This is a genomic window from Nonomuraea sp. NPDC049152, from assembly GCF_040648355.1.
In the GTDB taxonomy this organism is placed as follows: Bacteria; Actinomycetota; Actinomycetes; order Streptosporangiales; family Streptosporangiaceae; genus Nonomuraea.
This window is the reverse complement of the sequence record NZ_JBEZDO010000018.1, coordinates 112499-211478: the sequence shown is the minus strand read 5'-3', so window position 1 is coordinate 211478 and position 98980 is coordinate 112499. Positions and strand designations below refer to the sequence as shown.

92 protein-coding genes (1 of these 92 only partly in view) are annotated in these 98980 nt (G+C 69.9%); 57 read left to right on the top strand and 35 right to left on the bottom strand.

Going from position 1 to position 98980, the window contains the following annotated elements; genetic code table 11:
• Both AB0B45_RS30140 and AB0B45_RS30135 read left to right on the top strand, forming a co-directional pair.
• On the top strand, positions 1-1289 hold a 1289-nt coding region (locus tag AB0B45_RS30140; protein ID WP_358137285.1), incomplete at its 5' end, for a polymorphic toxin-type HINT domain-containing protein.
• 26 nt (positions 1290-1315) lie between these two features.
• On the top strand, positions 1316-1873 hold the full coding sequence (locus AB0B45_RS30135) for a hypothetical protein (RefSeq protein ID WP_358137282.1): 558 nt from the start codon (positions 1316-1318) through the stop codon (positions 1871-1873).
• Between the two features lie 1008 nt (positions 1874-2881).
• On the opposite strand, the gene AB0B45_RS30130 is transcribed toward AB0B45_RS30135, so the two are convergent.
• On the bottom strand, positions 2882-3742 hold the full coding sequence (locus AB0B45_RS30130; RefSeq protein ID WP_358137279.1) for a zinc-dependent alcohol dehydrogenase family protein: 861 nt from the start codon (positions 3740-3742) through the stop codon (positions 2882-2884).
• Positions 3743-3997: 255 nt separating this feature from the next.
• Here AB0B45_RS30130 and AB0B45_RS30125 point away from each other — a divergent pair, with 255 nt between their 5' ends.
• Positions 3998-4486: a PH domain-containing protein gene (locus tag AB0B45_RS30125; protein ID WP_358137276.1), complete on the top strand. Its 489-nt coding sequence runs from the start codon at positions 3998-4000 to the stop codon at positions 4484-4486.
• A complete protein-coding gene (locus AB0B45_RS30120) occupies positions 4483-6048 on the top strand; it encodes a PH domain-containing protein (RefSeq protein WP_358137273.1) in 1566 nt (521 codons plus the stop codon). Before AB0B45_RS30125 ends, AB0B45_RS30120 begins: the two co-directional genes overlap by 4 nt.
• Positions 6049-6121: 73 nt before the next feature.
• On the opposite strand, the gene AB0B45_RS30115 is transcribed toward AB0B45_RS30120, so the two are convergent.
• The 8 genes from AB0B45_RS30115 to AB0B45_RS30080 form a co-directional block, all read right to left on the bottom strand.
• Positions 6122-6418 (bottom strand): hypothetical protein, encoded by a 297-nt coding sequence (locus AB0B45_RS30115; RefSeq protein ID WP_358137272.1) that lies wholly within the window; start codon positions 6416-6418, stop codon positions 6122-6124.
• A gap of 230 nt (positions 6419-6648) precedes the next feature.
• Positions 6649-7866, bottom strand: coding sequence for an FAD-binding oxidoreductase (locus AB0B45_RS30110; protein ID WP_358137269.1), 1218 nt, complete (start codon positions 7864-7866; stop codon positions 6649-6651).
• A 49-nt stretch (positions 7867-7915) separates the two neighbouring features.
• A complete protein-coding gene (locus tag AB0B45_RS30105) occupies positions 7916-8395 on the bottom strand; it encodes an Rrf2 family transcriptional regulator (protein WP_358137266.1) in 480 nt (159 codons plus the stop codon).
• 16 nt (positions 8396-8411) lie between these two features.
• Positions 8412-9026, bottom strand: coding sequence for a GNAT family N-acetyltransferase (locus AB0B45_RS30100; RefSeq protein WP_358137264.1), 615 nt, complete (start codon positions 9024-9026; stop codon positions 8412-8414).
• Between the two features lie 198 nt (positions 9027-9224).
• Positions 9225-9959 (bottom strand): DUF4097 family beta strand repeat-containing protein, encoded by a 735-nt coding sequence (locus tag AB0B45_RS30095; RefSeq protein WP_358137261.1) that lies wholly within the window; start codon positions 9957-9959, stop codon positions 9225-9227.
• Positions 9960-10031: 72 nt separating this feature from the next.
• On the bottom strand, positions 10032-10862 hold the full coding sequence (locus AB0B45_RS30090; RefSeq protein WP_358137260.1) for an LLM class flavin-dependent oxidoreductase: 831 nt from the start codon (positions 10860-10862) through the stop codon (positions 10032-10034).
• Positions 10863-10965: 103 nt separating this feature from the next.
• Positions 10966-11307 carry an STAS domain-containing protein gene (locus AB0B45_RS30085; protein ID WP_358137258.1) on the bottom strand — a complete coding sequence of 114 codons (342 nt, stop codon included), beginning with the start codon at positions 11305-11307 and terminating at the stop codon, positions 10966-10968.
• Positions 11308-11357: 50 nt separating this feature from the next.
• Entirely contained in the window at positions 11358-12803 is a 1446-nt protein-coding gene (locus AB0B45_RS30080; protein ID WP_358137255.1) for an LCP family protein, read from the bottom strand.
• Positions 12804-12884: 81 nt separating this feature from the next.
• Here AB0B45_RS30080 and AB0B45_RS30075 point away from each other — a divergent pair, with 81 nt between their 5' ends.
• Entirely contained in the window at positions 12885-13907 is a 1023-nt protein-coding gene (locus tag AB0B45_RS30075) for a glycosyltransferase family 2 protein (RefSeq protein ID WP_358137253.1), read from the top strand.
• 112 nt (positions 13908-14019) lie between these two features.
• Here AB0B45_RS30075 and AB0B45_RS30070 read toward each other — a convergent pair whose 3' ends face one another.
• A complete protein-coding gene (locus tag AB0B45_RS30070; RefSeq protein ID WP_358137251.1) occupies positions 14020-15270 on the bottom strand; it encodes a bifunctional cytidylyltransferase/SDR family oxidoreductase in 1251 nt (416 codons plus the stop codon).
• A gap of 106 nt (positions 15271-15376) precedes the next feature.
• On the opposite strand from AB0B45_RS30070, the gene AB0B45_RS30065 reads away from it, so the two are divergent.
• From AB0B45_RS30065 to AB0B45_RS30040, 6 genes are all read left to right on the top strand, one after another.
• Positions 15377-16834 carry a CDP-alcohol phosphatidyltransferase family protein gene (locus tag AB0B45_RS30065; protein WP_358137248.1) on the top strand — a complete coding sequence of 486 codons (1458 nt, stop codon included), beginning with the start codon at positions 15377-15379 and terminating at the stop codon, positions 16832-16834.
• A 28-nt stretch (positions 16835-16862) separates the two neighbouring features.
• Positions 16863-17471: a DUF5941 domain-containing protein gene (locus AB0B45_RS30060; RefSeq protein WP_358137246.1), complete on the top strand. Its 609-nt coding sequence runs from the start codon at positions 16863-16865 to the stop codon at positions 17469-17471.
• A gap of 79 nt (positions 17472-17550) precedes the next feature.
• Entirely contained in the window at positions 17551-18282 is a 732-nt protein-coding gene (locus tag AB0B45_RS30055) for a phosphocholine cytidylyltransferase family protein (RefSeq protein ID WP_358137243.1), read from the top strand.
• A gap of 28 nt (positions 18283-18310) precedes the next feature.
• Positions 18311-19351: an iron-containing alcohol dehydrogenase family protein gene (locus tag AB0B45_RS30050; RefSeq protein ID WP_358137308.1), complete on the top strand. Its 1041-nt coding sequence runs from the start codon at positions 18311-18313 to the stop codon at positions 19349-19351.
• Positions 19329-20096 carry a CDP-alcohol phosphatidyltransferase family protein gene (locus tag AB0B45_RS30045; RefSeq protein ID WP_358137241.1) on the top strand — a complete coding sequence of 256 codons (768 nt, stop codon included), beginning with the start codon at positions 19329-19331 and terminating at the stop codon, positions 20094-20096. The genes AB0B45_RS30050 and AB0B45_RS30045 overlap by 23 nt, the downstream gene beginning before the upstream one ends.
• A gap of 181 nt (positions 20097-20277) precedes the next feature.
• On the top strand, positions 20278-21162 hold the full coding sequence (locus AB0B45_RS30040) for a glycosyltransferase (protein WP_358137305.1): 885 nt from the start codon (positions 20278-20280) through the stop codon (positions 21160-21162).
• 7 nt (positions 21163-21169) lie between these two features.
• Here AB0B45_RS30040 and AB0B45_RS30035 read toward each other — a convergent pair whose 3' ends face one another.
• From AB0B45_RS30035 to AB0B45_RS30015, 5 genes are all read right to left on the bottom strand, one after another.
• Complete coding sequence (locus tag AB0B45_RS30035) at positions 21170-21892, bottom strand: acetoacetate decarboxylase family protein (RefSeq protein WP_358137238.1); 723 nt, start codon at positions 21890-21892, stop codon at positions 21170-21172.
• Positions 21893-21978: 86 nt separating this feature from the next.
• On the bottom strand, positions 21979-22941 hold the full coding sequence (locus AB0B45_RS30030) for a glycosyltransferase (protein ID WP_358137235.1): 963 nt from the start codon (positions 22939-22941) through the stop codon (positions 21979-21981).
• Positions 22942-22998: 57 nt separating this feature from the next.
• Positions 22999-24273, bottom strand: a complete 1275-nt coding sequence (locus tag AB0B45_RS30025; protein ID WP_358137232.1) for an acyltransferase family protein — start codon at positions 24271-24273, stop codon at positions 22999-23001.
• A gap of 256 nt (positions 24274-24529) precedes the next feature.
• Positions 24530-26149, bottom strand: a complete 1620-nt coding sequence (locus AB0B45_RS30020) for an LCP family protein (protein WP_358137229.1) — start codon at positions 26147-26149, stop codon at positions 24530-24532.
• A 244-nt stretch (positions 26150-26393) separates the two neighbouring features.
• Positions 26394-27806 carry a hypothetical protein gene (locus AB0B45_RS30015; protein WP_358137227.1) on the bottom strand — a complete coding sequence of 471 codons (1413 nt, stop codon included), beginning with the start codon at positions 27804-27806 and terminating at the stop codon, positions 26394-26396.
• 227 nt (positions 27807-28033) lie between these two features.
• Here AB0B45_RS30015 and AB0B45_RS30010 point away from each other — a divergent pair, with 227 nt between their 5' ends.
• The 8 genes from AB0B45_RS30010 (at position 28034) to AB0B45_RS29975 (ending at position 37052) form a co-directional block, all read left to right on the top strand.
• Positions 28034-30019, top strand: a complete 1986-nt coding sequence (locus tag AB0B45_RS30010; RefSeq protein ID WP_358137224.1) for a hypothetical protein — start codon at positions 28034-28036, stop codon at positions 30017-30019.
• Positions 30020-30125: 106 nt separating this feature from the next.
• Positions 30126-31019, top strand: coding sequence for a glycosyltransferase family 2 protein (locus AB0B45_RS30005; RefSeq protein ID WP_358137221.1), 894 nt, complete (start codon positions 30126-30128; stop codon positions 31017-31019).
• Positions 31016-32071, top strand: a complete 1056-nt coding sequence (locus AB0B45_RS30000; protein WP_358137219.1) for a glycosyltransferase family 4 protein — start codon at positions 31016-31018, stop codon at positions 32069-32071. Before AB0B45_RS30005 ends, AB0B45_RS30000 begins: the two co-directional genes overlap by 4 nt.
• A 15-nt stretch (positions 32072-32086) precedes the next feature.
• Positions 32087-32896 (top strand): class I SAM-dependent methyltransferase, encoded by an 810-nt coding sequence (locus tag AB0B45_RS29995; RefSeq protein ID WP_358137216.1) that lies wholly within the window; start codon positions 32087-32089, stop codon positions 32894-32896.
• Positions 32893-33774, top strand: coding sequence for a lysylphosphatidylglycerol synthase transmembrane domain-containing protein (locus AB0B45_RS29990; RefSeq protein WP_358137213.1), 882 nt, complete (start codon positions 32893-32895; stop codon positions 33772-33774). Before AB0B45_RS29995 ends, AB0B45_RS29990 begins: the two co-directional genes overlap by 4 nt.
• Positions 33775-33834: 60 nt before the next feature.
• On the top strand, positions 33835-34947 hold the full coding sequence (locus AB0B45_RS29985) for a glycosyltransferase family 1 protein (protein ID WP_358137210.1): 1113 nt from the start codon (positions 33835-33837) through the stop codon (positions 34945-34947).
• Between the two features lie 20 nt (positions 34948-34967).
• A complete protein-coding gene (locus tag AB0B45_RS29980; protein WP_358137207.1) occupies positions 34968-36059 on the top strand; it encodes an NDP-sugar synthase in 1092 nt (363 codons plus the stop codon).
• A gap of 9 nt (positions 36060-36068) precedes the next feature.
• Positions 36069-37052: a DNA-3-methyladenine glycosylase 2 family protein gene (locus tag AB0B45_RS29975; protein ID WP_358137204.1), complete on the top strand. Its 984-nt coding sequence runs from the start codon at positions 36069-36071 to the stop codon at positions 37050-37052.
• Here AB0B45_RS29975 and AB0B45_RS29970 read toward each other — a convergent pair.
• Complete coding sequence (locus AB0B45_RS29970; RefSeq protein WP_358137201.1) at positions 37018-37155, bottom strand: hypothetical protein; 138 nt, start codon at positions 37153-37155, stop codon at positions 37018-37020. The two genes, AB0B45_RS29975 and AB0B45_RS29970, sit on opposite strands and share 35 nt — an antisense overlap.
• Before the next feature lie 108 nt (positions 37156-37263).
• Here AB0B45_RS29970 and AB0B45_RS29965 point away from each other — a divergent pair, with 108 nt between their 5' ends.
• From AB0B45_RS29965 to AB0B45_RS29955, 3 genes are all read left to right on the top strand, one after another.
• Complete coding sequence (locus AB0B45_RS29965) at positions 37264-39906, top strand: bifunctional FO biosynthesis protein CofGH (protein ID WP_358137198.1); 2643 nt, start codon at positions 37264-37266, stop codon at positions 39904-39906.
• A gap of 89 nt (positions 39907-39995) precedes the next feature.
• Positions 39996-40202, top strand: a complete 207-nt coding sequence (locus AB0B45_RS29960) for a type II toxin-antitoxin system VapB family antitoxin (RefSeq protein ID WP_358137195.1) — start codon at positions 39996-39998, stop codon at positions 40200-40202.
• Positions 40193-40627 carry a PIN domain nuclease gene (locus AB0B45_RS29955; protein WP_358137192.1) on the top strand — a complete coding sequence of 145 codons (435 nt, stop codon included), beginning with the start codon at positions 40193-40195 and terminating at the stop codon, positions 40625-40627. The genes AB0B45_RS29960 and AB0B45_RS29955 overlap by 10 nt, the downstream gene beginning before the upstream one ends.
• A 41-nt stretch (positions 40628-40668) precedes the next feature.
• Here the strand turns inward: AB0B45_RS29955 and AB0B45_RS29950 are convergent, their stop codons facing one another.
• Positions 40669-41973, bottom strand: coding sequence for a coenzyme F420-0:L-glutamate ligase (locus AB0B45_RS29950; RefSeq protein ID WP_358137190.1), 1305 nt, complete (start codon positions 41971-41973; stop codon positions 40669-40671).
• Positions 41970-42908 carry a 2-phospho-L-lactate transferase gene (gene cofD / locus AB0B45_RS29945; protein WP_358137188.1) on the bottom strand — a complete coding sequence of 313 codons (939 nt, stop codon included), beginning with the start codon at positions 42906-42908 and terminating at the stop codon, positions 41970-41972. Before cofD ends, AB0B45_RS29950 begins: the two co-directional genes overlap by 4 nt.
• 243 nt (positions 42909-43151) lie before the next feature.
• Between cofD and AB0B45_RS29940 the strand changes: the two genes are divergently transcribed.
• From AB0B45_RS29940 to AB0B45_RS29925, 4 genes are all read left to right on the top strand, one after another.
• Entirely contained in the window at positions 43152-44963 is a 1812-nt protein-coding gene (locus AB0B45_RS29940) for a hypothetical protein (RefSeq protein ID WP_358137186.1), read from the top strand.
• A gap of 311 nt (positions 44964-45274) precedes the next feature.
• Positions 45275-45538: a WhiB family transcriptional regulator gene (locus AB0B45_RS29935; protein WP_358137184.1), complete on the top strand. Its 264-nt coding sequence runs from the start codon at positions 45275-45277 to the stop codon at positions 45536-45538.
• Between the two features lie 104 nt (positions 45539-45642).
• Positions 45643-48438 (top strand): glycosyltransferase family 2 protein, encoded by a 2796-nt coding sequence (locus tag AB0B45_RS29930; protein ID WP_358137182.1) that lies wholly within the window; start codon positions 45643-45645, stop codon positions 48436-48438.
• A complete protein-coding gene (locus AB0B45_RS29925; RefSeq protein ID WP_358137180.1) occupies positions 48438-49757 on the top strand; it encodes a DUF5719 family protein in 1320 nt (439 codons plus the stop codon). Before AB0B45_RS29930 ends, AB0B45_RS29925 begins: the two co-directional genes overlap by 1 nt.
• Positions 49758-49808: 51 nt before the next feature.
• Here AB0B45_RS29925 and AB0B45_RS29920 read toward each other — a convergent pair whose 3' ends face one another.
• On the bottom strand, positions 49809-50249 hold the full coding sequence (locus tag AB0B45_RS29920; RefSeq protein ID WP_358137178.1) for a metallopeptidase family protein: 441 nt from the start codon (positions 50247-50249) through the stop codon (positions 49809-49811).
• Between the two features lie 153 nt (positions 50250-50402).
• Between AB0B45_RS29920 and AB0B45_RS29915 the strand changes: the two genes are divergently transcribed.
• From AB0B45_RS29915 to AB0B45_RS29895, 5 genes are read left to right on the top strand one after another with little or no spacing between them, the layout of a single operon-like run.
• Entirely contained in the window at positions 50403-50771 is a 369-nt protein-coding gene (locus AB0B45_RS29915; RefSeq protein WP_192779898.1) for a DUF3499 domain-containing protein, read from the top strand.
• A 40-nt stretch (positions 50772-50811) separates the two neighbouring features.
• A complete protein-coding gene (locus AB0B45_RS29910) occupies positions 50812-52158 on the top strand; it encodes a phosphomannomutase/phosphoglucomutase (RefSeq protein ID WP_358137175.1) in 1347 nt (448 codons plus the stop codon).
• Between the two features lie 3 nt (positions 52159-52161).
• The gene (locus AB0B45_RS29905; protein WP_358137174.1) at positions 52162-52341 is read left to right on the top strand and encodes a Trm112 family protein; all 180 of its coding nucleotides are present in this window, start codon (positions 52162-52164) and stop codon (positions 52339-52341) included.
• The gene (locus tag AB0B45_RS29900; protein WP_358137172.1) at positions 52338-53426 is read left to right on the top strand and encodes an SIS domain-containing protein; all 1089 of its coding nucleotides are present in this window, start codon (positions 52338-52340) and stop codon (positions 53424-53426) included. Before AB0B45_RS29905 ends, AB0B45_RS29900 begins: the two co-directional genes overlap by 4 nt.
• A 43-nt stretch (positions 53427-53469) precedes the next feature.
• On the top strand, positions 53470-54390 hold the full coding sequence (locus tag AB0B45_RS29895; protein ID WP_358137169.1) for a cation diffusion facilitator family transporter: 921 nt from the start codon (positions 53470-53472) through the stop codon (positions 54388-54390).
• Positions 54391-54428: 38 nt separating this feature from the next.
• On the opposite strand, the gene AB0B45_RS29890 is transcribed toward AB0B45_RS29895, so the two are convergent.
• On the bottom strand, positions 54429-54932 hold the full coding sequence (locus AB0B45_RS29890) for a GerMN domain-containing protein (protein ID WP_358137167.1): 504 nt from the start codon (positions 54930-54932) through the stop codon (positions 54429-54431).
• The gene (locus AB0B45_RS29885) at positions 54929-55288 is read right to left on the bottom strand and encodes a MerR family transcriptional regulator (protein WP_358137164.1); all 360 of its coding nucleotides are present in this window, start codon (positions 55286-55288) and stop codon (positions 54929-54931) included. Before AB0B45_RS29885 ends, AB0B45_RS29890 begins: the two co-directional genes overlap by 4 nt.
• Before the next feature lie 101 nt (positions 55289-55389).
• Between AB0B45_RS29885 and ahcY the strand changes: the two genes are divergently transcribed.
• The 3 genes from ahcY to AB0B45_RS29870 all read left to right on the top strand — a co-directional run bounded on the left by ahcY (position 55390) and on the right by AB0B45_RS29870 (position 59752).
• Complete coding sequence (ahcY, locus tag AB0B45_RS29880) at positions 55390-56817, top strand: adenosylhomocysteinase (protein ID WP_358137162.1); 1428 nt, start codon at positions 55390-55392, stop codon at positions 56815-56817.
• 190 nt (positions 56818-57007) lie between these two features.
• Complete coding sequence (locus AB0B45_RS29875; RefSeq protein ID WP_358137160.1) at positions 57008-58297, top strand: adenosylhomocysteinase; 1290 nt, start codon at positions 57008-57010, stop codon at positions 58295-58297.
• A gap of 93 nt (positions 58298-58390) precedes the next feature.
• Positions 58391-59752, top strand: coding sequence for a hypothetical protein (locus tag AB0B45_RS29870; protein ID WP_358137156.1), 1362 nt, complete (start codon positions 58391-58393; stop codon positions 59750-59752).
• Between the two features lie 496 nt (positions 59753-60248).
• On the opposite strand, the gene AB0B45_RS29865 is transcribed toward AB0B45_RS29870, so the two are convergent.
• Positions 60249-60884, bottom strand: a complete 636-nt coding sequence (locus AB0B45_RS29865; RefSeq protein ID WP_358137153.1) for a DUF305 domain-containing protein — start codon at positions 60882-60884, stop codon at positions 60249-60251.
• A gap of 159 nt (positions 60885-61043) precedes the next feature.
• Here AB0B45_RS29865 and AB0B45_RS29860 point away from each other — a divergent pair, with 159 nt between their 5' ends.
• The 3 genes from AB0B45_RS29860 (at position 61044) to AB0B45_RS29850 (ending at position 64687) form a co-directional block, all read left to right on the top strand.
• The gene (locus AB0B45_RS29860; RefSeq protein WP_358137151.1) at positions 61044-62447 is read left to right on the top strand and encodes a hypothetical protein; all 1404 of its coding nucleotides are present in this window, start codon (positions 61044-61046) and stop codon (positions 62445-62447) included.
• Positions 62448-62770: 323 nt separating this feature from the next.
• A complete protein-coding gene (locus tag AB0B45_RS29855) occupies positions 62771-63235 on the top strand; it encodes a hypothetical protein (protein ID WP_358137149.1) in 465 nt (154 codons plus the stop codon).
• A 126-nt stretch (positions 63236-63361) separates the two neighbouring features.
• On the top strand, positions 63362-64687 hold the full coding sequence (locus tag AB0B45_RS29850) for a hypothetical protein (protein ID WP_358137303.1): 1326 nt from the start codon (positions 63362-63364) through the stop codon (positions 64685-64687).
• A gap of 310 nt (positions 64688-64997) precedes the next feature.
• Here the strand turns inward: AB0B45_RS29850 and AB0B45_RS29845 are convergent, their stop codons facing one another.
• Positions 64998-66059, bottom strand: a complete 1062-nt coding sequence (locus AB0B45_RS29845) for an RDD family protein (RefSeq protein ID WP_358137147.1) — start codon at positions 66057-66059, stop codon at positions 64998-65000.
• A gap of 28 nt (positions 66060-66087) precedes the next feature.
• Between AB0B45_RS29845 and AB0B45_RS29840 the strand changes: the two genes are divergently transcribed.
• On the top strand, positions 66088-67080 hold the full coding sequence (locus AB0B45_RS29840) for a stage II sporulation protein M (protein ID WP_358137144.1): 993 nt from the start codon (positions 66088-66090) through the stop codon (positions 67078-67080).
• On the opposite strand, the gene AB0B45_RS29835 is transcribed toward AB0B45_RS29840, so the two are convergent.
• From AB0B45_RS29835 to AB0B45_RS29815, 5 genes are read right to left on the bottom strand one after another with little or no spacing between them, the layout of a single operon-like run.
• The gene (locus tag AB0B45_RS29835; RefSeq protein ID WP_358137141.1) at positions 67077-68375 is read right to left on the bottom strand and encodes a DUF58 domain-containing protein; all 1299 of its coding nucleotides are present in this window, start codon (positions 68373-68375) and stop codon (positions 67077-67079) included. The two genes, AB0B45_RS29840 and AB0B45_RS29835, sit on opposite strands and share 4 nt — an antisense overlap.
• Positions 68375-69355 carry a MoxR family ATPase gene (locus tag AB0B45_RS29830; protein WP_358137138.1) on the bottom strand — a complete coding sequence of 327 codons (981 nt, stop codon included), beginning with the start codon at positions 69353-69355 and terminating at the stop codon, positions 68375-68377. The genes AB0B45_RS29835 and AB0B45_RS29830 overlap by 1 nt, the downstream gene beginning before the upstream one ends.
• Positions 69345-70469, bottom strand: a complete 1125-nt coding sequence (locus tag AB0B45_RS29825; RefSeq protein WP_358137136.1) for a DUF4350 domain-containing protein — start codon at positions 70467-70469, stop codon at positions 69345-69347. The genes AB0B45_RS29830 and AB0B45_RS29825 overlap by 11 nt, the downstream gene beginning before the upstream one ends.
• Positions 70466-71071 carry a DUF4129 domain-containing protein gene (locus tag AB0B45_RS29820; protein WP_358137133.1) on the bottom strand — a complete coding sequence of 202 codons (606 nt, stop codon included), beginning with the start codon at positions 71069-71071 and terminating at the stop codon, positions 70466-70468. Before AB0B45_RS29820 ends, AB0B45_RS29825 begins: the two co-directional genes overlap by 4 nt.
• Positions 71068-72234, bottom strand: coding sequence for a glycerophosphoryl diester phosphodiesterase membrane domain-containing protein (locus AB0B45_RS29815; RefSeq protein WP_358137130.1), 1167 nt, complete (start codon positions 72232-72234; stop codon positions 71068-71070). The genes AB0B45_RS29820 and AB0B45_RS29815 overlap by 4 nt, the downstream gene beginning before the upstream one ends.
• 215 nt (positions 72235-72449) lie before the next feature.
• On the opposite strand from AB0B45_RS29815, the gene mtrA reads away from it, so the two are divergent.
• The 6 genes from mtrA to AB0B45_RS29785 all read left to right on the top strand — a co-directional run bounded on the left by mtrA (position 72450) and on the right by AB0B45_RS29785 (position 79464).
• The gene (gene mtrA, locus AB0B45_RS29810; RefSeq protein ID WP_043620615.1) at positions 72450-73127 is read left to right on the top strand and encodes an MtrAB system response regulator MtrA; all 678 of its coding nucleotides are present in this window, start codon (positions 72450-72452) and stop codon (positions 73125-73127) included.
• 14 nt (positions 73128-73141) lie between these two features.
• Positions 73142-74869 carry an MtrAB system histidine kinase MtrB gene (gene mtrB, locus AB0B45_RS29805; RefSeq protein ID WP_358137127.1) on the top strand — a complete coding sequence of 576 codons (1728 nt, stop codon included), beginning with the start codon at positions 73142-73144 and terminating at the stop codon, positions 74867-74869.
• Between the two features lie 19 nt (positions 74870-74888).
• Entirely contained in the window at positions 74889-76622 is a 1734-nt protein-coding gene (locus AB0B45_RS29800; RefSeq protein ID WP_358137300.1) for an LpqB family beta-propeller domain-containing protein, read from the top strand.
• Positions 76623-76693: 71 nt separating this feature from the next.
• Positions 76694-77371: a phosphoribosyltransferase family protein gene (locus tag AB0B45_RS29795; RefSeq protein ID WP_358137124.1), complete on the top strand. Its 678-nt coding sequence runs from the start codon at positions 76694-76696 to the stop codon at positions 77369-77371.
• A 578-nt stretch (positions 77372-77949) separates the two neighbouring features.
• Complete coding sequence (raiA, locus tag AB0B45_RS29790; RefSeq protein WP_358137121.1) at positions 77950-78609, top strand: ribosome-associated translation inhibitor RaiA; 660 nt, start codon at positions 77950-77952, stop codon at positions 78607-78609.
• A 186-nt stretch (positions 78610-78795) separates the two neighbouring features.
• Complete coding sequence (locus tag AB0B45_RS29785; protein ID WP_358137118.1) at positions 78796-79464, top strand: response regulator transcription factor; 669 nt, start codon at positions 78796-78798, stop codon at positions 79462-79464.
• A gap of 37 nt (positions 79465-79501) precedes the next feature.
• Here the strand turns inward: AB0B45_RS29785 and AB0B45_RS29780 are convergent, their stop codons facing one another.
• Complete coding sequence (locus tag AB0B45_RS29780) at positions 79502-80707, bottom strand: crosslink repair DNA glycosylase YcaQ family protein (protein ID WP_358137115.1); 1206 nt, start codon at positions 80705-80707, stop codon at positions 79502-79504.
• Positions 80708-80840: 133 nt separating this feature from the next.
• The gene (locus tag AB0B45_RS29775; RefSeq protein ID WP_358137114.1) at positions 80841-81083 is read right to left on the bottom strand and encodes an HGxxPAAW family protein; all 243 of its coding nucleotides are present in this window, start codon (positions 81081-81083) and stop codon (positions 80841-80843) included.
• Positions 81084-81313: 230 nt separating this feature from the next.
• On the opposite strand from AB0B45_RS29775, the gene secA reads away from it, so the two are divergent.
• Entirely contained in the window at positions 81314-84103 is a 2790-nt protein-coding gene (gene secA, locus AB0B45_RS29770) for a preprotein translocase subunit SecA (protein WP_358137112.1), read from the top strand.
• A gap of 362 nt (positions 84104-84465) precedes the next feature.
• Here secA and AB0B45_RS29765 read toward each other — a convergent pair whose 3' ends face one another.
• From AB0B45_RS29765 to AB0B45_RS29750, 4 genes are all read right to left on the bottom strand, one after another.
• A complete protein-coding gene (locus AB0B45_RS29765; RefSeq protein WP_358137110.1) occupies positions 84466-84936 on the bottom strand; it encodes an Rv3235 family protein in 471 nt (156 codons plus the stop codon).
• A 242-nt stretch (positions 84937-85178) separates the two neighbouring features.
• Positions 85179-86477: a PTS transporter subunit EIIC gene (locus AB0B45_RS29760; RefSeq protein ID WP_358137107.1), complete on the bottom strand. Its 1299-nt coding sequence runs from the start codon at positions 86475-86477 to the stop codon at positions 85179-85181.
• A 106-nt stretch (positions 86478-86583) separates the two neighbouring features.
• On the bottom strand, positions 86584-87921 hold the full coding sequence (locus tag AB0B45_RS29755) for a PTS transporter subunit EIIC (RefSeq protein WP_358137105.1): 1338 nt from the start codon (positions 87919-87921) through the stop codon (positions 86584-86586).
• A gap of 106 nt (positions 87922-88027) precedes the next feature.
• Positions 88028-88768, bottom strand: coding sequence for a GntR family transcriptional regulator (locus tag AB0B45_RS29750; RefSeq protein WP_358137102.1), 741 nt, complete (start codon positions 88766-88768; stop codon positions 88028-88030).
• Positions 88769-88868: 100 nt separating this feature from the next.
• Between AB0B45_RS29750 and AB0B45_RS29745 the strand changes: the two genes are divergently transcribed.
• The 11 genes from AB0B45_RS29745 (at position 88869) to AB0B45_RS29695 (ending at position 97017) form a co-directional block, all read left to right on the top strand.
• Positions 88869-89906 carry an SIS domain-containing protein gene (locus AB0B45_RS29745; protein WP_358137100.1) on the top strand — a complete coding sequence of 346 codons (1038 nt, stop codon included), beginning with the start codon at positions 88869-88871 and terminating at the stop codon, positions 89904-89906.
• A gap of 54 nt (positions 89907-89960) precedes the next feature.
• Positions 89961-90197, top strand: a complete 237-nt coding sequence (locus tag AB0B45_RS29740; protein WP_192779931.1) for a PTS glucose/sucrose transporter subunit IIB — start codon at positions 89961-89963, stop codon at positions 90195-90197.
• Between the two features lie 52 nt (positions 90198-90249).
• Positions 90250-90696 (top strand): PTS glucose transporter subunit IIA, encoded by a 447-nt coding sequence (locus AB0B45_RS29735; RefSeq protein ID WP_358137097.1) that lies wholly within the window; start codon positions 90250-90252, stop codon positions 90694-90696.
• A gap of 90 nt (positions 90697-90786) precedes the next feature.
• The gene (locus AB0B45_RS29730) at positions 90787-90915 is read left to right on the top strand and encodes a hypothetical protein (protein ID WP_358137095.1); all 129 of its coding nucleotides are present in this window, start codon (positions 90787-90789) and stop codon (positions 90913-90915) included.
• A gap of 38 nt (positions 90916-90953) precedes the next feature.
• A complete protein-coding gene (locus AB0B45_RS29725) occupies positions 90954-91211 on the top strand; it encodes an HPr family phosphocarrier protein (RefSeq protein WP_358137093.1) in 258 nt (85 codons plus the stop codon).
• Positions 91208-92878: a phosphoenolpyruvate--protein phosphotransferase gene (gene ptsP, locus AB0B45_RS29720; protein ID WP_358137090.1), complete on the top strand. Its 1671-nt coding sequence runs from the start codon at positions 91208-91210 to the stop codon at positions 92876-92878. Before AB0B45_RS29725 ends, ptsP begins: the two co-directional genes overlap by 4 nt.
• A gap of 74 nt (positions 92879-92952) precedes the next feature.
• A complete protein-coding gene (nagZ, locus tag AB0B45_RS29715; protein ID WP_358137087.1) occupies positions 92953-94281 on the top strand; it encodes a beta-N-acetylhexosaminidase in 1329 nt (442 codons plus the stop codon).
• A gap of 165 nt (positions 94282-94446) precedes the next feature.
• A complete protein-coding gene (locus AB0B45_RS29710; protein ID WP_358137084.1) occupies positions 94447-95067 on the top strand; it encodes an HAD family phosphatase in 621 nt (206 codons plus the stop codon).
• A 31-nt stretch (positions 95068-95098) separates the two neighbouring features.
• Entirely contained in the window at positions 95099-95605 is a 507-nt protein-coding gene (locus AB0B45_RS29705; protein WP_358137081.1) for a hypothetical protein, read from the top strand.
• A gap of 17 nt (positions 95606-95622) precedes the next feature.
• Positions 95623-96249, top strand: a complete 627-nt coding sequence (locus AB0B45_RS29700; RefSeq protein ID WP_358137078.1) for an HAD hydrolase-like protein — start codon at positions 95623-95625, stop codon at positions 96247-96249.
• Between the two features lie 27 nt (positions 96250-96276).
• Positions 96277-97017, top strand: coding sequence for a haloacid dehalogenase-like hydrolase (locus tag AB0B45_RS29695; RefSeq protein ID WP_358137077.1), 741 nt, complete (start codon positions 96277-96279; stop codon positions 97015-97017).
• Positions 97018-97047: 30 nt separating this feature from the next.
• Here AB0B45_RS29695 and AB0B45_RS29690 read toward each other — a convergent pair whose 3' ends face one another.
• The gene (locus AB0B45_RS29690) at positions 97048-98667 is read right to left on the bottom strand and encodes an FAD-binding protein (RefSeq protein WP_358137074.1); all 1620 of its coding nucleotides are present in this window, start codon (positions 98665-98667) and stop codon (positions 97048-97050) included.
• Positions 98668-98855: 188 nt separating this feature from the next.
• Between AB0B45_RS29690 and AB0B45_RS29685 the strand changes: the two genes are divergently transcribed.
• Positions 98856-98980, top strand: the start of a protein-coding gene (locus AB0B45_RS29685; protein ID WP_358137072.1) for a lipase. 1030 nt of this gene lie beyond the right edge of the window; only the first 125 of its 1155 coding nucleotides appear in the window; the start codon lies at positions 98856-98858; its stop codon lies off the right edge, out of view.

The following is a 98980-nucleotide window of genomic DNA, read 5'->3' as shown; positions in this document are numbered from 1 at the left end:
GTAAGCCGGGCAATGGTAGGCCGACGTCGAGTAAGCCGGGCAATGGTAGGCCGACGTCGAGTAAGCCGGGCAATGGTAGGCCGACGTCGAGTAAGCCGGGCAATGGTAGGCCGACGTCGAGTAAGCCGGGTAACGGTAGGCCGACGTCGAGTAAGCCGGGTAACGGTAGGCCGACGTCGAGTAAGCCGAGCAACCGAAAGCCTACGACCAGTAAGCCGAAGACCTCTAGCAAAGGAACGCAGAAGAAGAACGACTTCGTTCTCGAACAGCTAGGCGACGTTGGTGACGTCTACTCCAGCGCTGACTCGTTCGGAATTGAACCAGGACGCTTCGACGGCTGTTCGGGCTGGCGCAGCTGCGTAAAGGACGTAGTCGAAGAAATAGTTGACAACGCCGCGGATGAGGCGGTCGATCAGATCATCGACGCCGTCGCACCAGATCTTCCAGTCGACAGCGTGCCCGGCCTTGGCGAACCCGGCGCATGCAACCTGCGAAGGCCAAGCAGCTTCCTGCCAGGAACGCCGGTGCTCATGGCTGATGGGTCGACAAAGCCGATCGAACAGGTCCGGATCGGGGACCTGGTCGTGGCCACCGATCCGAAAGCCGGGCGCACGGAGGCCAAACCCGTCACCACTTTGATCACTGGGTATGGCGACCGCCACCTGGTGAAGATCACGGTGGACATCGACGGGACCGGTGGCTCGGCAACAGATGCGATCACAGCAACCGACAATCACCCGTTCTGGCTTCCGCGGCTTGGTGAGTGGGTCACGGCGGGGCAGCTACAGCCAGGCATGTGGCTGCAGACCTCGGCAGGTGTCCACGTTCAGGTTTCTGCGGTCAGGCGTTGGACTGCGACTACACGCGTCCACAACCTGACCGTTGATGAGCTGCACACCTACCACGTCCTCGCAGGCGACCAAGCAATCCTCGTCCACAACGACAGTCCTCTTAGTGATGATGAATGCTTTGCGATCGCTGACAGGGCTAGAGACGAAACCCGTGAGGGTATGTCGAACACGCAACGGAGGAAACACGTCATGATCGTGGGCGCGGTCGACTGTGTCACGGGTGCCGTCGCTGTTGGCATGAAGCGATCAGAGAAGGGGGGGTCAACGCACTGTGCCGAGGACCTCGCCCGAGATGACCTTGCCGACCGGGGGTCGCTGCCTGAGAATATCCGGTACGGGCACCCAGCTCATCCAGATTCAATGAACGAAGCCGACTTCTGTGCAAGGTGCCGTACTCGGATTAATCCGTCACAGGTCCCACAGGACCGACGTTGGTAGTTCGTTAGTAGAAACAAGAGGTACGAATGATGTGGGACTGGCAAGCGCTTGAAACGTTGAGTGGTGATGCATCGGGCGTCCCGTCAGTCCTGCAGCGGCTCCTACGGGGTACAAGAGAACAGCGGGCAGAAGCATTCCGCGCGCTCGATGGGGAAGTGGTAAACCAAGGAGATCTTTATACTTCGGCGGCTGCAGTTACTGACGTTATTGTTTGCGAATTGCGATCGAACGGGTACATTCCCGAGTACGGCTGGTTGATGGTTCACGAAATACTTCGCGGTTTCTCTCGTGGCGGCCCGCTCGTAGTAGATGGTCATCCTGTCGAGATAGAGGATTATTGTCGAGGGTGCGTGCTTGACGCACTTCCGCTCATCGATAGGGCTGTCGCAGAACTTTCGGGTGAAGACTTCGCTTATGCGGCATTTCTTCTAGGCGATCTGGGTGAATATAGTAGACAGGCAATAGCAATACTGGAGCGCGAAGCTTCGAGATCGACCGGTTCGAGGCTCCAGTCGGCCCGTGACCAGTTGGAGGTTGCGATAGAACTGGCTCGTGAGCGAGAGCTCGGCGAAGGAAAAGACTAGGCAGCAACGGCCGGAGCCTCATGGTATGAGCCGACGGCCGTCCTTCCCAGCGAAGGGAGTCGGCGGAGCTTGCAATCGCAGTCCCAACAGCTTCATAGCCGAAACCCCGGTGTTGGTGGCCGACGGTGTTTGATCCCGCAGCTTCTGTCTGATCGGCGTTCAGGTGTCTCGCCACGTGGGGTGGATTCGCCCGTGAGGCGGCGGCTCATGAGGTCGATCATGACGACGCATGGCTTCGAGCTGGCTGGCAGGGCTTCGTAGTCGTGGGCAAGGCGGCGGCGGTGGAACATCGGCCAGCCGAAGGGTGCGCTCGACGACCCATCGGCGGGGCAGGGCGGCAAACCCCTTGGTGGCGGCGACGAGAGCGGGCCGTACCGTCGCTGTTTCTTCTCCGGGCCAGCTGTCGGGGCGGCGGAGGGCAGCGACACCACGAGCGCCCTACCCGTCGCGTCGGCCAGTTGGACCGCGAACGTCAGCGGGCTCCAGCCGTTGCCCGATCATGGTCTGTTCCGTGGCTGTTCCGTGAGAGATCGCAACACAGCCGAAGACGACGGAAGCAGGCGGCAAGCGTACGCCCTGCTCGCATGCTTGATCGCGGGGTTTTCCCAGATAGCCGGATCCGGGTTCTGAGAACACCCAGATCTACGAGGGCACCAACCAGATCCAGCGCATGGTCATGGCCAGGCAGCTCCTCAAGTAGGGCATGATCTGCGAAAACCCGGTCTCTAACGGTGAGGGGACCGGGTTTCGCGTGTTCGGGTAGAGCTTGAACTGTGTCGCTGTTCCGTGGGTGTTCCGTGATCTTGGCACTGGAGCCATGAACTGCCACGATGACACCTTGTGGACATCGACGGGTTCTGGGACCTGATCGAACGTTCCGGCAGGGAAACCGACACCAGACGAGCGCGCGTGGCGTGGCTGGAGAGGCACCTCTCCGGTCTGTCCGCCGAAGAGATCGCGGAAGCGCCCGACCATAGCGGCACGCACGGCGAAGACGCGTACCGCGTCCTACCTGTCGTCTTCGTCTCGGCCATCCTCGAAGACGAAGAGCGGTTTTGCGCCATGTGCGGGTGCTTCGGCGAACGAGATGGCTTCAGTGAAGCGTTCGAGCGGGAACGGCTTGCCTTGGGGGATGCTCAGCACTTCATCAGCGACGAGACTGCGAACCTCGGACAGCGCGCGCAGCGCATCCGCAGGTGAGGCAGTGCCGAACCAGCGGTTCAGCCAGAAGCCACGGACTGCTTTGGTCTCGTAGATAACCGAGCGTGCCAGCAGCGGGATCGTCAGCGCTGCCGGGTCAGTCTGCCGATGGGTAGAGAGCGCGCCGTAGACCACGACCTCTCCTCCCGGAGCCAATGCCTGGGATACCCGGGCACCCACGTGGCCCGCGACACAGTCGATGGCCTTGCGCACGCCAGCCGATCCTGCGATCTCGGCCACACGCTGCGACAGGTCCTCGTCCTCAGTGCAAATGACCTCGTCACCACCGAGCGCCTTGATCTCCTCGACGGCATCGCGCCGCCGCACGACATTGATCGTGCGAATACCCAGATGTCTGGCCAGCTGAATGACGAGCCGGCCGACGGTGGAGCCCGCGGCCGTCTGCAACAACCATTCACCCGGCTGTACGTCGAGTTCGCGAGACACGAGGAGCAGCGCGGTCAACGGGTTGACGGCGAGTTGGCAGGCGCTGGAGTCGCTCAGATGATCGGGGACCGGCAGGAGCCTTCGTTTATCGGCAACAAGGTATTCCTGCCAAGTGCCGGCCACATGCGGCCCGGGTACCGCCGGGACAGCAACGGCCACCACGCGCTCGCCGATCTTCAGTCCCTCGTGCGGCCTTGGCTGGAATATGCCCTTCGCGATCAAAAGTAGCCGTCTCCCTGTTTCCGGTCAGGACCTTGATTTGTAGGCGTTCCGCCGGCGCCGTGTTCGGGGTGAACGGAGGGCGCTCCCGTCGAACCCCCCGCCTCCGCGCGCCGTGTTGCGCGGGTCCGGTTCGACCGGCCGTGCGCCTTCTCCGAACGAGGTGGAGACCTGAGATGGCCGTCTGTGCTAAATTTTGGCCGAGTGGTCAAAATTTGGTCCGATGGGCCAGAGATGGGCCACCCGTAAGGAGACAGGATGAGACTCGAACTCCGGCCGCCCCGGCATCCCGTGGACCCGAGGGCGATCCGCTGGTGGACGGCGCAGGCGCTGGTTCCTGTGGTGCCGCCGGTGCTCGTGCTGGGCCTGCTGGCCCTGCTGATCCCGCCCGCCCGGGTATGGCTGCTGCTCTCGTTGGCCGTGGTCGCGGTGCCCGGCCTGGCGTACGTCCTGGTCATGCCGCGTCAGCGCTACCGGGTGCATCGGTGGGAGGCCACCGAGCACGCGGTCTACGCGGCGTCCGGCTGGGTGTGGCACAAGGCGCGGGTCGCGCCGATGTCGCGCATCCAGACCGTCGACACCGTGCGTGGTCCGCTCCAGCAGATCTTCAGGCTGTCCGGGGTGAAGGTCACGACGGCCTCGGCGGCGGGGTCGATCAAGATCCAGGGACTGGACCACCTGCTCGCCGCCGACCTGGTCGAGCGACTGACGGCCAGGACGCAGGCCGTCCCGGGGGACGCGACATGAGCGACTGGGAGGCGGATCGTGCCGAGGGGCGAGACGTGAGCCATGCCGGCCGAGACGACGTGGGACGTCCGAACGGGGGCCGTTCCGGGCGAGGCGGCGAGGGATGGGAGCGGCTTGACGGGCGGACCGTCGGGACCGGCCTGAGCTACGTGATCGGGCCCGCGATCCCGGCGGTGGCCGTCGTCGCGATCGCGGGGCCGAGTTCGCGGACGGTCATCCCGCTGCTCGCCCTGCTGGCCGTTCTCATCGGCGTCGGGGTGCTCGTCTCACTCCGGTACGCCACCACCCGGTACCGGATCACCGATGATCGGGTCGAGTCGCGGTCGGGGCTGCTGTTCAGGCGGCATCGCTCGATCCCGCGTGACCGGGTCAGGGCGGTCGACCTCACGGCCGGGCCGGCGCACCGGCTGTTGGGTCTCGCGGTGGTGCGAATCGACGCGGGCGAGCAGCAGGCGGGGCTTCGTCTCGACGCGATCGCCAGGGTCAGAGCCGAACGACTGCGGCTGCTGCTGCTCGACAAGGGGAACGCGGCGCCGGCGGAGTCCACGCTGGCGGCGTTGCGGCCAGGGTGGATCTGGTTCGCGCTGTTGAGCAGTTGGACGCCGCTCATCGGGTTCGCCCCGTTCGGCGCGTTCTTCCGCGTTCTGGAGATCTTCGGTGTCGAGCCGGCCGAGGTGGGGTTCCTGCGGGAGGCCTGGGGGGAGGTGAGCGTGGCCTCGCCGGTACTGGTGGCCGTGCTCGCGATCCTGACCGTCACGGTGATCGGGCTGGTGGGGGCGTTGGCGCTGTATGTGGAGGTGTGGTGGCGGTTCAGCCTGTCACGCGAACCCGGCGGCACCTATCGGGTACGGCGCGGCCTGATCAGCACGCGGTCGCTCTCGCTGGAGGAGAGCCGGTTGCGCGGGGTGGAGATGGCCGAGCCGGTTCCGCTGCGGTGGGGTGGCGGGGCCAGGTTGCGGGCGCTCGTCGCGGGGGTCGACCCCGACGACGACGAGGAGAGGACCTCTGCGGCGCTGCTGCCGCCGGCTCCGAGGGTGACGGCGTTGCGGGTGGCCGCGCAGGTGCTCGGCGGGCCCGCCCTGACGGCGTCGTTGCGTCCGCATCCTCGGGCGGCGTTGCGGCTGCGGCTGTTCCGGGCCGTGTGGCCGCTCGCGCTCGTGGCGCCGTTGCTTGCCTGGCTCGGGTTGTGGCTGAGCTGGGTCCCGGACTGGGTGTGGGTGATCGCTCCCGCGAGCGTGCTGGTGACGTTGCCGCTGGCCGTGGACGCCTATCGCAACCTTGGTCACGGGCTGGCAGGGCCGTACCTGGTGACCAGGCACGGCGCGGCGCGGCGCAGGACGGTGGCGTTGCGGAGGGACGGGATCATCGGCTGGGTGATCGGCCGGTCGCCCGCGCAGCGGCGGAGAGGGTTGATGACGCTGACGGCGGCGACGGCTGCGGGGGCTCATCGGGTGAGGGACGTCGGCGTGGGGGACGGGGTCGGGTTCGCTGAGCAGGCGGTTCCCGGGCTTCTCGCTCCCTTCCTCGGCTCCGCCTCCCCGTCGACGCCGGTGCGCTCCTAGTGCCCGGCGACTGAGGACGACGAAAGCGCGCCGCGTCCCGAGACGGACGTGGCGCGCTACGAAGGGCGGCGGCTCAGAGGAGGCGCTGGCAGCCGTACGCGGTGATCCTCGAGGGCGTGTCGGCGTATCCGGACGTGCAGACGATGAGCCGGGTCAGTTGCAGCGGCGACCAGACGGCGAACGGCTCGGTGATCCGCCCCCGGGCGGGGGCGCCGTCGTTTTCCTGGCAGTAGGCGCCGTCCAGCGTGCCGTTGTCCGAGAGGTTCGCGATGATGCAGGTGTAGGCGGGGGTGTCGTCGGCGTGGGCAGGCGAGACCAGGCCGACGAGGGCGAAGAGAGCGAAGCTCAGCGTGGCAACGGCGATCTTCACGGAAGGTTCCTTCCTGAGAGAGTGATCAAGCGCTGGAGCCTTAGGGCGCCAAGGCGCACTTTAGTGGTCGATCGATCACTCTGCGTAGTCGCCACGAGGAGTGCTGGTCAGATCATGGGGCAGGCGTCCTGTCCCGCGGGTCGGGCGCCAGGGCGACGGTGTTCCAGGCGTCGTCCTCGCCCCGACGGCGCCGGCCCTCCAGCGATGGTCCGGCGATACCGGGGCCGACGCTACGGAAGCACCGGGTAGTTGCTGCGGAACACGCCGTCGGGGTCGTGACGGCGCTTGATGTCACGCAGCCGCTCCAGGGTCGTGGCGGGGAAGGCGTCCGCGGCGCTCTCTCCAGGGGACAGGAACGTGTACGGCCTGCGCCCGCCGTCGATGATCTCCCGCTGCCTGTCCTCGACGCCGGGCCGGCCGAACAGGTAGAGCAGGTAGGGGTCGTCGAGCTGCCCGGCCGCGCTGTCGGACGGCCTGGCGAGCGCGCCGCCCAGGTGCCTGACCTGCACGCTGATGAGCGGGTCGATGGGCATGAGCCGCTCAAGGATCCCGTCGAGGTCGCCGATGAGCTGGGCCTTGGAGGCACCGGCACCGGGGTCGGTCGGCTCGCCGGTGATGTCACCGAGCGCGGCGATCGGCATCCGCCCGCGGGTGTCGGACAGCGCTCCGCCGATCTTGTCGAGCGGCGCGAGCAGCGTGCTCGCGTCCTGGCCGAGGTAGGTGGAGTCCACGGCGACGAACGGCGGCGCCCCGGGGAACTGCAGCAGCTCGAACCAGAGCGTCAGCTCGTCGGGCGCGGTCGCGGTGATCTCCCTGAAGGCCTCCAGCACCTCGGGGGCGCGCTCGGCGGGCCACAGGACGCGCCCGCCGTACAGGTCAGGGGCGAGGTGGAGGTCGAACTCGATGGCCGTCACTATCGCGAAGTCGCCGCCGCCGCCGCGCAGGGCCCAGAACAGCTCGTCATCGCGCGTCACCGTGGAACGCCGTCCCTCGGCGTCGACGATGTCGAAGGAGCGGACGCTGGAGGAGGCCCAGCCGTGCGCGCGGGAGAACCAGGACAGGCCGCCGCCCAGGGTGTAGCCGGTCACGGTGACGACGGGGGAGCTGCCCGGCAGCCCGGTCAGGCCGTGCGCGCCCGCCGCCGCCTGCACCTGACCCCATGCGACGCCGGCGCCGACGCGCGCGATCCTGGCCGCGGGGTCGATCTCCAGCGAGGACAGTCCGCGGGTACGCAGCAGGATGGCGCCCTCGACGTCGCCGCTGGCGCCGTGCCCGCTGGGCTGGGCGGCGAGGGCAAGTCCCTCCTTGCGGGCCAGCTTGACCGCCTCGGCCACGTCGTCGGCGTCGTGCGCCTCGGCGACCGCTCGGACGGGCTGGTGGACTGCCAGGTTCCATGGCCGGGTGGCCTGCTCGAAGCTCTCGTCGCCGGGGAAAGCGATGGTCAGCATGTTCTCACCATTTCCAACGTTGAATATCCAGAATTGACGCGTGGAGCGATCAGGTCCGCAGGTTCGCGAACCACGACCGGGTGTTGTCGGCCGTCGCGGGAAAGCGCCCCTCGACGGTCTTCCTGATGTCGGCCAGCGTCTGGACGGCCAGCTCGTGCCGCCAGGCCAGCTCCGCCCTGCGCATCGCCTGCGCGATCACGCAGGACTCCCTGTAGTCGACGTGCGGGCTGCCGCCGGGGCCCTCCCGCAGGATCTGCTCGCACCTGAACGCGTCCTCGGCGCCCTCGATCGCGGTGACCACGTCCATCAGGGTGATCCGGTCGAGCGGGCGGGCCAGCCTGAATCCGCCCCTCGGACCCGAGGTCGAGGTCAGGATCCCTGCCTTCGCCAGCGACTGGAGCTGCTTGTTGAGGTACGCCGTGGGCAGGCCGTAGAAGGCGGCCAGCTTGGCGGCCGTCATCGCCTCGCCCGTCTCGATCCACGAGAGGTTGAGGCAGCTGTGGAGCGCCCACTCGACGCCCTCGCTCATCCGCATATCCTGGATACTACACGTCCAGAATAGAGAGCACCATAGTGGAGCCCCAGGAATCGGGCCGGATCACGCTGAACCCCATGGCCTGGTAGAAGGCGAACGCTCCCGGGTTGCCCGCGCCCACACCCAGGTGCAGTCCCGGCACCCGCCGTTCACGCAGCGCGCCGAGCAGCGTCTTCATCAGGTGCCGGCCCACCCCCGCGCCCTGCCCCCTGGGCAGGATGTCGATGTGGAGATGGGCGGGGTAGCGGTCGTAGAGCTCGTCGGGTGTCGGGCTGGCGTCGTGGATGCGCTGGACGCACCACCAGTCCTGCGTGCCGTCGCCGGGGTTGGCGGCCATCGTGCGCGGATACCGCGCCCGCAGCCCCGGCCACCAGTGCTTCTCCATCCAGTGCTCGAAGGCCAGGGTGTCGGCGGTGGCGATGATGTAGCCGAGCACGCCCCGCTGGTCGACGGCGACGAAGCTCAGCTCGGGGTCGGCGACGGGGTAGGGGCCCGCGTAGATGTGGGCGAGCAGGTCGGGGTCGTGGTAGAGCGAGGTGGCGTCCTTGCCCGAGTCTCCCGTCTGGAGACACACCCGATACATGCCCGGCAGGTCGTACGGCTGGAACGGTCGAATCTCCACCATCTGCTCCCCCTAGCGCAAAGTCGAGACTGCGTGAACGTACCAGGCGTCGTGCGCGAAATCGCTCATGACGCCTCCGGGGAGATCGACTCCACCCACCTCCTGGTCTCCTCGATGGCGGCGTGCTCCCTGCGCCGCCACACCCCGGTTCCGCCCTCCTGCCACGGATGAGGGCCCTCCAGCGGGCGGTCGTGACCCCGGCTACGTCTTGGAAATCCTGACGTCTCCGTCGAGGCTCCTGGCCACGATCGTCCTGCCCCCGGCCTTGCCCGCGTCCTTGAACTCCGAGCGGGCACGGCCGTTGCGGCTCACCGCGGTGATGCCGTACTCGCCCGCGGGCACGGTCACCACCACGCCACCCTCCCGCGACTGGGTGTCGACCTTGCCGGGCGCGGCGGCGAACTGCACCCTGATGTCGCCGTCGCGCGACTTGGCCCGCACATCGGCCGAGCGGGTGGCCGTCGACCTGATGAGTCCCTCGCCCGTGCTCAGCCGCAGCATCCCCGACAGGCCGTCGGCGAGGATGTCGCCGCCGGTGGTGGACACCGAGACGTCCTGGGCCAGGCCGGACAGCGTCACCCGCTCGTCCCCTCCGTCGACGACGAGCTTCACCCCCGGCGGCAGGTGCACGGTGTAGCGCGCGCCGCAGGTCGAGAAGAAGACCGTGCAGTCGGTGCGCAGGGACAGCGTGCCGTTCTCCAGCGTCCACCTGGACTTGCCGGGATCGCCGCCCGTGCCCTGCAGCCACCGTTCGACCTTCACTCCCGAGGCGTCACCGGGGACCACGCGCAGGTCGCCGACCCTGGCCTGGACGGTCAGCGTGCCTCCCGCGTGGGGGAAGGTCGTGGCCTGGTGCTGTTCCTTCGTGTCGGGCTGGAAGCCGCAGGCGGTCAGAGTGACGAGCCCCGCCGCGGCCAGTGCGATCATCCGCTTCATGTAAGCGATCGTGACGCCGATCGGCCGCGGTGCTATCGGCCATGTGGACGATCTGCCATCGGCCGATCGTCCCTATAGCGCGGACAGCAGCTTCTCGACATGGGAGAGGGGGTCGTCACCGACGGGGCGAAGCACGACGGTGCTCGCGCCCGCCGCCCACAGGGCCTTGACCGCGCCGGCGGCCTGCTCGGGGGAGCCCTCCGCGGCGAAGACCTCGGACGGGTCCACCCCCAGGAACTCGGCCACTCCCGCCCGCGTCCGGTCCAGCGCAGAGGGATCGCCGACGCACAGGTGGGTGAAGACGATCAGTTCGTGCTCGCCGGGTGCGGCGATCCGCTCCAGCGTCGGGCCGATCGAGTCGGGGCCGAAGCCCTCGGGAAGGATCGTGCCCTGCGCCACCCTGCCCGACAGGGCCAGCGAACGGGGGCTCTTCACCCCCGCCACGATCGGGGGGACCACGGCGGGCGGGTGCACCAGCCGTACCGCGTCGAGGTGGACGGACCTGCCGTCCACGCTCACGCTCTCACCGCGCAGCAGCCCGCGCACCGCGGTGATCGTCTCCTCCAGCAGCGCAAGGGGCGAGGGGGCGGCCGCGCCGACCTGGCGCATCCAGTCCTGCACGCCGTGGCCGACACCGCCGACGAACCGTCCGGGGAAGAGCCTGGCCAGGTTGGCGAACTCCATGGCGAGCAGCATCGGGTTGCGCAACGGGGCAGGCGCGATGCCGAGGCCGACGCGCACCCGCGAGGTGCCGGCCAGCGCTGCCGCGGCCGAGGTGAGGCCGCCCGTCCAGCCGAGGTCCTCCACCACCCAGAGGTCGTCCACCCTGGAGTCGAGCGTCTGCGCGAACGGGACGAGCTGCTCGGGCGGCAGGTCGCGGTCGAACATCACGCCAAGCCTCATGCGGGCATCCTCCGAAGGTCACGGGTCACGCTCGGCAGCGGAGTCCCGCGCCTGCGTCAAGGCGTCGCCGATGCTAGTGAACGGCGTTCGGCGGCGGCAAGCCTCAGGCCGCCAGCTCCTGACGCGCCTCGTCGACCGAGTCGGTCAGCTCGAAGTGCCGGTCCAGGTTCGTGATCGTCAGGAGGTGGGGGATCATCCCGCCGTCCACGATCAGCATCAGCCTCCCGCGCTGCTGCTGCACCCTGGTCAGCGTCGAGACCAGCACCCCGAGACCGACCGAGTCACAGAACGGCACCTCGGTCAGGTCGATCGCCAGGTGTGGCTCCTCCATGGTCGCGAGCGCGGCGTCGATCTCGGCCCGCATGTGGGGAGCTGTCGTCAGATCCAGATCACCGACCGCCTGGAGAAGCGCGAACCGACCGTCCGTCCAGGACCTGACTAGCATTTTCAGCCACCTCCGCTCGTGGTCTCTTCCCATGCCCGAAAAGGGAAGGCTTATCCCTCTTTTTTGCAGATGTTCTGGCTTGCGGTGCGAGTGGTGGGGGTAACTTGCGGCGACGGGGAGACGGAAGGGGTGGCGGCCGACTTGGGCTTGCGGACCTTCAGCTGGTCCTGCCCGATCACGACCTCGATGCCCTTGACGTCGGCCTCCTTCAGCTGCGCGCCGGGGATGGCCGCGGCCACCACCTTCGCCTCCTCCGCCTTCCCCGGGGCATGGCGCACCAGCGTCGTCTTGAAGTCCTTGCGCGCGGTGTTGCCTGGCGCGCCCGGCACCTTGAACCCGTAGTCGACCAGCCCCGCCTTGGTGCGCGCGCCGAGCCCGGTGATCAGCGTGCCGTTCAGCACCTTGACCGTGATCTGCTCGGGCGGCACGGTCGGCCTGCTCAGGGTGGGGGTGGGAGAGGGCTTCGGGGCGGGCTTGGCCAGGTCCTGGTCGGCCGCGATCCGCCGGAACAGGTCGGCGGCCCGCTCCTTGTCCCACAGCACGGCCGACTCGCCCGTCGGCGTCTTGAAGTCGACGTTCGCCAGCGGCACGCCGGCGAACTTCACGTCGTTCAGCGAGACGTCCTTGAGTTGCTCGACCAGCGGCACGAGTCCGTCGTCGGGATCCACCTTGATCGTCGCCAGCGAGGCGTTGACGAAGGAGATCAGGTTGGCGGGGTTGGACAGCGCCTCGCTCAGCATCGCCGAGATGACCTGCTGCTGGCGGTCGATCCGGTCGAGGTCGGAGCGGGCGGTCGCCCTGGTGCGGGCGTAGCCGAGCGCCTTCGCGCCGTCGAGCCTGTGGGTGCCCGCCCGCAGGTTGAGCCCCGTCTTCGGGTCGTTGATGGGCACCGGCGTGCAGACGGTCACGCCGCCCAGCCTGTCGACCACGTCCACGAAGCCGAGGACGTTCACCTCGATGTACCTGCTGATCGGCAGCCCCGTCAGCTGCTGCACGGTCTTGACCGCCAGCTTGGCGCCGCCGAACTGGTAGGCGGAGTTGACCTTGTGCTGGCCCTGGCCGGGAATCGTGGTCCAGGTGTCGCGCGGCAGGCTCACCACCGTCGCCTTGCGGTGGTCCTCCGACAGGTGGATCACCATCATCGTGTCGGTGCGCTCGCCGACCTCGCGGCCCAGCCTGAGCCTGTTCTGCTCCTTGCGGGTCAGGTCGTCGCGCTTGTCGACGCCGACCAGCAGGATGTTCATCGCCCCCCGAGGGGCCTGCTCGACCGCGCCGAGGCCCGCGTCGACCGAGCCGATCTGCCGCGGCGTGGCCCACACCCAGCCGGTGCCCGCCAGGATGGCGGCCGACAGGGAGCCCGAGACGATCAGGTTGCGCCGCCGCGCCCTCGCGCCACGGCCCGGCTTGCGCGGAGTACGGCGGGCCGCGAGCCTGACACCGCCGGGAGCGTCGCCGCCCACGTGCACACCCGCGTCACCCTCCTCCGGGTCGCCCATGCAGTGCCCCCTCCAAGCGCCGCAGGAATCGGGCTTTGGATTGCCCTCCTCCCCTGGTCGTACAGTAGCGTGAGGCCCGCCATGAAGCAGTTCCCCGACTCGCCCGCGCAGCCCGCGTTCCCACAGACGCGCGCCTGGCCGGCGATCTCCGTCGTGATGCCGATCCTCAACGAGGAAAGGCACCTCCGCGAGGCCGTCGCCCAGATCCTCGCCCAGGCCTACCCAGGCCCCATCGAAGTCGTGCTCGCCGTCGGGCCCTCCCACGACCGCACCCAAGAGGTGGCCGACGCGATCGCCGCGGCCGACCCCAGGGTGACCGTGGTGGCCAACCCGACAGGACGCACACCCAACGCGCTCAACGCCGCCATCGGCGCCTCCCGCCACGAGATCATCGCCAGGGTCGACGGGCACGCCATACTGCCGGACGACTACCTCAGGGTGGCGGTCGAGACGCTGGAGGAGACCGGAGCCGACAACGTCGGCGGCGTCATGGCGGCCGAAGGCATCACGCCCTTCGAGCAGGCCGTCGCCCGCGCCATGACCTCCAAGATCGGCGTCGGCGCCGCCGCCTTCCACGTGGGAGGCACGGCGGGTCCCGCCGACACCGTCTACCTCGGGGTGTTCAGGCGCAGCGCCCTCGCCAGGGTCGGCGGCTACGACGAGCACTTCCAGCGGGCCCAAGACTGGGAGATGAACCACCGCATCCGCGAAACGGGCGGCCTGGTGTGGTTCCAGCCGCGGATGCGCGTCACCTACCGGCCGCGGCCCAACCTGAAGGCGCTCGCCAAGCAGTACTTCCACTACGGTCGCTGGCGGCGCGTGGTGGCCCGCACCCACGAGGGCACGATCAACCTCCGCTACCTGGCCCCGCCCGCCGCGGTGGTGGCGATGGTGCTGGGGCTGGTGGTGTCGCCGTTCTTCCCGCTGGGGCTGATCGTCCCCGGGGGGTACGTGCTGGCGATCGTCGGCGGATCCGTGCTGACGGGCAGCGGTCTTCCCGGGCGGGCGAAGGCGGCGCTGCCGTTCGTGTACGCGGCGATGCACATGTCGTGGGGCTGGGGCTTCCTCACGAGCCCCCGCAGACTCTCCCGCCCCCAACGCTGACCGGGGGTCTTCGGGGTCGGCCTTTCAACCACCGAAGGACGCCCGCCGGTGACCATGGGCAGGACCGTGCCTGGATCGGTGTCCCGGTCCTCTGGGGAAAGGGGACGCCCGGTCAGGCGTCGAGTGCCTGGCCGGTGAGGTCGGAGGCCAGCACGTCGACCGAGACCCGAGCGGCCCCGGCCCCCTCGGCGTTGACGCAGTTCACCGCGATGCCGTCTTCCGCCCACTCCTCCGCCAGCGCCCGGGACAGCTCCGCGATCGCCGCCGCGCCGGCCCGTGCCAGCACCCCGCCCGCCGAGCGTGACGAGGTGAGCAGCAGCAACCGGCCGTGCGACTCCCGCAGGTGCGGATGCGCGGCTCTGGCCACGGTCACCGCCGCGAGGTAGTCGTCGCCGACCTCCGCCAGCCCGCCCGCGGGCCGTACGGGCGCCGCGTGCACCACGCAGTCCACCCTGCCCACCTCCCGCAGCGCCGTGGAGACCTGCGGCGTGGCGACTGAAGCGGGTGGCAGGAGGAGCACCCGCGCGGCTCCACGGGCCCGAGCCAGCTCGGCCACCTCGGCGCCGACCCCCCGTTCGTCGCCGACGACCACCACCGTCCGCCCCTCCAGCGCAGACCCAGAGGCCGGAGACACGGAAGAGGGGCCCATCCGGAACAGCGTGTCCGCGATGAGCAGGTCGACAGGGTGGGTCACCTTGATGTTGCGCTCGCTCCCCCGCACGACCACGATCGGAACCTCGGGCAGGTACCGCAGCACCACCCCGCAGTCGTCCGTCGGCGGCTGCCTGCCGAAGTCGGGGTCGGCGAAGGCCCGCTCGTACGCCTCCCTGATCACCGACAGCCTGAACCCCTGCGGCGTCTGGACGCGACGCAGCCGCGCCCTTTCCGGCACCTCGCGCACGACGTCCCCATGCGGGCCAGGCTCCACCACCACGATGGTGTCCGAGCTGGGGATCGCCACCTCCACCGCCGTGTTGAGCCTCAGCGCCTCGACACACTCCGTGATGATCTGGGGCTCCAGCAGGGGTCGTACCGCGTCATGGAGCAGCACGTTGCACTCCTCGGGCCCCAGCGCGTCGAGCGCCCGCCGCGTGGTCTCCGTGCGCGAAGCGCCGCCCTCCAGGACCTGGCCGACCTTCCCGAAGCCGCGCGCGGCCACCAGCTTCTCGACCTCGGCGGTGAAGCCTGGCGTCATCAGCACGATGATCTCGTCGATCTCGGGCGCGGCGTCGAACAGGGCCAGCGTGTGCTCGATGATCGACTTTCCGGCGACGGTGACGAGCTGCTTGGGGGTGTTCAGCCCGACCCGCTGACCCACGCCCCCCGCGAGGACCACTGCCACGGAGCGCAGTCGAGATTCCATATGGCGAGAGTAACGGTCTCGCGCCTCACGGCCGCGCCTCGTGATTTGCGGTCGGCCTGTCGCTACGCTGGGCAACGCACTCCTCGTGTCCGAAGGAGAACTGCGCGTGTCAGAATCCACCACCATCCGGGAAGGCGTCACGGCCGCGGCCGTGGTGCTCGCCACGACCCCCGCCGCCAGGCTCTCGTGCGCGGACGGCACCCTGCTCGACAGGATCAACGACCAGCTCGTGGTGCTGCCCGTCCGCGACGTGCACGTGGTGCCGCAGGGCGGGGGCCTCGGAGCCGACCTGCGCGGCGTGGCCAAGATCGCGCGCATCTGCACAGGGGCGGTCGTCCTGCTGCCCGCCGACCTCATCGCGCACACCGAGGCGCTGGCCGTCCTCATGGAGCATCCGGCCCGCGGCACGGGGGCGCTGGTCAGCTCCGACGCCATGGTCGGACCGCTGCGCCCGCCCGTCAGGATCCAGCACGCCAGGGTCGTCGCCGCGGGAAGCTCCTTCCACGTCGTTCCCGAGGCGAACGCGACGTTCAGGGGCGTGCTCCAGGTGGGCGAGGCGGACCTCGGCACCCTCGCGGACATCGCCGACGAGCTGGCCGAGCTCGCCGACACGGGAAGGCTCGGCCCCGTGACGCCGATCGAGACCATCGACCTGCTGCTGGTCGGGCTGGTGCGTTCCGGGGTGCCGGTGCGGGCGGCGCAGATCGGGCGGCTGCACGCCGACCGCGTGACCGCCCAGTCCGCCGCCGACCTGGCCGTGACCAGGCTGGCCGACGTCGACGAGGTCAAGGTACGGCTCGACACCGCGGTGAAGAGCGACGACGGCTTCTTCGCCACCTACTTCGTCAGCTCGTGGTCGCCTCACCTCGTCCGCCTGGCCGCGCGGCTGGGGCTGACGCCCAACGCGGTGACCGGCATCTCGGTCGGCATGGCCGTGCTGTCGGCCGTGTGGTTCTCGGCGGGCACCAGGGACGCCCAGGTCGTCGGCGCCGCGCTGCTGCTGCTGTCGTTCGTCCTCGACTGCGTCGACGGGCAGCTCGCCCGCTTCACCAGGACGTTCACGCCACTCGGCGCGTGGGTCGACGGCATGGCCGACCGGTTCAAGGAGTACGTCGTCTACATCGGCCTCGCCCTCGGCTACACCGCCGGGCTCGACGCGGGCGACGGAGGTCCCGAAGGGATCTGGCGATTCGCCGTGGCGGCGATGATCCTGCAGACGCTGAGGCACTCCACGGACTTCTCCTACAAGGGGGCGGTGGCCGACGCCAAGCGGATCGGCGCCGCGTGGGCCAGACCGCCGAGGTCACTGCTGGAGTCCGCGGACGGGGGGCGCTTCGCCGTACCCCAGCAAGGGGTGTTGGGGCTGGCGCAGCGCCTCGAACGCGAGTCGCTCACCAGGTGGGCGAAGAAGGTGATCGTGCTGCCGATCGGCGAGCGGATGGCGCTGATCGCGGTCACCGCGGCGCTGTTCAACGCGAAGATCACGTTCACGGCACTGCTCGTCTGGGGCGGCATCGCCTTCCTCTACCAGCTCGTCGGCAAGATCGCGAGGTCGACCGGATGACGTGGATGCGACCATGATTTCCGTTCATATGATCCCTGTCCCCCGCAGCCGGGTCGTCTCCTATCGCGACGACGGCCCGCTCTCGCGCGGCATGGGCGCGCTGGTGGCCGGTCAGCTGCCTCCGCTGCCGCCCGCGATCGCCGGCGCCTTCGTGACCGGCATCCTGCTCCTTGTCGGGCTGGGCGGCACCGACGGGCTGGCGGTGTTCGCCCCCGCCGTGACGCTGCTGCTGGCCGGGCCGGGCAGCTCCCATGCGCACGACGGCAGGGTCGACTGGCTGGTCCCGCCGATCCTTCGGCTGACGGAGTACGTCTTCGTCGCGGCGGTCTGCTTCGGCCACGACCTCCACCCGCTGATCATCTTCGCGCTGCTCGGCGCGATGGCCTTCCACCACTACGACCTGGCCTACCGGGTACGGCAGCGCGTCTACCCGCCGCCGTGGCTGTCCACCGCGGGCCTCGGCTGGGACGGCAGGATGCTCGTCGTGTCGGCCGGAGTGATCATCGGCCAGGTGACGGCGGTGTGCGTCCTGCTGGCCCTCTACCTATGGTGCCTGTTCGGCTGGGAATCGATGACGTGCTGGCTTGCCGCGCCCCGTTCAGGGGTGGATGAGGCCGACATCGGAACTCCAGACTAAGAGCGGATTACACGATCAGGGCCTCAAGGCAACTAACCTTTGGGGTCTTACGTAGTCATGCTCGACTGAGGAGTGCACGTTGCTGGGAATGGTGCTGGCCGCCGGGGCCGGACGACGCCTGCGGCCGTACACCGACACGCTGCCCAAGGCGCTCGTGCCGGTCGACGGAGAAACGACGATCATGGACATCTCGCTGCGCAACCTCGCCGCGGTGGACCTGCGTGACGTCGTGATCGTGGTCGGATACGCGGCGCAGGCCGTACACGAGCGCAAGGCCGAGCTGGAGAAGCGGCACGGTGTGCGGCTCACCCTCGTGCACAACGACAAGGCCGAGGAGTGGAACAACGCCTACTCGCTGTGGTGCGCGCGCGACTACTTCGCTCAGGGGGCGCTGCTGGTCAACGGTGACACCGTGCACCCGGTCTCGATCGAGGAGACGCTGCTGTCGGCCCCCGCGACCAGCGACATCCTGCTCGCCGTCGACGACGTCAAGTCGCTGGCCGACGAGGAGATGAAGGTCACGCTCAACGACGGCTCGCTCAAGCGGATCACCAAGCTCATGGACCCCGCCGAGGCCTACGGCGAGTACATCGGCGCGACCCTGATCCGCCCGGGCGCCGCCGAGCGCCTGGCCGACGCGCTGCAGGCCACGTTCGAGCGCGACCCGCAGCTCTACTACGAGGACGGCTACCAGGAGATGGTCGCGCGCGGCGAGAAGATCCACGTCGCGCCGATCGGCAAGGTCGAGTGGGTCGAGGTCGACAACCACGACGACCTCAACAAGGCCCGCGACATCGCCGCCCGCTACTAGAGGAGGCTCGATGCCGCTTCTAGCGAGGATGCTGCCCGCACCTCTCACCATGGAGGTACGGCGAGGCGCGGTCGCGCAGCTCGGCGCGCTGCTGGCCGACAGCAGGGTGGCCACCTCGGGCAGGGTCGCCGTGGCGGTCGGCCCAGGGCAGGGCGACCACATCGAGGGCCTCATCGCCCCGACCCTCACCGAGGCCGAGGTGTTCCGCGTCGCCGACGGCTCGGTCGAGGCGGCCGTCTCGCTCGGCGCCGACCTGCGCAAGGGCGCCTACGAGGTGGTCGTCGGCGTGGGCGGCGGCCGTACGATCGACGCCACCAAGTACGCCGCCTCGCTGGCGGGGATCCCGATGGTGGCCGTGGCCACCAACCTCTCGCACGACGGCATCTGCTCGCCGACCGCGTCGCTGGTCTACGAGGGCGGCAAGGGCTCCTTCGGCGTGCCGATGCCGCTGGCCATCCTCGTCGACCTCGACTTCGTCCACGCGGCGCCCGACGCTCTCGTCAGGTCGGGCGTGGGCGACGTGGTGAGCAACCTGTCGGCGATCGAGGACTGGCAGCTGGGCAACGTGGAGCGCGGCGAGCCGATCGACGGCCTGGCCTGCTCGATGGCGCGCACCTCCGCCGAGGCGCTGATCGGCCGCGCCGACTCCATCGAGTCCGACGCGTTCCTGACGGTGCTGGCGGAGTCGCTGATCCTGTCCGGGATGTCCATGGTGATCGCCGGATCATCCCGTCCATCCAGTGGCGGAGACCATGAGATCCTTCATGCCGTGGATCAGCTCTTTCCCGGCACCTCCAACCACGGCGAGCTCGCCGGGATCGGTGCCGCCTTCTGCTTCTTCCTCAGGGAAGACCAGCCCAGGCTGACGCAGGTGGTCAACTGCCTCAGGCAGCACCAACTGCCCGTCACGCCGGGCGACATCGGCCTCAGCGCCCAACAGTTCACCGAGGCCGTCATGCTGGCGCCTTCCACCCGTCCAGGTCGCTACACGATCCTCGAGCACCTGCGTCTGTCGGAGTCAGAGGTTCGCGATCGGGTGGAGAGCTATGTCCGGGCCTTCGGTAGCTGAGCTGCGGGCGGTCGCCCAGCCCGCTGGCCACCTGGAGCGCAGGAACGGCGAGCACTGGGCCGGCGTGCTCTACATGCGCAGGCTCTCCCTGCGCGTCACCTGGCTGCTGACCAGGACGTCGGTCACGCCCAACCAGCTGACCTGGGTGATGACGGCGGCCGGCATCGTGGCGGGTGTGGTGCTCGCGCTGCCCGGACTGTGGGCCGCCGTGGGCGCGGTCCTGCTCGTCCAGGTCTACCTGCTCCTCGACTGCTCCGACGGCGAACTGGCTCGCTGGACCGGTAAGACCTCGCTGACCGGCGTCTACCTCGACCGGATCGGCGCCTACTTCACCGAGGCCGCGCTGCTGGCGGGCCTCGGCTGGCGGGCGTCGAGCGTCCTGCCCGACTGGTACACCGTGCTGGGGTTCGCCGCCGCGCTCGGCGCGATCCTCATCAAGGCCGAGACCGACCTCGTGGACGTGGCGCGGGCCAAGGGCGGTCTGAAGGCCGCCACCGAGGCCTCCGCAGGGCAGCTCCGATCAGGCCTGCTCGGGCTGGGCCGGCGGGTGCTGGGGGCGACGAAGTTCCACCGGATCGTGCAGCCGATCGAGCTCTCACTGCTCGCGCTGGTCGCGGCCGTGATCGATCTGGTCCTCGGCGACCTCACCGCCTCGAAGGTGCTCATCGTGGCCTGCGCTGCGGCGGCCGGAATTCAAATGATCCTTCATCTGGTCAGCATCCTGGCCTCCAGGCGGCTAGCGTGACTCGGAACCGTCAGGGCGCCACGCCCGTCGAATTGATCAGACGCCCGCTGTTCGGTGGGGGTTCACTGACGGTTCCGATACTCTTGTCTCCATCAATCCGCATATTGGCAGACCCCAGCAAACTCGGTGATCATGAAAGAATGCTCCGCTCGTGCTCTCGACGCGTCAAGGCGATGACCCGTTGAAGATCTCGTGCGTCATCCTCACCATGGGCAACCGGGTCGCCGAGCTGAACCGGGCGGTCGAGTCCGCGCTCAACCAGGTCGACGGCGACGTCGAGGTGGTCATCGTGGGCAACGGAGCCGACGTGCCCGCGCTGACGGCGACACCGCCCGAGGGCTCTGCCGCGACCGTCAAGACCGTTCGCCTGGCCCACAACACCGGCATTCCCGCGGGTCGTAACCGCGGGGTCGAGGAGTGCTCGGGCGACGTGGTGCTCTTCCTGGACGACGACGGCTGGTACGCCAACCAGAAGGTCGTCGCGCACGTCCGCGATCGTTTCGCCACCGAGCCAGACCTCGCCGTCATCTCCTTCAGGGTGATGGACCCCGACGGGGGCACGGGCCAGCGCCGCCACGTGCCGCGCCTGCGCGCGGGCGATCCCGAGCGCTCCTCGCCCGTCACGACCTTCCTCGGCGGCGCCTCCGCCATCCGCAGGTCGGCGTTCCTGCAGGTCGGCGGGCTGCCTGAGCGGTTCTTCTACGCGCACGAGGAGACCGACCTGGCCTGGCGGCTGCTGGGCGAGGGCTACCGGATCGAGTACGACGCCCAGACGGTCATGTACCACCCGCAGGTGCCGCCGACCAGGCACGCGGAGTTCTACCGGCTCAACGCCCGCAACAGGGTGTGGCTGGCGCGGCGCAACCTGCCGTGGCCACTGGCGGCCTGGTACCTGCTCGACTGGGTGGTGCTCACGCTCTGGCGCGAGCGGCGCTCGGGCGTGGCGCTGCGGGCCTGGTTCCAGGGCTTCGTCGAGGGCCTGCGCACCCCCGCGGGCGAGCGCAGGCCGATGGCCTGGCGCACCGCATGGCGCATGGTGAAGCTGGGCCGTCCCCCGATCGTCTGACGTCCCGCTACGTCAGGGCGTCGCCGGCCGCACCGAAGGTCATGGACGCCCGCAGGGTCGTCGACATCAGCGCCCGCTTCGGCATCCCCAGCTCGCTGAGCTCCTTGGCGACGGGATGGTTGCCCAGGCGCAGGAGCGCCCCTCCCGGGCGCACGCGCATCCCCCTGGCCCACATCTTGGCGGGAACCCTGCGGGTGACCCCGTCCAGGTGCGTGTACGCCGTCAGCGGCGTCGCCGCCGCCGCGACCGGCACCGGCACTCCCGGTTTCACCAGCATGTCGATGACCAGCCGCCCGTCCTTGCGCAGGATGCAGCGCTTGTAGGGCGACGACAGGCGCAGCTCGATGTCGGCCAGCTCCTTGGGGAAGCCCCAGATCGTCCGCCCCGCCTCCAGCGTGAAGCCCTGGTCCACGGGCAGCCAGTGGATGAAGGCGCCCGCCGATCTGAGCGTGGCGGGCCCCGCGGCGCGCGAGCGGGGGCCGCCGGGCGGCCGCACCAGGAAGGCGACGCCGAACTCGTGGTAGGAGTCCAGGTCGCTGTCACGGTACTCGACGAACACCAGCGTGCAGATGGCCTTGCCGGGCAGGACCTCGGCGACGTCGAGCCCCGAGTAGGCGATCACCGCGCGGGCCGCGTCGGCACGGACCGGGTACATGGCACTGCAGACGGTGGCGTCGGTCACCCTCACGGGCATGGTGATCGTCCGGCCCTGGATCAGATGCGAAGCCATGACTCCAGTACATGTGACCATCCGGCCGCCGTCCATGTCTTCAGCTGATGTGACAGTCGAAACGCCTTGAAGAACGGGGCGCGAGGTCAGACGGCGAGCTCGTGGGTGACGCCCGCCCACTGCTCCAGGCGCGCCACGAAGGCCGTGGCCTGGTCGGGCCAGTGGTGGTGGAGGCGGGCGATCGTGTTGCCCGCGGCGCCCAGCCTCGCGCGCCGTGCGGGGTCCTCCTTGAGGTCCAGCACCGCCTCCAGGGTCGCGTCGACATCCCGGTACGGCACGACCGAGCCGCATCCCGCCTGCTCCACCACAGCGGCCGCCACGGGGGTCGTGACGACGGGCACACCGCGGCCCATGTAGTCGAGGACCTTGGTGGGCGGCCTGACGGAAGGCCGGTGCCACAGGCAGACCCCCGCGAGGGCGCCCTCGGCCATGCGCAGGGCGTGGCGATTGGGCACGTAGCCGAACCAGTCCAGCAACCCCACCCGCTGTGCGTCCCGCAGGATGGGCCTGACTTCGCGGTCGGCGGCCCCGATGAGGTCGAGCCTGATCCCGTGGGGCACCAGCCGCTGCGCGAGGTCGATGAGCTCGCGCACACCCTTGTCGGTGGTCAGCCGCCCGATGTGGACGATCCTGGTGTCGCCGGGCGGCGGCGGCTCCGCTGCGGCCTGGGTGGCCTCGGCGGCGGCGGGCTCGAGCACGTGGTGAAGCCGCTCCGCCCTGGCGACGAGCCTGCGGCCCATCGGCCCCCTGGGCTCATCGCGGGTGTCGAGCACGACGGGCGGATGCCGGATCGGCAGCGCGAGCAGCAGCTCGGGCTCGTGCACGATCAGCAGGTCGGCGTCCCTGGCGCCGCGCCTGAGCGCGGCGCGCGGCATGCCGCCCCGCCTGACGTCGATCGCGGTGATCGGCGGCACGGGGGTCACGTTGAAGTGGGTGAAAGGAGCGACGTAGGTCACCTCGTGGCCCGCGTCGAGCAGCGCCCTGATCTGCCGGTGCATGATCCGGGCGTCCTCGGGATGGTGAAGGGTGGTGGCGACGCAAACGCGCATAAATGTGATGGTGCGTGGCTATGCCATCACGTGCGTGAATGTGGGGGGAACTGCCGTTTAACTTCCTGACGGACGGCGGTAGAGCCATGTCAGGCGCGGCTCGAGCACCCACTTGAAGACCGTGCGGGTTTCGGGCAGGCACAGCACGATGGCCAGGGCGAACGCGCTGGTGCTGATCGCCAGCACGCCCAGCGGCCCGTGCAGCCAGGGGAAGTCGAGCCAGCCCATCTCCTTGGCGATCAGCACGGGGATGCCGTGGAGCAGGTAGCAGTAGAGCGTGCGGGTGCCGAGGTCGGTGAACCAGGTCTCGCCGCGCGGCACCAGCGCGAGGAACGCGAAGCACATCGCCAGCGAGGCCAGCAGCAGACCCGCGCGCAGCCCGAGGCCCATGTACCAGGACAGGTCCATGTCCTGGTAGCTGTGCTTGAAGTAGAACGGCTTCAGCGACCACTTGCCGAGCCCGATGTAGATCGCCACTCCGGCCGCGCCCGCCAGCGTCACGGCCCCGAGGACCTTGACCCAGGTGCGGTTGAGCATCTCGAAGTGCTCGGGCTGCATCACCAGGCCGATCACGAAGAACGGCAGCAGGCCGAAGAAGCGGTCCATGCTGAAGTCGCCCGAGATCTGCGAGAACCCGGCGAACAGGTAGATCGCGATGGCCACCGGGATCGGCTGCTTCATCCGCTTCCACACCGGCGTGGACAGCCGCCAGAACAGCAGCGCGAGCAGGTACCAGTTCAGCCAGGCCGGGTCGATGATCGTCAGGCTCCACTTCTCCCCGAGGGAGAAGCGCAGCGCCGCGTAGCCGACCTCCACGATCACGTACGGCACGACGAAGGTGTCGACCAGCTTGTTGGTCTTGGCGTTGGAGTTCCAGAAGTTTCTGGACAGGTAGCCGCTGACGATGACGAACAGCGGCATGTGGAAGGTGTAGATGAAGACGTAGAGCGCCTTGGAGGAGTCGGCGTTGAGCGTGGGCACCAGCGAGTGGCCCATGACCACGAGCGCGATCAGCAGGAACTTGACGTTGTCGAGGTACGGCTCGCGCTTGCGCGGCGCCGGCTTCGACTCCTCTTCCTCCCCGGTCTGCTCCTCCGGGCGGTCCTGGGTGGCGAGCGAGCCCCAGAAGGAGGCCTCCGCCGGCTGCTCGCCCCACACCGAGCCCTGCTGCGCCGAGCCCTGCGGCGGGCCCTGCCGCGGTGAGCCCTGATCGGGCGATGGCCACGGGGCGCCCGGCCTCTCCGTCTCGGCAGGTGGCGCCTCGGAGGCGGCGCTTCTCGTGCCGTTGCTCCTGTTGGCCGGAACCGGGAAGGACGATCGGGAGTCACTCACGGTAGAGACGCTCAGCTATCTGTCGGGGCCGGGGGTCGCAAAGCCACGGTAGCCACGGCTCCTTGCAGAGGCCTAGCAGGATGCCGACTCGCGTTGGCGGTCTGACAACAGTAACGGTCAGTGGGGCCCATGTCGCGCTCGAGACACGAGAAACGAGCGGAATCCACAGGGAATCCGGAGGTTGACGGGGCCTGTCGGGAGGAGTCAAGAGGGCATGCTCCGCGCCCCTTCGGCGGGGTTTCTCCGCCGGCGGGATCTATGCGCAGATCTTCTTGGTATCGGCGGTGATGCCGGTCTCCTTGATGGCGTCGGGGATCTCCGTGCGGACTCCCGTGAAGTCCTCGCCGATCAGCAACTGGATGACGGGGGCCTTGTCGGCGCCGGTGTCCGAGACGGTCTGGGTCGTGCCGCCGCTGGGGAACGCGGCGGGGTTGGTGACCTTGACCTTGCCCTTGGCGGAGGGACGTTTGGTGCCGGAGAGCTTGGCGGCCAGCACGTCGGCGTAGTCGGGCCCGAGGGTGTCGCGCTTGCCGTACAGCAGCTTGGTGGTCGGCTGGCTGGTGCCTGCAGGGGTGAGGGCGTTGCCCGTGCCGACGACCTGGAAGCCGAGCTCGGACAGCTGCTTGGCCACCTCACCCGCCTTGCCTGGCGTGGTCGTGCCGTTGATCACCTGGATCTTGACCTGCTCGACCTTCGGGACGACCTTCTTGACCGTGGAGCTCGGGGCCGGCTGGGGGAGCTCGGTGTCGTTCTTGAGCGCCTGGAAGAGCTGCGGCGCCCTGACCGAGTCCCAGATGACGCGGTTCTTGTCGGCGGGGTCGGTCAGGACCGGGACCGTGTAGAACTGTACCTTGCTGGCGGTGAGCGCCCTGGCGCTCTGCGCGATCTCCAGGAGCTTGCCGGTGTTGGTGGCCAGCTCCTTGTCCATGGTGACGGAGGAGGCCGCGGCGTTGATCAGGCTGATCAGCTTGGCCGGGTTGGTCAGCACGCCGCCCGTGGTGATCTTCTTGACCACCTGGCTGGCGAAGAGCTGCTGCCGCTTGATCCGCTCGAGGTCACTGCCGTTGCCGTAGGCGCGCAGGCGGACGTAGCCGAGGGCCTGCTCGCCGTTCAGCGTCGACTTGCCCCTGGGCAGCTTGAGCTTGGACTTCCTGTCGTCGACCGCGGTGTTGAGGCAGACCTCGATGCCCTCGAGCGCGTCGACGATGGCCTTGAAGCCGTTGAAGTCGACCTCGACGTGGTGATCGACGCGGATGCCTGTCAGCGTCTCGATCGTGGTGATCGTGCACGCGATGCCGCCGGTGTTGTACGCCGAGTTGATCATGCCGTGGGTGGGCGGCAGGGGCGCTCCGTTGACCTCGCTCTTGCATCGGGGGATGTCGACCATCGAGTCGCGCGGGAGGCTGACGAGCTGCGCCTTGTCCCTGCCGGGGGAGATGTGCATGAGGATCATCGTGTCGGTGCGCTTGCCCGAGTCGCGCATCGAGTCGATCTTGCCGTACTTGGCGTTGCCCTCGCCCTTGCGGGTGTCGGAGCCGACGATCAGCACGTTGAGCGCGCCCGTGGCGTTCACGGGCCGGGCGTTGAGGATCTTGCCGTCGACGTCCTCGGTGTGGATGTTGGCGAACGCGCTGCGGTAGACCGTGTAGCCGGTCAGCGAGCCCGCGACCATGAGGCCGGTCACCGCGATGCCCGCCCACGCCATGCCGCTCAGCCGCCTGCGACCGCCGCCGCCGCTCCTGTGGCCCCTGGGCTCGTCCGGTGGGTGTGGCGGGGGAGGAGGCGCGGCCGCCGCGGCCCTGCGGGAGGAGCGGTAGCCAGGGGTGGCGGGTGCGACCAGGCGGTCCTGGACGTCGACACTCCTGTGGTTGCTCATACGACCCCCTCGCCCGACGGCGTGGAGTCCGTGTTCGGCATCCTGCTCATCACGGCCTCCTCGTCCGGAGATTCGGAGCCCGCCTCATGCTGGCTCGGTCGATCGCTCATCGCGCCACGAGACTAAGTCACCGTAAGCGTTGCCGGAGCCATGATCGACCGAATCGGTCGTGACCCGAGCGTGATGATCCAAGGCCAGAGCTTACTCAGAACCGGACATTTTATGGAATGTAGAAGTGAAAATTTTACGGAACAGGCCTGGTGCAGAGAGCCGCCGCAAGGCATGCGAGTGGTACGGCCGGCAGCGTGTACCGATAGTCGAACTCGGCCACGGCCGGCGGCACGATCAGCAGCACCCAAGCCGTTGACCAGGGCAGCAGCCAAGCTCCCTGGTAGGTCCTGCGCCTGATCGCCACGACGGGCGGGACGAGCAGAATGGCCAGGAGGACGGCGCCCGGCACGCTGGCCACGCGCTGGTAGGCGCGCATCCATCCGGCGAACGGCTCCACAACGTCCGTGCCAATGGCGCCATTTTCGTATTTTTGTGCGAATTCAGCGCCGACTTGCGCGGGATAACGTCCCGGCGGTCCAGGACGATTCACAGGAAACTCGTAGTAACCGTAGATTTCCGCGTCCGGATAGACCGGCCTGCCCAGGGTGAACGTACGGGTCAGCTCCGACAGGACCGAGGCCGCGTAGTCGAGCGGCTGGCTGCGGACGGCCAGCATCGCGAACCTGCCCGCCAGCTCGTCGTTGGCCCTGGAGAAGGTGATGCCGGGCAGCTTCACCAGTGGCGCGTCCTGGGCCCAGATGTACTCCTGCGACGGCGGCCGGTCCCGCGGGGGACGGGGGTCGCACAGCACGGCCAGATCGGCGGGCGGGTCCATCCGCGCGCAGTCGGCGAACGACATGGTGCGGGCGTAGAGGAAGACGCCGTTCGCGCCTACGATGCCGACCCGGTCGTAGGTGGCGTAGAACCAGCCGCCGTAGGCGACCACGGGAAGGAGCGCGGCGGCGGCCATGATGCCCGCGAGAGCGATCCTTCCGCGCAGCAGCAGCCACGCGCCGAGGACCACGACGAGCGGCTGGCCGACGGTCCTGGTGAGGGAGGCGCAGGCCAGCAGCAGCCCGATGGCCAGAGCCGTACGCCAGGTGAGGTTCCTGCGGATCGCCAGGACCACGGCCGCGACCACCAGGAACGTGAACAGCGCGTCGGAGACCAGCAGGTGCTCCAGCTCGATCTGGTAGGCGTCGAGCAGCACGGGAGTGGCGGCAAGCGTGGCCGCCCACCTCGGGACCCTGCGGGTGGCTCTGCGGGCGGCCACGTAGACGAGGACGCCGGTGGCCAGGCCGAGCAGGTGCTGGACGACGGTGACGGCGCCGAAGCTGTGGAAGGGCTGCAGGAGCTTGAGGAAGAGGGAGTAGCCCGCGGGACGCACCAGGTCGGGGCGGGGATGGAAGACGGTGACGACGTAGGTGTAGGAGTCGGGGAACCACAGCGCGGGCCGGTAGCCCACCATCGTGATCGCCCGCAGGAGGGCGCCCAGCCCGAAGACGGTCAGGAACCAGCGGTGCCGCCTCGCCACGGGGCCCGCCCGCTTCCACGCCGTCGCGGCCGCGTCGCGCGTGGCCTGGGCCAGTCGTCGCGTCCAGGCCATCAGCCCGGTCTCCACCCCGCGTGCCCTCCGTCCCCGACCCCGCACCCACCGGCCGGGCGGCACCCCGACGCCAGCCGTACGCTACCGGCTCCCGCCGCCCCTCACTCCCGCGAACCCGCGCTCCCGCTCCTCCTCCCTGAAGCTCGTGCCTCCGCCTCCCGAGGGGCCGGCGCCACCGGCCGCGACAAGCGCGATGCCGGTCCGGTTGGATAGCCTCCCGATCACCGATGCGACTCGCCTGGCTCGATCACACGCGCAGACCGTCGGCGGGCAGGGTGCTCGCCGTCGTCTCCCTGCTGCCCGTCCTCGCCGTGGCCGGCTGGCTTCTGGCCGGGCTCCCGCTCCTGCTCGCAGGCTGGTTCCACCCCCTGCCCACCCTGGTCCTCGGCGCGCTGATCACCGCGGTCCTGTGCAGGACCACGCTCACCGGGCGAGCCGAGCTCGACGCCACCGCCTGGCAGGTCACCGGAGTCGCCGGCGTCGCCCTGGGCTCACTGCTCTTCAACGCGATCCTGCACAGCGAGCAGCTCATCGTCCGCCGCGACCCCGCCACCTACGCCCAGTACGCCATCTGGATCGCCAGGCACGGCTCCCTGCCCATCCCACAGCAGGTCGAGGCGTTCGGCGGCCCCGACCTGGCGCTCCGCTTCGACAGCATGGGCTTCTACGACTCGGCCGGCGCGGTCGTCCCGCAGTTCCTGCCGGGCCCGCCGATGCTGTTCGCGGCGGGGGAGTGGCTGGGCGGCCTGCTGTTCGCGCCTCCCGTGCTCGGGGCGTTCGCGGTCCTCGTCCTGGCGGGGGCCGTCGCGAGGCTCGCGGGGGGCCGCTGGGCCGTGCTCGCCGCGCTCACCTTCGCGATCAGCATGCCGATCCTCTACACCTCGCGGGCCACGTTCAGCGAGATCCCCTCCCTCATCCTGATCTTCGGCGGGATCGCCCTCCTCCACGACGCCCGCGGCAGGTGGGAGACGGCCGTGGCGGGGCTGGTGTTCGGGCTGGCCGTGCTGGTGCGCATCGACGCGCTGCGTGACGTGCTGCCGGTGCTCGCCTTCGGCGGGCTGCTCATCGCGCTGCGGCGCGGCTTCTCCCTGCTGGCCGGGCTGGCCGTCGGCGTGGGGCTCGGGTTCGTCGCGGCGTGGGTGTTCGCGGGCCCCTACCTCGCCTATCTGTCCCGTTCGGTGTGGCCGCTGCTGCTGATCTGCGTCGCGGTCCTGGTCCTGACCGCCGTGGGGACGGCGCTGGCGGGCCGTCTTGCCCGCGTCCGCCTGCCCGGGCGGCTGCCCGAGATCGGCGCGGCCCTGGTCGCGCTCGTCATGCTCGGCCTCGCCGTACGCCCATGGGTCCAGACGGTGCGCAGGACCCCGGCCACAGACGACGACTGGCTCACCTACCAGTTCCTGGAGGCGACGCAGAAGTCCAACGGCCTGCCCGTCGACGGCACCCGCCTCTACTTCGAGGACTCCCTTTACTGGGTGGTCTGGTACGTGGGCGTCCCCGTCGTCGTGTTCGCGACGCTCGCAGCGGCCGTGCTGGTCAGGCGGTTGCTGCGTGGCGGCGCCGCCTTCGAGTGGCTGCTCCCGCTGGCCATCGTCGGCTGGACCACCGTCACCACGCTGCTGCGGCCCGAGATCACGCCCGACCACCCGTGGGCCGCCCGCCGCCTGGTACCCGTCGTCATCCCCGGCCTGATCATGCTGGCCGTCTGGGGGCTGGCGTGGTCGCGCGACAAGCTGCGCAGGCTCGGGTACGGCACGCGCTGGTTCGCCGCGGCCGCCACCGTGCTGGTCCTCGTGCCCGTCGCGATCACCTCCATCGGCACCGCCTTCACTCCCGTCGAACGGGGCGAGCGCGCCGCCGTCGCGGGGCTGTGCGCGCGGATCCCCTCCGACGCCTCCGTGCTGATCGTCGAGCGCGTCACCGGCGAGCGCTTCACCCAGGTCGTGCGCGGCACCTGCGGCGTTCCCACGGCACAGGTGCGCAGGACGGCGGGCGACGTGGCCGCGGCGGGCGACGTCCGCCGCCTCGTCGACCGGATCCGCGCCGTGGGCCGCACGCCTGTGCTGCTGGCCGCGGAGGCCGGCCAGCTCACCCCCTACGGCGCGCCGCTACAGGTGATCGACCTCAACACGCGCCAGGACGAGCGCTCCCTCGTCGAGCCGCCGAACGGCACGTGGCGCCTGCAGGTGGACGTGTGGATGACGCTGCCGGTGTAAGCCCGGAGAGGCAGGGCAGGATGTCCGCTCAGCCACGATCACATTCCATCTGACGGTAACCTCGTCCCACGTGAGCACGCTTGAGCCCCCCGAGACTGGATCCGCTGTGGAAGCTACGCCGTACGTCACGATCGTCCTGCCCTGCTACAACGAGCAGGACCACGTCATCGACGAGGTCGAACGCATCACCAAGGCGATGGACTCGAGCGGCTACACCTACGAGCTCGTCACGGTCGACGACTGCTCGACGGACGCGACGCTCGCCAGGCTGCACGAGGCGGCCCCGCGGTTCCCGCACATGCGCATCCGCGCCTTCCACCGCAACGGGGGCTCGGGCACGGTCCGCAGGATCGGCACCCAGGAGGCGCGCGGCGAGATCGTCGTGTGGACCGACGCCGACATGACCTACCCGAACGAGCGGATCCCCGAGCTGGTCCAGATCCTGGAGAAGGACCAGACGGTCGACCAGGTCGTGGGCGCGAGGACCACGGAGGAGGGCTCGCACAAGCTGCTGCGGGTGCCCGCCAAGTGGGTGATCCGCAAGATCGCCGAGAAGCTCGCGGGGCAGAAGATCCCGGACCTCAACTCGGGGTTGCGCGCGTTCCGCAAGTCGGTGGCCAAGCCGTACCTCAGGCTGCTGCCCCCCGGCTTCTCGTGCGTCACGACGATCACGCTGTCGTTCCTGTCGAACCAGCACGACGTCTACTACCTGCCGATCGACTACGCCAAGCGGGCAGGCAAGTCCAAGTTCAGCTTCATCAGCGACGCCTACCGCTACATCCTGCAGGTGCTGCGGATGGTGATGTACTTCAACCCGCTCAAGGTGCTCATGCCGCCCGCGCTGTGGCTGGTGGTCATCGGCCTGGCCAAGGGTGTCTTCGACGTGGCCCGCTACGGCTTCTACCTCACCAGCAACACCATCGTGATCTTCCTGTCCGGCATGCTGATCGGTTCGGTGGCGCTGCTGGCCGACCTGATCGTGAGGTCGCGCGGCGAATGAGGATCGCGATCGTCGGCCCGACCCACCCCTACAAGGGAGGCGGCGCGCAGCACACCACCGAGCTGGCGCACCGGCTCGCGGCCATGGGCCACGACGTGGTGATCGAGTCGTGGAAGGCGCAGTACCCGTCCTTCCTCTACCCGGGACAGCAGACGATCGACGTTCCCGAGGGCGAGCCGTACCCGAAGACGCGCAGGAAGCTCGACTGGCGCAGGCCCGACGGCTGGGTGGCGGCCGGGCGCCGGTTCAGGAGCGCCGACCTGGTGATCCTGGCCGTGCTCAGCCCGGTGCAGGTGCCCCCTTACCTCGGCATCCTGTACGGCATCGCCCGCAAGGTCAGGGTGGTGGCGCTCTGCCACAACGTGCTGCCGCACGAGCGCAAGCCTTGGGACGAGCCGCTGATGAGGGCGCTGCTGAAGCGGGTCGACGCTGTGCTGACCCATTCCGAGCAGCAGGCCGGTCTGGCGAGGACGCTGACGGGCAAGCCGGTCAGCACGGTGGCGCTGCCCCCGCACCTGCCCGCCAAGAGCGAGGCCAGGGGCGAGGGCATCGGCAACAGGCTGCTGTTCTTCGGCATCGTCCGCCCCTACAAGGGGCTCGACCTGCTGCTCAGGGCGCTGCCCGAGGGTGTCTCGCTGACCGTGGCCGGAGAGTTCTGGGGCGGGATCGAGCAGACCAAGGAGCTGATCGCCGAGCTGGGCATCGGCGACAGGGTCGAGCTCAGGCCCGGCTACGTCGCCGCCGCCGACGTGCCGGCGCTGTTCGCCGGGGCCGACGCGCTCGTCCTGCCGTACAGGAGCGCCACGGCCAGCCAGAACGTCTGGCTGGGCCACGAGCACGGGGTGCCGGTGATCGCGACGCGGGTGGGCGCGCTGGCCGACCACGTCCGCGACGGCGTCGACGGGCTGCTGGTCGAGCCGGGTGACGTCGAGGCGTTGCGCAAGGCGATCGAGCGCTTCTACGAGGATCCCGAGCGGTTGCGCGCGGGCGTGCGGGCCGTCGATCCCGAGCCCTACTGGAGCGACTACACCGACGCACTGCTCAGGGCCTGAGAGGATGCGGGTGTGGTGAGGGAAAAGCAGCTGGCGTACTCCGAGTTCCAGTCGGCGATGCTCGACGAGGCCAAACGCCGGCGCAAGGCCGCGAAGATCATCGCGGTGCTGGAGCACTTCAACGGGCCGCTCGACGGGCTCACCGTCGGCGACGTCGGCTGCTCGGCCGGGTTCATCGCCGACGAGCTGGCCGGGGCGGGCGCCGAGCACACCCTGGGCATCGACATCGACGTGCCCGGCCTGCGCAAGGCCGCCGACAGGTTCGGCAAGCGCGTGGCGTTCATCTGCGGCGACGGCACCGCGCTGCCCTTCCCTGACGGCTCGATCGACGTGCTGGTCTTCAACCACATCTACGAGCACGTCGTCGACCCCGACGCGGTCGTGGCCGAGATGCACCGGGTGCTGTCCGACGACGGCGTCCTCTACCTGGGCCTCGGCAACAAGCTCGGCATCATGGAGCCGCACTACAAGCTGCCGTTCCTGTCCTACCTGCCGCCGGCGCTGGCCGACCGCTACGTCCGCGCCTTCGGCAGGGCCGACCACTACTACGAGCGCTACCGCACCAGGCGAGGCCTGCGGCGGATGACCCGCGCCTTCCACGTCTGGGACTACACCTTCCCCGTGCTGGCCTCGCCCACGGCGTTCGCCGGCGGTGAGCTGTTCCCCGGGCTGCTCGGCAAGCTCGTCAGGACCGTGCTGGCCAGGACTCCACGGGCCGTGCTCAAGCTGATGCTCCCGCTGGTGCCCACCTACCTGTGGGTGGCGACCAAGCGGCCGCGCACCCCCGCGGGGGCCGCGCTCCCGCAGCCGCCGGAGCGCCTGTGAAGAAGGCGGTACGCCTCGGCTTCCTGCTGGTCGCGCTCGGGTTCGGCACCTGGGTCGTCGCCTCGCAGTGGGACGCCGTCGTCGCCGGGTTCTCCAGACTGACCTGGCCGATGCTGGCGGGCTCGCTCGTCTCGGTGGTCGCCGCCCTGCTGGCCGCCATGCTGACGTGGCGCACCCTGCTGGCCGATCTGGGCTCCCCGCTGCGGCTCAGACCCGCGGCGAAGGTGTTCTTCGTCGGTCAGCTCGGCAAGTACATCCCCGGCACGGTCTGGCCGATGCTCGCCCAGATGGAGATGGGCAAGGACCTCGGCGTGCCGCGCACGCGCAGCGCGGCGGCGTTCTTCCTGATGATGCCCATCCAGCTGGCCACGGGGCTGCTGGTCACGATGGTCACGCTCGGCTGGGACCGCTTCGGCTGGGCGTTGCTGCTCATCCCCGTGCTCGCCGTGCTCCTGGAGCCCAAGGTGATCAACTCGTTGATCGGCTTCGGGTTGCGCAGGCTCAAGCGCGAGCCGCTCGAGCGGCCGCTCACCCGTAAGGGCATGCTGACCGCGCTGGCGTGGGCGGTGCTCGGCTGGTGCGCCTACGGCGTGCACCTCCACCTGCTGGCCTCCGACATGGGCGCGTCGGGCGGGCTGCTGTTCTCCATCGGCGCGTTCGCGCTGACCTGGTGCCTGGGCATCATGACCTTCGTCGTGCCCGCGGGAGCGGGGGTGCGGGAGGCGGCCATGGTGGCGGTGATGTCGCCCGTGCTCGACCGCGGCTCGGCGATCGCACTCGCGCTGTGCTCCCGCATGGTGATCATCCTGGGTGACCTGATCTGCGCCGCCGTGGCGGGCGCCGCGGCGAAGGCCGCTGTGGACCGCAATTCCGTGTGATTCTTCCCACGGGGTCGTAGGGTTGGGGACAGGCGAGGGTCTTCAGGGGAGGGATCTTTCGTGATACCTCGAGTGCTCATCGACGCGGCCGCCGTGCCGGCCGATCGTGGCGCGCTGAACAGGTATGTCGATGGGCTGCTCGGTGGACTCCACCGAGCGGGCGCCGACGTGAGCGTGGTGTGTCAACGAGCCGACGCCGACAGGTACGGCAGGATCGCGCCGTCGGCGCGGGTGGTGCCGGGCCCTGTCGCCATCACCAACCGGGCGGCCAGGCTGGCGTGGGAGCAGACCGGGGTGCCGCTGATCGCCCAGCGGGTGGGCGCGCAGGTGATCCACGCGCCCTACTACTCGATCCCGCTGCGGCCTGGCCTGCCGACCGTGGTGACCGTGCACGACGTCACGTGGTTCAGCGAGCCTGAACAGCAGTCCTCCGTCTTCTTCCGGTCGGCCACCCGCACCGCCGTACGGCACGCCAAGCGCGTGATCGTGCCGTCGAAGGCGACGAGGGACGAGCTGATCAGGGTGCTGGCCGCCGACCCGACCAGGATCGACGTCGCCTACCACGGCGTCGACCACACGATCTTCCACGCGCCGAACGAGGTGGAGACCAGGCGGGTGGCCGACCGGCTGGCGCTGCACGGCCGGCCGTACGTCGCCTTCCTCGGCGAGCTGGAGCCGCGCAAGAACGTGCCGAACCTGATCAGAGGCTTCGCCAGAGCCGTCGAAGGGCTGGAGGACCCACCCGCGCTGGTGCTCGGCGGCGGCATCCACGAGTTCGACGTCGACGCGGCCGTCAGCGAGGTGCCGGCGACGGTCAAGGTGGTCAGGCCCGGCTATCTGTCCTATTCCGACCTGCCGGGCTTCCTCGGAGGCGCGCTCGTCGTGGCCTTCCCCTCCGTGGGCGAAGGGTTCGGGCTGCCGGTCCTGGAGGCGATGGCCTGCGGGGCGCCAGTGCTCACCACGCACCGCGCCTCGCTGCCCGAGGTGGGCGGCGACGCCGTCGCCTACACCGAGCCCGATCCCGACAGCATCGCCGACGCGCTCGGGCAGCTGCTGGCCTCGGCCGAACGGCGCGCGCAGCTGACGGCGGCAGGCCTGGCCAGAGCGAAGGAATTCAGCTGGGACGCCTCGGCCCAGGCACATCTGTTGTCCTATCAACGCGCGGTCGAATAGTTGGGTAACCTCACGGGGTGATGGAGAGCTCCTTGCCAGGTCTCGAGGCGATACTCCTGGTCGGAGGCCAGGGCACGCGCCTGCGCCCGCTGACGATCGGCACCCCGAAACCGCTGCTGCCGACCGCCGGGGTTCCGTTCCTGGCGCACCAGCTCGCCCAGGCGCGCTCGTTCGGAGTACGGCGGATCGTGTTCGCCACCTCCTACAAGGCCTCGATGTTCGAGCCGGTCTTCGGCGACGGGTCCTCGATGGGCCTCGAGCTGGTCTACATGACCGAGGAGACGCCGCTCGGCACCGGTGGAGCGATCCGAAACGCGGCTCAGGCGCTGACCGCGGGCCCCGGCGATCCCGTGCTGGTCCTCAACGGCGACATCCTGTCGGGGCACGACGTCGGCGACCAGGTCAGGCAGCACGTCGCCCGCGGCGCCGCGGTGACGTTGCACCTGACCGAGGTGGACGACCCTTCGCGGTTCGGCTGCGTGCCGACCGACGCCGAGGGCAGGGTCACCGCGTTCCTCGAGAAGACCCCGCATCCCGTGACCAACCGCATCAACGCCGGGTGCTACGTCTTCACCCGCTCGGTGATCGACTCGATCCCGCCAGGAGAGGTCGTGTCGGTGGAGCGGCAGACCTTCCCCGGGCTGATCGAGTCGGGCGCGCTGGTGCTCGGCTACGCCGACAGCAGCTACTGGCTCGACGTCGGCACCCCCGCCGCCTTCGTGCAGGGCTCGCGCGACCTGGTGCTCGGCAGGCTGGGCTCGCCCGCGCTGCCAGGGCCGACCGGCGAGTCGCTGACGCTCGACGGGGCGGTCGTGTCCTACGAGGCCAAGGTCACCGGCGGCTCGGTGATCGGGGCGCGGGCCGTGGTCGAGGCGGGCGCCTCGGTGAGCGGCAGCGTGCTCGGCGACGGCTGCGTGATCGAGAAGGGGGCGATCGTGGTCGACTCCCTCATCGGGCTCGGCGCGCGGATCTCGAAGGGCGCCGTGGTGCGCGACTCGGTGATCGGCGACGGCGCCACCGTGGGGCCGGGCAACGAGCTTCAGGCGGGGGCGCGGGTCTGGCCTGGCGTCGTGCTGCCGGAGTGCGCGGTCCGCTTCTCCAGCGACGCGTAGCCTGCTGCCATGGAAGGCAGCCCTCCGGCGAAGGACCAGGACTCGGGAGCCCGACCCCTCGGGACGGCGGCGCACCCGGGCCAGGCCACCCTTCCTGTCGAGAGGGCGGCGCTTCCTTCGGAGGGGGCGCTCGAGCGGCGGCTGGAGGTGCGGGGGGACCCTGGGCTGATCCTGGGGCCGCACCAGCATGGCGGTCACGACCCGACGTGGCGGCGGGCGGCCGACGGCACGATCTGGCGCACCTGCCGCACACCGGACGGCCCCGGCACCCTGCGGGTCACGAGGCGGGGTGGACAGGCCTGGGGCCCAGGCGCCGGATGGCTGCTCGACTCGTTGCCCGCCCTGCTGGGCGCGGACGACGACATCTCGGGCTTCGAGGTGCGTCACGAGGTGCTTCAGGGCTACGGCGTGCCCAGGATCGGGCGGACGGGCCGGGTGTTCGAGGCGCTCGTGCCTGCCGTGCTCGAGCAGAAAGTGGTCGGACGTGAGGCGTGGCGGGCGTGGCGCTCGCTGCTGCGCAAGTACGGCACGCCCGCGCCTGGGCCCGCGCCCGACGGCATGCGGGTGATGCCGGAGCCGGAGGTGTGGCGGCAGATCCCCGCGTGGGACTGGCACAGGGCGGGGGCGGAGGCCGTGCGCGCGCGGACGATCGCGACCGCGGCGTGGCACGCGGACAAGCTCGAAGCGGCCGCCGACTCCGCCTCGCTCGATCGGCTCCTGCGGGCGTTGCCCGGTATCGGAGTGTGGACGTCGGCGGAGGTACGGCAGCGCTGTATGGGTGATCCCGACGCGGTGAGCGTCGGCGACTTCCATCTCGCCAAGATCGTGGGCTGGGCGTTGACGGGGCGAAAGGCCGACGACGCCGAGATGATGCGGTTGCTGGAGCCGTACAGGGGGCATCGGCACAGGGCCTGCCTGCTGGTCGGGCTCACTGGGTTGCGGCCACCCGCGCGGGGGCCTAGGCAGTCCGCCCGTGACTACCGTTCCTTCTGAAAGGGGCCTTCCTCCAGTCCCTGCTGTCGCGCGAGTCGGTGCCGAAGAACGGGCCGGCGACGGCGAGGACGGCGATCAGGCTGATGATGATGATCCAGGACATTGCGTGCTCCTTTGCTCTCCTCCAATTATCTGCCTGTGCATGTATTTACGTCTATCGAGACTTTCTACGGACCACCGTTCAGCTTTGCTTAACGACTAATGTGCGGGTATGAGCCAAGTCAGCGATTCCGCACTCCGTCGCGCGCTCGCCAGAGCCCGCGACGGCAAGGCGCTCGATCCCACCGAGGCCGCCGTGCTGCTCCAGGCCCGTGACGAGCACCTGGACACCCTTCTCGAGCACTCCTCACGGGTGCGTGACGCCAACGGCCGCAACGGCGTCATCACCTACAGCAAGAAGGTGTTCATCCCGCTGACCAGGTTGTGCAGGGACAGATGCGGCTACTGCACGTTCGCCACCGCGCCCGGCAAGCTCCCCGCCGCCTTCCTCAGCCCCGACGAGGTGCTGGAGATCGCCAGGCAGGGCGCGGCCATGGGGTGCAAGGAGGCGCTGTTCACCCTCGGCGACCGGCCGGAGGACCGCTGGCACCAGGCCCGCTCGTGGCTGGACGCCCACGGCTACGACGACACGCTCTCCTACGTGCGGGCGATGGCGATCAGGGTGCTGGAGGAGACGGGCATGCTGCCCCACCTCAACCCCGGCGTGCTCTCCTGGCGCGACTTCCAGCGGCTCAAGCCGGTCGCCCCCTCGATGGGCATGATGCTGGAGACCACCTCCCGCCGCCTGTTCGAGGAGAAGGGCGCGCCGCACCACGGCTCTCCCGACAAGGACCCCGCGGTACGGCTGCGCGTGCTGGAGGACGCGGGCCGCTCGAACGTCCCCTTCACCACGGGCATCCTGATCGGCATCGGCGAGACCATCGAGGACAGAGCCGAGTCGATCTTCGCGATGCGGCGGGTGGCCAGGGAGTACGGCGGGATCCAGGAGGTCATCGTCCAGAACTTCCGCGCCAAGCAGGACACCGCGATGCGCGGGCTGCCCGACGCGTCCCTGCAGGAGCTGGCCGCGACGATCGCGGTGACCAGGCTGGTGCTCGGCCCGAAGGCGCACGTCCAGGCGCCGCCGAACCTGGTGGACGACGAGTACGCGCTGATGATCAGGGCGGGGATCGACGACTGGGGCGGGGTGTCGCCGCTCACTCCCGACCACGTCAACCCCGAGCGTCCCTGGCCGAACATCGACGAGCTGGCCGCCCGTACGGCCGCGGCCGGGTTCGAGCTGAGGGAGCGGCTGACCATCTACCCGGAGTACGTGCTGGCGGGCGAGCCGTGGCTCGACCCCAGGCTCTTCGCGCACGTGTCGGCGTTGGTGGACCCCGCCACCGGCCTGGCCAGGGAGGACGCCCCGCTGGTCGGGCGGCCGTGGCAGGAGCCCGACGGCGGCTTCGTCGCCTCAGGACGCACCGACCTGCACGTCGAGGTGGACACCTCGGGGCGCACGAACGACCGGCGCGACGACTTCGACAACGTCTACGGCGACTGGGAGGCCCTCCGCGATCGCCTCCCCTCGCCCGCGGTGGCCGCGGGGCTCCTGGCCGACGGCTCCACCCAGGAGGCGCCCGCCTTCCCCGACGGGGCGCCCGCCGGCTCCGCCGACCTCTCGAAGCAGGCCCCAGGGCTCGGGGTCATGGGCGACGTCGCCGAGGCGCTCCGCCAGGCCGAACGGAACCCCGCGAGCCTGACCGACGCGCAGGCCGTCGCCCTCCTCGGCGCCGAAGGCGAAGCCCTTGAGCAGCTCGCCCGCCTCGCCGACCACCTCAGGCGGGAGGCCGTGGGTGACGACGTCACCTATGTCGTCAACCGCAACATCAACTTCACCAACGTCTGCTACACCGGGTGCAGGTTCTGCGCGTTCGCCCAGCGCAGGACCGACGCCGACGCCTACACCCTCTCCCTCGACCAGGTCGCCGACCGGGCCGAGGAAGGCTGGGAGGCCGGTGCCACCGAGGTGTGCATGCAGGGCGGCATCCACCCCGACCTGCCCGGCACCGCCTACTTCGACATCGCCCGCGCGGTGAAGGCCAGGACGCCCGGCATGCACGTGCACGCCTTCTCTCCGATGGAGGTCATCAACGGCGCCAGCCGTACGAACCTGTCCGTCGAGGACTGGCTGACGGCCGCCAGGGAGGCGGGCGTCGACTCGCTGCCCGGCACCGCGGCCGAGATCCTCGACGACGACGTGCGCTGGGTGCTGACCAAGGGGAAGCTGCCCACCAAGGAGTGGATCGACGTCATCACCACCGCGCACCGCGTGGGCATCCCGACGACCTCGACCATGATGTACGGGCATGTCGACACGCACCTGCACTGGGTGCAGCACATCAAGCTCATCCGCGGCATCCAGGAGCGGACCGGCGGGTTCTCCGAGTTCGTGCTGCTGCCGTTCGTGCACCACAGCTCGCCCATCTACCTCGCGGGGATCGCCCGCCCGGGCCCGACCGCCCGCGAGAACCGCGCCGTCCACGCCCTGGCGCGGATCCTGCTGCACGGCGCGATCGACAACATCCAGTGCTCGTGGGTGAAGCTCCGCGACGACCTGTGCAGGCAGGTGCTGACGGGCGGCGTCAACGACCTCGGCGGCACGCTGATGGAGGAGACGATCAGCCGCATGGCGGGCTCGGAGAACGGCTCCTACAAGACCATCACCGAGATCGCCGAGATGGTCGCCCCCACGGGGCGGCCGCTGCGCCAGCGCACCACCGAGTACGGCACGCCGTCGGCGGAGCGCCTCGCGGCCTCGGCGGCCAGCGACGGCGTCTGCCGCAGCGTCCGCCGCACGCTGCCGGTCGTCTGACCGGCTCGCCCGATATCTAAGAATCACGTCATTGGACGTATGAGGGTGCGTAGGATGGATATCCTCAATCACGGTGAAAGGAGGTCTCAATGGCCAAGACCACGATTGACATCGATGCGGCGAAGGCGGCGAAGGCTCAGGCCATCCTCGGCACGGACAGCCTCCGCAGCACCGTTGACGCGGCCCTCCAGCACGTCATCGCGGAGCGGGCCAGGGAGCAGTTCATCGAGCTCGCCGCGGCAGGCGCCTTTGCGGACCTGCTGGACCCGGCGACCGAGGAGGCCATGTGGAAGTGACCTCCTATCTCGGTGACAAGAGTGCTTTGGCCCGGCTTCACCTGGCCCCGGTCAGGACCCGGCTCGCGCCCCTGATCACCCGGGGACTGGTGTCGATCTGCGCCCCCACCCAGCTCGAACTGCTCTACTCTGCCCGTGGTCCAGCCGATTACATGCAGATCAAGAGCCAGCTCGACGCCGGGTTTCCGTGGATGCCGATTCCCGACAGGGGCTGGCGGCGTGCGTGTGAGATCCAGGAGTCGCTGGCGAAGAATGGGAAGCATCGGGGCCCGTCCATCGCGGACCTGCTCATAGCGGTCACCGCTGAAGCCTGCCAGCTGACCGTGCTGCACTACGATCGCGACTTCGAGACGATCGCCGAGATCACACAGCAGCCGACCGAATGGGTGGTGCCGCCGGGTGAGGCGGAGGCCGTACAGGGATGAGGGGAATGTCCGCCGTCGCGCGGCGGCGGACATTCGGCGAGTCAGCGGGTGACGTAGAAGTCGGCGGCGTCGCGCGGGGCGCGGTCGCGCGGCGGCGCGGCGGCGTGCCCGATGGCGACGCAACCCATCGGATCCCACGACTCGGGCAGGTCGAGCACCTCTCGCACCACGGGGCGGCAGAACATTGTGGACGACACCCAGGCCGAGCCGAGCCCCTCGACCGCCAGTTGGACGAGGAAGTTCTCCACGCCCGCGCCCGTCGCGACCACGAACATCTCCCGCTCGGCGGCGTTGCGCCTGTCGTCGCGGTAGGTGTGGGAGCCGTCCATCACCAGGCACGGCACGGCGAGGTAGGGGGCGTTCCGCAGGACGTCGCCGCGCCTGATCCGCTTGGTGATCGACTGCTCGGTGAACCCGTCGCCGCGCAGGTCGGCGATCCACGCCTCGCGCATCGCGTCGACCAGCCGTGACCGGGTCTCGGCCGACTCCACCAGGACGAACCGCCACGGCGTCGTGTGGTGCGGCGCGGGGGCCGCGATGCCCGCCGCCACCGCTCGCCGTACCGCCTCGGGGTCGACGGGGGCGGAGGAGAACTCCCTGATCGTACGGCGGGCGAAGACGACGTCGCGCGAGCCGTAGCGGAACAGGTCCTCGTCGGCGGGACGGATGAGCGGGCGCACCCCAGGACCGTCGTCGGCGGTCACCAGGTGGGCCAGCCCGCGCACGATCGCCACGGGCACGCCCGCCAGCTTGCCCTTGACCAGCTCGGCGGCCGCGGCGATCTCGTCGATCAGGGCGGTGACGGTGGCGTTGAGCGGGTTGCCGTGGGTGTCGGTGCCACCCCTGAAGTCCTCGAGCGGACGCACCCCCGCAGCGCCGATGGCGACGTCGGTGAGGCCGTGGCGCCACGGCCGGCCGAACGTGTCGGAGATGATCACGCCGACGCGACCGCCGAGGGCGGCCCTGACACGGCGGGCGGAGGCGTCGGAGTCCTCGGGCAACAGCAGGACGGTGCCCGGCTCGGTGTTGGAGGCGTCGACGCCCGCCGCGGCCATGACGAAGCCGTGGCGGGTCTGGGAGATGACGGTGTCGCCGCGCCTGGCGACCACGCGGTCGGTCTCCTCCTCGATGGCCTCGGTGCGGTCGCTTCCCTGGCGGACGCGGCCCTCGGCCTTGCTGACGATCTTGGAGGTGATGACGACGATGTCGCCGTCGCGCAGGTCCTCCTCCTTCAGCAGTGCGGCCAGGTCGTCGCCCGGACGGACCTCGCCGATGCCGTGGACGCCGAAGACCTGGATCGCGGTGGGCTCGCGGTCCGATGTGGGGGTGACGGGAGGTCGCGTCATCGGGACAGCTCCTGAGCCAGGGACAGGGCGGCGCGGGCGATGTCCGCGGCGGCGTCGGCGTCGTGCATGATCAGCGGGCGGCCCTCGACGCGCACGCCGTCGAGGGCGACGGAGGCGTCCTCCTCGGCCACGAGCCAGCCGTCGATCAGGTCGGCGCCGTAGAGGGACAGCACGGCCTGCGCGCTGGTCTCCACGCCGATCGCCGTCAGGCAGGCGTCGGCCATGCCGCGGACGGGAGCGCCGCCGATGATGGGGGAGACGCCGACGACCGTCTTGGCGACCAGGGCGTCGCGGATGCCGGGGATCTGCAGGATGGTGCCGATGCTCACCACCGGGTTGGACGGCGGGAGGATCACCACGTCGGCCTCGGCGATCGCGTCGAGGACCCCTGGAGCGGGCGTGGCGGTGTCGGCGCCGATCAGCGCGATCGACTCGGCGGGGACGGAGGCGCGCAGCCGTACCCACCACTCCTGGAAGTGGACGGCGCGGCGGCCCTGCTCGTCGGTGATGACGACGTGGGTCTCGCAGCGGTCGTCGCTCATCGGCAGCAGCCGCACCCCCGGCTGCCACCGCGCGCACAGGGCCTCGGTGACCTGGGAGAGCGGGTAACCGGCCTCCAGCATCTGGGAGCGGACGATGTGGGTGGCGAAGTCGCGGTCGCCGAGCCCGAACCACTGCGGTTCGACGCCGTAGGCGGCCAGCTCCTCCTTGACGACGTGGCTCTCCTTCTCCCGCCCCCAGCCCTGCTCCTCGTTGATGCCGCCGCCGAGCGTGTACATCACGGTGTCGAGGTCAGGGCAGACCCGCAGGCCGAAGAGGGTGATGTCGTCGCCGGTGTTGCCGATGACCGTGATCTCGGCGTCAGGGGCGGCGGCACGCAGGCCGCGCAGGAAGCGGGCGCCGCCGATGCCGCCGGCTAGGGACACGATACGCATGCCGTCAGTCTCGCATCCGGGTCTCACGGACCTGTCTGGCGAGGCAGCGTTCCGTGTCCATGTGTCACGAAATTTCGGAGTATTGAGGCTGATCGGGGACTATCGGGATGGATGAGCTTGCTGGGTCTCCCGCCACCAAAGTCAGCTATGTGGCAAACTCACCCCGGGTGGGAAGCCACCAGCTGGGGGTTAACAGTGAGCAAAATAGACGTCAGCCGGCTGAGAGAGCCGGCTGCTTGGATCATGCTTGCCGTCGCGGCGGGGAACGTCCTCGTCGCGCTTCTGCAATTGCTGGTCGCGGAGTCGGGGGCAGTGACCTCTCTGCTGGTCAGGGCACGCCTGGTCCAGGGCGATCTGACGAGTCCCGTGGCGGCCGCGCTTGCCGTCGGGGCCGTGGTGCTGGTCACCAAGCTGGGTGATCCCACACCCAAGGCGAAGACGATCGCGTACGGCGCGGCGGGCACGCTCGCCGGCGGCGCGTTCTTCGGCGCCATCTCGCTGCTCCTCGGGCTCTTCTCGGGCATGGGCTTCATGAGCCTGCTGTCCTTCGTGCTCACCGGCGTGCCCACGCTGGGACTCACCGCGATCGGGCTGGTCTATCTGCTGCCGCAGGTGTTCGCCGCGCGCCCGGCCGCCCAGGTCTTCAGCGGGTACGGCCAGCAGTCGGCCTTCGGCCAGCAGCCCGCCTTCACCCAGCAGCCCGGCGCCCAGCACTCAGGCTTCGGCCAGCAGGGCTACGGCCAGCAGCCCCCCAGCGAGGCCCCCGGCGCGCAGGCCCACGGCCAGCACCCGTCCGCGCAGCAGCCCGCCGCCCAGCAATACGGCCAGCAGCCGCCGAGCCAGGCCCCGCAGTACGGCCAGCCCGCTCCCGGCTACGCGCAGCAGCCCGCCTCCTCCGGCTACGGCCAGCAGCCCCCCTCGTCCGGTTACGGCCAGCAGACCCCCTCGTCCGGTTACGGCCAGCAGCCCGCCTCGTCCGGTTACGGCCAGCAGCCGCCGAGCCACGGCGGCCCGCAGGGCTACGACCAGCAGGCCTTCAACCAGGCCGCCGCAGCCCAGGCCGCGCCGCAGCAGGCCCAGCAGGAGGCCTACCAGCCGCCCAAGCCGGAGCTGCCCGCCCTGCCGCCCGCGCCCACCCCGCACCCCGAGCCGCAGAACGTCTACGCGCCTCCCGCGGAGGCCCCGCAGGGCGCCTACGCGCCTCAGAACGAGCCTCCGCAGAATTTGTATGCCCCGCCCGCGGAGGCCCCGCAGGGCGCCTACGCCCAGGCCGAGAGCCCGTACGCGCCCGCGGAGGCGGCACCGTCCGCCTACGACACGCCGCAGAGCGCCTACGACACCCCGCAGAACGCCTTCGTGCCGCCCGTGGAGACGCCGCAGCCCTCCTACGCGCCCGAGCCTCAGTCCTACCAGCCCGAGCCGAGCCCCTACGCGCCGCAGGAGCCGAGCGGTTACACACCGTCGGAGACGCTGCCGAGCAACGGCTACGCGCAGCAGCAGGACTACCAGCCCGCGCCCTACGTGCCGGCCGACAGCCTGCCCAACGCCTACACCCCCACGCACAGCGCGCCCAACGTCTACGAGCCGCAGCCCTACCAGCCGGCCGACACCGCGCCCGCCGCGCCGTACCAGCAGCAGCCGGAGCCCCAGCAGCCCTACTACGAGCAGGCACCCGCTTTCGAGCAGCAGGGCGGCAGCCCGTTCACCGGTTACTCGGGCCAGGAGTACGCCCAGCCGCAGCAGCCGCTCTACACCGAGCCCGACCCGCCCGTCGACCCGCGCTCGCAGCAGATGCTGCACGCCTACCAGCAGGCGGAGACCTACCAGCAGTCCACCGCGGGCACCCACCCTCAGCTGCACTTCGATCCCGCGCAGCCGTACCAGCAGCCGTACGACGACCCGTTCGGCCACCCGCAGTCATCGCCGCCGGCCGCCTATCCGTCGCAGGCGCCGCACGCCGAGTCGACGATCAGGTTCGACCAGAGCGCGTACCGCCCTGGTGACGACCCGATAGACCCGACGGCGATCTACACGCCGAACGATCCGCGCAGGTAAGAAATAGGCCAACACCGGATAGAGAGAAGGTGGGCCCTGGGCGGGCGTCAAGACCTGCCCTGGTACGGTTCCGACCGCTGACAGCGTTGAAAAGTCACGTCAAGGGCAGGATCCCGGTTCCACCCGGTCCTGAACAGCACATGGCAAGCGCACCGGGGCGAGGTGGTCTTTCCCCGGATACCGGCATGCCGCTTGACGTCACCTACGGCACGCGCGTGTAATTACAGCCATGTTGTTACGCCTCCAGGGTGGGTATGTAAGGAGGCGTCCATGGGGGGCTCCATTGCGGGCGGGCGGCAGGGAGGTGTGCAGTGACCGAGTTGGTGGTCATCGCACAGGATCAGCTTGACGCTGAAGAACTCGGCTGGCAGGAGCGTGCTTTGTGCGCTCAGACTGACCCGGAAGCGTTCTTCCCGGAGAAGGGTGGCTCCACCAGAGAGGCCAAGAAGGTGTGCCGTTCCTGCGAAGTGCGGGCCGAGTGCCTGGAATACGCACTCGAGCACGACGAGCGGTTCGGCATCTGGGGTGGGCTGTCCGAGCGGGAACGCCGAAGGATCAAGAAGCAGGCCGTTTAACTAGATATCAACAAGGGTCACGCGGCCGTTCGGTGTCTGCCGCGTGACCCTTTCGACTGTTATGGTGTCCGGCGCTGATCATCCCCCTGGTTGGAGCCGCGCCGATGTCCGCACCTGTCGTCACAGCGATCGTCGTGGCCCATGACGGCGCCCGCTGGCTGGGTGAGACGCTGCAGGCGGTCCTGCGGCAGAGCCGTCCGGCGGACAGGGTCGTCGGCGCCGACAACGGCAGCCGCGACGGCTCGGCCGACCTGCTCGAACGCGCCCTCGGTCAGGGGAACGTGCTGCGCCTGTCCCGCTCGACCGGCTTCGGCGCCGCGGTCGCCGAGGTGCTCGGCAAGCTGAAGGCCGTGCCAGGAGAGTGGATCTGGCTGATCCACGACGACTGCGCCCCCGACCCGCACGCCCTGCGCCACCTGCTGATGGCCGCCGAGCGCGACCCCGCGGCCGCCGTCCTCGGGCCCAAGCTGCGCGACTGGCTGGACCGCAAGCTGCTGCTGGAGGTCGGCGTCACCGTCGACCGCAGGGGCAGGCGCGACACGGGGCTCGAAGCGCGCGAGTACGACCAGGGTCAGCACGACGGCGACCGCGACGTGCTGTCGGTCTCGACGGCGGGCATGCTGGTCCGCCGCGACGTCTGGGACGAGGTCGGCGGCCTCGACCAGGCGCTCGCGCTCTTCCGTGACGACCTCGACCTGTGCTGGCGGGTGCGGAACGCGGGCCACAGGGTGGTCAACGTACGGCGCGCGGTCGCCTACCACGCCGAGGCGGCGGCGCGCAGGCGACGGCGGATCACCGCGAGCGGCGACCACCCGAGGCGGCTGGACCGGCGCAACGCGATGTTCGTCGTCATGGCGAACCTGCCGTTCGCCGCGATGCTGCGGACGCTGGCGCGCAACGTGGCCGGCTCGACGTTCAGGGTCCTGCTGTTCCTCGTGGCCAAGCAGCCGGCGAACGCGTGGGACGAGGTGGCGGCGGTCGGGTCGGTGGTGCTGCATCCGGGCCGCATGATCAGGGCGCGCCGCCATCGCAGGCACGGCAGGAAGCAGGGCCATCCCGCGATCAAACGGCTGCTGACGCCGCCGGGCGCGGGCTACCGCCGCCTGGCCGACCTGGTGCAGGGCTTCCTCGCGGGCGAGGGACCCGTGGAGTCGGCGGGCCGCCACCACGCCGTGGTGGCGCCGCCCAGCGAGGACGACGAGGTCATCGTCGACGAGTCGGGCTTCCTCCGGCGCTTCTTCAGCCGCCCCGGCGTGCTGCTCACGCTCGCCCTCACCGTGGTCGCGCTGGCCGCCGAGCGGCAGGTGCTCGGCGCGCTCTTCGGCGGTCCCTCGCTCGGCGGAGGGGCGCTGGTGCCGGTCGTCGGCGACGCCTCGGACCTGTGGCGCTTCTACCTGGAGGGCTTCCACGACACCGGGGTCGGCTCGACGGCGTGGGCGCCGCCGTACGTCGCGGTCGTCGCCGCCCTGTCCACGCTCTTCCTCGGCACGACCTGGCCGGCGGTCGCGGTGCTGCTGCTCGGCTCGGTCCCGCTGGCGGGCGCCTCCGCCTACCTGGCCACCAGGAAGATGATCCCGGCTGTGTCCGCGCGGATCTGGCTGGCCGCGAGCTACGCGCTGCTGCCCGTCGCCACCGGCGCGGTCGCGGCGGGGCGGCTCGGCACGGCCGTCGTCTTCGTGCTGCTGCCCGTCTACGCGGGGCTCGGCGTCCAGCTGCTGTCCGCCGAGCCCAGGCGGGCACGCCGCGCGAGCTGGGGCCTCGGCCTGCTGCTGGCGGTCGGCACGGCGTTCGCGCCGCTGGTCTACGTGCTGCTGGCCGTCCTCGGCGTGCTCGCCATGATCGCTTTCGGCCGGGTACGGCAGTTGGCCACGGCGCTGGTCGTTCCGCCGGTGCTGCTCTATCCATGGCTGCGCGGCTTCGCCGACCACCCGGGCCAACTCCTGCTGGAAGCGGGCCTGCACCGGCCGGCGCTCATCGATCCCGCGCTGCCGCCGCACGCCTTCCTGACCTTCAGCCCCGGCGGGCCAGGGCTGCCTCCGTTCTGGATCACCGCGGGCCTGATCGTGACCGCGCTCGCGGCGCTGCTGTTCCGCCGCCAGCGCATGATCGTCGCGATCGGCTGGGGCATCGCCGTGTACGGCGTGCTCGTCGCGATCCTGGTCAGCCGCATCACGGTGACCCCCGCGGCGGGTGGCGCGGCGGCGAGGGCATGGCCGGGCATCCCGCTCGCGTTCGCCGCCACGGGGTTGCTCGTCCTGGTCGCGCTGACCGCGCACCGCCTGGCCGAGCTGCGTGCCGCGGGCGGGCTGCGCAGGCTCTGCGCCGTGGGCGTGGTCGCCGTCGCCTTCAGCACGCCGGTGCTGGGCGCCGCCCACTGGATCGGGTACGGCACGCGCGGCCCGCTCAGCGGCTCGACGCCCGACCCCTTGCCCGCCATCGCGGGGGCTGGATCGGTTCAGGGCCGGCGCACGCTGCTGCTGCGCGGCGACGAGTTCACGGTGCTGCATCGCCGTACACCCCTGCTGGGAGAAGCCGAGCTGCCGGTGCCGCAGGCGGCCCGCGACCAGGTGGCGCGGGCGGCGGCCGGGCTGGTCGCGGGGCGTGGCGACGCCGACGCGACCACGCTGGCTGGGCTCGGCATCGCCTACGTCGCCGTCTCCCTGCCCACGGCGGAGATCACCAAGGCGCTCGACTCCCAGCCGCAGCTCGTCCACCTGAGCCTGGGCGAGAAGGAAGGGCTCTGGCGGCTGGTCGAACCGCCCGCGCAGGTGAAGCCGCCCGCCGAGGACCCCTTGCACGCGCCGATGCTGTGGGCGCAGGCCGTCCTCACGCTGCTGGTGCTCGTGCTGGCCGCGCCCGGTGCCCGCACGGCCGACCCGCTCGTCGTGGCGGTGGCGTGATGAAGGGGTTCGTGGAGAACAGGTTCGGCCTGATGCTGCTGGTCCTGGTCGCGCTCGGCGCGCTGTACGGCGTCGCCTTCCTCACCAGGCCCGCTCCCACGCCGCCGCCCGCCAAGGCGCCGCGGAAGGTGGCCGTGGAGTCGGTCATGGCTGTCTGCCCCGCCCCCCGCGGCGCTGAGGTCGCCGTGCTCAGCGCGCCTGGGGCGGGGAAGGTGACGGTCGGCGACAAGGTAGTGACCGAGCCGTCGTGGCGATCGGCGATCAAAGGCGACGAACCGGTCGTGGTGAAGGGAACGGGGGCCAGGGCGAGCGGGCTGGAGGCCTCGCTCGGCACCCGCGTAACCAAGGGCCGTTCGCGCGGCCTCGCCGGCGTGCGGTGCACCGAGCCTGGCGGCAGCACCTGGCTCGTCGGCCCTGGACCCTCGACCGCCAAAGTGGAGCTCCACCTGGCCAACGCCGACGCGGCGCCCGCGCTGGCCGACGTGAACGTGTACTCGGCCGAGGGGCCCGTGATCGGTGACGCAGGGCATGGCATCACGATCAAGCCCGGTGCTCACCTCACCCTCGACCTCAAGACGATCGCTCCTTCCGCGACCGTGGCGGCGATCGAGGTGACGACGATCAGCGGCAGACTCGCGGTCGCCGCGCGGGCGGAGATGGACGGTGGTGGCGTCGACTGGCTGCCTGCGGCCTCGCCGCCTGCGACCAGGGTCGTCGTGCCTGGAATCCCGTCCGGGGAGGGCAGGCGTCAGCTCTTGGTGGCGGCTCCGGGGACGGTGGACGCGCGGGTGCAGGTGCGGGCGGTGAGCACGGACGGCAGTTATGCGATGAAGGGGCGTGAAACGGTCGACGTGCTGACCGGGAGCGTCGCCGTCGCGGACCTGACCAAGGGGCTGGACGGGCACGCCTCGGCGCTGGTGCTGACCTCGGACGTGCCCGTGGTGGCGGGGATGGCGGTGTCGACGGCGGCGGACGTGGCGTTCACGGCGGGCACGCCCGCGCTGGACCTGGGCAGCGCGGTGGCCGACAACCGCAAGGGGTCGTCGCTGGTGCTGAGCGCGGTGGGCGGGGCCGGGCGGGTGCTGGTGCGGACCGCGCGGGAGACCATGACGGTGGACGTGCCGGCGGCGCGGACCAAGGTGGTGAAGGTGTCCGGCGAGGTGGTGGTGACGCCGGTCTCGGGGGAGGTGTACGGCGGGCGCGTGACGCGGGAGCGGATGAAGGGCGGAGAGCTGATCACTTTGCGAACGCTGTCACCTGGACGAACGTGGACGATGCTCCCGACCTTCACCGCCGACCCCGCCATCATCCTCCCGTAACCGGCCATCCCCCGCCCTTCGGGACATTTCGGCGGGCGAGCTCCCGAAAGGTCAGCGCTCGTCGTAGCCGGGGTCCACGGTCTCGGGGGACACCCCGAGCAGCGAGGCCACCTGCTCCACCACCGTGTCGTGCACCAGCGCCCCCAGCATGTCGCGGTCCCTGGCGCGGGCCTCCAGCGGCCGACGGTAGATCACCACCGAAGCGGGCTCGCCCCCGGTCGCCGAGTCGGCCCGACCGAACGGGATCGGGTCCGACCCCATCCGCCCCGGCCCGTCGCCGAGCTCGCTCACCGGAGGCACCTCCTCCACCGCGAACTCCACGGCGGAGAGCTGCTTGCCCCACTTCGGTTTGAGCCGGTCGACCGCGTCGAGGACGAGGTCGTCGAAGCGCTCGCTGCGCGAGCGGGCGAGTGGAACGTACGAGGGGGCGAGCGGACCGCGAAGGCCACGCCCGTGGCGGTCGCGCCGTCGTGGGCCGCGCGTCGGTGTCACCACCCCAGCTTAAGCTTTCGGGCGCACCTAATCAGGGCCAACATTGGTACAGCTCGGTGGAAACAGTGGGACAGGTGTCCGAATTGTGGCGACACGCTCGTTAAGAGCGCTCAGGTAGTGGCGCCTCGCACGCATAGCAGATACGGTCCCTCCGTGAGCCCCGTCCGCCGCTGTTCCCGCACTGCTTGCAGTCAGCCTGCCGTTTTCACGCTCACGTACGTATACGCCGACTCGACCGCTGTTCTCGGCCCCTTGGCGACGTACGCGGAGCCGCATTGCTATGACCTGTGCGCCGAACACGCCGAACGGCTGACCGCCCCCCGAGGGTGGGAGGTCGTGCGCCTGCCGACGGACGGTGGCAGCCCCAGCACCGACGACCTCGAGGCGCTGGCCAACGCCGTTCGTGAGGCCGCCAGGCCCGCGCCGTCCGGCGGCACCGAGCCCGTCGGGCAGGGTGTCGAAGTCGGCCGCCGCGGTCACCTGCGTGTTCTGCGCTCCGCCCAACCCCACCGGGACCGCTAGTAGGCTCGTCCCAGTAAGCAGGCGACCAAGGGGCGGACGAGTGGGCGATCTCTCCAAGATCTTCAAGGCGTACGACGTGCGCGGCGTGGTGCCCGAGGAGCTCGACGAGGAGAGCGCGGAGGCGGTCGGGGCGGCGTTCGTCGACGTGCTCGGCGCGACGCAGGCCGTACTCGCCCATGACATGCGGGTCTCCTCGCGCGCGCTGGCCGACGCCTTCATCCGCGGCGCCACCGCCAGGGGCGCGGACGTGATCGACGCCGGGCTCGGCTCCACCGACCTGCTCTACTACGCCAGCGGCAGCCTCGGCCTGCCGGGCGTGATGTTCACCGCCAGCCACAATCCCGCCCGCTACAACGGCATGAAGATGTGCCACGCGGAGGCGGTGCCCGTCGGCACCGACACGGGGCTCACCGAGATCCGCGACAGGGCCGCCGCCTACCTGGCCGCCGGCGTCCCGGCGGGGAAGTCCGGCAGCAGGATCGAGAAGGACCTGCTCAGCGGGTACGGCGAGCACCTGCGCTCGCTCGTCGACCTGTCGGGCATCAGGCCGCTCAAGGTGGTCGTCGACGCCGGCAACGCGATGGGCGGCCACACCGTGCCCGCCGTCTTCGAGGGGCTGCCGATCGAGGTGACGCCGCTCTACTTCGAGCTCGACGGCACCTTTCCCAACCACGAGGCCAACCCGATCGAGCCGGACAACCTGCGCGACCTGCAGCGGGCCGTGCTCGAGACCGGCGCCGACCTGGGGCTCGCCTTCGACGGCGACGCCGACAGGTGCTGGGTGATCGACGAGCGCGGCGAGTCGGTCTCGCCGTCCACGATCACCGGCCTGGTCGCGGCCCGCGAGTTGGCCAAGCACCCGGGCTCGACCGTCATCCACAACCTGATCACCTCACGCGGGGTTCCCGAGATCATCGCCGAGCACGGCGGCGTGCCGGTCCGCACGAGAGTGGGCCACTCCTTCATCAAGGCCGAGATGGCCCGCACGGGCGCGGTCTTCGGCGGGGAGCACTCGGCCCACTACTACTTCCGTGACTTCTGGTACGCCGACTCCGGCATGCTCGCCGCGCTCCACGTGCTGGCCGCGCTGGGTGAGCAGGATCGGCCGTTGTCGCAGGTGCTGGGGCCGTTCGCCCGATACAGTGCCAGCGGCGAGATCAACAGCACGGTCGCGGACCAGCAGGCCGCCCTCCGGCGGGTGCGGGAGCGGTTCGCGGGGCGCGGCGAGTTCGACGAGCTCGACGGCCTGACCGTGACGGGGTCCGGCTGGTGGTTCAATCTGCGTCCGTCCAACACCGAGCCGCTGCTCAGGCTGAATGCCGAGGCGGCCGACACGAGCCAGATGGCGGCGATCAGGGACGAAGTCCTCGCCGTTGTAAGGAGCTGAAGAGTGAAGATCGACGACTGGCTGCTGGAGATCCTGGCCTGCCCGGCGTGCAAGTCACCGCTGCGCGCGCAGGACGACGCTGTCAACGGCGCGGACGAGCTGGCCTGCACCGGCTGCGGCCTCGTCTACCCGGTCAGGGACGACATCCCCGTCCTGCTCGTGGACGAGGCAAGGAAGCCGTGACCTGGGAGCCCGAGCGGCTCGACGATCAGGCCCGGCTCGCCGAGGTGGATCAAGGGGCGATGCTGCCCGCGATCGCCGCGGCGGCCGCCCAGGTGCGCACCGCCCACCGCAACGCGAGTGAGGCGGGCGTCGCGCGCCTGGCCCGCGACGGCAGGCCGAGGGCGATCGTGGTGGCGGGCATGGGCGCGGCCGCGCTCGCGGGAGACGTCCTCGCGGCGATCTGCGGGTACGGCGCGCCGCTGCCGATCATCACCGTGCGCTCCACCAGGCTGCCCGGCTGGGTGGGCGCCACCGACCTGGTCATGGCGGTGTCGAGCTCGGGCCAGACCGCGGAGACGCTCGCCATGGCGGCCGAGGCCGTACGGCGGGGCGCGTCGCTGATGGCGGTCGGTGCTCCAGACTCTCCGCTGCAGGCGATCGCCACGCAGGCGTCGGCGCTGTTCGTGCCGGTGACCGCGCAGGGCCCCTCGCGCGCGCAGCTGTGGGGCCTGGCCGTACCTCTGCTGGCAGGGGCGGGCGCGCTGGGGCTCACCGAGGAGGGCCCCGAGCTGTTCGAGGGGGTGGCCAGGGCGCTGGAGGACATGGCGCACCGCTGCCGTCCTTCGAGCGAGTCGTTCGTCAACCCGGGCAAGGCGCTAGCCATGGAGCTGGCCGAGAGCGTGCCCGTGGTGTGGGGGTCCTCGCCGTTGACCGCGGTCGCGGCCCACCGCCTGGCGCTCCAGCTCAACGAGAACGCCAATTATCCGGCGATCTGGGGCGAGCTCCCCGAGGCCGGGCACAATCAGCTCGCGGTGCTCGACGGTCCGCTGGCCGAGCGCGACATCTTCGCCGACACCGCCTCGCGCACGCTGCGGCTGGTCGTGCTGCGCGAGGCCGACGACCGTCCGCAGGAGCTGCTCAGGATGGCCGCGGACCGCGGTGTGCCGGTCAGCGAGCTGATCGCGGAAGGCGTAAACCCGCTCGAAAGACTGGCCACGCTGATCGAGCTGGGCGACTACGCGAGTGCCTATCTCGCCCTCGGGTACGGCGTCGATCCGACCCCGGTGACGTCGATCACAGAGCTAAAGGCGAGAATTTCCCAATAAGATCCCATATTCGGGACTTCAGTGGCATGAGCGGAGAAGTGCGTTGAGCGCGAGTGGCGGTACCAAAGCGATCATTGCGGCATTGGGGGCGAATCTCGCGATCGCCGTGGCCAAGTTCGTCGCGTTCCTGTTCACCAGCTCCTCCTCCATGCTCGCCGAGTCGATCCACTCGGTGGCCGACTCGGGCAACCAGGCGCTGCTGCTGATCGGCGGCAAGCGGGCGCAGCGGTCCCGCACCAAGGAGCACCCGTTCGGCTACGGCAGGGAGCGCTACTTCTACGCCTTCGTGGTCGCGGTCGTGCTGTTCACGATCGGCGCGGTGTTCTCGATCTACGAGGGCATCCACAAGATCGGCGAGCGGGAGGCCATCGACTCGCCCGTGTGGGCGTTCGCCGTGCTGATCTTCGCGATCATCGCGGAGAGCTTCTCCTTCAGGACTGCCATCAAGGAGTCGAACGAGCATCGCGGCAGCCAGGGCTGGGTGGCCTTCGTCCGCCGTTCCAAGTCGCCCGAGCTGCCCGTGGTGCTGCTGGAGGACCTCGGCGCGCTGCTCGGCCTGATCTTCGCGCTGTTCGGCGTCACCATGGCCGTGGTCACGGGCGACGGCATCTGGGACGGCATCGGCACCCTGATGATCGGCGTGCTCCTGGCGGTCATCGCGATCATCCTGGCGATCGAGACCAAGTCGCTGCTTCTCGGCGAGGGCGCCTCGCCCGAGGTCGAGACGCAGATCAGGGCCGCCCTCGAGAGCGCCCCCGAGGTGGCCCGCGTCATCCACATGCGCACGCTGCACCTCGGCCCCGATGAACTGCTCGTCGCTGCGAAGATCGCCGTCGACCACGACGACACGGCCGCCGAGGTCGCCCGCGGAATCGACGAGGCCGAACAGCGCATCCGCGCCGCCGTCCCCATCGCCCGCGTCATCTACCTCGAACCCGACCTGGACAAGGCCGCCGCCAGATAGCACGCTCGGCGGCCTCCCCCTGGCGATCTAAGCGCGGGTCACTCGTGCCCGGTGATGCAGGAGGTGCCCGCGTCGGTCTGGTCGAACAGGCAGCGGCCGTCCTTGTCGAGGGTGATGACCTTCTTGACGGTGCCGAACTGGCGCAGCGTCCTGTCGATCGTGTGCAGGACCCGCGCGTCGGAGCCGATGCCGAGCCCCAGCACCGTGCGGCAGAAGCGCAGCGTGGCGGTGCCCTTCGTGATCGAGAGCTTGAAGTCGGCGCCGCAGTTCGACTTGCCCTTGATCTGTGGGCCCAGCTCCGAGTGCAGGCCGCGCTTGCGCTCGGCCTTGGTCGGGCCCTTGATGAGCTGCTTGACGGCGAACGTGGCCACCCCGCTGTCGGGGGCCTTCCTGGTGACGGCGACGACCTTGCCGGGGATGTCGAAGTCGGCGGAGAAGTAGACCTTCACCGTCGGCCCCGAGGAGGCCGCCGACGCCGACGCGGGCATCAGGGCGAGCGCGGGGGCCATCGCGAGCGCGGTGGCGAGAACGAGAACCTTCATACCCGATTGGACGATCGGTTGCCGCCCCTGGTTTGCAGCAGCCGCAGCGCCTTCTCCTTCTCGAAGTCCAGGGCTCTCCTGGGCGCCTGGAGGCGGCCGATCCGCAGGCCCAGATCCCTGACGGCCTGCGTCACCGCGGGCTCGGCCATCGCCCGCAGCGCGAAGGCGAGCTCGGCAGGAGAGACGTCGAACCGTTTCTCCAGCTCCACCGCCTGGGCCACCGCCGTCAGATCCTCCTCGGTGAACCTGCGATGGGCGCCCTGCTCCCTGACCGGCGGCAACAGTCCCAGTGCCTCCCTGTAGCGGAGCATTCGAGGGGACATGCCCAATCGTCTCGCTGCCTCCGTGATACGCATCCTTACATTCTTGTGGAAGATTCGACCCCCGTGGGATGCGACGTGGAGAACCCGCGCTTAAACTCAACGGCGACAACTTCGTGTATCGAGGGGTAAATCAGATGGACTTCAAGGTCGCAGACCTTTCACTTGCCGACTTCGGCCGCAAGGAGATCCGGCTCGCCGAGCACGAGATGCCCGGCCTCATGGCGGTTCGTAAGGAGTACGCGGCCTCCCAGCCCCTCCGCGGCGCGAAGATCATGGGCTCGCTGCACATGACCATCCAGACCGCCGTCCTCATCGAGACGCTCGTCGCGCTCGGCGCCGAGGTTCGCTGGGTCAGCTGCAACATCTTCTCCACCCAGGACCACGCCGCCGCCGCGGTCGCCGTCGGCCCCAACGGCACGGTCGACAACCCGCAGGGCGTGCCCGTCTTCGCCTGGAAGGGCGAGACGCTGGAGGAGTACTGGTGGTGCACCGAGCAGGCGCTCACCTGGCCGGGCGGCGAGGGCCCGAACATGATCCTCGACGACGGCGGCGACGCCACGCTGCTGGTCCACAAGGGCGCCGAGTACGAGAAGGCCGGCGCCGTCCCCGCCGCCTCCGAGGAGGACCCGGAGGAGTGGCACGTCATCATCGACCTGCTCACCCGCACGGTCGGCGAGGACAAGAAGTGGACGAACATCGCTGAGCAGATCAAGGGCGTGACGGAGGAGACCACCACCGGTGTCCACCGCCTCTACGAGATGTTCAAGAGCGGCTCGCTGCTGTTCCCGGCGATCAACGTCAACGACTCGGTGACCAAGTCGAAGTTCGACAACAAGTACGGCTGCCGCCACTCCGTCATCGACGGCCTCAACCGCGCCACCGACGTCCTCATCGGCGGCAAGGTGGCCGTGGTCTGCGGCTACGGCGACGTCGGCAAGGGCTGCGCCGACGCGCTGCGCGGCCAGGGCGCCCGCGTCATCGTCACCGAGATCGACCCGATCTGCGCGCTCCAGGCGGCCATGGACGGCTTCCAGGTCACCACGCTGGACGAGGTCGTCGGCATCGCCGACATCTTCGTGACCACCACCGGCAACTTCGACATCATCACGGCCGCCCACATGGCCAAGATGAAGCACCAGGCGATCGTCTCCAACATCGGCCACTTCGACAACGAGATCGACATGGCCGGGCTGGCGAAGACCCCCGGGATCGTCAGGAACAACATCAAGCCGCAGGTCGACGAGTGGATCTTCGAGGACGGCCACTCCATCCTCGTGCTGGCCGAGGGCCGCCTGATGAACCTGGGCTGCGCGACCGGCCACCCGTCGTTCGTGATGTCCAACTCCTTCACCAACCAGGTCATCGCCCAGATCGAGCTCTACACCAAGACCGAGGAGTACCCGATCGGCGTCTACACGCTGCCCAAGCACCTGGACGAGAAGGTCGCCCGCCTCCACCTCGACGCGCTGGGCGTGAAGCTCACCACGCTGACCAAGGCGCAGGCGGAGTACATCGGCGTCGACGTCGAGGGCCCGTACAAGCCGGAGCACTACCGCTACTGACCGGTTTTCCGACGGCGGGCGCCCGAACCGGGGCTCCCGCCGTCTTCCCATATCCGCGGCCCAGCGGGACTCCGGTCCCCGCCGTCACGGCGCCACGCTCGGAGGAGAGCCGCCGGTCGTGGCGAAACGGGGAATCCGGTGTGACGGAACGACGTTACGGCGGGCGCCGGAGTCCCGCTGGAGTGCTGTGATGGACGGACGGTCACCGGTGACCACGGTGGCCTTGACGCGGCTTGCCGTACGAGAAAGTGGAGTTGCAGTGGGAGAGCGGCGGATTGCTTGGGCGGGCAGGGGGATGCCCGTGCTGACCGCGCTCGGGGAGCGGTTCGCGCGCGAGCGGCCGTTCGACGGTCTCAGGATCGCCGCGTGCCTGCACGTGACCGCCGAGACCGCCGTCCTCATGGGCGCGCTCAAGGCCGGTGGGGCCGAGATCGCGCTGGCCGCCTCCAACCCGCTCTCCACCCAGGACGACGTCGCCGAGGCGCTCCAGGGCTACGGCATCGCGGTCCACGCCCGCGCGGGCGTCGACAGGGCGACCTACTACCGCCACATCCACCAGGCGCTCGACCTGGCGCCCGACATCGTCCTCGACGACGGCTGCGACCTGGTCAACATCCTCCACACCGAGCGCACCGACCTGCTCGACGGCGTGAGCGGGGGGTGCGAGGAGACCACCACCGGCATCATCAGGCTGCGGCAGATGGCCGCCGAGGGCGCGCTGAGGTTCCCCGTGGTCGCGGTCAACGACACGCGGACGAAGCGGATGTTCGACAACAGGTACGGCACCGGCCAGTCCACGCTCGACGGCATCATGCGCGCCACCAACATCATGCTCGCCGGACGCACGGTCGTGGTCGCCGGGTTCGGCTACTGCGGGCGAGGCGTCGCCGAGCGGGCCAAGGGCCTCGGCGCCCGCGTGATCGTCACCGAGATCGACCCCGTCAAGGCGCTCGACGCCTCCCTCCAGGGCTACGAGGTCCGGCCGATGGAGGCCGCCGTGCAGGTCGGCGACCTGTTCATCACCGTCACCGGCAACCGCGACGTCATCAGGGCCGAACACCTGGCGATGATGAAGGACGGCGCGATCCTCGCCAACGCGGGGCATTTCGACGTCGAGATCGACGTGCGCGCGCTGCAAGGGCTCGCCGTCGCGCTGAACCCAGGGGTCCGGCCCAACACCGACGAGTACGTCCTCGCCGACGGCCGCCGCCTGCTGCTGCTGGCCGAGGGCCGCCTGGTCAACCTGACCGCCGCCGAGGGCCACCCCGCCGCTGTCATGGACATGTCCTTCTCCGCCCAGGCCCTTGCCGTCGCCTGGCTGACGACCGAGCGCGTACGGCTGGCGCCGGGCGTCTACGACGTGCCGGAGGAGATCGACGTCGAGGTGGCGCGGCTGAAGCTGGCTGCGGCGGGTATCGAGATCGACCGGCTTACACTGGACCAGGAGGAGTACCTCCACTCCTGGCGGACGGGCTCCTGACGACGCGTTTTCGCGTCACGGTTCCCGGGCAATCAGTCTGTTGATCTCTGGACTACGTGGATAATCCAGGGCACTTGTGTTTCTGGAGGCTCCGTGAGATTGCGTGGTCTGTCCGCCCTCGTGGCGGGGATCGTCGTGGCGATCGCCCTGGTCCCCGTTCCCGCCTCGGCCGGCGATGAGGTCACCAAGAGTGACAACATCCGGCACGAAGCGCACCTCGACCTGCCCACCGGTGTGCAGATCAACACCGACGTCGCCTTCCAGGGCGACTACGCCTATGTGGGTAGTTACACCGGATTCTCGATCTACGACATCGAGGATCCCCAACGCCCCACCCTGGTCAGCGCGGTCAGCTGCCCAGGCGGCCAGATGGACGTCACGATCTACGGCGACATTCTCGTCACCTCCGTCGACGAATCGCGTAAGGACGACTCCTGCGCCAGCACGCCGCAGCCGGCGAGCGAGAAGAGCTCGTGGGAGGGCCTGCGGATCTTCGACGTCAGCGACAGGGCCAACCCGAAGTACATCAAGTCCGTCGAGACCAACTGCGGCTCGCACACGCACACGCTGGTGCCGGGCAAGTCGCGTGACGCCTTCTACGTCTACGTCTCCTCCTACTTCCCCGCCCCCATCCTGCCCGACTGCCAGCCGCCGCACGACCGCATCTCCATCGTCAAGGTCCCCGTCGATGACCCGACCGAGGCCGCCGTGGTCAACATGCCGGTGATCTTCCCTGACGGTGGCAACGACCGCACCCAGCAGCCCAACCTCCTCGCCGACACCACCGGCTGCCACGACATCACCGTCTACGCCGAGAAGGACCTCGCGGCGGGCGCCTGCATGGGCGACGGCGTGCTGATGGACATCTCGGACAGGGAGAATCCTCAGGTCATCGACAGCGTCCGGGACCCGAACTTCGCGTTCTGGCACTCGGCGACCTTCAACAACGCCGGCACCAAGGTCGTCTTCACCGACGAGCTCGGCGGCGGCGTGCAGGCCCGCTGCACCGCTGCCGAGGGCCCGACCAGGGGCGCCGACGCCATCCTCGACATCGTCGACAGGAAGTTCGTCTTCAGGAGCTATTACAAGATCTCCAGGATCCAGGCGAACACCGAGAACTGCGTCGCCCACAACGGGTCGCTGATCCCCGTGAAGGGGCGCGACATCATGGTGCAGGCGTGGTACCAGGGCGGGCTCTCGGTCTGGGACTTCACCGACTCGGCGCACCCGGAGGAGATCGCCTTCTTCGACCGCGGCCCGGTCAACGACACCAGGCTCACGCTTGGCGGATTCTGGTCGGCGTACTACTACAACGGCTACATCTTCGGCAGCGAGATCGCCCGAGGCTTTGACGTCTTCCAGGTCAGGGACCCGCGCGTGAACTCCGCCGTCGGCGTCCACTTCGACAGCCTCAACGTCCAGACCCAAGCCACCTACAGACGCCACGGCCACTGACCGTTCCGCTTCCGCGAGGCCCGCGCCCTTCCCAGCACGGGCCTCCACTGACTGACCGTCCCGCTTTCGCGAGGCCCCGCGCTGTCCCCGGGCACGGGCCTCCCGCGCACCGCCCCTCCTTCACACGCGATGCTCGCCGAGGAAGCCCGCCGCGGGTGCCCGGGTAATGAGCCCAGGCCGCCTTCGCCGTTCGCCTCGCGTGCGATCGGCCTGCGTCGTATGCCCTGGGACCAGCGGCGTCTTCCGTACTTCACCCTCCTGCCTGCGTGTGCCGTCCGCTGGAGAGATCGGGGCTGAGTAGGTCTCTTCTCGCTGACCCCTCCGAATCGGGTCGCCGTGGGCGGTCGGGAGCCGAGACGACCCAGGGGCGGGCTGTTGAGCCGGTGTTGGTGCTTTCCGTGGCTGGGGTGGATTACGGGCTCCACGCTGATCGCGGCGGCCCGCGCGCAGGTTCCGGGTAGCCGGCCGGCTGGGCCGTACGGCAGGCAGAGAGGGGTCAGGGGGTCGACTGCATCTCGCGCATGCGGCGGATCTCCGCGGTCTGCTCGACGCCGATGTCGGTGGCCAGTTCGGTGATCCGCTGGTGCGAGCCCTGGCCCAGCACCTTCGTCGACATCGTGATCGCCCCCATGTGGTGCGCGATCATCAGGTCGAGGAACAGCTTGTCGAACTCGGCCCCCGACGCCGCCTTCAGCGCCTCCATCTGCTCGGGCGTCGCCATGCCCGGCATGTTCGCGTGTCCCGCGTGGTGGTCGGGCACCTTCTGGCCCTGATCCTGGAGCCACGTGGTCATGTACTGGATCTCCGGCCCCTGCGCGTCCTTGATCCGTGAGGCGAGCCCCTTGAGCTTCTCCGACTGGGCCCTGGCAGGAGCGAGGATCGCCATGTCGAGCGCCTGACGGTGATGAATGATCATGTCCTGCATGAACGTCACGTCCACCGCGTTGGCCGTGGGGGAGGGTACGGCGGTCGCCGCCTCGCCGGGTGACAGCGTCCTGGCCGGCTCGCCCGGCTTGCCGGGCGCGATCACCGGCGCCGTGAAACCGTCCGTGGCAGCGACGGGACGGCCGGCGCCGCTGCAGCCCGACAGGGCGATCACCGTACCTGTGATGACGATGAGCGCGGCGCGCACCTGACCTCCCCTTGTCGAGAGAGCGAACTGTAGACCACAACCGTGATCATTAAAAAGACGGCAAACCGCAATAACATTTGACATTTTGGACGCTAGCCGGTTGTCAGGACACGGGTGAAGATTCTTTACATTTATGTTCCCCTTATCGGAGGCGGCTGAGTGATCACCCCCCGCAGAGCCCTCGTCCTGATCGGAGCGGCGGTCGCCTTGGTGCTGACCACGCTGCCTGCCCAGGCCGCTGACATCCCCGCACCAGGCCAGATTGTCATGAGCCCGAACATGGAGCACGTCACCAACGTGCCCAAGCCGGCCGCGCTGACCGACATCCACACTGACATGGCCTTCCAAGGCGACTACGCCTACGTTGGCAACTACGCCGGTTTCTCCATCTACGACATCAAGCGCCCGAAGCGGACGTCGCTGGTCAGCAGCGTCGTCTGTCCGGGCGGCCAGATGGACGTCTCCGTGTACGGCAACCTCCTCTTCGGCTCCGTCGACTCCTCCCGCAGCGACGACTCCTGCCAGAGCACGGCCCAGCCCGCGTCGGTCAAGGAGTCGTGGGAGGGCATCCGCATCTTCGACATCAAGGACAAGACCAAGCCGGTCTACATCAAGTCCGTCGAGACGAACTGCGGCTCCCACACCCACACCCTCGTGCCGGGCAAGGGCCGTGACGCCCGCAAGAACGTCTACATCTACATCTCGTCGTACGGCCCGCGGGCCGATTTCCCCGACTGCCAGACGCCGCACGACCTGATCTCGATCATCAAGGTGCCGCTCGACAACCCGACGGCCGCCGCGATCGTCAACACCCCGGTGCTGTTCCCCGACGGCGGCAACCCCGGCCTGCCGCTGCCGTACCCCGACGGCAAGTCCGCCACCACCGGCTGCCACGACATCACCGCCTACCCGGAGAAGGACGTCGCCGCCGGCGCCTGCATGGGCGAGGGCGTGCTGATGGACATCTCCGACCGCGAGCACCCGCGCGTCACCCAGACGGTCCGCGACGATGTGAACTTCGCCTTCTGGCATTCGGCGACGTTCAACAACGCCGGAACCAAGGTCATCTTCACCGACGAGCTCGGCGGCGGCAGCCGCGCCACCTGCAACGAGGCCATCGGCCCGAACCGCGGTGCCAACGCCTACTACGACATCGTCGGCGGCCAAATGCAGTTCCGCGGCTACTTCAAGATCGCCCGCCACCAGGCGGACACCGAGAACTGCGTCGCGCACAACGGCTCGCTGATCCCGGTCAAGGGCCGCGACATCATGGTGCAGGCGTGGTACCAGGGCGGCATCTCCATCGTCGACTTCACCGACTCGACGCGGCCCCAGGAGATCGCGTACTTCGAGCGCGGGCCTGACAACACCGCCCCCGCGCTGTCCGGCGGGTTCTGGTCGGCGTACTACTACAACGGCTACATCTACGGATCGGACTTCAACCTGGGGCTCGACGTGCTGCGGATCAACGACCCGCGCACGAACCAGGCCAGGCACGTCAAGATGGACGCGCTGAACGCCCAGACGCAGATGTCGTACCGCGAGCACGGTCACGGCGACTAGGTCACATCCTTTCCTTCAACGACAACCCGCTTTCCCCAAAGCCGCCAGGGCCGGTCCCTGGCGGCTTTGTCGTGTCGCCAGCCGTATGAGGGGGCAACGGGGTTCGAGGTGCCAGGTTCTGCCGTAAGGACGGCGGTCCCAGGCATGGTGGGCGGTGGCCCGGGGATGGGGGAGCGGTTTGGGGTGCGAGGTGCAGAGTTCTGCGGTGGGGTGGCGCGTCGCGGGCTTGGTGGGCGGTCGCCGGGGAGGGGTGGGGTTGGGGTTGAAGGGCGGGACCGGGCGGGCGATAGCTGCTCAAATGGTGGGGACGAAGGGAGCAAGCGATGCGGAAACCTCACCCCGCCCTTCAGCGCCTGGACGCCTTGGTAGGCGAGTGGGAGGTGTGGGCCTCCATCGGCGACCAGAACGCCGCCGGTGGGCGGACGGTGTTCGAATGGATGGAGGATCGGGCTTTCCTCGTTCAGCGTTCGGACGCGGAGGTGACGGAGGGCACTCCGCCGGAGTGGGTCGCCAATTCGCCGTTCCCCGTCACCTCGATCATGGGTCTCGATGACGCGTCCGAAGAGCTGTCCATGCTCTACGCCGACGGGCGCGGCGTCTTCCGCGTCTACCGGATGACCTTCGACGGCGGCACCTGGCGCATCTGGCGGGAGGCGCCGGGCTTCAACCAGCGCTTCACCGGTGTTCTCAGCGACGACGGTGCCACCATCACCGCCTACTGGGAGCTGTCGCGCGACGGCTCCGCCTGGGAGCACGACTTCGATCTGACCTACAGAAGAGTCGCCTAGACGAGGTGTATCGGCTCGGCATCGAGTCGCGATCCGGGTGATTTGTGATGACATAGTGGGTCGGGTCTGATCGTTATGTCTCGACGGGAGGTCCCGGTGGCGTCCAGATTCGGCCGCTTGCTCATGATGGCCGGTGCGGCCCTGACTCTGGTGGCGGCCACGGCGCCGGCGCAGGCGGAGTCGGCTGGCACGATCACCAAGAGCCCCAACGTCAAGCACGTGGCGAACCTGCCCAAGACAGGTTCTTTCGCGGGCGCTGACGCGTTCAACTCCGATCTGGCCTTCCAGGGGAACTACGCCTTTCAGGGCAACTACAACGGGTTCACGATCTATGACATCAAGGACCCGGTGAAGCCGAAGGTCGTCAGCCGCGTGAGCTGCGCCGGCGCGCAGAACGACGTCTCGGTGCAGGGCGACCTCCTCTTCCTGTCGGTGGACGACCCGCGCGACAGCGACTCCTGCAAGAGCGACTACGGCGTGCCCACGAGCAAGGCGTCGTGGGAAGGCATCAGGATCTTCGACATCAGCGACAAGGCCAGGCCGAAGTACATCAAGGCGGTCGAGACGGCCTGCGGTTCGCACACGCACACGCTGGTGCCCGGCAAGTCGGGTAAGTCGGTCTACCTGTACGTCTCGTCGTACATGCCGGCCGACATCTACGCCGAGTGCAAGCCGCCGCACGACAAGATCTCGATCGTCAAGGTGCCGCTGGACAAGCCGACGGACGCGAAGGTCGTCTCCACGCCCGTCCTCTTCCCCGACGGCGGCAACGAGCAGCAGAACGGCCTGCTGCTGTCCACCAGCGGATGCCATGACATCACCGTCTTCCCCTCCAAGGACCTGGCCGCCGGCGCCTGCATGGGGGACGGCGTGCTCATGGACATCTCCAACCGCGAACACCCCAAGGTGACGGCGACCGTAACCGACGAGAACTTCGCTTTCTGGCACTCGGCGACCTTCAACAACACGGGGACCAAGGTGGTCTTCACCGACGAGCTCGGCGGTGGCATGTCGGCCACCTGCAACGCGCGGGTCGGTGGGCAGCGTGGAGCGAACGCGATCTTCGACATCGTGGACGGGCAGCTGACTCATCAGGCGTACTTCAAGATCCCCCGTCACCAGGAGGCGTCGGAGAACTGCGTCGCGCACAACGGCTCGTTGATCCCGGTCAAGGGCAAGGACATCATGGTGCAGGCGTGGTACCAGGGCGGCGTCTCGATCTGGGACTTCACCGACTCGGCCGCGCCGAAGGAGATCGGGTACTTCGACCGCGGCGCGTTGAAGCCGCGCCGTGCGGGCGGGTCGTGGTCGGCGTACTACTACAACGGGTTCGTCTACAGCAGTGACATTCAGCTGGGGTTCGATGTGCTGCGGATCTCTGACAAGCGGACCGATGCGGCGGCCAAGGTGCGGCTGAAGGCGCTGAACACGCAGACCCAGCTGCCGTTCTGACCCTTGCGGCGCGTCGTCTCACGGGACGGCGCGCCGACGTCGACCGGACCCCTCCAACCGGCCCCTACCGGGACCACGCCAACCGAACCCGCCACCGGGACCTCTCCAATCGGCCCGCCACCGGACCACGCCAACCGAACCCGCCAACCGGATCCCGCCGACCAAACCCATCAACGGAACTCGCTAGTCGAGCACACCAACGGAACCCGGGAATCCACCGCGCTCTCTGGTGCTGGGTGCTGGGGTGCTGGGAGCAGGCTGGCCGGTCCAGGGGGCCCGTAATGCCGGGTGCCGGGAGTGGGTGAGCTGGCTACTGGGGTGGGGCGAAGCCGCCGGGGGTGACGCCAGGCGACGTGGGGTCGGGTGACGGGGGAGCAGGCGGGGTGGGGGCAGGCTGCGCGGGCCCGGGCGTGTATCCGGGCGTGGGGCCGGGCGCGTAACCGGGCGTGTACCCGGGTGTGGGGCCAGACGCCGGTCCTGGAGTGGGGCCGGGGGCGGGCCAGGCGGCAGGGGCGGGAGGTGGGGGTGGGGCGGCCGGGGCATGCGGATGAGAGTACGGCCCGCCGTACGGCACAGGCCGCGGTTGTGGCCCCGCCTGTGGATGACCACCAGCCGCGGGAGCGCCCTGTGGATAACCCAGCCGCGCCTGGTCCCGCCGCCGCCGTTCCGCCAGCACCGCGCTCAGGTAGGCGTGCGGAGGCGTCCCTGGCGGCGGCGGAGGCGTGACATAGGAGGCCACCTGGGTGGCGATCCGCACCCCCATCTCGTGCTGCACAGCGGGCGACAGGTCGTGCCACCGCGTGAGGTACTGCCGGGCCGCCCCCGCCACCTCCCCGGGCAGCTGCGAGAGTTCCAGCGTCCGCGCCCACCCTTCCAGCGCGGGCGGCATCATGACCGGCTGCGACGTCCCGCTCGGCCCTCGCTCGGAGATCACGATCGTCCCCGCGAACGCGTCGCCGAGGCGTTTGCCCCGCTGCGAGACCAGGGAGGCGATGAGCGCGGGCGCCCCGAAGAACATCCAGAACTCCAGTACCCCCGCCAGCCCCCTGAACAGCGCCTGCCGGAACCGCTCCGGACCGCCGTCGTCGCTGACCACCCGCAGCCCGAACACGAGTTTGCCGAGGCTGCGTCCCCGCGTCGCCGTCTCGAAGATGACCGGGTATCCGACCAGCACCAGCACGCTGATGAGGATCGACACCGCGGCGGCGAGGGCGGGGTCGGACACGATGGACGCGGTGAAGATCAGCATCACGGCCCCGATCATCAACACGATCTGCACGATCATGTCGATCACGAGTGCCACGGCCCTGATGGGCGGCTGCGCCACCCTGACCTCCACGACGACCGCGTCGCCGGTTACCACCTCGGACATAAGGGGAGCCTAGTGCCAGAATGTCCCGGTGGACATTGACGCCTTCGTCGCCGCGCACCGCCCCGCGTGGGACCGCCTGGAGCACCTGGTACGGCGGCGCAAGTCGTTGACGGGCGCGGAGGTGGACGAGCTGGTCGAGCTCTACCAGCGGGTGTCGACCCACCTGTCGATCGTGCGCTCGGGCACGCAGGACGCGGTGCTCGTCGGAAGGCTGTCGGCCCTGGTGGCCAGGGCGCGTTCGGCGGTGACGGGCGCGCACGTGCCCGTGTGGCGGGAGTTCGTCAGGTTCTTCACCGTGTCGTTCCCCGTGGTCGCCTACCGGGCCAGGTGGTGGTGGCTGATCACGACGCTGGCGTTCCTCGCCGTCTCGTGGGTCATGGGCGCGTGGGTGGCGGGCGACCCCGCCGTGCAGGCCGCGGTCGGAACGCCCGAGGAGATCAAGCAGCTCGTCGAGCACGACTTCGCCGACTACTACTCGGAGAACCCCGCGGCTTCGTTCGCCAGCCGGGTGTGGATCAACAATGCGTGGGTGTCCATGCAGGTCATCATGCTCGCCATCTTCCTCGGCCTGCCGATCCCGTGGATCCTGTTCCAGAACGCCGCGAACGTGGCGATCTCCGGCGGTCTGATGGCTTCGCGCGACAAGCTCGACGTCTTCTTCGGCCTGATCCTGCCGCACGGCCTGCTGGAGCTGACCGCGGTGTTCCTGGCCTCGGCGGTCGGCATGCGGCTCGGCTGGATGATCGTCGCGCCTGGCCCGCGCCGCAGGATCGACGTGCTGGCAGAGCAGGGCAGGGCGGTGATCAGCGTGGCGGTCGGGCTGGTGGTGGTGTTGTTCGTTTCGGGGCTGATCGAGGCGCTGGTCACGCCTTCGGGCCTGCCGACGTGGGCGCGCGTGGGCATCGGCGTGCTGGCCCTGGTCGCTTTCCTCGTCTATATCGGCTATTTCGGGCGTAAGGCGGAGCGGCAAGGGGAGACCGGTGACCTGGAGCGGGCGCCGGACGTGGTCCCGACGAACTAGAGCCGCCCCGCCGCCTTCAGCGCCAGGTAGGCGTCGGCCAGGGCGGGGGCGAAGTCCTCGGGCAGCGCGTCCACGACCTCGACGCCGTGGCCCCTGAGCCGGGCGGTGATGCGCTTGCGCTCGCCGATGGCGCGCGAGGCCGCCGCCGCGTCGTAGACCAGCTCCGCCGTACCCCTGCCGGAGGCCATCTCGGCGACGCGCGGGTCGGAGACGCCCGCGACCAGCACCAGGTGCTTGGCCGACAGTTGCGGCAGCATCGGCATCAGGCCCTCGTCGAGCGCGGCGGAGTTGAGGTCGGTGAGCACGACCACCAGCGCGCGCCGCCTGGCCCTGGCCAGGATCGAGGCGACCATGCCCGGCGCGTCGGACTCCACCAGCGAGGCCTCGATCGGCGCCATGACGTTCACCAGCGCCGACAGCAGCTCCGTGCGCGAGGCGCCGGCCACCCACGCGCGGACGGCCCTGTCGTAGGCGAGGAAGTCGACCTGGTCGCCGGCCTTGGCGGCCAGGGCGGACAGCAGCAGCGCCGCGTCCATCGACCAGTCGAGCCGCGGCCATCCCGAGCCGAGCCGGCCCGCCGAGGTGCGTCCCGTGTCGAGCACGATCAGCACGCGCCTGTCGCGTTCGGGGCGCCAGGTGCGCACCACGACGTCGTTGCGCCTGGCGGTGGCCCGCCAGTCGATGGAGCGCACGTCGTCGCCGACCACGTACTCACGCAGCGAGTCGAACTCCGTGCCCTGCCCTCTGACGAGCGCGGGATGGCTGCCCTCCAGCTCTCTCAACCGCGCGAGCCGCGACGGCAGGTGCTTGCGCGACAAGAACGGGGGCAGCACCCTGAGCGTCCACGGCACGCTGTGGTTCCCCTGCCGCGCGGCCAGCCCCAGCGGGCCGAGCGCGCGGACGGTCACCGCGACGGACGAGCGGTCCCCGCGGCGGGTGGGCGTCAGCTCGAGGTCGATCCGCCGCTTCTCGCCGGCGGGCACGTCGAGAGGGACCGATCGGGCGGCGAGTCCGGCCGAGGGCTGCCACGCGTCGCGCAGCACGCCGCGCACGCGGCGCGGCCCCGGGTTCTCCACGACGAGCGACACCGTGGCCGTCTGGCCGAGCCGTACCGTCGTGTCGCCCGAGCGGGTGAACCTGAGCGGCCGCACGGACCCCGCGAACAGCAGGTCCACCACGACGGCCGCGGCCAGCAGCAGGCAGCAGGCCGCCACCGCGTAGCCGGGGCCCGGCGCGAGCAGGACCACCACGACGCAGAGCGCCGCGACCAGCCCCGCGCGTCCCGTCAGCGCCATCAGCGGGGAACCGGCACGGCGGCCAGGATGCCGTCGAGCAGGCCGTCGGAGGTCGCGCCCTCCAGCTCCGCCTCGGGCCGCAGCTGGATCCTGTGCCGCAGCGCGGGCCTGGCCAGCGCCTTCACGTCGTCAGGCGTCACATACGTACGGCCGGACAGCCACGCCCACGCCCGCGAGGTCGCCAGGAGCGCGGTCGCGCCACGCGGCGAGACGCCGAGCTGCAGCGAAGGCGACTGCCTGGTGGCCCTGGCCAGGTCGACGATGTAGCCGAGCACCTCGGGCGCCACGTGCACGGCGGCCACGGCCTCGCGCCCTGCCGCCAGGTCGTCGGCGGAGGCGACCGGCTTGACCTGGCTCAGGTCGCGGGGGTCGAAGCCGCGCGCGTGCCGTTCGAGCACCGCGATCTCCTGGTCGCGCGGCGGCAGCGGCACGGTCAGCTTCAGCAGGAACCTGTCGAGCTGCGCCTCGGGCAGCTGGTATGTGCCCTCGTACTCGACGGGGTTCTGCGTCGCGCACACCACGAAGGGGTCGGGCAGGTGCCGTGCGTCGCCCTCGACGCTGACCTGCCGCTCCTCCATCGCCTCCAGCAGCGAGGCCTGCGTCTTCGGCGGCGTGCGGTTGATCTCGTCGGCGAGCAGCAAATTGGTGAAGACCGGGCCCTCGCGGAACTCGAACTCGGCCGTCTTCGCGTCGTAGATCAGCGACCCCGTCACGTCGCCCGGCATCAGGTCGGGGGTGAACTGCACGCGCTTGAAGTCGAGCGACAACGCCGCCGCGAGTGTGCGCACCATCAGCGTCTTGGCGACGCCCGGCACGCCCTCCAGCAGCACGTGCCCCCTGCACAGCAGCGCGATGACCAGCCCCGTCACCACCGCGTCCTGGCCGACCACGGCCTTGGCCACCTCGGCGCGCAGCGCGCCGAGCGCCTCGCGCGCGTCGTCGCCGCGCCCCGCCACGCGGGTGGTCTCCTCAGTGTTCACGAACCAGCCTCTCGATCTCGTCCAAGTATCCAGCCAGGGCCACGAGCTCCGCGTCACCGGCGGGCGGCGGGCCGTACAGGGCCGCTCCGAGCCACCCGGGGTCCTGCCCCGTCCGTACGGCGAGCGCCGCGACCACCTCGTTCGGCCCCGCGCCCGAGCCGAGCCCGAGCCTGGGGACGAGCCGGTCGAGCGCGCCGCCGCGCAGCGCCTCCGCCGCCTGGAGCCTGGCCCTGCGGGCGTTGTAGAGGCGGCCCCTGCCCTCCACGGTCTCCGCCGCTCTGACCACCACGGGCAGCCGTTCGGCCACCACGGGACCCAGGCGTCTGCCCTGCCAGAACGCGGCCACCAGGACCGCGACGGCCGCCATCAGCACCGCCCACGGGATGCTTGGAGGCAGCAGCTCCCCGATGCTCTTGCCGCCGGGACCCGCCACGGGCTCCCCGCCGGGCGGGACGGGCGCGGGCACCAGCCAGGTCACCGCCTTGCGCGTCCCGAGCAGGTGGAGTGCCAGCGCGGCGTTGCCGTCCTCGGCCAGGCGCTGGTTGGTCATGAACTCGCCGCTGCCGACCGCGGTGACCGCGCCCGAGACCATGAGGGAGCCGTCATAGCAGGAGGTGCCGCCCGCCTCGAACCTCAGGACGCCCAGGTAGGCGCTGCCCGCCGTCCTGGCGGCCGGCAGGTCGCAGCCCGGCTCGCGCGAGCGCAGCCGGAGCCCGCGCTCGGCGACGATGTCGGGCGCCAGCACGTCGAAGTACGGCTGCTCGCCCACCACCACCATGTCGCCCGTGATCGCGGCGAGCCGCTCGGCCTCGTCGTAGCCGCCGCTCCACGGCGCCCCGACCAGCAGCAGTCTGTCGCCCTCCCGCGCCAGCGACTCGGCGGCGGCCACCGAGTCCACCCTGTCCACCCGCACGCCCTGCGCCCGAAGCAGCTGCGCCAGCGCCTTCGAGCCGCGCAGTGAGGTGTCGTCGGGGTCGAGGTAGCGTCCGGGCCCGTCGCCGCCCGCGATCAGCACTCCGACCATGGCCGTCACCACGACCAGCAGCCCGACGAGCACGCCCGCCCTGGCCCGCCGCCACAGCCCCGCCGCGGTGGGGGAGGTCGAGACGCTCACAGCGCCACCGGCCTTGCCAGGCGGAGCCGTTCGTCCAGCTCGCGCATCATCGAATAGGTGTCGGAGGTGCCGGGCACGCCGCCGTAGGCGACGTCGTCGAAGGCGCGCGCGGCCGCGGCGAGCTCGTCGGCGAAGGCGGGCAGCGACCTGCCCGCCTCGGCCGCCAGCTCGTCCGCCGTACGGCCCGGCAGGTTGTCGACCAGCGCCCTGTCCTGCAGGTCGCGGGCGATCGCGCGCAGCCGTTCCTGAACGGCCTCGGCCCAGCGTCCCTCGGCCGCGAGCCGTTCGGCGGCCAGCCGGTGCTCGGCGGCGGTCATCGCCCTCCCGCCGAACAGATCGCCTGGATCGGCGGTGTGAGCGCGCGCCGACCTGCGCGACAGCCACACCATCACCCAGACGGCCACCACGACCACCAGGATGAGCAGCAGCGCCGCGAGGACGGCCCCGACGGAGCCGCCGCCGGGCGCCACGTCGGTGAGGTCGCCGAGCCATTGCTGGAACCAGCGCCAGAGCCTGTCCGGCAACGGCTCGTGCGCGTACCCGGCCCTGGCCAGCTCCTCGGCGGCTCTGCGCTGGGCCTCCTCCCGTCCAGGAGGGGTCACGGCCTGCGGGCGTTCGACGGGTGCCAGAGCTCGTCGGCCGAGGCGTGGACCCAGCCCTGACGCTGCTGTTCGAGCGCGGCGGTCTGCAGGACCAGGTCGAAGGCCTCGCTGCGCATCCGCCTGTCGGTGTAGAGCAGGCCCGTCACGCCGGCCTGCAGCGGATAGGTGATCATCGCGCCGAGCGTGGTGCCGATGGCGAACACGACGGCGACCAGGATGGTCGCGCCTGTGGAGCCGCCGCCCAGCACGCTCGCGACACCCGCGATCAACCCGAACGGGAAGCTGAGGACCATGCTGACCAGGTAGGCGAGGAGCATCGTGAGCAGGAGGATGCCGAGCACCCGCCAGAAGTCACCGCTCACCAGCCGCCATGAGCGGCGCAGCGCCTGCACGGGGCCGAGGCCCTCCAGCACCACGACAGGCGCGGCGAAGGAGAACCGGGTGTTGATGAACAGCGCGTAGCCGATGTAGAGGATCAGGAAGAGGGCGCCCAGCCCGACCGCCGCTCCCGCCGACCCGGCCGCGGCGGCCGCGTAGATGATCAGGGCGATCGGGATGGCGGGCGCCAGCATGATGGCCATGATCAGCAGGATCACCCCGAACAGCGCGGGCACCCTCGGCGCGACCAGCCGCCACGCCTCGCCCGCGGTGATCTTCCCGCCGAAGACCGCTCGGCCGAGGATCCTGATGAGCACGCCCGTCAGGATCGTGACGGCGACGAGGCTGACCACCGAGGAGATGATCGTGGGAAGCGTCTGCGAGAGGAAGCCGCCGCCGTCCAGCGCGTCGGCGTTGGCCTGCGGGTCGGACATCACGGCGCCGAGCGAGCTGAACGCCAGCGCCTGACCGATCGAGACGGGGACGGACGCGATGGCTGCCACGATCGCCGACAGGCCGAGCACGGACTTGGGATTCGACCTGATCAGCTTGATCGTGCCGTCGTAGATGTCGCCGAGGCCGAGCGGGCGCAGGGGAATGATCCCCGGACGTAGCGCGGGCGGCGGCGCGTAGCCGTAACCTTGGTGACCGTAGGGCGGTGGTGGCGGGGGAGCCGGTTGCTGCCAGGCGGACGGGGCCGGGCCACTGTAGGGGGATCCGGGGGCCTGGTAAGGCGGGGGCTGCTCAGCCGACCAGCCGGGCGGGGTCTCGTGACCGTCTGACATACACCAATCCTGGCATGATGGGCGACTCATTGGTGTAGTCGGTGTTCGGGGATGGCCGAAACGTGCCCTTGTCTTGCAGACTGAGATTACGGGGGTTACCAGGGCGTCTAAAATTCGTCTTTCGATGGTCTGATGGTTATGCCATCAGCCAGGCAAGGGTAACCTTCAGCAACCATGCGGGTATGTCCCACAATGCGTAGAACGAATGAGGGGCCATGAAAGGTCGCGTGCTGGTCGTCGACGACGACGCCGCTCTCGCCGAGATGCTCGGCATCGTACTGCGGGGAGAAGGCTTCGAACCGTCCTTCGTATCCGACGGCGACAAGGCCCTCGACGCGTTCCGGGATACGCGCCCGGATCTGGTTCTGCTCGACTTGATGCTGCCGGGGGCGGACGGCATCGACGTGGCGCGCAGGATCAGGGCCGAGTCGGGGGTCCCGATCGTCATGCTCACCGCCAAGAGCGACACCATCGACGTCGTCCTCGGCCTCGAGTCGGGCGCCGACGACTACATCGTCAAGCCGTTCAAGCCGAAGGAGCTCGTGGCCAGGGTGCGCGCGCGGCTGCGCCGTACCGACGAGCCGACGCCCGAGATCCTGCAGATCGGCGACATCACCATCGACGTGGCGGGCCACTCCGTCAAGCGCGGCGAGGAGACCATCAACCTCACCCCGCTGGAGTTCGACCTGCTCGTCGCGCTGGCCCGCAAGCCGCGCCAGGTCTTCACCCGAGAGGTGCTGCTCGAGCAGGTATGGGGCTACCGGCACGCGGCCGACACCCGCCTGGTCAACGTGCACGTCCAGCGCCTGCGCGCCAAGATCGAGAAGGACCCTGAGCACCCCGAGATCGTGGTGACGGTCCGCGGCGTGGGCTACAAAGCCGGTCCTGCCTGACCACCCCTCCTCTCATGTCTCCGTCGAAGAGCAGGATCCGTCGCAGGACGCTTCGCCAGATTCTGGGCGGCGTCCGGCGGCGGGCACGGCGTGCGGCGGGCATGGTCCGGCGCACGTGGCGGCGTTCGCTCCAGCTCCAGGTCATCACCAGCACGCTGGTGATCTCGGTGACCGTGGTGGCGGTGCTCGGTGTCTTCCTGATCCAGGAGATCAACACCTCCGTCGTCAACGGCCGCAAGCTGTCGGCGGCCAACGAGGCAACCGCCGACAGGGTGGCCATCACGGCCGCGCTCAACGCCGAGCCCACCGAGCCGGCCAAGCAGGGGGAAGGCGGCCCCGCCGTCGCCGAGGACCCGCTCGACGTCGCTGTCAACAGCATCATCGGCACCGACGAGTACGGCTGGCGCAAGCGCTACCAGCTGCTCGTGCTCAACAGGACCAAGCCGGGGCAGTCGCGCGCCACCGGCAGTGTCCTGCCCGCCGACGTCCCCCTCGACCTGCGTAAGCGGCTGGAGGCCAAGCGCGACAAGCAGGTGCTCAACGACCCCCTGCAGGTCGTCTCCCGGCTGACGTTCTCCGCCAGCGGCGAGACCCAGCTCACGCTGGTCGTGGGCGCCTTCATCGACGACGGCTACGAGATCTACCACTTCTTCCCGCTCACCGACGAGGAGTCGCTGCTCTCCATCGTCAGGCAGGTGGTCGTGGTCGTGGGCATCGGCCTGGTCCTGCTGCTCGGCGCCATCGCGTCCCTGGTCACGCGCCAGGTCGTGACCCCTGTGCGGCTGGCCCGCCAGGCCGCCGAACGCCTCGCCTCGGGGCGGCTCGACGAGCGGCTGAAAGTGCGCGGGGAGGACGACCTGGCCCGCCTGGCCGCCTCCTTCAACGAGATGGCCGCCAACCTGGCGCTCAAGATCCACCAGCTGGAGGAGCTGTCGCAGGTGCAGCGGCAGTTCGTCTCCGACGTCTCGCACGAGCTGCGCACCCCGCTGACGACCGTGCGCATGGCCGCCGACCTGCTCTACGACGCGCGCGAGGACTTCGAGCCGATGGCCGCGCGCTCGGCCGAGCTCATGCAGGCGCAGCTGGAGCGGTTCGAGTCGATGCTCGCCGACCTGCTGGAGATCAGCCGCTACGACGCGGGCGCGGCCACGCTCGACCTCGACTCCACCGACGTGCGCGACGTGGTGCTGCGCGCCGTGGCCGATTCCGAGGCGCTGGCCGAACGGCACGGCACCCGCTTCGAGCTGCGTCTGCCCAGCGAGCCTTGCATGGCCGAGATCGACAGCCGCAGGGTCGAGCGGATCCTGCGCAACCTGCTGTTCAACGCGATCGAGCACGGCGAGGGGCGCGAGATCGTGGTCTCGGTGGGCGCCGACCGCGATTCGGCGGCGGTGGCCGTACGGGACCACGGGGTGGGTCTGAAACCCGGCGAGGAGCAGATGGTCTTCGACCGCTTCTGGCGGGCGGACCCCTCGCGGGCGCGCACCATCGGCGGCACCGGGCTCGGGCTCGCCATCTCGCGCGAGGACGCCATCCTGCACGGGGGATGGCTGCAGGCATGGGGTTCTCAGGGAGAGGGGTCGCAGTTCAGGCTCACGCTGCCCCGCACGGCGGGGGCCGAGCTGAAGGGGTCGCCGCTCTCGCTCGTGCCGCCGGAGGTGGAAATGAGGCGGACATGGCGCGGGCACATCACACCGGTTCTCTCACCGGTGGCGGGGGAGGGGGTTTTCCATGCGGAGTAGGAGGATCCTTCTTTCCGTGATGGCGGCGAGCGTCGTGTGCGGCAGCTCCGCCTGCTCGGTCATCTCGGTGGGCGGGCCGCCCGAGCAGGTCAGGCAGGGCGACGCCGCCGACTCGCTGAGCAAGCCGTTCCAGCGCATGGTCGCCACGGAACCCCAGCCCGACTGGGACGCCGTCAGGACCGTGCGGGGCATGCAGGCAGCGATGGCCAGCTTCGACGACGTCGAGCAGAAGATCCTGCGCGCCTACCTCACGCCCGAGGCCAAGCGCGCATGGAAGCCGGGCGACTCGGTGATCGTGGTCGAGGACAACCCCACCTACCGGCCGGTGGGCGACGACATCGTCCAGCTGGAGGCCGTGCAGATCGCGCTCATCCACGGCGACGGCTGGTACGAGCCCAAGAGACAGAAGCTGACCCTCCAGTTCATGGTGGCCAAGACCCCGCAGGGCTATCGGGTCTCCAGTCTGCGCAACGGGCTGATGCTGCTCACCGCGGCGGACGTGCGCAGGGCCTACGAGCCCGCCGACATCTACTTCCTGGGCGGCTCGGGCTCCCAGGACAACCCGGCCGCTCTCCCCGTCGTCGACCATGTGTGGCTGCCGATCAACCCCACCAGGTCGCTGGCGGAGACGATCGTCGACAGGCTGCTCGAAGGGCCGAGCGAATCGCTGCGCGGCGCCGTGTCCACCGCGTTCGAGGGCATCAGCCTCGACAGGATCGAGACGGACGAGGAGACGGTCGTCGTCTACCTGGAAGGGCGGTTCAAGCAGGACCCCCTGCCCGTCGTGACGCTGACGAGGCAGCTGCAGTGGAGCCTGCGCGAGGTGACCAAGGGCAGGACCATCGAGGTGCGGCTGAACGGCGAGGCCTTCTACGAGGGCACGGCGCCGCTGACCATCGCCCCCAGGGACAGCGACGCGTGGCCGCGCTCGCCGCTGAGCAAGGTCTACTTCGTCCAGAACGGCCAGCTGATGTGGCTCGGCCCGACCGGCGAGGGAGTCGCGTTCCCCGGCCCCGTCGGCCAGCTGGGCGACACGTACAAGGAGCCGGCGATCAGCGGCATCCCCGGGCCCGCCAAGGGCGACCCCACCGAGTACGTGGCCGCGCTCAAGAGCGACGGGCGCAGCATCTGGACCAACAGGCTGTCGTCCGAGAGCCAGTGGCAGGAGGCGATCAAGGGCGCCGACCTGACCCCGCCGGCCTGGAACTGGAACGGCACGCTGTGGACGGTCGACAGGATCGACGACCACACCTCCTACGTGCTGCGCTACGACATGTCGAACCTCGAACAGCCGGTGACGCGCGTCGACGCGCCCGAGCTCAAAGGCAAGAGGGTCATGGCGTTCAAGGTGGCGCGCGACGGCACCCGCGTGGCGGCGATCGTGGCGGAGGGGGGAGCGGTGTCCGTCATGGTGGGAGTGATCGCGGGGGACAGGCTCGACCACTTCCAGACGTTGCTGACGGAAGGGAAGGACGAGGAGATCAAAGACCTGGCCTGGAAGGACTCCGAGCACCTGATCGCGCTGGTGAGCAACAGTTCGGGAAGCACGCCCAACGAGATCGACATCAGCAACGGGCAGGTCAGACAGCTTTTCGGCGACAAGCGGATCACCTCGATCTCGGCCCTGAACGACCGCCTGGTCGCGGGAACCGACGAGGGCAGCGGCGGCAAGGTGCTCGAGCTGGCGCAGGACAAGTGGGCCGACACCAAGGTCCAATCCGGCACCTCGTCCCCCACCTTCCCCCTCGACTGACCCCGGCCCGCCTTCCCCACAGCCTCCCGAGGGCCGGGGTTCTGTCGGTGGCGCCCGGCACGCTGGTCCCCGTGCTCGACCTCCTCCTGCCCACCCGCTGCGTCGGCTGCGCCACCCGGGGCGGCCTCCTGTGCGACGCGTGCCTGGTCGTCACCCCCGCCGTCCGCATGCCCCACCCCGCCCCCGAAGGCCTGCCGATCTGCTGGTCGGCGACCCTCTACGAGGGCGCGGCCCGCCAGGCGGTCCTCCACTACAAGGAGCGCGGCCGTACGGCTCTGGCCACGCCCTTGGCCCACGCCCTCGCCTTAACCATCGCCACGGCCGTCCCTGTGGGCGGGCTCGCCGTCGTCCCCGTGCCCAGCGCGAGGCGTGCCGTACGGGCCAGAGGTCACGACCCGGTGGGCCGCATGGCCGCGCTGGCCGTACGACATCTGGTGAAGCTGGGCCGCCAGGTAACTCTCCGCGCAGACCTCCGCCAGAGCAGGAGGGTCGCCGACCAAGCGGGCCTCAGCGCCGCTCGGAGGGCCGCCAACCTCGCCTCCTCCCTGAGAGTCGTCCAGGTAGGTAAAGCGGGCCTGAGCGGCCGCTCAGGCCCGCCCGTGGTCCTCGTGGACGATGTCGTCACCACCGGCGCGACCCTTGCGGAGGCGGCCAGAGCGGTGGATGAGGCGGGAGCGAAAGTGGTCGCGGCTGTGACCTTCGCGGCGACACGCCGACGTGTTCGAACGGCTTTCGATCACGGAGGGTAAAGAGAATGCCAAGCCGGCAGGCTCGCCGGTTCGCCACATGTCTCTTCCTCGTTCCCTGCTCATCGCTCTAGAGAGGCAGGTCCAAAGGTGTATTCAGTCGCCAAAGCGGGCATCTCCCATCCCTTGAGGGCTCGGAGAAAATCACGGAAAGTGATCTTTTGGGCGATCCCCAGGCTGACATTCGGTCGGGATGCAGATAGCGTTCTGACATGGCACCCGTTCGGGTCCGTGGTTGCGCAGAGCCGGGAGTCCCGGCTCCGCTAGCCGATGCCAGCCGCAGGCGAAACGGTCCACGTAAGGCGACTCTTTGTCGACTGATCACGGTGCGGCTTAGAGGTAAGTCCTGCCTTCCCGGGGGTCCAGATGTCCCCCGTCAAGAGGAGAAGGGCAGTAGTGGCACAGAGCTGCGAACCCCTCAGCAGGCGAATGTGGGGTCGAAGACCAGGTCGGCCGAGCGGGTGCCACTGGAGCCGCTGGTACTGATGTGTCGAAAGAGGGTAACGGTGAAGCAAGACCAGGCCCGACGGGCACATCGTCGGGCGCTCTGTCTCAGTCGTTAGACGAAGGGGGGCTGTTGCATGGACATCATCGTCAAGGGCCGGCACACAGGAGTGAGTGATCGGTTCCGAGACCACGTGACGACCAAGCTGGCCAGGATCGAACGTCTGGACAACAAGCTCATCCGAGTCGATGTGGAGGTGTCGAAGGAACGCAACCCCCGCCTCGCCGATCAACGCGAGCGTGTCGAGCTGACCATCCACTCCCGAGGACCGGCCATCCGCGCCGAGGCCTCAGCCGACGACCGATTCGCCGCCCTCGACATAGCCCTCGACAAACTCGAAGGCCGCCTGCGGCGCATCGCAGACCGGCGCAAGGTGCATCACGGCAACCACGCGACCCCTTCCGTGGCTGAGCTGACAGCCGCACTCGCCGACGTCTACGACACGATGCCCGAGGCCGCCGTCGTGCCCGCGCAATCGGAGCCCGAGGAAGACTTCCTGCCCGACGACAAGGTCTACGACGACATCGTCCCCATCGAGATGGACGGCGACGGGCCCTGCGTGGTCAGGGAGAAGTTCCACGAAGCCGAGCCCATGACCATCGACCAGGCCCTCCTCGAGATGGAACTGGTCGGCCACGACTTCTACCTGTTCCGTGACAAGGAGAGCGGTCAGCCGAGCGTGGTCTACAGTCGGCGCGGCTACCACTACGGCGTGTTGCGGCTAGTCGAGTCCTGATTCACGCCAACGAAGATCCTCTCGACCACCCCAGGACCGCAAAAGCCTGGCATCATGGCGGTTCAACGGCTCTGGCCCCCCACGAGGAGGAGACGTGAGCGAGCGCGGCGAGCGAGTCGAGGCGGAGCGCCCCGGCCACGTGAGCGAGCGAGCCATCAGGCAGATGCGGTCCGCTGAGGAGGCCGCATGAGCGACCCGATCCGCGTGATGATCGTTGACGATCACGAGCTGATCAGGCGCAGCCTCGTGCTGGCCTTGGCCGCCGAGGACGACATCGAGGTGGTCGGCGAGGCCAGCGACGGTCAGGAGGCGGTCGAACTCGCCGATCGTCTCCTGCCCGACGTGGTGCTGATGGACGTCCGCATGCCCCGCCAAGGCGGCATCGAGGCGACGGGCAGCATCAAGGCATCCGTCCCCAGCACGCGGATCATCATGCTGACGGTCAGCGACGAGGAGGAGGACCTCTTCGAGGCCATCAAGGCGGGCGCGACCGGCTACCTGCTCAAGGACGTCCAAATAGACGAGGTGCCCGACGCGGTGCGCGGGGTGCACGAGGGGCAGTCCCTCATCAACCCCGCCATGGCGGCCAAGCTCATCACCGAGTTCGCCAACATGAGCCGCAAGGAGGCCGAACGGCCGCCGCAGCTGCCGGTTCCCCGGCTGACCGACCGGGAGATGGAGGTGCTGCGGCTGGTGGCCAAGGGGATGAACAACCGTGAGATCGCCAAGCAGCTGTTCATCTCGGAGAACACGGTGAAGAACCACGTGCGCAACATCCTGGACAAGCTACAGCTGCACTCCAGGATGGAAGCGGTGGTCTACGCCGTTCGCGAACGCATGCTGGAGATCACCTGAGGCCTGGCCCTCCCTCGCTGAGAGGGAGGGCCAGGGCTCAGCGGTGGTCGGACAGGTCCAGAGGGAGGGCGTCGAGGAGCGGCACGGTGTGGGCCTCCGAGGTGACCCGTTCCACCCGCACGTCGGTGCACCCCACCCAATCGGCCGCCGACCAGAGCGCCTCCCGCACGCCCGCCACGTCGGCGGGCCGCACCCTGGACGACTCGAACGACACGTGCCTGGCCACGAACGTCTGCCCCTCGCGCGACGGATCGACCCGCGCGATCAGCTTGCCGCCCGAAAGCACCGGCATCGTGAAGTAGCCGTGGACCCGCTTGACCTTGGGGACGTAGATCTCCAGCGTGTAGTCGAACCCGAACACCCGCGACGTGCGCCCTCGGTGCCAGATGAGCGAGTCGAACGGCGAGACCAGCGTGGTGCGGTGCCGGCCGCGCGGCTCGGACTCGAGCGCCTCGGGGGCGGCCCACGCGTTCGCCGCCTGCTTGGCCGACGGCCAGCCCGCCACCTTCACGGGCACCAGTCCGGCCGCGCCACTGGCCAGCGCCTGGTCGAGCAGGGCGGCATAGGGGCCCTTGACCCTGAGGAAGTCGACCAGGTCGCCACGTGTCGCCACGCCGAGGGCCGAGCCCGCGACGCGCGCCAGCCGTACGACGCACTCCTCGTCGGTGAGCTCCTGGCCGAGCAGGTCGGCGGGGACGGCGCGCTCGGCCAGGTCGTAGACCCTGCGCCAGCCGACGCGCCTGGTGCAGACGAGCTCGCCGATGTCGAGCAGCCACTCGAGCGCGATCTTCGAGTCGGACCAGTCCCACCACTCGGCGCTCTTCTTGGCGCCGCCGATGTCGGAGGTGGTGACGGGGCCGCTGTCGCGCACCTGGTCGAGCACCTTCTCATAGTCGGCGGGGACCTCGTGCCAGCGCTGGTTCCGCTCCCGGTAGGCGCGGCGGCGGAAGCCGTACAGGGGCCAGTGCTCGATCGGGAGGATGCAGGCGGCGTGACACCAGTACTCGAAGCTGCGGGCGGGGTTGTGCCAGTAGGCACTCTCGACGGCGGCTCTGCCGACGGCGCCCAGCCTGCCGTAGGCGACCAGCTCGTGGGAGCGGGCCAGGACGGAGATGGTGTCGAGCTGGACGGCGCCCAGCCTGCGCAGCATCCCCTGCACGCCGCCGCGCCTGCCGTCGGCGCCCATGAAGCCCTGGGCGCGCAGGATCAGGCGGCGCGCCTCGTCGGCGCTCAGCTCGGTCATGTCGTGGATTCGGTGGTACGGCATGGCATGCCGCGATCGTAACGGCGCCCACCGACAGAAAAACGGCCGGGAAAAGACGATGGCGGGCGAAGGGGCGACGACTCGCCCGGACGCCCGCCATGCGCGGAGTCGGTCAGCGATGATCCTCGGCACGCATGCCGATGCGGGGCGCGTCGATGACGACGTCGGAGAAGATGTCGAAGACCAGGGCGAGGATCGCGCCCAGGACGAAGATTCCGACACCGACCCATACGGTCGTCCAGCTGGCCATCGTCAGACCGACGCCACCCACGGTGAACCCGGCCAGCATGATGCTGACCGCCAGCCACGACGACGCGCGCCCGCCGTGGTTGCCAAGGTTGTGACCATCTGCCATGGCCTATCCCTCCTGAAGATATTTCCCGCCGAGCCATGTCAATGGTGCGAGATCAAACCAGATCGGCATACGCTCTGCCGAAAGACCATTCTCCCAGACGGGTGTAGCGGCCTCCTAGTCGCGGTGGCTGTGTCTGGTGGCGGAACCGCCTACGATGGCAACGGGGAAGTTTGTCTCAGCCTCTCCTCCTGGCGGCCGCCGGGGAAGACCTGCGAGGAGCTTTACACAAAGTGCCAGCCATTCTCGACAAGATTCTGCGCGCCGGCGAGAACAAGATCCTGCGCAAGCTGAAGCGGATCGCCGACCAGGTCAACTCCATTGAGGACGACTTCAAGAGCCTGTCCGACGCGGAGTTGCGCGCGCTCACGGACGAGTTCAAGCAGCGACACGCCGACGGGGAGTCGCTCGACGACCTCTTGCCCGAGGCGTTCGCGACGGTGCGCGAGGCGTCGCGGCGCGTCCTCGGCCAGCGTCCCTACGACGTCCAGATCATGGGCGGCGCCAACCTTCACCTGGGCAACATCTCCGAGATGAAGACAGGTGAGGGCAAGACCCTGACCTGTGTCATGCCCAGCTACCTCAACGCGCTCTCCGGCAAGGGCGTCCACGTCATCACGGTCAACGACTACCTGGCCCAGCGTGACGCGGAGAAGATGGGGCGGATCCACCGCTTCCTCGGCCTCGAGACCGGTGTGATCATCTCGGGGCAGACCCCCGAGGAGCGGCGCAAGATGTACGGCGCCGACATCACCTACGGCACCAACAACGAGTTCGGCTTCGATTACCTGCGCGACAACATGGCCTGGTCGCTCGAGGAGTGCGTCCAGCGCGGCCACAACTTCGCGATCGTCGACGAGGTCGACTCGATCCTCATCGACGAGGCCCGCACGCCGCTGATCATCTCGGGCCCCGGCGAGCAGTCGGGCAAGTGGTACACCGAGTTCGCCAAGATCGTGCCGCGCCTCCGCAGGGGCGTCGAGGGCAAGAACCCCGGCGAGCCCAGCACCGGCGACTACGTCGTCGACGAGAAGAAGCGCACGGTCGGCATTCTCGAGACGGGCGTGGAGAAGGTCGAGGACTGGCTCGGCATCGACAACCTCTACAAGCCCGAGCACACCCACCTGGTCGGCTTCCTCAACAACGCGTTGAAGGCCAAGGAGCTCTACAAGAAGGACAAGGATTACATCGTCACCGACGGTGAGGTCCTGATCGTCGACGAGTTCACCGGCCGAGTCCTCCACGGGCGCCGCTACAACGAGGGTATGCACCAGGCCATCGAGGCCAAGGAGGGGGTGAAGATCAAGGACGAGAACCAGACGCTCGCCACGATCACCCTCCAGAACTACTTCCGCCTGTACGCCAAGCTCGCCGGCATGACCGGCACCGCGGCCACCGAGGCGAACGAGTTCCACCAGACCTACAAGCTCGGCGTGGTCCCGATCCCGACCAACCGGCCGATGGTCCGCAAGGACCAGGCCGACCTCATCTACCGCACGGAGGACGCCAAGTTCACCGCGGTCGTCGAGGACATCAAGGAGCGCTACGAGACGGGCCAGCCCGTCCTCGTCGGCACCACCTCGGTCGAGAAGTCCGAGCGGCTGTCCAAGATGCTGACCCGCCAGGGCGTCAAGCACGAGGTGCTCAACGCGAAGAACCACGCGCGTGAGGCGTCGATCATCGCCGAGGCGGGCCGCAAGCACGCCGTGACCGTGGCCACCAACATGGCCGGTCGAGGCACCGACATCATGCTCGGCGGCAACCCCGAGTTCCGCGCCGACGTGGAGCTGCGCCAGCGCGGCCTCGACCCCGGCGAGACGCCGGAGGAGTACGAGAAGGCGTGGGCCGAGGCGCTGGCCAAGGCCGAGGGCGCGGTCAAGGCCGAGCACGAGGAGGTCACCGATCTCGGCGGCCTCTACGTCCTCGGCACCGAGCGCCACGAGTCGCGCCGCATCGACAACCAGCTGCGCGGCCGTTCCGGACGCCAGGGCGACCCCGGCGAGTCGCGTTTCTACCTCTCGCTCGGCGACGACCTGATGCGCCTGTTCAACTCGCCGCGCGTCGAAGCGATCATGGTCAGGATGAACATCCCCGACGACCAGCCGATCGAGTCGGGCATCGTCACCAAGGCCGTCGCCTCCGCCCAGCACCAGGTCGAGCAGCAGAACTTCGAGATCCGCAAGAACGTTCTGAAGTACGACGAGGTCATGAACCGGCAGCGCAAGGTGATCTACGCCGAGCGCCACCGCGTGCTGGAGGGCGCCGACCTGCACGAGCAGGTGCGCGGCTTCGTCGGCGACGTGATCGACGAGTACGTCACCGCCGCCACGTCCGAGGGCTTCTCCGAGGAGTGGGACCTCGACAAGCTGTGGAAGGCCTTCGGCGAGCTCTACCCGGTCTCGGTCAAGCTCGACGACCTCGTCGAGGAGGTGGGCGGCCGCGAGGAGCTGTCGGCCGAGATCCTCCACGAGAAGATCAAGACCGACGCCCTCGCCGCCTACGACAGGCGCGAGGAGGAGCTCGGCTCCGAGGCCATGCGCGAGCTGGAGCGGCGCGTCATCCTGTCGGTCCTCGACCGCAAGTGGCGCGAGCACCTCTACGAGATGGACTACCTCCAGGAGGGCATCGGGCTGCGCGCGATGGCGCAGCGCGACCCGCTGATCGAGTACCAGCGCGAAGGCTTCGAGATGTTCGCCGCGATGCTCGACGGCATCAAGGAGGAGTCGGTCGGCTACCTGTTCAACCTCGAGGTCGAGGTCCAGGAGAACCCGATCGTCGAGGAGTCGGAGGAGATCGCCGAGACCCGCTCGATCATCGCGCGCGGGCTGCGCGGGCCGGAGCGGCCGACCGAGCTGGAGTACACCGCTCCTGGCGAGGGCGGCGAGGTCGAGCACACCAAGGTCCGCACGACGGCCGCCGAGCGCGCGGCCTACGGCAACGTGGAGCGCAACGCGCCGTGCCCGTGCGGATCGGGCAAGAAGTACAAGCGCTGCCACGGCGACCCGAAGCACGTCGACGCGTAGCCGAAACACCTGAAGGCCCCGCCCCGGTTTCCCGGGCGCGGGGCCTTCGCGTTCTCTGCCCGGCTTCGGCATTCGGGTGGGAGCGGCGGGCCTCTTGGGAGCCGCGGGTTGGTCGGAGGGCGTGGCTGGTCTCCGGGGAGCGGCGGTTGGGTGGGAGTGCCGGGTCTCCGGGGGAGCGGCGGTTGGGCGGGAGCGCCGGGTCTCCGGGGGAGCGGGCGGTCGCTCAGACGGTGTGCCCCTCTGAGACAGCTCAGCGGGCCTCCTGCGGTCGATGAGGGGCTCGACAGGGGTGGCGGCCCTGCGATGGTGGGGTACTCGGGGTCCGTCCGGTGCGGCGGGGTGGGTGCCCCGCCGTACCGGGGTCAGGCGGTTTCGAAGTCGGTGCACAGCCACTGGACGCCGCGGCGTTCGAGCCGGAGCGCCAGAACGTGGCTGCGTTCGCCGCAGTGGACCAGTACGCACATCTCGACCGCGCCCTCCCTGGGCTGCGTCACGCGCGGAACGCCGACGAGGGGCCGGCTGCCTGCGGTGATCATTCGGCCGGCGCGGACGAGTTCGGCGTAGGCCCGGTCGGTGAGCCGGTCGCTGACCGTTTCGGGGGGTCTGCGGCCGGTGAGGATCTCGGCGAGCGCCTGGCCGAGGTGGCGCAGGTGGCGCTCGTCGGGAACGGACCCCGGCGGTCCCCAGACCAGGGGGCGCGGGTCCGCAGGGGCGAGGGCGAGCGACCCGTGGGTGGCGGGCTCTGGACCGCGTTGCTCGCCGTCGTACGGCGGGTCGGGGACCGGGGTGAGGGTGACGCGGGGGAGCGGAACGGGACGCAGCCGTGATGCCATGAAACCTCCAACCTCATGCGGGAGAACGTCGCTATAAGGAGTTTTCGGCCCCACGCTCAGATACATCGGCCGCCAACTTCCCCGTTTCCTGCGGCCATTTGGGGGCATCGACGAAGAAGATCACGATGGGTTGGATCGGTTGGCGACCAGCTTTATCCGCATTCCGGCGGGCGCGCATTCCAGGCCCGCCGTACCGAATCCATTCCGGTCGGGGTCGCGGCGGGATATCGGCATCCCGTATGTCAGCCGGAGGTCTGCTGGTCCGAGGGAATGGTGTCGTCGTCGGGCTCGCGGCCGGGGGTGAGGATGTCGAGTTTGCGGATCAGGAAGCTGAAGAGCAGGTAGTAGAGGACGAAGTAGGCCAGCCCGATCGCGATGATCAGCGCCAGCCCGTGGGTGTTCGACTTGGTGGCGTTCAGCAGCATGTCGATGCCGCCCGCCGAGAAGCTGAACCCGAGGCGCGTGTCCAGCGCCGCGAGCAGCGCCATCGAGACGCCGGTGAGCAGCGCGTGCGTGACGAACAGCAGCGGCGCCACGAAGATGAACGCGAACTCCACCGGCTCGGTGATCCCGGTGACGAACGCGGTCAGCGCGCCGCCGACCATGATGGAGCCCACCGCCGCCCGCTTGGGGGGAGGGGCCGCCCGCCAGATCGCCAGCGCCGCTCCGGGGATCCCGAACATCAGCACGGGGAAGAAACCGGTCATGAAGATGCCCGCGCCCTGCTGGCCGATCGCGTAGCACTTGAGGTCGCCCGCGGCGTGCACGCCGTTCACCGTGCACTCGGGGATGACCGTCCAGACGATCGAGTTGACGAAGTGGTGCAGGCCGAGGGGGATGAGCAGGCGGTTGGCCACGCCGTAGACGCCCGAGCCGAGCGCGGAGTGGGTGGCCAGCCAGTCGCCGAACGCGGTGAGCGCCGTGCCGATGGGCGGCCAGATCAAGCCGAAGACCACGCCGAGGCCGAGGGCGGTCACGGCGGTGATGATGGGGACGAAGCGCCTGCCGCCGAAGAACGCCAGCCAGGAGGGGAGCTTGATCCGGTAGTAGCGCTGCCAGAGCACCGCCGCCACCAGCCCGATCATGATGCCGCCGAGGACGCCCGTGGGCTGGGCGGAGGCGGCCTGGTTGATGACCGTGGTGCCGTTCTGGAGCGCCAGGGTGACCTTGGTCTTGACGGCCTCGCTGGTGGAGTCGAAGAACATGCGGCGGGTGACCTGGTCGAACACCAGGTAGCCGACGAGGGCGGCCAGCGCGGTCGAGCCGTCGGACCTCTTGGCGAACCCGATGGCGACGCCGATCGTGAACAGCAGCGGCAGGTTGTCGAACAGCGCGCCACCGGCGGCGGCGAAGATGGCGGCGACCTTGTCGAGGAAGGCGTTGTCGGTACGGCCGAGCAGGTCGTCCTGGCCGAAGCGGAGCAGGAGGCCGGCGGCGGGGAGGACGGCGATGGGCATCATCAGCGATCTGCCGACCCGCTGGAGCACGGCGAAGGCGGCAGACCAGAAGGACGTGCCGCCATCGGCGGTCGTTGTGCTCATCCCGGCTCCCCCGGCAGGTCGTCACGGGGGATGCCGGGTATCTACCACACCCTGTCCTGCGGAAACGCTCGGCAGGGCGTAGGGCGGGCCGCTCCTGCGTGGCGTGTCAGGGGTTCGGCGGCGAGGGGGTGGCGGCGGCTTCACCGGAGTCCACGTCCACCTCGGGCTCCCGCCCGGGCGTCATGATGTTCAGCCGCTTGATCAGGAAGCTGAACACCACGTAGTAGACCGCTCCATAGACCACCCCGATGACCAGGATGCCGATCACGTTGTGCGTGTTGGACTTGCTGGCGTTCAGCAGCATGTCGAGCAGCCCGGCCGAGAAGCCGAATCCCAGTTGCCCCCCGACCAGCGTCGTGACCGCCATGGCGACCCCGGTCAGCACCGCGTGGACCACCAGCAGCACCGGTGCCACGAAGATGAACGCGAACTCGATCGGCTCGGTGATCCCGGTGACGAACGAGGCCAGCGCCGCGGAGAGCATGATGCCGCCGACAGCCGTCCGCTTGCCGGGCAGCGCCGCCCGCCAGATGGCCAGCGCGGCGGCCGGCAGCGCGAACATCATGATGGGGAAGAAGCCGGCCATGAACTCGCCCGCGTTCGGGTCGCCGCCGAAGTAGCAGTTCCAGTCGCCGGCCAGGGCCCGCCCGCCGACCTGGCACTCGGGCACGACGTACCACACGATCGAGTTGACGAAGTGGTGCAGGCCGAGCGGCACCAGCAGCCTGTTGAAGAACCCGTACAGGCCCGTACCCACGGCGCCGGCGTCGGCCAGGGCCCGGCCCGCCTCGCCGATCCACTCGCCGAGCACCGGCCAGATCCAGCCGATGAGCACGCCGATCAGCAGCGCCGCGATCGAGGTGATGATCGGGACGAAGCGTCGCCCGCCGAAGAAGGCCAGCCAGGAGGGCAGCTTGATCCGGTAGAAGCGCTGCCAGAGCATCGCGGTCACCAGGCCGATCATGATGCCGCCGAGCACCTTGGTCGGGTTCTGCACGCCGTAGTTGATGATCTCCTTGATCCCCTGGCTCTCCGCCTGGCGGATCATGACGGTGTCCCTGATGGCCGACTCGAAGAACATGACCTTGGTGACGCGGTCGAAGACCAGGTAGCCGACCACGGCGGCCAGCGCGGTGGAGCCGTCGGCCTTGCGGGCGAACCCGATGGCGACGCCGACCGCGAACAGCAGCGGCAGGTTCTGGAACAGGGCGTCGCCCGCGGCGGCGAGCACCTCGGCGACGTGGGTCATCCAGGCGAAGCCCGCCACGTCGGCCAGGCCGCCGGGTTCGGCGCCGTTGGCGCCCAGCATGTCGGGCTGGCCGAAGCGCACCAGGAGCGCGGCGGCGGGCAGGGCCGCGATGGGGAGCATGAGGGAGCGGCCCATGCGCTGGAGCACGGCCATGACGCGGGAGAACGGCGAAGGGATCGCGGCGGACTCGTTCACCGGGAGTGCCTCCGGAGAGTGGGGGGTAAGGACCAGGCCCGGCCGAGGGACCTGGCGGGGCGGGGTGACGAGCAGGACCCAAGCATGCCGTACCCCCGCGAGCCGGTCAGCCGCGACGGGCGGGAATCTCCAGGATGGTGCGCAACTGGTACCGATCGGCCCGGTAGGTGGAGACTCCCAGCTCGGCGCACACCCCGCCGGAGAACGAGCGGCGCTGCAGCAGCAGCACGGCTCCACCACGGGGCAGTTTCAGCAGGTCGGCGTCGCTCGGGTCGGCGAGCCCTCCGTCGATGGTCAGCTCGCCCGCGTCCATCACGATGCCGTAGCGCGTCTCGAGAAGCTGGTAGAGCGACTTGCCCGTGAGGTCGTGGTCGGCCAGGTCGGGGGCCAGTGAGACGGGGATGTGGGCGCGCTCGATCGACAGCGGCTCGCCGTCGGCGGTGCGCAGCCGTTCGATGAAGTGGACCTCTTCGCCCGGCTGGATCCCGAGCTCCTTGGCCAGGTGGGCGCTCGCGCGCACGACGCGCCTGTCGAGGTCGCGGGAGCCCGGCTCGAGGCCGCGGGCGCGCATGTCGTTGGTGAAGGAGGTGAGCTGGAGCGCCAGCTCGATCTTGGGCCTGGCCACGAACGTGCCCTTGCCCGGCACCCTGTGCAGGCGCCCCTCCGAGACCAGATGGTCGACGGCCTGGCGGACGGTCATCCGCGACAGGCCGAAACGCTGGCAGAGCTCGCGCTCGGACGGGATCGCCGCGCCGATACTGAGCTCGTTGCTGTCGATGAGATCCAGCAGGATCTCGCGGAGCTGGAAGTACTTGGGCACCGGGCTGTCCGGATCGATGTGCGCCACGGATCCTCCCCTCGATCTGACTTGGGCGATGGGTTATGGTTCGTACTGGTCTAGTCCGGACTAGACCACATGCCGGAATAGCCAGTCAAGCGATGGGGACATGATGACCACCAAGATGCGCAGCGAGATCGCCGAGCAACCGGCCGCGTTGCGGGCCACCCTGGACTCATTGCTTCCTCGAGTCGATGAGGTGAAGGCGCTCGGCGACCAGACCAGGCAGCTGCTGTTCATCGCGCGCGGCACCTCGGACAACGCCGCAGTCTACGGCCGCTATCTCATCGAGTCGCACGCCGGGCGTCTGGCCGCCCTCGCCGCGCCCTCGATCGCCACCACCTACAAGCGCAGGCTCGACCTCGACGGCGTGCTGGCCGTCGCGATCTCCCAGTCCGGCAGGACCGAGGAGATCGTCGAGACGCTCGCCTGGGCCAAGGACTGCGGCGCGAAGACCGTCGGCATCACCAACGGCGGCGAGGACAGCCCGCTCGCGCAGGCCGCCGACGTCGCCCTCGTCACGCTGGCCGGCGAGGAGAAGGCGGTTCCCGCCACCAAGACCTACACCACGCAGCTGGCGGCGCTGGCCGTACTCGCGCTGGGTCTCGGCGCGGACGTGGACGCCGCCGACCTGCAGCGGGTGCCGGAGGCTGTGGAGAAGCTGATCGCCGAGCCCGGCGACCTCGAGGCGGTCGTCGAAGGCCTGGCCGACAAGCCGGGCGTGGTCGTCTCGGGGCGCGGCATGGCCTTCTCCACCGCGCTCGAGACCGCGTTGAAGCTCAAGGAGGCCTGCTACCTGCACGCCATGGGCCTGTCCTACGCCGACCTGCTGCACGGCCCCATCGCCGTGGTGGACGAGGACACCCCCGCGTTGCTCGTCGCCGCCGAGAACAGCCCGACGCTGGCGGGCACGGTCGCCCTGGCCGAGCGCGTGGTCGGCGCCGGCGCCGCGGCCTTCACCGTGGGCGGGGGCAAGGCTCTGGCCCAGGCGGGTACGGCGGCGCTGAACGGCCCCGACCTGCCCGAGTGGGTGGCCCCGATGGGCCTGATCATCCCTGGTCAGCTCCTCACGGAGGCGCTCGCCCGCCGCCTCGGCATCGACCCCGACGCGCCTCGTGGCCTCAACAAAGTGACGCAGACCGACTGATTACACGCGTTCGTTTAGCCTGGTCAAACAGACGTATCGACGAGGGAGGACCAGATGGCGGCGGACGCGAACGCGATCATCGCCGGGCTCGGTGGTGCGGCCAACATCATCGAGATCGAGCCGTGCATCACACGGCTGCGCACCGAGGTGCACGACGCCTCCAAGGTCGATCAGGCGGCGCTGAAGGCCGCGGGGGCCCACGGAGTGATGGCCGCGGGGAACGTCGTCCAGGTCGTGGTGGGGCCCGAAGCCGACACGATCGCCAGCGACATCGAGGACATCATCGGCTAGAGCGCCGGTGGCGGGGCCTTCCGCCGCCGGCGCTCTGGTGCAGGGGGGACCAATGACCAGCGTTCTCGCCCCGGTCGACGGGGCCGCGGTCGGCCTGGGCGCCGTGCCCGACCCGGTGTTCTCGGCGGGCATGGTGGGGCCGGGGACGGCGATCGACCCGGCGCGCGGGCCAGGCAAGGCCGTCGCCCCGATAGACGGCAAGATCATGAAGCTGCATCCGCATGCCTACGTCATCGTGGGGGATGACGGAAGGGGAGTGCTGGTACACCTGGGCATCGACACCGTGCAGCTGAAGGGGGAGGGCTTCCAGTTGCTGGCCGCCGAGGGGGACAGGGTGAACGCCGGCCAGCCCGTCGTGGCATGGGACCCCGCCGTCGTCGAGGCGGGCGGCCGCTCGCCGGTCTGTCCCGTGGTCGCGCTCGACGCCCGCGCGGAGGCGGTGACCGTCGTCGCCCAGGGGCCCGTGCACGTGGGGGACGAGCTCTTCCGATGGGCGTAGACACGGCGCTGTTCCGGCTGTCTCCTCGCGGCTACCCGGCTGAGGGCGAAACCCGGCGATTGCGTAGTCTTCGAGAACTCGGTGGCGGGGATGTCCGCGGCGAAAGCGGCGGGTACGCGGTGCGTGGCGGTGGCCACCACCCACGTCGGCGAGGACCTGGCCGGCGCCGACCTGGTGGTCGCTGACCTGACCGCGGCCGGCCGGCCGTTGTTTTCGTGAGTCCAGCTGGTCTGGACCGCTTACGAGGAGGAGTCCCGATGGCCGAGCGCAAGGTGACCGTCGAGGCGGAGGTCGGCCTGCACGCCCGACCCGCGGCGACGTTCGTGCAGGCGGCGGCGAAGGCCGCCATCGACGTCACCGTGGCCAAGCTGGGCGGAGAGCCCGTCAACGCCAAGAGCATCCTGATGGTCATGGGTCTCGACGTGCGTCAGGGCCAGTCGATCGTGATCAGGGCCGAGGGAGAGGGCGCGGAGGAGCTCGTGGACGAGCTGGCCGCGATCGCATCGGCGCCATGACTGTCTCGGGGGTGGGGGTCAGTCCCGGCATCGGGCACGGCCCCGTCTACGTGTTGACCGTCTCGGTGCCCGAACCCCCCGAGGGCGCGACCTACCAGGGCGAGGCGGATCAGGAGAAGGCGCGGGCGCGCGCGGCGCTGGAACGGGTCGCGGGCGACCTGGAGGCGCGCGGCGTCAGAGCGGGCGGCGAGGCCAAGGACGTGCTCGCCGCCCAGGCGCTCATGGCCCGCGACCCTGGCCTGGCCATCGGCGTCGACGCGCTGATCGAGCGAGGGACGGCGGCGGCCAGGGCCGTGTGGGAGTCCTTCGGCAAGTACCGCGACCTGCTCGTCGCCGCGGGCGGCTACATGGGTGAGCGGGCGGCCGACCTCGACGACATCAGGGACAGGACGATCGCCGTGCTCACCGGGCACCCCTTGCCCGGCGTGCCCACGGTGGCGGCCGAGCCGTACGTGCTGGTGGCGAGGGATCTGGCGCCCGCGGACACGGTACTGCTGACCAAGGACGTGGTCGCCGCCTTCGTGACCGAGGAGGGCGGCCCCACCAGCCACACCGCGATCCTGGCGCGCGCGATGGGCGTGCCCGCCGTGGTGGCCGCGCGCGGCGCGACCGCGCTGCGCCCCGGTGTCCGTGTGCTGGTCGACGGAGGCGCGGGCACGGTCACCGTCGAGCCGAGCGAGGAGCGGGTGGCCGAGGCGCGACGCGTCTCCCAGGCCAGGGAACGGGCGCTCGAAGGGGCGGCGGGGCCCGGCAGGACGGCCGACGGGCACCCGGTGCCGTTGCTGGCCAACATCGGTGGGCCGAGGGACGTGAAAACCGCCGTGGACAGCGGCGCCGAGGGCGTCGGCCTGTACCGGACGGAGTTCCTCTTCCTCGACAGGACCAAGCCGCCCTCCCACGAGGAGCAGCGCGACGCCTACCGGGCGGTGCTGGAGGCCTTCCCGCACGGCAAGGTCGTGGTCCGCACGCTCGACGCGGGCGCCGACAAGCCTCTCGCGTTCCTGCGGTCCCCCACCGCCGAGCCGAATCCCGCGCTGGGGCAGCGGGGGCTGCGGCTGTTCAGGGCGTTCCCCGACGTGATGAACGCCCAGCTCCAGGCGCTGGCCGACGCGGCCGAGGGGATGGCCGACCGGCTCCAGGTGATGGCGCCGATGGTGTCCACCGTCGAGGAGGCCGCCTGGTTCGTCCACGAGTGCGCGACCAGGGGGCTCGCGTCGGCGGGAGTGATGATCGAGGTCCCGGCCGCCGCGCTCCGCTCGAAGGACCTCGCGGGCGTCGTCGACTTCTTCTCGATCGGGACCAACGACCTGGCCCAGTACGCCTTCGCCGCCGATCGGCAGGTGGGCGCGCTCACCCAGCTGCAGGACCCGTGGCAGCCCGCGCTCCTCGACCTGGTCGCCGCGGCGGTCGGCGACCACGGGGTGCCGTGCGGGGTGTGCGGCGAGGCGGCCGCCGATCCCGCTCTGGCCTGCGTGCTGGTGGGGCTGGGCGTGGCGACGCTGTCGATGAGCGCGCCCGCGCTGCCTGCCGTACGGGCAGGGCTGGCCCGGCACTCGCTGGCGCAGTGCCGTACGGCGGCCGCGGCGGCGAGGGGGCAGGCGACGGCGGCGGGCGCCAGGAACGCGGCCCGCGCGCGGCTGCCCGCCCTGGCCGAACTTGGCCTCTGAGGACGGTCCGCAGGGTGATCGGCGTGTAGTCGTTGAGTCGGCGTCACGGCGGCGGGCCGGATAGCTTGGGGGGCATGGTTAGAGGCATTCGCACCGCAGGCGTCCTGGCGATCGCGACCTCGCTCGTGGCATGCGCGAGCTCGACAGGTCACGCGGGATCGGCGACGCTCGTGTCTCCACCAGCGGCGAAGCCGTCCGCCACACCCTCCGCCACGCCGTCCGTCACGCCCTCGGCCGAGGCACTGGCCGGGGCAGGCTCGGGCGCCGTACGGCGGGCGCTGGCGCGGATGAGCGTCGAGGAGAAGGTCGGCCAGCTGTTCATGCCGGTCGTCCACGGCGCCTCAGCCGACAGCGCCTCCGAGGGCAACAAGAACGCGTTCGGCGCGAGCACACCGGCCCAGGTGGTCGCCAAGTACCACCTGGGCGGCGTGATCCTCTTCCCCGAGAACATCAAGAGCGTCTCCCAGGTCGTCTCCCTCACCAACGGCCTGCAGAAGTCGTCGAAGGGCGTGCCGCTGATCATCGGCACCGACCAGGAGAATGGCCTGGTGTCCAGGATGTCCGCGCTGGTCACCGACCTGCCGGGCGCCTCGGTCATCGGCGCGACCCGCGACACAGGGCTGGCCCGCAAGGCCGCGGAGGCGACCGGCGCCGAGCTGAAGGCGCTCGGCGTCAACCTCGACTTCGCGCCCGTGGCCGACGTCAACATCGACCCCAGGAATCCCGTCATCGGCAAGCGCGCCTTCGGCGACAACCCCGGGCGGGTGGCCCAGATGGTGGCCGCGTCGGTGAAGGGCTTCCACGACGCGGGCGTCGCCTCGACCGCCAAGCACTTCCCCGGCCACGGCGACACCCGCACCGACAGCCACACGGGCCTGCCGGTGATCAAGCACACCAGGACGCAGTGGACGAGGCTGGACGCCCCGCCGTTCAAGGCGGCGATCGGCGCCGGGGTCGACGCGATCATGAGCGCCCACATCGTCATGCCCAGGCTCGACTCCTCGGGCGACCCCGCCACCCTGTCGAAGCCCATCCTGACCGGGCTGCTGCGCGACACACTGGGCTTCGACGGCGTCATCTCCACCGACGCGCTCAACATGGAGGGCGTCAGGAAGAAGTACGACGACGGCGAGGTCGCCGTGCGGGCCGTCCTGGCCGGAGCGGACCTGCTGCTCATGCCGCCGAACCTGCCCAAGGCCCACAGCGCGGTGCTGTCGGCGGTGAAGTCGGGCCGCATCTCGCGGCAGCGCCTCGACCAGTCGGTGACCAGGCTGCTGGAGCTTCGCGAGAAGCGCGGCTTCCTCGAGGCGGCCCCCGTCGCCTCGGCCGCGGCGGCCGCCAAGGTGCTGCGCTCGGCCGAGCACCGCAAGCTGGCGGCCACGATCGAAACCCAGAGCCGCTAGCCCTTCTCCCACCATTCCGGGCTGGGCGTGGGGGAAGGCGCGGGCCCCGCCTCGGGTCCTGGGATGACGATGATGTCGAGCGTGTCGCTGCTGTAGTCCCGCACGGTCTCGACCACACCAAAGGGAAAATGACCGGCCCCATTCACGAGATATAGGCTGCTCCTCATGGTCAAGGGAGTCCTGATCGACTGGGGCGGTGTGCTCACCACAAGCATGTCGGAGGCCGTCTCCGCCTGGATCGCGGCCGATCGCCTCGACGGCGAGCACTACCGCGCGGTGATGCGCGAGCTGCTGCGGCAGGAGAGCGCCGTCCACGCCCTCGAACGCGGCGAGATCAGCGCCGCCGACTTCGAGCGCGACCTGGCCGCCAGGCTCCGCACCGTCGACGGCACCCAGCCCGTGGCCGAAGGCCTGCTCAACCGGATGTTCCTCGGCTTCCAGCGGGTCGACGCGATGTACGACATGCTGCTCCACGTCCGCGGATCAGGGATCAAGACCTGCCTGCTGTCCAACTCGTGGGCCAACGAGTACCCCCGCGACGGCTGGGACGACGTCTTCGACGCCATCGTCATCTCCGGCGAGATCGGCATGCGCAAGCCCGAGCCGCGCATCTTCCAGCACGCCCTCGACCTCATCGGACTGAGCGGCCCCGAGTGCGTCTTCATCGACGACATCGAGGTCAACATCGCCGCCGCCCGCGAGCTGGGCATCGGCGTCATCCACCACATCGGACCCGACACGACGATCGCCGAGCTGGAGACGCTGCTGCGGCTGCCCCTGCGATGATGGTCCCCCTCAACGTCGTGAAAGGTTCCCGATGCGCGTATACCTGCCGAGCACCCTTCCCGCGCTTGCCAGGGCAGCGGCCGAAGGAGAGCTGGGCCCCGCCCCGCTGACCGGCTACGCGGTCACTCCGGCCCTGATCGAGTGGTACGCCTCGGGTGACACCGAAGAGCTGGAGTACGTGGCGCTGACCGAGGCGGCCCGCGCCTCCCTGCGCATGCTCGCCGCCGACCGCGCCGACGGCGTCCCCGCCGCCGCCCGCAGGGTCGTCGTGGCGGCCGAGGTCCCCGACGACGTCCTGTCCATGGGCGCCGACCTGGAGGAGCGGGCCAGGGTACGGCTGGCCGAGGCGGTCCCCATGGCCAAGGTGGCCGCGGTGCACATCGACGACACCTCCGCCGCCGCCGACATCGAGGCCGCCATCGCCGCCCTGCCCGCCTCCGACGGCGGAGACGACGACGCCAGGTTCACCGTCGACGGCGCCGAGGCGCATGAGCTCATGTGGTACGCCACCCAGGAGATCCCCGACTTGCTTGCCTGATGCCCGACAATGGGGACATGACGCAGCACATCGTGTGGGACTGGAACGGCACTCTCTTTCACGACATCGACGCCGTGGTCGGCGCGACGAACGAGGTCTTCAAGCCGTACGGCATGGCGATGATGACCGCCGAAGGATTCAGAGCCGTCTACACGCGACCCATCTGGCTGGCCTACGAGCGGCTGCTCGGCCGTCCCCTGCGTGAGGGCGAATGGGAGGCGCTCGACAAGGGCTTCCACGACAACTACTTCAGGCTGATGGCCGCCTGCGGGCTCGCCGCCGACGCGGAACTGTCGCTGCGCACCTGGACCGGCACCCAGTCGCTGTGCTCGATGGCGCCCCACGACCATCTGGTGCCCACCATCACCTCCTTCGGCATCGACACCCACTTCACCAGGGTCGACGGGCTCACCGGTACCACCGGCGGGGAGAAGGCCGAGCACATGGCCACCCACATCGCCGCGATCGAGGTCGACCCCGCCGAGATCCTCGTCATCGGCGACAGCGTCGACGACGGTGTGGCCGCCACCTATGTGGGCGCCAGGGCCGTGCTCTACACCGGTGGCATGACGCCGCGCTCGGAGCTCGAATCGACGGGCTGGCCTGTGGTTGACACCCTTACCGAAGCGCTCAAGCACGCCTGAAACGGGGCGCTGGGCCGTACCCTTGGCATGGACTTCAGGGAGGCCGCCATCAACCGCCTTGTGCTGTGGAACGTCGATCTCACGCTGGTCGACGTCGCGATCGTCACCAGGGACGCGTACGCCGAGGCATTCCGCCAGGTCACCGGGCGTCCGCTGGTCAAGCTTGCCCCCGCCATGGGCAGGCCCGACTCCGAGATCGTCTTCGAGACGCTCGCCGTCAACGGGATCGTCGCGCGGGACGACGACCTGCCCAGGTTCCTCGCCTCCCTCGCCGTCGCCTTCGCCGACCGGCGCAAGCGGCTGGCCAAGGAGGGCAGGATGATGCCGGGCGCCAAGGACGCGCTGAGGGCGGTCTCCAGGCTCGACGGCGTCGTCCAGTCGGTGCTGACGGGCACGATCAAGGGCAACGCGGTGCACAAGCTGAAGGCGTTCGGGCTCGACAAGCACATCGACTTCGACCTCGGCGGCTACGGCGAGGAGGTCTACCCCAAGGCGACCCTGCTCCAGGTCGCCCAGGGCAGGGCCAAACAGCGGTACGGCACGCCGTTCACCATCGCGAACACCGTGCTGATCGGCGACTCCACCCGCGACGTGCAGGCGGCGCGGATCGGGGGCGCCGCCATGGTCGCGATCGCTTCGGGCCGGTCGACGGTGGCGGAGCTCAGGGAGGCGGGGGCGAATGTGGTGCTGCCCGACCTGTCGAACGCTTCGGAGGTCGTGGCGGCGGTGGCGGGCCTGACCTCGCCCGTGGACCGCAAGGCGGGCTGACAGGACAGACGCGGATCGCGGCCCGGCCGGTCATGAGCCGCCGGGGCGGATCGACAGCGCGTGGTGGAAGACGTCGCGCGGGTCCCATCGTCGCTTCACGCGCTGGAGCCTGGCGTAGTTGTCGCCGTAGTAGATCGTGGACCAGGGCACCCCCGAGGTGTTCCACTTCGGGTCGGCGTGGTCGACGTCGGGGTAGTTGATGTACGCCCCGCCGCAGTTCCCGCCGGGCACCGGCACGCCACCCGTGCCTTCGAACGTCTTCCGATGGAACCGGCGCACCCACTCGAGGTGCGCCTCGCCGTCCTGGGTCTCGTCCCACGACGCCAGGTGGATCACCTTGAGGACCGACGAGCGCTCGACCGTGGCGGTCGCCCCGGGGTCCACCGTGTTGACGCGCCCGCCGTACGACAGCAGCCACAGCAGGCCGGTCGACGAGACGTCGCCCGCGGTGCCGAGGTGGTCGTAGGCGATGTCGGCCTGCTCGTCGGTGAAACGCCTGCGCAGATAGGCCGACTTGCCCTTGTACCGCCCGGCCTCCGCCTCCTCGCCGAGGGACAGGGTGCGCGCCGCGTAGAACCACGGCATCGTCTGGAACGGCGGGATGATCACCTTGGGGGTGACGCCCTCGGCGACGGCGGCGAAGTAGTCGTTCATCAGCTTGGCCGCGCCGGGGAGCGCCGCGTCGATCTGGGTCGGGAGGATGATCCCGCCAGAGTCGGCGCCCGCCTTCCGGCCGGGGATCAGCAGCGAGCCCCACAGGGAGGCGGCCGGGGTGCCTGGGGCGCTGTTGCGCTCGTGCCACTCGCCGTGGTTGCGCAGCAGCCTGCGGAACGACTCCTTCGTCATGCCGTCCCACGACCAGATGGCGACGCCGGACAGCACGGAGGCAGGCGGCTTCGGCAGCAGCTTCCCCGGGTCGTCGCCCGTGGCCCTCGGATCGCGCATCCAGTAGCGGGTGACCACGCCGAAGTTGCCTCCGCCGCCGCCGGTGTGCGCCCACCACAGGTCGTGGTTCGGGTCGGCGGGGTTCCTGGTGGCCACCACCGCGCGGGCTCTGCCCGTACGGTCGACCACCACGACCTCCACGGCGTGCAGGTAGTCGACCGTCAGGCCATAGCGCCTGGACAGCGGGCCGTACCCGCCGCCCGCGATATGGCCCCCGGCGGCCACGCCCCCGCACTGGCCGCCGGGGATGGTGACGCCCCAGCCGAGGTAGAGCTTGCGGTAGGTCTGCATCAGCGTGGCCCCGGCCTCGATGGCGAACGCGCCGCGGCGCTCGTCGAAGGAGACCTCCGACATCTCGCACATGTCGATCACGACCTGCGCGCCCTCGCCGACGAAGTTCTCGTAGCAGTGGCCGCCGCTGCGGACGGTCACGCGGCGGTTGGCGCGGACGGCGTCGCCGACCGCCTTGACGACCTGCTCGGTCGAGCCGACCACGTGGAAGTACTCGGGCTCGGGCTTGAAGCGGTGGTTCGTCCTGCGGACCGCCAGGTCCTCGTAGCGCGGGTCGGCGGGCCGTACGACGACAGGACCCAACGGTGGCGCGCTCGCGGCCACCGCGGCGGCTGGAGCGAGGCCCGCCGTCATCACCCCGCCGCCGACCGCCGCGGTGCCTCCGATGAATCCCCTGCGAGTGACCTCACTCATGGTTCACGACCCCCTGGTGCGACTCGGACGTGCTGCTCCTCGACGGTAGGAGCGGGGCGGCGGCCGGAGAATGGGCTCAGGTCCACACCAGGGGTGGGGGTAGCCACACCAGGACCCGACGAAAGTCAGGGTCATGGGGAGACGGACGGCAGAGGCGCGGGGGTGGGGCCGGCGGCCAGATTGGAGCCATGCGAAAGACGATGACCGCCCTGCTCGCCGCCGCCCTGCTGACCGCCCCGGCCGTGGCCCACGCCGACCCCCAGCCGCCCGCCAAGGTGACCTTCGAGCTTCCCGAGCCGACCGGGCCGCACAG

Bases quoted from the DNA above. Each gene is read 5' to 3' on its own strand.
- AB0B45_RS30135 (WP_358137282.1), top strand. From the start codon at position 1,316: ATGATGTGGGACTGGCAAGCGCTTGAAACGTTGAGTGGTGATGCATCG.
- AB0B45_RS30125 (WP_358137276.1), top strand. From the start codon at position 3,998: ATGAGACTCGAACTCCGGCCGCCCCGGCATCCCGTGGACCCGAGGGCG.
- AB0B45_RS30120 (WP_358137273.1), top strand. From the start codon at position 4,483: ATGAGCGACTGGGAGGCGGATCGTGCCGAGGGGCGAGACGTGAGCCAT.
- AB0B45_RS30110 (WP_358137269.1), bottom strand. From the start codon at position 7,866: ATGCTGACCATCGCTTTCCCCGGCGACGAGAGCTTCGAGCAGGCCACC.
- AB0B45_RS30105 (WP_358137266.1), bottom strand. From the start codon at position 8,395: ATGAGCGAGGGCGTCGAGTGGGCGCTCCACAGCTGCCTCAACCTCTCG.
- AB0B45_RS30100 (WP_358137264.1), bottom strand. From the start codon at position 9,026: ATGGTGGAGATTCGACCGTTCCAGCCGTACGACCTGCCGGGCATGTAT.
- AB0B45_RS30095 (WP_358137261.1), bottom strand. From the start codon at position 9,959: ATGAAGCGGATGATCGCACTGGCCGCGGCGGGGCTCGTCACTCTGACC.
- AB0B45_RS30090 (WP_358137260.1), bottom strand. From the start codon at position 10,862: ATGAGGCTTGGCGTGATGTTCGACCGCGACCTGCCGCCCGAGCAGCTC.
- AB0B45_RS30085 (WP_358137258.1), bottom strand. From the start codon at position 11,307: ATGCTAGTCAGGTCCTGGACGGACGGTCGGTTCGCGCTTCTCCAGGCG.
- AB0B45_RS30080 (WP_358137255.1), bottom strand. From the start codon at position 12,803: ATGGGCGACCCGGAGGAGGGTGACGCGGGTGTGCACGTGGGCGGCGAC.
- AB0B45_RS30075 (WP_358137253.1), top strand. From the start codon at position 12,885: ATGAAGCAGTTCCCCGACTCGCCCGCGCAGCCCGCGTTCCCACAGACG.
- AB0B45_RS30070 (WP_358137251.1), bottom strand. From the start codon at position 15,270: ATGGAATCTCGACTGCGCTCCGTGGCAGTGGTCCTCGCGGGGGGCGTG.
- AB0B45_RS30060 (WP_358137246.1), top strand. From the start codon at position 16,863: ATGATCCCTGTCCCCCGCAGCCGGGTCGTCTCCTATCGCGACGACGGC.
- AB0B45_RS30050 (WP_358137308.1), top strand. From the start codon at position 18,311: ATGCTGCCCGCACCTCTCACCATGGAGGTACGGCGAGGCGCGGTCGCG.
- AB0B45_RS30045 (WP_358137241.1), top strand. From the start codon at position 19,329: ATGTCCGGGCCTTCGGTAGCTGAGCTGCGGGCGGTCGCCCAGCCCGCT.
- AB0B45_RS30035 (WP_358137238.1), bottom strand. From the start codon at position 21,892: ATGGCTTCGCATCTGATCCAGGGCCGGACGATCACCATGCCCGTGAGG.
- AB0B45_RS30030 (WP_358137235.1), bottom strand. From the start codon at position 22,941: ATGCGCGTTTGCGTCGCCACCACCCTTCACCATCCCGAGGACGCCCGG.
- AB0B45_RS30020 (WP_358137229.1), bottom strand. From the start codon at position 26,149: ATGAGCAACCACAGGAGTGTCGACGTCCAGGACCGCCTGGTCGCACCC.
- AB0B45_RS30015 (WP_358137227.1), bottom strand. From the start codon at position 27,806: ATGGCCTGGACGCGACGACTGGCCCAGGCCACGCGCGACGCGGCCGCG.
- AB0B45_RS30010 (WP_358137224.1), top strand. From the start codon at position 28,034: ATGCGACTCGCCTGGCTCGATCACACGCGCAGACCGTCGGCGGGCAGG.
- AB0B45_RS30000 (WP_358137219.1), top strand. From the start codon at position 31,016: ATGAGGATCGCGATCGTCGGCCCGACCCACCCCTACAAGGGAGGCGGC.
- AB0B45_RS29980 (WP_358137207.1), top strand. From the start codon at position 34,968: ATGGAGAGCTCCTTGCCAGGTCTCGAGGCGATACTCCTGGTCGGAGGC.
- AB0B45_RS29975 (WP_358137204.1), top strand. From the start codon at position 36,069: ATGGAAGGCAGCCCTCCGGCGAAGGACCAGGACTCGGGAGCCCGACCC.
- AB0B45_RS29970 (WP_358137201.1), bottom strand. From the start codon at position 37,155: ATGTCCTGGATCATCATCATCAGCCTGATCGCCGTCCTCGCCGTCGCC.
- AB0B45_RS29965 (WP_358137198.1), top strand. From the start codon at position 37,264: ATGAGCCAAGTCAGCGATTCCGCACTCCGTCGCGCGCTCGCCAGAGCC.
- AB0B45_RS29960 (WP_358137195.1), top strand. From the start codon at position 39,996: ATGGCCAAGACCACGATTGACATCGATGCGGCGAAGGCGGCGAAGGCT.
- AB0B45_RS29950 (WP_358137190.1), bottom strand. From the start codon at position 41,973: ATGACGCGACCTCCCGTCACCCCCACATCGGACCGCGAGCCCACCGCG.
- cofD (WP_358137188.1), bottom strand. From the start codon at position 42,908: ATGCGTATCGTGTCCCTAGCCGGCGGCATCGGCGGCGCCCGCTTCCTG.
- AB0B45_RS29940 (WP_358137186.1), top strand. From the start codon at position 43,152: ATGCTTGCCGTCGCGGCGGGGAACGTCCTCGTCGCGCTTCTGCAATTG.
- AB0B45_RS29930 (WP_358137182.1), top strand. From the start codon at position 45,643: ATGTCCGCACCTGTCGTCACAGCGATCGTCGTGGCCCATGACGGCGCC.
- AB0B45_RS29925 (WP_358137180.1), top strand. From the start codon at position 48,438: ATGAAGGGGTTCGTGGAGAACAGGTTCGGCCTGATGCTGCTGGTCCTG.
- AB0B45_RS29890 (WP_358137167.1), bottom strand. From the start codon at position 54,932: ATGAAGGTTCTCGTTCTCGCCACCGCGCTCGCGATGGCCCCCGCGCTC.
- AB0B45_RS29885 (WP_358137164.1), bottom strand. From the start codon at position 55,288: ATGCGTATCACGGAGGCAGCGAGACGATTGGGCATGTCCCCTCGAATG.
- ahcY (WP_358137162.1), top strand. From the start codon at position 55,390: ATGGACTTCAAGGTCGCAGACCTTTCACTTGCCGACTTCGGCCGCAAG.
- AB0B45_RS29875 (WP_358137160.1), top strand. From the start codon at position 57,008: ATGGACGGACGGTCACCGGTGACCACGGTGGCCTTGACGCGGCTTGCC.
- AB0B45_RS29855 (WP_358137149.1), top strand. From the start codon at position 62,771: ATGCGGAAACCTCACCCCGCCCTTCAGCGCCTGGACGCCTTGGTAGGC.
- AB0B45_RS29850 (WP_358137303.1), top strand. From the start codon at position 63,362: ATGGCCGGTGCGGCCCTGACTCTGGTGGCGGCCACGGCGCCGGCGCAG.
- AB0B45_RS29845 (WP_358137147.1), bottom strand. From the start codon at position 66,059: ATGTCCGAGGTGGTAACCGGCGACGCGGTCGTCGTGGAGGTCAGGGTG.
- AB0B45_RS29835 (WP_358137141.1), bottom strand. From the start codon at position 68,375: ATGGCGCTGACGGGACGCGCGGGGCTGGTCGCGGCGCTCTGCGTCGTG.
- AB0B45_RS29815 (WP_358137130.1), bottom strand. From the start codon at position 72,234: ATGTCAGACGGTCACGAGACCCCGCCCGGCTGGTCGGCTGAGCAGCCC.
- mtrA (WP_043620615.1), top strand. From the start codon at position 72,450: ATGAAAGGTCGCGTGCTGGTCGTCGACGACGACGCCGCTCTCGCCGAG.
- mtrB (WP_358137127.1), top strand. From the start codon at position 73,142: ATGTCTCCGTCGAAGAGCAGGATCCGTCGCAGGACGCTTCGCCAGATT.
- AB0B45_RS29800 (WP_358137300.1), top strand. From the start codon at position 74,889: ATGGCGGCGAGCGTCGTGTGCGGCAGCTCCGCCTGCTCGGTCATCTCG.
- raiA (WP_358137121.1), top strand. From the start codon at position 77,950: ATGGACATCATCGTCAAGGGCCGGCACACAGGAGTGAGTGATCGGTTC.
- AB0B45_RS29785 (WP_358137118.1), top strand. From the start codon at position 78,796: ATGAGCGACCCGATCCGCGTGATGATCGTTGACGATCACGAGCTGATC.
- AB0B45_RS29780 (WP_358137115.1), bottom strand. From the start codon at position 80,707: ATGACCGAGCTGAGCGCCGACGAGGCGCGCCGCCTGATCCTGCGCGCC.
- AB0B45_RS29775 (WP_358137114.1), bottom strand. From the start codon at position 81,083: ATGGCAGATGGTCACAACCTTGGCAACCACGGCGGGCGCGCGTCGTCG.
- AB0B45_RS29765 (WP_358137110.1), bottom strand. From the start codon at position 84,936: ATGGCATCACGGCTGCGTCCCGTTCCGCTCCCCCGCGTCACCCTCACC.
- AB0B45_RS29760 (WP_358137107.1), bottom strand. From the start codon at position 86,477: ATGAGCACAACGACCGCCGATGGCGGCACGTCCTTCTGGTCTGCCGCC.
- AB0B45_RS29745 (WP_358137100.1), top strand. From the start codon at position 88,869: ATGATGACCACCAAGATGCGCAGCGAGATCGCCGAGCAACCGGCCGCG.
- AB0B45_RS29740 (WP_192779931.1), top strand. From the start codon at position 89,961: ATGGCGGCGGACGCGAACGCGATCATCGCCGGGCTCGGTGGTGCGGCC.
- AB0B45_RS29735 (WP_358137097.1), top strand. From the start codon at position 90,250: ATGACCAGCGTTCTCGCCCCGGTCGACGGGGCCGCGGTCGGCCTGGGC.
- AB0B45_RS29730 (WP_358137095.1), top strand. From the start codon at position 90,787: ATGTCCGCGGCGAAAGCGGCGGGTACGCGGTGCGTGGCGGTGGCCACC.
- AB0B45_RS29725 (WP_358137093.1), top strand. From the start codon at position 90,954: ATGGCCGAGCGCAAGGTGACCGTCGAGGCGGAGGTCGGCCTGCACGCC.
- ptsP (WP_358137090.1), top strand. From the start codon at position 91,208: ATGACTGTCTCGGGGGTGGGGGTCAGTCCCGGCATCGGGCACGGCCCC.
- nagZ (WP_358137087.1), top strand. From the start codon at position 92,953: ATGGTTAGAGGCATTCGCACCGCAGGCGTCCTGGCGATCGCGACCTCG.
- AB0B45_RS29710 (WP_358137084.1), top strand. From the start codon at position 94,447: ATGGTCAAGGGAGTCCTGATCGACTGGGGCGGTGTGCTCACCACAAGC.
- AB0B45_RS29705 (WP_358137081.1), top strand. From the start codon at position 95,099: ATGCGCGTATACCTGCCGAGCACCCTTCCCGCGCTTGCCAGGGCAGCG.
- AB0B45_RS29700 (WP_358137078.1), top strand. From the start codon at position 95,623: ATGACGCAGCACATCGTGTGGGACTGGAACGGCACTCTCTTTCACGAC.
- AB0B45_RS29695 (WP_358137077.1), top strand. From the start codon at position 96,277: ATGGACTTCAGGGAGGCCGCCATCAACCGCCTTGTGCTGTGGAACGTC.
- AB0B45_RS29690 (WP_358137074.1), bottom strand. From the start codon at position 98,667: ATGAGTGAGGTCACTCGCAGGGGATTCATCGGAGGCACCGCGGCGGTC.